96 protein-coding genes, 7 tRNA genes, 3 rRNA genes, 1 pseudogene and 1 riboswitch (1 of these 108 only partly in view) are annotated in these 115343 nt (G+C 46.1%); of the genes and pseudogenes, 27 read left to right on the plus strand and 80 right to left on the minus strand.

Annotated elements, in window-relative coordinates:
• The 10 genes from ACR6HW_RS07790 to ACR6HW_RS07835 form a co-directional block, all read left to right on the plus strand.
• Window positions 1-39: the 3' portion of a phosphotransferase gene (locus ACR6HW_RS07790; protein WP_455730587.1), read on the plus strand. It extends 825 nt beyond the left edge of the window; the window shows 39 of its 864 coding nt (coding positions 826-864); its start codon lies off the left edge, out of view; it ends in the stop codon at window positions 37-39.
• Window positions 40-247: 208 nt separating this feature from the next.
• A complete protein-coding gene (locus ACR6HW_RS07795; protein ID WP_455730588.1) occupies window positions 248-877 on the plus strand; it encodes a cobalamin B12-binding domain-containing protein in 630 nt (209 codons plus the stop codon).
• Window positions 861-2024, plus strand: a complete 1164-nt coding sequence (locus ACR6HW_RS07800; protein WP_455730589.1) for an ABC transporter permease — start codon at window positions 861-863, stop codon at window positions 2022-2024. The genes ACR6HW_RS07795 and ACR6HW_RS07800 overlap by 17 nt, the downstream gene beginning before the upstream one ends.
• Window positions 2017-2703 carry an ABC transporter ATP-binding protein gene (locus tag ACR6HW_RS07805; protein WP_455730590.1) on the plus strand — a complete coding sequence of 229 codons (687 nt, stop codon included), beginning with the start codon at window positions 2017-2019 and terminating at the stop codon, window positions 2701-2703. The genes ACR6HW_RS07800 and ACR6HW_RS07805 overlap by 8 nt, the downstream gene beginning before the upstream one ends.
• Window positions 2704-2931: 228 nt before the next feature.
• Window positions 2932-4308: an ATP-binding protein gene (locus ACR6HW_RS07810; RefSeq protein ID WP_455730591.1), complete on the plus strand. Its 1377-nt coding sequence runs from the start codon at window positions 2932-2934 to the stop codon at window positions 4306-4308.
• A complete protein-coding gene (locus tag ACR6HW_RS07815) occupies window positions 4305-6317 on the plus strand; it encodes a methyl-accepting chemotaxis protein (protein ID WP_455730592.1) in 2013 nt (670 codons plus the stop codon). Before ACR6HW_RS07810 ends, ACR6HW_RS07815 begins: the two co-directional genes overlap by 4 nt.
• On the plus strand, window positions 6307-6585 hold the full coding sequence (locus ACR6HW_RS07820) for an STAS domain-containing protein (protein ID WP_455730593.1): 279 nt from the start codon (window positions 6307-6309) through the stop codon (window positions 6583-6585). Before ACR6HW_RS07815 ends, ACR6HW_RS07820 begins: the two co-directional genes overlap by 11 nt.
• A 157-nt stretch (window positions 6586-6742) precedes the next feature.
• Window positions 6743-7177, plus strand: a complete 435-nt coding sequence (locus ACR6HW_RS07825) for a MarR family winged helix-turn-helix transcriptional regulator (RefSeq protein WP_455730594.1) — start codon at window positions 6743-6745, stop codon at window positions 7175-7177.
• Window positions 7178-7188: 11 nt separating this feature from the next.
• Window positions 7189-8895, plus strand: coding sequence for an ABC transporter ATP-binding protein (locus tag ACR6HW_RS07830; protein ID WP_455730595.1), 1707 nt, complete (start codon window positions 7189-7191; stop codon window positions 8893-8895).
• Window positions 8892-10634, plus strand: a complete 1743-nt coding sequence (locus ACR6HW_RS07835) for an ABC transporter ATP-binding protein (protein WP_455730596.1) — start codon at window positions 8892-8894, stop codon at window positions 10632-10634. Before ACR6HW_RS07830 ends, ACR6HW_RS07835 begins: the two co-directional genes overlap by 4 nt.
• Window positions 10635-10696: 62 nt before the next feature.
• Here ACR6HW_RS07835 and ACR6HW_RS07840 read toward each other — a convergent pair whose 3' ends face one another.
• The 4 genes from ACR6HW_RS07840 to ACR6HW_RS07855 form a co-directional block, all read right to left on the minus strand.
• The gene (locus tag ACR6HW_RS07840) at window positions 10697-11836 is read right to left on the minus strand and encodes an AI-2E family transporter (RefSeq protein ID WP_455730597.1); all 1140 of its coding nucleotides are present in this window, start codon (window positions 11834-11836) and stop codon (window positions 10697-10699) included.
• A gap of 211 nt (window positions 11837-12047) precedes the next feature.
• Entirely contained in the window at window positions 12048-12521 is a 474-nt protein-coding gene (gene tnpA, locus ACR6HW_RS07845) for an IS200/IS605 family transposase (protein WP_455730598.1), read from the minus strand.
• 207 nt (window positions 12522-12728) lie between these two features.
• Window positions 12729-12929 carry a cold-shock protein gene (locus ACR6HW_RS07850; RefSeq protein ID WP_455730599.1) on the minus strand — a complete coding sequence of 67 codons (201 nt, stop codon included), beginning with the start codon at window positions 12927-12929 and terminating at the stop codon, window positions 12729-12731.
• 218 nt (window positions 12930-13147) lie between these two features.
• Window positions 13148-15073: a BMP family ABC transporter substrate-binding protein gene (locus tag ACR6HW_RS07855; protein ID WP_455730600.1), complete on the minus strand. Its 1926-nt coding sequence runs from the start codon at window positions 15071-15073 to the stop codon at window positions 13148-13150.
• A 151-nt stretch (window positions 15074-15224) separates the two neighbouring features.
• On the opposite strand from ACR6HW_RS07855, the gene ACR6HW_RS07860 reads away from it, so the two are divergent.
• Entirely contained in the window at window positions 15225-16106 is an 882-nt protein-coding gene (locus ACR6HW_RS07860) for a selenium metabolism-associated LysR family transcriptional regulator (RefSeq protein WP_455730601.1), read from the plus strand.
• Here the strand turns inward: ACR6HW_RS07860 and ACR6HW_RS07865 are convergent.
• Genes ACR6HW_RS07865 through ACR6HW_RS07885 form a run of 5 tightly spaced genes read right to left on the minus strand, consistent with a single transcriptional unit; the run spans window position 16086 to window position 22689 of the window.
• Window positions 16086-17186, minus strand: a complete 1101-nt coding sequence (locus ACR6HW_RS07865; protein ID WP_455730602.1) for a J domain-containing protein — start codon at window positions 17184-17186, stop codon at window positions 16086-16088. The genes ACR6HW_RS07860 and ACR6HW_RS07865 overlap by 21 nt on opposite strands.
• Window positions 17186-19630, minus strand: a complete 2445-nt coding sequence (locus ACR6HW_RS07870) for a response regulator (protein ID WP_455730603.1) — start codon at window positions 19628-19630, stop codon at window positions 17186-17188. The genes ACR6HW_RS07865 and ACR6HW_RS07870 overlap by 1 nt, the downstream gene beginning before the upstream one ends.
• Window positions 19631-19686: 56 nt before the next feature.
• Entirely contained in the window at window positions 19687-20949 is a 1263-nt protein-coding gene (locus ACR6HW_RS07875; RefSeq protein WP_455730604.1) for an O-acetylhomoserine aminocarboxypropyltransferase/cysteine synthase family protein, read from the minus strand.
• A 13-nt stretch (window positions 20950-20962) separates the two neighbouring features.
• Window positions 20963-21925 carry a homoserine dehydrogenase gene (locus ACR6HW_RS07880; RefSeq protein ID WP_455730605.1) on the minus strand — a complete coding sequence of 321 codons (963 nt, stop codon included), beginning with the start codon at window positions 21923-21925 and terminating at the stop codon, window positions 20963-20965.
• Entirely contained in the window at window positions 21922-22689 is a 768-nt protein-coding gene (locus ACR6HW_RS07885) for a homoserine O-acetyltransferase/O-succinyltransferase family protein (protein WP_455730606.1), read from the minus strand. Before ACR6HW_RS07885 ends, ACR6HW_RS07880 begins: the two co-directional genes overlap by 4 nt.
• Before the next feature lie 158 nt (window positions 22690-22847).
• A riboswitch (SAM riboswitch) is annotated at window positions 22848-22949 on the minus strand.
• Between the two features lie 155 nt (window positions 22950-23104).
• Between ACR6HW_RS07885 and nox the strand changes: the two genes are divergently transcribed.
• Window positions 23105-24466 (plus strand): H2O-forming NADH oxidase, encoded by a 1362-nt coding sequence (gene nox, locus ACR6HW_RS07890; RefSeq protein ID WP_455730607.1) that lies wholly within the window; start codon window positions 23105-23107, stop codon window positions 24464-24466.
• Window positions 24467-24562: 96 nt separating this feature from the next.
• On the opposite strand, the gene ACR6HW_RS07895 is transcribed toward nox, so the two are convergent.
• From ACR6HW_RS07895 to ACR6HW_RS07920, 6 genes are all read right to left on the minus strand, one after another.
• Window positions 24563-25324, minus strand: a complete 762-nt coding sequence (locus tag ACR6HW_RS07895; RefSeq protein WP_455730608.1) for a DeoR/GlpR family DNA-binding transcription regulator — start codon at window positions 25322-25324, stop codon at window positions 24563-24565.
• Between the two features lie 3 nt (window positions 25325-25327).
• Complete coding sequence (locus ACR6HW_RS07900) at window positions 25328-26632, minus strand: 6-phospho-beta-glucosidase (RefSeq protein ID WP_455730609.1); 1305 nt, start codon at window positions 26630-26632, stop codon at window positions 25328-25330.
• Window positions 26633-26754: 122 nt separating this feature from the next.
• Window positions 26755-28557 (minus strand): GAF domain-containing protein, encoded by a 1803-nt coding sequence (locus tag ACR6HW_RS07905; RefSeq protein ID WP_455730610.1) that lies wholly within the window; start codon window positions 28555-28557, stop codon window positions 26755-26757.
• Window positions 28558-28566: 9 nt separating this feature from the next.
• Window positions 28567-30150 carry a DUF342 domain-containing protein gene (locus ACR6HW_RS07910; RefSeq protein ID WP_455730611.1) on the minus strand — a complete coding sequence of 528 codons (1584 nt, stop codon included), beginning with the start codon at window positions 30148-30150 and terminating at the stop codon, window positions 28567-28569.
• A 137-nt stretch (window positions 30151-30287) separates the two neighbouring features.
• Window positions 30288-31037 (minus strand): undecaprenyl phosphate translocase family protein, encoded by a 750-nt coding sequence (locus ACR6HW_RS07915; RefSeq protein ID WP_455730612.1) that lies wholly within the window; start codon window positions 31035-31037, stop codon window positions 30288-30290.
• Between the two features lie 307 nt (window positions 31038-31344).
• The gene (locus tag ACR6HW_RS07920; protein WP_455730613.1) at window positions 31345-31761 is read right to left on the minus strand and encodes an MgtC/SapB family protein; all 417 of its coding nucleotides are present in this window, start codon (window positions 31759-31761) and stop codon (window positions 31345-31347) included.
• 147 nt (window positions 31762-31908) lie between these two features.
• Here ACR6HW_RS07920 and ACR6HW_RS07925 point away from each other — a divergent pair, with 147 nt between their 5' ends.
• From ACR6HW_RS07925 to ACR6HW_RS07945, 5 genes are all read left to right on the plus strand, one after another.
• Complete coding sequence (locus ACR6HW_RS07925) at window positions 31909-34989, plus strand: ABC transporter permease (protein WP_455730614.1); 3081 nt, start codon at window positions 31909-31911, stop codon at window positions 34987-34989.
• 321 nt (window positions 34990-35310) lie between these two features.
• Window positions 35311-38409 (plus strand): ABC transporter permease, encoded by a 3099-nt coding sequence (locus ACR6HW_RS07930; RefSeq protein WP_455730615.1) that lies wholly within the window; start codon window positions 35311-35313, stop codon window positions 38407-38409.
• A 106-nt stretch (window positions 38410-38515) separates the two neighbouring features.
• Window positions 38516-38965, plus strand: coding sequence for an RNA polymerase sigma factor (locus tag ACR6HW_RS07935; RefSeq protein WP_455730616.1), 450 nt, complete (start codon window positions 38516-38518; stop codon window positions 38963-38965).
• A gap of 10 nt (window positions 38966-38975) precedes the next feature.
• Entirely contained in the window at window positions 38976-40181 is a 1206-nt protein-coding gene (locus ACR6HW_RS07940) for a hypothetical protein (protein ID WP_455730617.1), read from the plus strand.
• A 108-nt stretch (window positions 40182-40289) separates the two neighbouring features.
• Window positions 40290-41048 (plus strand): FUSC family protein, encoded by a 759-nt coding sequence (locus ACR6HW_RS07945; protein ID WP_455730618.1) that lies wholly within the window; start codon window positions 40290-40292, stop codon window positions 41046-41048.
• Window positions 41049-41103: 55 nt separating this feature from the next.
• Here ACR6HW_RS07945 and ACR6HW_RS07950 read toward each other — a convergent pair whose 3' ends face one another.
• The 20 genes from ACR6HW_RS07950 to ACR6HW_RS08045 form a co-directional block, all read right to left on the minus strand.
• A complete protein-coding gene (locus ACR6HW_RS07950; protein ID WP_455730619.1) occupies window positions 41104-42192 on the minus strand; it encodes a hypothetical protein in 1089 nt (362 codons plus the stop codon).
• A gap of 213 nt (window positions 42193-42405) precedes the next feature.
• A tRNA-Phe gene (locus ACR6HW_RS07955) sits at window positions 42406-42481 on the minus strand.
• A 10-nt stretch (window positions 42482-42491) separates the two neighbouring features.
• Window positions 42492-42568: transfer RNA gene (locus ACR6HW_RS07960), tRNA-Ile, on the minus strand.
• Window positions 42569-42580: 12 nt separating this feature from the next.
• A tRNA-Lys gene (locus tag ACR6HW_RS07965) sits at window positions 42581-42656 on the minus strand.
• Between the two features lie 15 nt (window positions 42657-42671).
• Window positions 42672-42748 (minus strand) — tRNA-Met (locus ACR6HW_RS07970).
• A 26-nt stretch (window positions 42749-42774) separates the two neighbouring features.
• Window positions 42775-42850: transfer RNA gene (locus tag ACR6HW_RS07975), tRNA-Val, on the minus strand.
• Between the two features lie 28 nt (window positions 42851-42878).
• Window positions 42879-42953, minus strand: a tRNA-Glu gene (locus tag ACR6HW_RS07980).
• Window positions 42954-42955: 2 nt separating this feature from the next.
• Window positions 42956-43039, minus strand: a tRNA-Leu gene (locus ACR6HW_RS07985).
• Window positions 43040-43043: 4 nt separating this feature from the next.
• A 5S ribosomal RNA gene (rrf, locus tag ACR6HW_RS07990) occupies window positions 43044-43160 on the minus strand.
• Between the two features lie 81 nt (window positions 43161-43241).
• Window positions 43242-46156, minus strand: a 23S ribosomal RNA gene (locus ACR6HW_RS07995).
• 287 nt (window positions 46157-46443) lie between these two features.
• A 16S ribosomal RNA gene (locus tag ACR6HW_RS08000) occupies window positions 46444-47973 on the minus strand.
• Together the 16S, 23S and 5S rRNA genes with 7 tRNA genes alongside form the textbook arrangement of a ribosomal RNA operon.
• Window positions 47974-48671: 698 nt before the next feature.
• Window positions 48672-50033 (minus strand): 23S rRNA (uracil(1939)-C(5))-methyltransferase RlmD, encoded by a 1362-nt coding sequence (rlmD, locus tag ACR6HW_RS08005; RefSeq protein ID WP_455730620.1) that lies wholly within the window; start codon window positions 50031-50033, stop codon window positions 48672-48674.
• Window positions 50030-50686 (minus strand): HAD family hydrolase, encoded by a 657-nt coding sequence (locus ACR6HW_RS08010; RefSeq protein ID WP_455730621.1) that lies wholly within the window; start codon window positions 50684-50686, stop codon window positions 50030-50032. Before ACR6HW_RS08010 ends, rlmD begins: the two co-directional genes overlap by 4 nt.
• Window positions 50687-50709: 23 nt before the next feature.
• Window positions 50710-51132 (minus strand): thioesterase family protein, encoded by a 423-nt coding sequence (locus ACR6HW_RS08015; protein WP_455730622.1) that lies wholly within the window; start codon window positions 51130-51132, stop codon window positions 50710-50712.
• Between the two features lie 35 nt (window positions 51133-51167).
• The gene (locus ACR6HW_RS08020; RefSeq protein WP_455730623.1) at window positions 51168-51698 is read right to left on the minus strand and encodes a DUF6648 family protein; all 531 of its coding nucleotides are present in this window, start codon (window positions 51696-51698) and stop codon (window positions 51168-51170) included.
• 13 nt (window positions 51699-51711) lie between these two features.
• A complete protein-coding gene (locus tag ACR6HW_RS08025; protein ID WP_455730624.1) occupies window positions 51712-52401 on the minus strand; it encodes a metallophosphoesterase in 690 nt (229 codons plus the stop codon).
• A 13-nt stretch (window positions 52402-52414) separates the two neighbouring features.
• The gene (locus ACR6HW_RS08030; RefSeq protein ID WP_455730625.1) at window positions 52415-53137 is read right to left on the minus strand and encodes a tRNA 2-thiocytidine biosynthesis TtcA family protein; all 723 of its coding nucleotides are present in this window, start codon (window positions 53135-53137) and stop codon (window positions 52415-52417) included.
• Window positions 53134-53952, minus strand: coding sequence for a GTP pyrophosphokinase (locus tag ACR6HW_RS08035; RefSeq protein ID WP_455730626.1), 819 nt, complete (start codon window positions 53950-53952; stop codon window positions 53134-53136). The genes ACR6HW_RS08030 and ACR6HW_RS08035 overlap by 4 nt, the downstream gene beginning before the upstream one ends.
• Window positions 53949-54881: a TIGR01212 family radical SAM protein gene (locus tag ACR6HW_RS08040; RefSeq protein ID WP_455730627.1), complete on the minus strand. Its 933-nt coding sequence runs from the start codon at window positions 54879-54881 to the stop codon at window positions 53949-53951. Before ACR6HW_RS08040 ends, ACR6HW_RS08035 begins: the two co-directional genes overlap by 4 nt.
• Before the next feature lie 427 nt (window positions 54882-55308).
• Window positions 55309-55752, minus strand: coding sequence for a universal stress protein (locus ACR6HW_RS08045; protein WP_455730628.1), 444 nt, complete (start codon window positions 55750-55752; stop codon window positions 55309-55311).
• A gap of 161 nt (window positions 55753-55913) precedes the next feature.
• Here ACR6HW_RS08045 and ACR6HW_RS08050 point away from each other — a divergent pair, with 161 nt between their 5' ends.
• Window positions 55914-56153 carry a hypothetical protein gene (locus ACR6HW_RS08050; protein WP_455730629.1) on the plus strand — a complete coding sequence of 80 codons (240 nt, stop codon included), beginning with the start codon at window positions 55914-55916 and terminating at the stop codon, window positions 56151-56153.
• A 196-nt stretch (window positions 56154-56349) separates the two neighbouring features.
• Here ACR6HW_RS08050 and ACR6HW_RS08055 read toward each other — a convergent pair whose 3' ends face one another.
• The 22 genes from ACR6HW_RS08055 to ACR6HW_RS08160 form a co-directional block, all read right to left on the minus strand.
• Entirely contained in the window at window positions 56350-56757 is a 408-nt protein-coding gene (locus tag ACR6HW_RS08055; protein WP_455730630.1) for a hypothetical protein, read from the minus strand.
• Between the two features lie 171 nt (window positions 56758-56928).
• Window positions 56929-57948 (minus strand): 23S rRNA (adenine(2503)-C(2))-methyltransferase RlmN, encoded by a 1020-nt coding sequence (gene rlmN / locus ACR6HW_RS08060; RefSeq protein ID WP_459251972.1) that lies wholly within the window; start codon window positions 57946-57948, stop codon window positions 56929-56931.
• Between the two features lie 102 nt (window positions 57949-58050).
• Window positions 58051-58389, minus strand: a complete 339-nt coding sequence (locus ACR6HW_RS08065) for a PilZ domain-containing protein (protein WP_455730631.1) — start codon at window positions 58387-58389, stop codon at window positions 58051-58053.
• Window positions 58390-58441: 52 nt separating this feature from the next.
• Entirely contained in the window at window positions 58442-60076 is a 1635-nt protein-coding gene (locus tag ACR6HW_RS08070; protein WP_455730632.1) for an RCC1 domain-containing protein, read from the minus strand.
• Window positions 60077-60079: 3 nt separating this feature from the next.
• Window positions 60080-60904 carry a bifunctional 5,10-methylenetetrahydrofolate dehydrogenase/5,10-methenyltetrahydrofolate cyclohydrolase gene (locus ACR6HW_RS08075; protein ID WP_455730633.1) on the minus strand — a complete coding sequence of 275 codons (825 nt, stop codon included), beginning with the start codon at window positions 60902-60904 and terminating at the stop codon, window positions 60080-60082.
• 194 nt (window positions 60905-61098) lie between these two features.
• Window positions 61099-62136, minus strand: coding sequence for an ABC transporter substrate-binding protein (locus ACR6HW_RS08080; protein ID WP_455730634.1), 1038 nt, complete (start codon window positions 62134-62136; stop codon window positions 61099-61101).
• Between the two features lie 12 nt (window positions 62137-62148).
• On the minus strand, window positions 62149-62883 hold the full coding sequence (locus ACR6HW_RS08085; RefSeq protein WP_459251973.1) for an ABC transporter permease: 735 nt from the start codon (window positions 62881-62883) through the stop codon (window positions 62149-62151).
• A 32-nt stretch (window positions 62884-62915) separates the two neighbouring features.
• On the minus strand, window positions 62916-63761 hold the full coding sequence (locus ACR6HW_RS08090) for an ABC transporter permease (RefSeq protein ID WP_455730636.1): 846 nt from the start codon (window positions 63759-63761) through the stop codon (window positions 62916-62918).
• The gene (potA, locus tag ACR6HW_RS08095) at window positions 63754-64803 is read right to left on the minus strand and encodes a spermidine/putrescine ABC transporter ATP-binding protein (protein WP_455730637.1); all 1050 of its coding nucleotides are present in this window, start codon (window positions 64801-64803) and stop codon (window positions 63754-63756) included. The genes ACR6HW_RS08090 and potA overlap by 8 nt, the downstream gene beginning before the upstream one ends.
• A gap of 15 nt (window positions 64804-64818) precedes the next feature.
• The gene (locus tag ACR6HW_RS08100; protein WP_455730638.1) at window positions 64819-65358 is read right to left on the minus strand and encodes a helix-turn-helix domain-containing protein; all 540 of its coding nucleotides are present in this window, start codon (window positions 65356-65358) and stop codon (window positions 64819-64821) included.
• A gap of 161 nt (window positions 65359-65519) precedes the next feature.
• Complete coding sequence (locus ACR6HW_RS08105; protein WP_455730639.1) at window positions 65520-65801, minus strand: hypothetical protein; 282 nt, start codon at window positions 65799-65801, stop codon at window positions 65520-65522.
• Complete coding sequence (locus ACR6HW_RS08110; protein ID WP_455730640.1) at window positions 65791-66111, minus strand: hypothetical protein; 321 nt, start codon at window positions 66109-66111, stop codon at window positions 65791-65793. Before ACR6HW_RS08110 ends, ACR6HW_RS08105 begins: the two co-directional genes overlap by 11 nt.
• A gap of 42 nt (window positions 66112-66153) precedes the next feature.
• Window positions 66154-66933 (minus strand): OPT/YSL family transporter, encoded by a 780-nt coding sequence (locus tag ACR6HW_RS08115; protein WP_455730641.1) that lies wholly within the window; start codon window positions 66931-66933, stop codon window positions 66154-66156.
• Between the two features lie 309 nt (window positions 66934-67242).
• The gene (locus ACR6HW_RS08120) at window positions 67243-68151 is read right to left on the minus strand and encodes a chemotaxis protein (protein ID WP_455730642.1); all 909 of its coding nucleotides are present in this window, start codon (window positions 68149-68151) and stop codon (window positions 67243-67245) included.
• 343 nt (window positions 68152-68494) lie between these two features.
• Complete coding sequence (locus ACR6HW_RS08125) at window positions 68495-69682, minus strand: glycine C-acetyltransferase (protein WP_455730643.1); 1188 nt, start codon at window positions 69680-69682, stop codon at window positions 68495-68497.
• An 85-nt stretch (window positions 69683-69767) separates the two neighbouring features.
• Window positions 69768-70814: an epoxyqueuosine reductase gene (locus tag ACR6HW_RS08130; protein WP_455730644.1), complete on the minus strand. Its 1047-nt coding sequence runs from the start codon at window positions 70812-70814 to the stop codon at window positions 69768-69770.
• Window positions 70811-72427: an ABC transporter substrate-binding protein gene (locus tag ACR6HW_RS08135; protein WP_455730645.1), complete on the minus strand. Its 1617-nt coding sequence runs from the start codon at window positions 72425-72427 to the stop codon at window positions 70811-70813. Before ACR6HW_RS08135 ends, ACR6HW_RS08130 begins: the two co-directional genes overlap by 4 nt.
• A gap of 7 nt (window positions 72428-72434) precedes the next feature.
• Complete coding sequence (locus tag ACR6HW_RS08140) at window positions 72435-74015, minus strand: PP2C family protein-serine/threonine phosphatase (protein ID WP_455730646.1); 1581 nt, start codon at window positions 74013-74015, stop codon at window positions 72435-72437.
• Between the two features lie 14 nt (window positions 74016-74029).
• Window positions 74030-75631 carry a uridine kinase family protein gene (locus tag ACR6HW_RS08145; RefSeq protein ID WP_455730647.1) on the minus strand — a complete coding sequence of 534 codons (1602 nt, stop codon included), beginning with the start codon at window positions 75629-75631 and terminating at the stop codon, window positions 74030-74032.
• Window positions 75618-76430 carry a hypothetical protein gene (locus tag ACR6HW_RS08150; protein ID WP_455730648.1) on the minus strand — a complete coding sequence of 271 codons (813 nt, stop codon included), beginning with the start codon at window positions 76428-76430 and terminating at the stop codon, window positions 75618-75620. The genes ACR6HW_RS08145 and ACR6HW_RS08150 overlap by 14 nt, the downstream gene beginning before the upstream one ends.
• Before the next feature lie 15 nt (window positions 76431-76445).
• Window positions 76446-77339: an RluA family pseudouridine synthase gene (locus ACR6HW_RS08155; protein ID WP_455730649.1), complete on the minus strand. Its 894-nt coding sequence runs from the start codon at window positions 77337-77339 to the stop codon at window positions 76446-76448.
• A 10-nt stretch (window positions 77340-77349) separates the two neighbouring features.
• The gene (locus ACR6HW_RS08160) at window positions 77350-78156 is read right to left on the minus strand and encodes a GNAT family N-acetyltransferase (protein ID WP_455730650.1); all 807 of its coding nucleotides are present in this window, start codon (window positions 78154-78156) and stop codon (window positions 77350-77352) included.
• 138 nt (window positions 78157-78294) lie between these two features.
• Here ACR6HW_RS08160 and ACR6HW_RS08165 point away from each other — a divergent pair, with 138 nt between their 5' ends.
• A complete protein-coding gene (locus ACR6HW_RS08165; RefSeq protein WP_455730651.1) occupies window positions 78295-78900 on the plus strand; it encodes a hypothetical protein in 606 nt (201 codons plus the stop codon).
• Between the two features lie 451 nt (window positions 78901-79351).
• Here the strand turns inward: ACR6HW_RS08165 and ACR6HW_RS08170 are convergent, their stop codons facing one another.
• Window positions 79352-80077 (minus strand): pseudouridine synthase, encoded by a 726-nt coding sequence (locus ACR6HW_RS08170; RefSeq protein ID WP_455730652.1) that lies wholly within the window; start codon window positions 80075-80077, stop codon window positions 79352-79354.
• Window positions 80078-80090: 13 nt separating this feature from the next.
• Window positions 80091-81416: an RsmB/NOP family class I SAM-dependent RNA methyltransferase gene (locus ACR6HW_RS08175; protein WP_455730653.1), complete on the minus strand. Its 1326-nt coding sequence runs from the start codon at window positions 81414-81416 to the stop codon at window positions 80091-80093.
• 150 nt (window positions 81417-81566) lie between these two features.
• On the opposite strand from ACR6HW_RS08175, the gene fba reads away from it, so the two are divergent.
• The 6 genes and pseudogenes from fba to ACR6HW_RS08205 all read left to right on the plus strand — a co-directional run bounded on the left by fba (window position 81567) and on the right by ACR6HW_RS08205 (window position 86946).
• On the plus strand, window positions 81567-82499 hold the full coding sequence (gene fba / locus ACR6HW_RS08180; RefSeq protein WP_455730654.1) for a class II fructose-1,6-bisphosphate aldolase: 933 nt from the start codon (window positions 81567-81569) through the stop codon (window positions 82497-82499).
• Window positions 82500-82569: 70 nt separating this feature from the next.
• The gene (locus ACR6HW_RS08185; RefSeq protein ID WP_455730655.1) at window positions 82570-83085 is read left to right on the plus strand and encodes a peptidylprolyl isomerase; all 516 of its coding nucleotides are present in this window, start codon (window positions 82570-82572) and stop codon (window positions 83083-83085) included.
• 497 nt (window positions 83086-83582) lie between these two features.
• Window positions 83583-83972: pseudogene (locus ACR6HW_RS08190) on the plus strand (IS1380 family transposase); the annotation flags it as partial.
• A gap of 417 nt (window positions 83973-84389) precedes the next feature.
• Complete coding sequence (locus ACR6HW_RS08195) at window positions 84390-84569, plus strand: GNAT family N-acetyltransferase (RefSeq protein WP_455730871.1); 180 nt, start codon at window positions 84390-84392, stop codon at window positions 84567-84569.
• A 228-nt stretch (window positions 84570-84797) separates the two neighbouring features.
• Window positions 84798-86024, plus strand: coding sequence for a transposase (locus ACR6HW_RS08200; RefSeq protein ID WP_455727774.1), 1227 nt, complete (start codon window positions 84798-84800; stop codon window positions 86022-86024).
• Between the two features lie 112 nt (window positions 86025-86136).
• Window positions 86137-86946 (plus strand): protein phosphatase 2C domain-containing protein, encoded by an 810-nt coding sequence (locus ACR6HW_RS08205; protein ID WP_455730656.1) that lies wholly within the window; start codon window positions 86137-86139, stop codon window positions 86944-86946.
• Between the two features lie 850 nt (window positions 86947-87796).
• Here the strand turns inward: ACR6HW_RS08205 and ACR6HW_RS08210 are convergent.
• The 11 genes from ACR6HW_RS08210 to tig all read right to left on the minus strand — a co-directional run bounded on the left by ACR6HW_RS08210 (window position 87797) and on the right by tig (window position 99812).
• A complete protein-coding gene (locus tag ACR6HW_RS08210; RefSeq protein WP_455730657.1) occupies window positions 87797-88228 on the minus strand; it encodes a hypothetical protein in 432 nt (143 codons plus the stop codon).
• Window positions 88228-89133: a hypothetical protein gene (locus ACR6HW_RS08215; protein WP_455730658.1), complete on the minus strand. Its 906-nt coding sequence runs from the start codon at window positions 89131-89133 to the stop codon at window positions 88228-88230. The genes ACR6HW_RS08210 and ACR6HW_RS08215 overlap by 1 nt, the downstream gene beginning before the upstream one ends.
• 152 nt (window positions 89134-89285) lie before the next feature.
• Entirely contained in the window at window positions 89286-89480 is a 195-nt protein-coding gene (locus tag ACR6HW_RS08220; protein WP_455730659.1) for a hypothetical protein, read from the minus strand.
• A 96-nt stretch (window positions 89481-89576) separates the two neighbouring features.
• Complete coding sequence (locus tag ACR6HW_RS08225) at window positions 89577-90047, minus strand: hypothetical protein (RefSeq protein ID WP_455730660.1); 471 nt, start codon at window positions 90045-90047, stop codon at window positions 89577-89579.
• Window positions 90048-92675 carry a hypothetical protein gene (locus ACR6HW_RS08230; RefSeq protein WP_455730661.1) on the minus strand — a complete coding sequence of 876 codons (2628 nt, stop codon included), beginning with the start codon at window positions 92673-92675 and terminating at the stop codon, window positions 90048-90050. It abuts the gene before it with no gap.
• Window positions 92676-92773: 98 nt separating this feature from the next.
• Window positions 92774-93094, minus strand: a complete 321-nt coding sequence (locus ACR6HW_RS08235) for an early set domain-containing protein (protein WP_455730662.1) — start codon at window positions 93092-93094, stop codon at window positions 92774-92776.
• Between the two features lie 391 nt (window positions 93095-93485).
• Window positions 93486-94109 carry a ribosome biogenesis GTP-binding protein YihA/YsxC gene (yihA, locus tag ACR6HW_RS08240; protein WP_455730663.1) on the minus strand — a complete coding sequence of 208 codons (624 nt, stop codon included), beginning with the start codon at window positions 94107-94109 and terminating at the stop codon, window positions 93486-93488.
• On the minus strand, window positions 94099-96438 hold the full coding sequence (gene lon / locus ACR6HW_RS08245) for an endopeptidase La (protein WP_455730664.1): 2340 nt from the start codon (window positions 96436-96438) through the stop codon (window positions 94099-94101). Before lon ends, yihA begins: the two co-directional genes overlap by 11 nt.
• A gap of 190 nt (window positions 96439-96628) precedes the next feature.
• Window positions 96629-97900: an ATP-dependent Clp protease ATP-binding subunit ClpX gene (gene clpX, locus ACR6HW_RS08250; protein ID WP_455730665.1), complete on the minus strand. Its 1272-nt coding sequence runs from the start codon at window positions 97898-97900 to the stop codon at window positions 96629-96631.
• Window positions 97901-97920: 20 nt separating this feature from the next.
• Window positions 97921-98505, minus strand: coding sequence for an ATP-dependent Clp endopeptidase proteolytic subunit ClpP (clpP, locus tag ACR6HW_RS08255; protein ID WP_455730666.1), 585 nt, complete (start codon window positions 98503-98505; stop codon window positions 97921-97923).
• A 20-nt stretch (window positions 98506-98525) separates the two neighbouring features.
• Window positions 98526-99812, minus strand: coding sequence for a trigger factor (tig, locus tag ACR6HW_RS08260; RefSeq protein WP_455730667.1), 1287 nt, complete (start codon window positions 99810-99812; stop codon window positions 98526-98528).
• Between the two features lie 264 nt (window positions 99813-100076).
• On the opposite strand from tig, the gene ACR6HW_RS08265 reads away from it, so the two are divergent.
• The gene (locus ACR6HW_RS08265; RefSeq protein ID WP_455730668.1) at window positions 100077-101948 is read left to right on the plus strand and encodes an ATP-dependent helicase; all 1872 of its coding nucleotides are present in this window, start codon (window positions 100077-100079) and stop codon (window positions 101946-101948) included.
• Here ACR6HW_RS08265 and ACR6HW_RS08270 read toward each other — a convergent pair.
• The 9 genes from ACR6HW_RS08270 to ACR6HW_RS08310 form a co-directional block, all read right to left on the minus strand.
• Entirely contained in the window at window positions 101865-102383 is a 519-nt protein-coding gene (locus tag ACR6HW_RS08270) for a regulatory protein RecX (RefSeq protein WP_455730669.1), read from the minus strand. The genes ACR6HW_RS08265 and ACR6HW_RS08270 overlap by 84 nt on opposite strands.
• A gap of 11 nt (window positions 102384-102394) precedes the next feature.
• Window positions 102395-103144: a hypothetical protein gene (locus tag ACR6HW_RS08275; RefSeq protein WP_455730670.1), complete on the minus strand. Its 750-nt coding sequence runs from the start codon at window positions 103142-103144 to the stop codon at window positions 102395-102397.
• Window positions 103145-103159: 15 nt separating this feature from the next.
• A complete protein-coding gene (locus ACR6HW_RS08280) occupies window positions 103160-103528 on the minus strand; it encodes a hypothetical protein (RefSeq protein ID WP_455730671.1) in 369 nt (122 codons plus the stop codon).
• Window positions 103529-103532: 4 nt separating this feature from the next.
• Window positions 103533-104240, minus strand: coding sequence for a pseudouridine synthase (locus ACR6HW_RS08285; RefSeq protein WP_455730672.1), 708 nt, complete (start codon window positions 104238-104240; stop codon window positions 103533-103535).
• Window positions 104237-105220, minus strand: a complete 984-nt coding sequence (locus tag ACR6HW_RS08290) for a nucleoid-associated protein (RefSeq protein ID WP_455730673.1) — start codon at window positions 105218-105220, stop codon at window positions 104237-104239. The genes ACR6HW_RS08285 and ACR6HW_RS08290 overlap by 4 nt, the downstream gene beginning before the upstream one ends.
• A 185-nt stretch (window positions 105221-105405) precedes the next feature.
• Window positions 105406-107307: an HD domain-containing phosphohydrolase gene (locus ACR6HW_RS08295; RefSeq protein ID WP_455730674.1), complete on the minus strand. Its 1902-nt coding sequence runs from the start codon at window positions 107305-107307 to the stop codon at window positions 105406-105408.
• Between the two features lie 44 nt (window positions 107308-107351).
• On the minus strand, window positions 107352-109259 hold the full coding sequence (locus ACR6HW_RS08300; protein ID WP_455730675.1) for an HD domain-containing phosphohydrolase: 1908 nt from the start codon (window positions 109257-109259) through the stop codon (window positions 107352-107354).
• Window positions 109260-109361: 102 nt separating this feature from the next.
• Window positions 109362-110876 carry an HD domain-containing phosphohydrolase gene (locus tag ACR6HW_RS08305; protein WP_455730676.1) on the minus strand — a complete coding sequence of 505 codons (1515 nt, stop codon included), beginning with the start codon at window positions 110874-110876 and terminating at the stop codon, window positions 109362-109364.
• Window positions 110877-110879: 3 nt separating this feature from the next.
• Window positions 110880-113339 carry an ATP-binding protein gene (locus ACR6HW_RS08310; RefSeq protein ID WP_455730677.1) on the minus strand — a complete coding sequence of 820 codons (2460 nt, stop codon included), beginning with the start codon at window positions 113337-113339 and terminating at the stop codon, window positions 110880-110882.
• Between the two features lie 190 nt (window positions 113340-113529).
• Here ACR6HW_RS08310 and ACR6HW_RS08315 point away from each other — a divergent pair, with 190 nt between their 5' ends.
• The gene (locus tag ACR6HW_RS08315) at window positions 113530-113775 is read left to right on the plus strand and encodes an AbrB/MazE/SpoVT family DNA-binding domain-containing protein (protein WP_455730678.1); all 246 of its coding nucleotides are present in this window, start codon (window positions 113530-113532) and stop codon (window positions 113773-113775) included.
• A gap of 128 nt (window positions 113776-113903) precedes the next feature.
• Here the strand turns inward: ACR6HW_RS08315 and ACR6HW_RS08320 are convergent, their stop codons facing one another.
• Window positions 113904-114887, minus strand: coding sequence for an NAD(P)-dependent alcohol dehydrogenase (locus ACR6HW_RS08320; RefSeq protein ID WP_455730679.1), 984 nt, complete (start codon window positions 114885-114887; stop codon window positions 113904-113906).
• Window positions 114888-115343 lie beyond the last annotated feature (456 nt).

The raw sequence follows: 115343 nt of genomic DNA on the forward strand, positions 1-115343 counted from the left end.
GCTCTCGATACACTGCTTTTAAAATTGCAGCCATTCTAGTGTCCTGTATCGTTCACAATTAAAAAAACGGCTCATCTACTCTGCATCATTGAGGCGTCAAACGCTCTCGACACGAGCCTCGTTTTCTCTAAGTCCGCCTCCAACCCCGCAACTCTATCCCTTAGAGTCAGCGGGGTTTTTTACGCATATTTTTTCTTCAATCGGGTATAAATTGAAAACAATCTTAGCACTTGAACAAGGAGGAATCATGGCAACATTTGAAGCGGCCTTTACAAAGGCCTTACAGGCAAACGACAGAAAAGCCTGCGTCGCACTGGTTCAGTCTCAACTGTCTGATGTCGCCTTCGACATCAAAAGCCTCTATGAAGAGACACTGGCCAATAGTTTAAAAGCCATCCGCACAGAGGAAACACCGATTTGGAAAGAGCACGTCCAGAGCAACATCGTTCGAACGTGTATCGAACTGTGCGCGCCCTACGTACTTGAAAAGGCGCCGGCAACAAAGCGTGCAACGGCTCTGGTCTTATGTCAAGAAGAAGAATATCACGAAATCGGCGCACGCATGACCGCCGACTACTTGACGCTGTTGGGCATCGATACCTACTATATAGGCGCCAACACCCCGCAGGCCGAGGCACTCAAAGCAGTAGCTGAATTGACACCTGCGCTGGTCTGTATCAGCATCTCCAACTACTACCATCTCACCCATCTGCAAGTACTCATCGACGCCATTAAATCGGCTGCCTGTGCACCGGCAGTTGTCGTCGGGGGCTACGCCATAACCGCCATTGCGTCGGCGCGCTCTCAGATTCAAGCCGATGGCTACGCATCTAACTACACCGAACTCGAGGAGGCGCTTTATGAGATTATCCTTTAACATCGCCAAGCGCTTTTTAACCTCCAATAAAGCTCAAACCGCACTAATCGCGCTTGGTATCGGCATCGGTATTGCGGTACAAATCTTTATCGGCTCCTTAATCGAAGGGCTTCAAATCAGTCTGGTCGACGCCACCATCGGGCGTTCTGCTCACATGGTCGTCAAACCGTCTGATGAAACCGACTATCTTGAGAACTACCCAGAACTCTTGGAAACAGTCAATCAAAACATCCCCCCTCTCACCGGCCTCACGCCGACGCTGACCCGAGGCGCCTTCTTAAAGCGTCCGGACGACACCTATTATCAAATGCTCTATCGGGGCTTTGACCTCAGTCGCGCAGAGGGCATCTATAAATTTAGCGAGGCGCTCGTCGCCGGTGAAATGCCCGGTGTGAACGCGGTTTTAGTCGGCACTCAACTCGCAGAAAAAAACGACCTCGAAGTCGGGGACGCCGTAACCCTTCAAAGCCCTTCCGGCAAAACTCATGAAGTTACTGTCAGTGGACTTTTCGATTTCAAAGTCGATGCCGTCAACACACAATGGGTTGTCGGTTCACTTGAAAACGGTCACGCGCTCTTCGAGCAACCCGACGCCACTGCCAGCGCCATTGAGCTTCAGGTGGAGGAACCCTTCGAGGTGGAGGCGCTAACGCAGAGTCTTTCTAGTGTCATAGACAGCGAGCGCCTAACAGTGGACAACTGGCAACTGCAAAACGCTCAATTGCTCAGCGGTCTCACCGGTCAAAATACGTCCAGTTTGATGATTCAGATATTTGTCATCCTATCGGTGGTCCTAGGCATCGCCAGCGTTCTCGCGGTGACTGTCCTTCAAAAATCCAAACAGCTGGGGATTCTCAAAGCCATGGGCATTTCCGATCGCAACGCAGGGTTCGTTTTCCTGTTCGAGGGGTTAATCCTCGGTGTTATCGGCGGTATTATCGGCATCGTCATTGGCATCGGTCTCCTCTACATCTTCCAAACTTTTGCTTTAAAACCCGACGGCACACCAGTTGTCCCTATTTATATCAACCCGGCATTTATCGGATTTTCAGGATTGCTCGCCGTCGTTGCCAGTACACTTGCAGCGGTTTTACCCGCTAGAAACTCAAAAAAATTAACGCCAATCGAGGTGATTCGCAATGCATGATATCGTTCAATTACACAACATCGACAAAGTCTATGGCGATGCGGTTAAAACACAAGTGCTCTTTGATGTGAACTTGTCGTTGAAAGCGCAGTCGTTTAACAGCATTATCGGGCAGTCCGGCAGTGGTAAAAGTACTCTGCTCAACCTTATTGGCACGTTAGATCGGCCGACTTCAGGCGATGTTATTATCGACGGACAACGCACGTCGACGCTGTCGTCAAATGCGCTCAGCAAACTGCGCAATGAAACCATCGGTTTCATTTTTCAGTTCCACTATTTGCTGCCGGAATTTACAGCACTTGAAAATGTCTTGATGCCCCACTACATCAAATGTGGAAAAATCGATCATTCTATTGAAGAAAGAGCGGTTGAACTTCTGGATTTGGTAGGGCTGAGTCAGGTTCGGAACAGCCTCGCCTCAAAGATGTCCGGCGGCCAGCAGCAACGCACCGCTATTGCTCGGGCACTTATCAATCGCCCAAAACTCATTCTCGCAGACGAGCCCACGGGCAATCTGGACTCCGACAGCAGTGAAACAGTGTACCAGCTGTTGCGCGATATCAACACCCGTTACGATACCACATTCTTAATCATCACACACGACAGGCGCATCGCTGAAAAAACCGACCGCATTATCGAAATAAAAGACGGACGCGTTGCCCACGATTTTGAAAAATAGGGTTGACGCATGCCAGCAGTCTTCACCACTTAAAAACACCGGCCTCTGCCGGTGTTTTATCGTTGTCAAAAGAATGGCGTCCATTGGTGTATTTAATGGGGTTTTCCCGGACATTTTATTCGCATTAATTGTATCCTCCAATAAAACACCTTGTGTTTTTTTTGAAAGATTCATAGAAATATGGGTATCTATACATCACGGGCTGTTTTACCGAAAGGAGGTGCCTCTTTGAATGAACTCGAAACCATCCTAAAAATCATCAACTTGTTCCAGACCCCTATCGTCATCTCTCGAAATCACCGGATAATTGTTGCAAATGACGCTGCCAAACGCTACGCACCCAACATACATAGCAAATCGATGAAAGAACTCTTTGGATATCAGCACGATACGGCGGCAGAGCGACTGCAAACCATATCAACGACTCGAAAAAGCCTTCCACCACATCTCTACAGCATAAAACTGAGTTCAACGCATAAAACAACCTTTGAACTCCGGTCGTATTATCTGGAGATTGAAGGGCGTGGTGCCGTTCTCACAAAGGCTTTAGACGTCTCTGAAAAGCGCCATGCATTTTCCCAAAGTCGATTGATGAAACAGTGGCTTTTAAAACGCAACTTACCTCATATAAACGGTATGATGTTGCACACCAACTACAAACCCTGTACCCAAAACAACGATGCCTTTTACTTTACCACATCGACCTCCAAAGGAGACCGGTACCTTTTCTACGGAACCCTTGATAAATCCGCTACGGTCTTCTCGCTGGCAGTGTCGGGCATCGCTATTCTCTTTGACGAAATGGTAGAGAAGTCCGGTAATATAACCGAAAAACTCACTTGGTTTAAGGAAAAATTTCACGCCCACTTCGGCACCTATAAATGTCGTGGCGGCATCGTCTACTGGGAGACGTCCGGCGATCAGTTTTATGTAGCTAATTTTTCTACAAAAGCTTTTTTATTGTTCGACGACGCCAACTGTACCGTCGATGTCCGCGTGTTAAATGGGGCCCTCGGCGATAAAAACGACAGCGCTGTTTCTATAGAACGCTTTCAAAAGTCCAAGTACCGTTACCTGTTACTCGGTTCGGAAGAAGCTCTGAAAAACACCTGTGTTACTGAAGCGTATAACGAGAATCTTTACGCACTGGCACAAGGCATTTCCTCTCGTCCCATTCCCCAATTATTTTGGATAGGGATCGACATGCACTACCAAGGTGCTGTGAACCATTACTTAATTGAGGGCCTGCACGATTTCGATTTTGAAATCAACCGCATCCTTGGGGATTTGAATCTGACGGAACACTTTGCCGTTCGACTCGCCATGACCGAACTCGTGTCCAATGCCTATAAGCACGGCAACGATGGCGATGCAACACTTCCGATTTTCATAACCGTATCCGTAGATGCGGCGGCCTATTACATTTCCGTTCAGGATATGTGTATCGTGCCCAAATCGATTAAAATCAACTACCCAGATGATGAAAGTCTCTTACTCAACGAAAGCGGTAGAGGCCTCTTTCTCGTTTCACAGTTCTCAGAAGAATTGTACCACGACTTTTGCTCTGTAACAGTTAAAATACTGCATAAGGAGGCACTGGAATGAAATCTTTAAAGTCAAAAATCATGTTGATTATGAGCGTCGTTATCGTCTTACCGCTCATTCTCCTAGGGTCGCTCTCCATGCTGCGTTTTAAAAGTGCAACCACCGATAGCGTCTCCGATAATCTCGACAGACTCCTCGCACTGACAACCCGTTTGATGGAAAATGAGATGGAAAAAGCCTCACTTGTCGCCGGCATCCTCAGTGACAACTCCGAACTCATCGACGTGGCAAACGGCAATGTGATGAAAAATCGGTCGGCTTACGAGACCCTCGTTTCGACCCAAAGCAATAACGACGTTTCGATAGAATCTATTATTCTCACCAACGTCAGCGGCAAAGCCGTCATTTCCAGCGATAGCCTTCAACCGGCTATCGACTTGAGCGACCGCGCCTATGTTCAGCGCGCCTTAAGCGGAGAAACCGCCCAAAGTGCCGTGTTGCGTTCAAAAACCACTGGCGAGTCCGTCGTCGCCATCGCCTCGCCGTTAACAAGCAACAACCGCGTCATCGGTACCATCGTCACCACAGTTAAATTTTCCAACATCGCCAACCACGTCCGGAGCATTCAAGTTTTCGACGGCGGGTATGCGTATCTATTTGATAAAGACGGCTTAATACTCAGTCACAAAGACGCTGAAAACGACTTCACACTGACTATGGGAGATCTCGGTATTCCGGCGCTGGACCAAATGGTCGCCGACATTAACGCCGGCACCTCCGGTGCTGTGGACTACGTTTACGACGGTGTGGACAAATACGTCCAATACGCCCCCGTCGCCGATATGGGGCTTGCTATAACCGCCAACTACGACGATTTTTTATCACCGGTTTACACCATAAGGTCATTTCTCATCGTGTTTATTCTAATTGCCGTTGTCGCCGCACTCGGGATCTCATACGCTTTTACAAGCAGAAGTATCACCACACCGCTAAAAAACCTGGCTGCTCTAATGGCTGAAGCGGGCAAAGGCAACTTAACGGTGAAAGCCACCTTTACAACAGGCGACGAGATCGAAACCATCGGGCACGCCTTTAACGCGATGATTGACGAACAGTTTGATATTGTCAGCAAAGTCAAAACCGCTTCTGTTGAAGTTTCTCAAGGGACCGATGACATCGCCCACTCCGCCAACGACATTTCCTCTGCCTCAGAAGAAATCGCAGGTGCCATTATGGACGTGTCCGACAACTCAAAAACCCAAAATGATCGCGTCGTAGAAACCTCTGAAACACTGCTTCACTTGAGCAGTTTGATACAACTGGCCAAAGCGCGAGCGGTTAAAACTGATGAGAATGTCAAAGAAGCTTTGGCCAAGGCACATGACGGTCGCAACAGTGTGGACATCACCATAAAGGCCATCGAGTCCATACAGGCCGTCTCCAGCGAAACCAACAAACACTTATCGGCGCTCAACGCCCTCTCTACGCAAATAACCGGCATCAGCAGCACCATCAATGCCATCGCCGATCAGACCAATATGCTGGCGCTCAACGCCTCTATTGAAGCAGCGAGAGCTGGTGAACACGGCAGGGGGTTTGCCGTCGTCGCCGAAGAAGTGCGCATCTTAGCTGAACAGACCAGCAGCGAAGCAGGCGGCATCACAAATGTGGTCAAGGAGATGACCAACCGAATTGAAGAAGCCGTCGCCTCCATGAAAGACGCCACCGACGCCGTTGCCTCAGGCGTCGAAAAAACCCAACACACCGATGCCTCTTTCATTAAAATAGTAGGCGCCGTTAACGAAATTTCAAAAGATGTTCAAAAAATCGTCGAGGTAACCGACGATGAGGTTTCCAGCTCCGAGCACATTCTCGCCCTTATAGAAATGGTGGCGACACTCTCGGATCAAAACACAGGGAGCTCAGAAAACGTCGCTTCTGCTGTGGAGGAACAAACCGCACTTATGGAAACCATAGCATCGAGCAGTACCCAGCTCAGCACACTTGCCGCTGGGTTGAATCAGATTGTCGATCGATTCATCATAGGAGGTGATGACTTTGAAAAATAAAAGAATCGATATACCTAAGCATTTTTCAGTCGTTGAAGCAGGCGATTTCAGGGAAGTGACCTTCTCTCTCGTCAAACAAGAACAGACGCTCTTCGAGCTCGATTTTACCGCCTGCCAATTTATCGACAGTACCGGCCTCGGGGTCCTCGTCGGCCTTTACAAAAAATGCAATGAAAATCACTCAAAGATGGTTCTTAAAAACGTATCCGGCGACTTGCTCAACTTGTTTAAAATGACGCGTCTGGATCAAGTTTTCACCTTCCATTAACGCCACTTTACAGCATATACAATGCCGTGATCCCTAGGCGCCCCTTTAAAAACTGGCTTCGGTCAGTTTTTTTGCGTTTCTTGACACCCCTTGTGCAAAATGCTACTATATTTAGAGAATCGAAACGTTGCGCACGCAACACAATAAGGAGTGACCTATGATCCCCATTATGAAATACATCAACCAATCGGCGCGTTGTGGCGTCCTTTACAGAAATGAAGTCTTTAAAGACATCGGAATCCTCGACCATCAACACGCTTATATCTTACACATCTGCGCCGCCCCCGGCATTCGCCAAGACATTTTGGCAAAAAAAGTTTATGTAAACAAAAGTAACGTTGCCCGTCAACTGGCTCAACTGGAAAAGCGGGGGCTGGTCTACAGAGAAGTGTCTCATGACAACCGGCGGCACATGTGCGTCTACCCGACGGAAAAATGTTTGGCCATACACCCCCTAGTCAAGTCGCGGCTTGCCGATTGGCATCGGCATTTGGTCAGTGACTTAACCGATAGCGAACAGCAAGTCCTCTCGGAACTGCTTTCTAAAGTTGCAGAAAAAGCACGTCACGCCCCTGCACGCCCCACAGAATAAAGGAGCCTCCCATGTCGCTGAAAAACTACCTAAAACCCTACTTTCCACGAATGTCACTAGGACTCACCATCAAATTTATAGGTACCATGACCGATCTTATGATCCCTTGGATTCTCGCACACCTCATCGACGTTATCATTCCCCAAAACTCCGTTGAGAAAATCTTTCTCTGGGGTGGCGCCATGGTCTTGTGCGCAGCCATCGGCGTGCTTTCAAACATCACAGCCAACCGCATGGCTTCCGCCGTATCCCGAATGACCATCGAGCGCATTCGACACGATTTGTACACGAAAATCACACACCTTTCGAGCCGACAAATCGACGATCTTTCGTTGCCTTCACTGATTTCCAGATTGACCTCGGACAGTTACCACGTCCACCACATGGTCGGTATGATGCAGCGTCTAGGTGTCCGGGCCCCTATCCTGTTAATCGGCGGGCTCATTATGACGCTGTCGATGGACTGGGTACTGGCAAGTGTCTTTATCTTGAGTCTTCCCTTCATTGGGATACTCGTTTTCAACTTGTCTCAAAAGGGGATTCCGCTGTACAAAGCCCTTCAAAACAACGTAGATGACCTCGTGCGCGTCGTCAGGGAAAACATCGTCGGCATCCGCGTCATTAAAGCACTTTCAAAACACCCGCACGAAAAAAAGCGTTTTGACGGCGTCAACACCAAAGTCGTCGACGCTGAAAAAAAAGCGGGGATGACAATGGCGCTCACCCATCCCGTGATGAACCTCCTATTGAACTCGGGCTTGACATTGGTCGTACTCGTCGGTGCGTTTCGAGTCCACTCAGGTGCGACACAAACGGGCACCATTATTGCGTTTTTAACTTATTTTACACTGATACTCAACGCCATGCTCAGCTTGAGCCGTATTTTTATCCTCTACTCTAAAGGCAGTGCTTCATTCAATCGAATTCAATCAGTTCTTGAGCTTGAAGACGACCTCGTCGTCGGGACGCCCGATTACAAACCGACGGAAAATCACATAGAGTTTTCCAATGTCACCTTCGCTTATGGGGAGGGCGCTCCAAACCTTCACAACCTTTCATTTACGCTGAAACGCGGTGAAACCCTAGGCATTATCGGGCCGACAGGCAGCGGTAAATCCAGTGTAATTAAACTGCTTATGCGCTTTTACGACCCGAGTTCCGGCGAAGTGCGCATTGGCGGTACGCGTATTGACACGCTGCCCAAAGCTGAGCTGCATACGAAATTTGGCGTCGTGCTCCAAAACGATACCCTCTTTGCCGACACCATTAAGGAGAACATCGCTTTCGGTAGAACGGTGTCTGAAAGAGCGGTTTACGCTTCGACACAAATGGCGCAAGCCGGTGAGTTCATCGATACGCTAACAGACGGTCTCTACCACGCGCTGGATGTTAAAGGCGCCAATCTCAGCGGCGGTCAAAAACAACGCCTGCTCATCTCCAGAGCGCTTGTTGACAAACCGGAAATCCTAATCCTCGACGACGCTTCAAGCGCGCTGGATTACAAAACCGATGCCAAACTCAGAACGGCATTGAACCGTCATTTTGAACAGACCACCGCTATCATTGTCGCGCAGCGCGTCAGCGCCATTATGAACGCCGATAAAATCCTCGTCTTAGACGATGGAAAAGCCGTCGGCTACGGTACGCACGACCATCTACTCGCCACTTGTGACGACTACCGACAAATCGCAGAAATCCAACTTGGAGGTGCCGTATGAAAAACAACAAAAGTCAAACGCTTCGCCGCCTCGGACGCTACCTATACACCTTTAAGTGGTCTCTTTTACTGGCCATGGTTTTGACACTCGTCGCCAACAGTTTCTTGCTCATAGGCCCCTACCTCTCCGGTGAGGCGATCAATGCCATCGCCGCCGGCAAGGGCAAGGTCGATTTTGAAACGGTATTTTTCTATTGCGGCCTCATGTTGGCGTTTTATGTAGCTGCTGCGCTCTTGACTTATGTCCTCAGAGTACTTATGATTCAAATCAGCCAAAAAGTCGTTTATAAAATGCGTGCCGACGCCTTTGAACGCATCAGCGGTCTTCCTGTGCGCTATTTTGACCGCCATCAGACGGGAGACCTCGTTTCGCGTTTTACGTACGACATCGATACCATCAACGCTTCGCTATCCAACGATGTCATACAAATTGCCACCAGTGTGGTCACTGTCGTCGGGGCACTCATCATGATGCTGAAGATTAAGCCGATACTGGTTCTCGTCTTTGCCGTCACCATCCCGGTGTCTTTTGCCTACACGCGCTTTATGGCCAAGCGCCTCAGACCGCGTTTTAAAAAACGTTCTGCTAAGCTTGGGGAACTGAACGGCTTTGTAGAGGAAACTCTCAGTGCACAGCAGTCCATTAAAGCCTACCATCAGGAACAAACCATGATTGAGCGCTTTGAACTGAGAAATAAAAATGCCGTCAACGCGTATTACGAAGCCGAATACTACAGCAGTACCGTCGGACCTTCTATGAACTTTATCAACAACTTGTCGTTGTCACTTGTGAGTCTTTTCGGCGCCATGCTTTATTTGTTCGGATCCATGCAACTCGGCCATCTCTCTTCTTTTGTCCTGTACTCTAGAAAATTTTCAGGACCCATTAACGAAATTGCCAACATTTCCAGCGAACTTCAATCGGCACTTGCAGCGGCAGACCGTTTCTTCAGACTCCTTGACGAACCGCTGGAAACAGATGATGCCCCCGGGGCCCTACCACTGGAAAACGTGGTTGGAAAGGTGGATTTTGAATCGGTGACTTTCGGCTACGCGCCGGGGCAAAAAGTGATTAAAGACCTCTCCCTCTCCATAGCCCCCGGTCAAGTGGTGGCCATCGTAGGCCATACCGGCGCCGGAAAAACCACTTTGGTCAATCTGCTAATGCGCTTTTATGAAGTAGACGCAGGCACCATCGGCCTAGACGGCGTCGACATTCGTCAAATCCAGAGAAAAGCGCTTAGAAAGGCCTACGCCATGGTGCTTCAGGACACGTGGCTGTTTAAGGGCACTGTTTATGAAAACCTCGCCTACGGCAACCCGAAAGTTACTCAATCCGATATCGTACGCGCTGCAAAAGCGGCTGGGGTTCACGCGTTTATCATTAAAATGAAAAACGGCTACGACACCGTTATAGAAGAAGACGGCGGCAACCTTTCGCACGGACAAAAACAGCTTTTAACCATAGCACGGGCCATGCTAATCGATGCCAAACTGCTCATTTTAGATGAGGCCACTTCGAGCGTCGATACGCGAACGGAACACCTCATTCAAAACGCTATGTTGGCCCTGATGGAAAACAAAACCTGCTTCGTCATCGCCCATCGACTTTCCACCATAACCAGTGCCGACTGGATACTGGTTATGGAAGACGGCAACGTCATTGAACAGGGAACACACGAAACCCTTCTCAAGGCAAAAGGCCAATACCACACCTTATTTAACGCACAATTTGCCTAATTGATAAAAAAACGGCAGTGGATGCAACTTCCCACTGCCGTTTTTATGTGTTTTTTAGAACTCTATTTCTTATTCGGTTTCTTTTTACCACCTGTGTCCGCCTCAGGTGACGGTTCTTGCACCACCGTCGCCGGAGAAGAGACTTCCAAGCGACCGATGTACTTCTCCCGATAGGCCATAAAATGTTTCGTCAACACCTTCAGCGTACCGGTAATCGGCACCCCTAAAATCATGCCGGGAATCCCGAAGATGTTCCCGAAGAGCAAAACGGAAAACATAACAGTGAGCGGATGTAAGCCGACACTTTGCGCCATAATTTGAGGCGATATAAAACTCGACTCAATCTGTTGCACGATAATAATCCAAATAATAACCCACAGCGCTGTAATCGGTGCGTTCATCAGCGCGAGGATAACTGGCAGTATGCCGCCCAGCCAAGGGCCGAAGTACGGAATGATGTTGGTGACGCCAGCCACCAGACCTATCGTCAGCGCATACGGCACGCCAATAACGGCACACCCTATACCGATCAACGTTCCGACAAAGATAGCGACGATAAACTGTCCTCTGATAAAGCCCCCCAATACGCGGTCGATATCGCTGAGAATAGCTTTTGCCGACTGTTGTTGCTTCTTGTTAAAGAGCCCTTTAATCCCCCCGATTAAACGGTCTTTGTCTTTTAGCAAATAAAAGGCGATAATCGGCGTCATAACGATGTCGAGAAGTGTTCCCGTCGATGCGATAAGAACGTTACTCAACTGGCTGAAACCGTTTTTAAAGGCTTCACCGAGCTTTGCAAGCTCCTTGTCGATATCCAAGTAGTCCGCGAGGGCATCTGGGATAATGGTAATTTTCCCCTCTTGGAACTTCGTCATCAAATCTTGAACAAAATCAAAAATATCCGGTACGTTGGCGATAAAGACAGAAACGTCTTTTGCAAGCTTCGGAATAAAGCTCATAAACGTCAACGTGATAATCAGAAAAATGGAAACAAAGACGATCAAAATCGCCCAAGGCCGCTTGATTTTTTTCTTTTCTAAAAAAGAAACTGCTGGATTCAATAAGTAAGCTACAACGGCACCGTATACAAACGGCGTAATCACCGAATTGATATTGCCCCTAATAAGAAATAAGACAACGGCCACCAATAAAACAAATCCCACGTCCAACAGCAGACGTTTGTTCTTTATAACAAATCTCATGCGTCACCTCTTATACTCTATTTTCTCCATTTTATCACGATTCCCTTTTTTACACCAGTAAATGTCTCGAACCCACCAAGGCTACAAATCATGACCGCCGGCTTAGCCGGCGGTTTGTTCTGCCCCTATAAGGGGCTGGTACCTGCTGCACTCGGAAGTGCATGAATAGTCCGCCTTGCGCACTAACTTTCTCAACTACCGCTAAAGCGGTTTATTTTTTGTTTTTAATCTCCTGCTTACCCGTAAACGGGTCAATGTACTCTTTCAGACTGATCTGATCAGCTATCTTATCTTCTTCTATCTGATTTCTAATGTATTCCTGAATCTTCTTTGCATTCTTTCCCACTGTGTCGACATAATATCCTCGGCACCAGAAATGTCTGTTTCCATACTTATACTTTAGATTTGCATGTCTATTAAATATAATTAGACTACTTTTTCCTTTTAGATAACCCATTATTTGAGATACGCTGTACTTAGGTGGAATTCTTATCAGCATATGCACATGATCTGAACATAGTTCGGCTTCAACTATTTCTATCCCTTTTCGATCACATAAATCTCTTAATGTTTTCCCAACATCAGTCTTCAATTTTCCGTAAATCACTTGTCTTCTATACTTCGGTGCAAACACTATGTGGTATTTGCAGTTCCATCTTGTGTGTGTTAAACTCTGATTGTCCATACGGGACGTTCCTCCTTTTTAGCTAGTGCGGTCGGCAAACCAACACTAGTATACTAAAACGGAGGTTCTTTTTTCTTGAAGCTAAAGCCAATTCCTCCACTCGCATAGCGAGTGGTTTATTTGTTTTGAACACTTCGTGATTCAAAACACACTAAAGTGTACAACATAAAAAACCCTCCACCGAAGTGGAGGGTCTGTCGTCTAATACTAGCCAACTACTGTGATGTTCTCAGCTTGAGGACCTTTAGGACCTTGAGCAACTTCGAAAGTTACGCTTTGGCCTTCTTCTAAAGTTCTGAAACCGTCAGAGTTGATTTGAGAGAAGTGTGCGAAAACGTCTTTTCCGTCTTCTCCAGTGATGAAACCAAAGCCTTTGTCTGCATTAAACCATTTTACTGTACCATTCATATTATAGTACCTCCTAATTTTTTCCTTAAACCACGAATTCAGATCTTTAGCACATTTTATTAGGATGATACTATGACGATGATCACCATTCAAACACTATGCAAAACCTAGTAATTCTTATTTAAGCTTTAATTTATTCTAACACACCAATTAAACTGTGTCAAATCTATTTTTTTGACTTTTCAACAATTTCGATAAGTTTTAAACTTCGTACATTATTAAGGGGTCTGACTGCTAAATCTAACACCTTTAACAAACCAATCGAACTTTAAGATGTCTTCAATGGAGAGTGCTTCTCCCTCTTGCCCTCTAAGGCGCCCTTCCGAGTCCTCGAGCACACCGTAAAACGGGTGGAACTGGTCTGTTTTAATCATGTGCTTCATAAACTCTACCAGTCTCGCTGTTTCAGCCGGCAAATGCGCTTTTGAATAATAGAGGTCTAAAACGCCGGTCTCCATGCCCCACCAAAAGTTCACCAATCGCTTGGACGATTCTTTTTGGCTCATCAATCGGCTATAGGTGCCGTTGAGTATTCCCGAGATGATTTTTTCGTAAAATGCGCCCCACCGCCAAATGGGCGACGCTAAATAGTGTTTTGGCTCCCGAGTTTCGCCGTCAATATCGCAAAGCATCGCGTATACGCCGTAGTCCCAAGTCACGTCTCGCGGTACTTTTAGCGTCTTGTTGCTGATGATATCGGCACCGAGCTCTATCAGCTCCGCGCTTAAATCCGTGGTCACTTTTGGATTGTTCCACTCGCCTGTCCATCGGACGACGACTTCGGCCTTAGGGTTGACAAACCGGGCGCCTAGCGTAAACGCATTGATACAGCTGATGACCTCCGGATTTGGATCCGTTGCGGTGTAACCGATGAGGTCAGTCGACGTCATAGCCCCTGCAATCATCCCCGTTAAAAATCTCGGTTCGTAGGTCTTTCCGAAATAGTTGTTCATATGGACATACGGTCGATTGCCCGAGCAGTTGAAAAATTTAACCCCCGGCATGTCCACAGCACAACTTGCCGTGGCACGTCTAAAAACTTCACTTGTGGTAAATACGACGTCATAGCCCCCCTCTTCGGTAAACTTCTTGATGACGCCATATGCACTCTGATCTTCAGGCACTTGATCGATATACCCTGTGGTCACATACTCTTTAAACTGCTGCTCAATGTACTTGCGGCCGAGGTCGTGTGAATACGTCCACCCGGAAGAAGCCACATCGCGTGCGTATACAAAGCCCACTTTCAACTTCTTGCCGCCGAACCCCGACGTCAACAGGCTGAAAAACGACTTGTGCGTCATCTCTTCATCGTCTTCTATCACTTCAACTTCTTCGCGCTCTCTATCGTGGGACAGCTCGTCGAGCAATCTAGGCAACACGTCTTTCAAATGCGCCTCATCCAGCCCCTGCGGTATCCCGTACAGCCGCGCGTAGAGCAAGAAAGCGTCTCCAGTGGTTATCTGCGTCAACCGGTCGCCACCGCCCTCTAAATAAATCCTTCTGAAAGGTCTGTAAACATATTTAACAAAGTGTTCGTACTTCGTATCGTAGTAACTCGCTTCGGGTTCATAAGTCCCCAGGTACTTGAGCAAACTTTTAAACCCGGCGCGCTTAGACAACCAGATATCGACGATATGCGTCTCTTCAAAAAATGTCATAAACGCGTAGTAAAGCTTGATGTCCGCGTCGTTTTCATCGTACTTCGGCACCAACCGAATCACTTCTGCGTCCACCTTCATCGCATCAAAGTACTTGAGTACACTCATAGCTTTGTTGCCGTCCATTACATAGTAATAATTCAAGTACTCATAGACTTTAATCGGCTTTTTTATGCCTTCGTTAAGGTGCTTATGGCACAGCGACAGCCACTTTTGAGCAAACACGGACTCCAGCGGTTCTAGTGGTAAAAAATCTTTTGAGAACACCGTTCGACGCGCCTGATAATACGTGCCTATAATTTTGTGCAGTGGGATTTCCAAAACGCCCATATCCACCGTCGATACGATTTCGACATCTTTTAATACGCCATCTATAGACGCTAAGTGGCCTGAAAGTCCCTTGGCCTTTCGTGCACTGTAATTGCGCCGTGCGCGTTGTCGTGCATCGTAATAATACTCTTGCATTGCCGCATTCCAGCTCATAGCAACCTCCTTTAATTAATAAATCATGTGTTTTATACCCGACAACCTGTTATTTTAACAACCAAAACGATTAATAAATTTATTTTATAATTTCATTTATGTTTTTTATGTTAGAATAGAGGTGAAATTTGTATAGCGTCGAGGTGAAAATATGTTTAATTACAAGCAATTATTAGCTTTTGCAACCATTGTGGAAGAAGGCAGTTTTTCAAAGGCCGCCAAGAAACTCTACATTACACAACCCGCTATCAGCTCTCAAATAAAAGCGATGGAAAAAGAGCTGGCGGTGGTTTTAATTGAACGCGGCGAAAGAGGGGTTATCCTCACTGCCGCAGGGGACATTCTTTACAAGAACAGCAAAATTATCTTAAATCAGTACAAAGTGCTCGCCGACACCATGGCGCAGTATAAATCTACCAGTACAGGCAAAATTAGAATTGCCGCCAGCACGATCCCGGGCGAGTACCTTTTGCCGAAATACATGTACGACTTCAAAAAGAAGAACAGCGACGTGAAGCTCTACCTCACCATCTGCGATTCCAAGTGTGTTCTTGAAAAGGTTCAAAACGGCGAGGTGTCGCTGGGGGTCATCGGCTTTATGCCGAGAGAAGTCAACATAGAAGCCGTGCCCTTTGTGGAAGAAAAGCTCAAACTCATCTGCTCTTCCAGCACAGCTTTTGACGCCTACACCCCTTTGAACCAATACCCGCATATCTTGAGAGAAGAAGGATCGGGAACGCGTGAAGTCGTGGTCAAACATATGGAAGAAAGCGGCTTTTCACTGGAAAACGACTTCGACTACACGGTTCTAGGCAGCACGCGTTCGACATTAACCGCTGTGGAACAGGGCCTCGGCATCGCTTGGGTTTCTGAACACGCCATCGGCGACGCTCTAAAACTCAACAAGGTCAAATGCGCACACGCCAAATACGACATCGAGAGAGCGTTCTATGTCATCACGCAAAAAAACCGAACACTGAGTCCACTAGACACTGCATTTAAGCACCACTTGTCACAAACGGCAAAGTTGTAGCCCCCGTTGCTTCAACGGTTGCTTTTTAACGCCGTTCAGTCGCCGAATCACTTCTTGAGAATCGCCTTGAAAGGCTTCCAGCCACAGCGCACCGCGCGATGTGTTGCCGATGCCCTCTAGGCGATTTTTAATTTTCTCCCCCACTTTCAGCGCACCGTAACGCCCGGTTTCAGGTAAGAGGATCATCAGCGTGTCGCCGCCGTCAGTGCCGATGGCATCCAAGCGTCTCAACACATCTTTCACTTCTGCCGTCACAGCGCGCATTGCCATGGCGTCACATGCTTCCAGCCTAATACAGAGAACGCTAAATGTTCGACGGTACCGCTCGCAGCGCAGCGCTTCCATTTTGAGCGTATACATAAACAGCGCTTCCGGCAGCACTTCTTTTTCATATACCACGGCCTCTGTCACTTCGCGCTTGATGGTTTTTAGTGCAGATAAAACTTCATACCGCTTCGAGAGTGCCTCTGTTGCATCGCCCCCCATGTACACGCGCCACTGTCGCTTCTCTTTCACTAAGACTTTTGCGATCCGATCGCATTCTATCGTATCCATAATGCCGTTGTAAGCCTCTGTCATCACCGTCATCCGCACGATGGACTTATAGCGGCGTGAACCGAGAAACACGTTGGATTCAACGCCTTCCGGCTTAAAATGGAACTTTTCGAGCGTATACACACCCGCCACCGCCTCCTGCCATCGATTAAAGGCTTCAAATGTCACCATTTGACGATCGGTAACACTGAGAAGGTCATAGGCGTCTTTGTATTTTCTCTTACGAATATGCGACAAATACAACCGCATCAATTGCGTCGCCTGAAAAATATCATCCCCTTGGCGAATAGGTGAAGACGTTTTTCTCTGAGGGACATGAGACTGCCGTTGTACGTCGTACTGGCCGCGTGATTCAGGGCTTTTTAAAACGGTATAGGCTTCATTAAGCGCCTTCATCTTTTCGTCAGAAGCACCGCTTTCAATCTTATCGGGATGGTACTTCTGCGCCAGTTTTTTATAGGCGCCCTCAATGACTTCGGGCTCGGCCTTAGGATGAACTTGTAGGATTTCATAGTAGTCTTTCATCAATTGACACCCCTGCCTTGTTTTTTAAAAAGGTACTGTGCGACAATCTGTTTCAGGACTTGTTGGTGAATGGGCTTGCTGATAAAATCATCCATTCCCGCCTGAAAACACTTTTGTTTTTCTTCTTCTAATGCACCGGCTGTCAACGCGACAATCGGCGTGTGTCTGTGGTTGACTTGATCGATTTTTCGGATGCGCCGCGTCGCTTCAAGACCATCCATACCGGGCATTTGAACATCCATCAATATGAGGTCAAAAGCGGTCTCATTGGCGTACTTAACGGCCTCTTCGCCCGACGGCGCTGTGACAATTTGGAGGTCCTCAGAAATCTTCTCGAGCATTTTAACCAGTAAGAGGACATTGACTTCTAAATCTTCTACTACGAGGACGCGTGCATACGTCGGGAGTTGGCCTGTTTCAAGCACATCTGTAGAGACAAACGCTTCCTCAAATCCGGCATCTATAACCATAAATGGAACTTCTATATCAAAGTAAAATGTCGTCCCTTTGTCGACGATACTTTCAAACTTTAGGCATCCCCCCATCTGTGTTACGAGTTTTGAAGAGATGGTCAGCCCCAGTCCCGTGCCGCCATACTTTCGCGTCGTCGACAAATCGCCCTGTGAAAACGCCTTAAAAATAAGCGAACGCTTTTCTTCATTAATGCCGATACCGGTATCTTCAACGTAAAAGTACAGCTTTCCTTTAAAACTATCGAGCGCCTTAAACTTTACAGTTAAAGCCACGCGTCCGGCTTCAGTGAACTTAATCCCGTTGTTGAGCAAATTCATCAACACCTGTTTCAAACGTACCGGATCCGTCCAAATGTATTGAGGGAGATTCCCGATGCGAATCAACTCGATGTCAATAGAGCGTTTTTTCGCAAAGACTTTCATGTTCTCGATAATCGTACTTAGCAAATCGTTTAAATTGACCTTGAGCGACTCCATGGACAGCTTGCCTGCTTCTATTTTAGAAAGGTCTAGGATGTCGTTGACGATGGCGAGCAACGATTCGCCGGACTCTTTTGCATGCTGTATGTAAAAGGCTTGCATCTCGTCCAAAGCCGTTTCCGAGATCAAGTTGATAAACCCCAGTATGCCGTTTAAAGGCGTTCGAATCTCATGGCTCATGTTCGCCAGAAACTGAGTTTTGGCTCTGTTGGCCACTTCTGCCGACGCTTTCGCCATCAACAGGGCCTCCTCAGAGTCGTACTTCTTTCGGGCATCGTTGAGCATATGCGCGATTACTTCCATAAAGTGGACTTCTTGACGCGACCAGTGTTTCTTCGAGTGAACCGATTCGAGCAAAATAAAGCCGATAACCGATTCGACCTCCTTAAACGGGACGCTCAGCAACGACGCCACTCCTAAGTCACCAAACATCTTTTTTTCATTTGCGGCTTCTTCAGGAAGTGCTTCAACGGACTCGAGAAAAATAGTTTCCCCGATGCGTACTTTCTCGTGCCACCATTTATACGTCTTTAAAGAAAAGCTTTCAGCAGTATCGCCAAGTGGCAAACCCCCTTCCGCTGCTCGCCCATAGACACTGTTGATACGCGTATTTTCCGCATCCAAAAAAAATATGCGCACGCGTTCAACATCAAAATACTCTAACAGCTTATCCAAAATAGACTCTATCTTCTCATCGTAGTTCCGACGATCGACCTGCACCAGTGAACTCGCTATTTCCGAAACTAGAACCTGCAACTTGTTTAGGGTAATCAGCGCCATTTCGGTCTGCTTCCGCTCGGAAATATCGCGTATCACACTCTGTATGTAAGCGGGCTCGCCAAACTGATCCCGTATCACTTCAAGGTTAATGTCTACAAAAATGATTTCGCCATCTTTGCGTATAAAGCGTCTTTCGTACGGCAGAATCTTCTCCCCTCTTTGCGCACGTCTAAAGATAGCCTCGCTGTAGGTGGTTTCTGCGCTGATATCGCGATAAGTGCGTTTTTTGAGTTCTTCTATTGAATAGCCTAGAATCTCAGCGGCCCGAACGTTGGCGTCTACATAGTTGCCCTCGAGGTCGAGGATGAACACCCCGTCGTTGTTCTGATCGAAAAGCGCCTGTATCTTTGAATCCATCCCCGTGTCTATAGCGACGGCTACCGTTATAAAGAAACCTTCTCTCGGCGAATAGTTTTTCACACTGTACCATTTGTCGACTTCAGATGCGTACACCTTGTATTCCTTAATAATCCCATAGAAAGCAACGTCTTCGAAAAAGCTCGGTGGCTTCAACGCCTTGTGCCTATCCATGGCCTCGAGTTCAGTATAAGTGCAAGACGAAGACATCAGACCAAAAATGGTCTGAAACCACTCGTTGGAAAACACGATTTCGTAATCCGACGCGTGACCTTTGCCGTCTGGAATCAAGCGCTGATAGGCAAAACCAAAGGGAATGTTGTTCATAAAATCAAATTCTGCCGTCTGTTTCATAAAAAAGCCTCCATAGCCAATTAGCTTATGGAGGACATACCCCAAAACACCTGTTTTTAAGCAAGGGCTTTTGAGAGGTCTTCTATCAAATCTTCGGCGTTTTCAATCCCCACTGACAACCGTATGAGTTCCGGTCCGGCGCCGGCGTTGACGCGCGCTTCGTGGGACAACTGTGCATGCGTGGTGCTGTAGGGGTGAATGACGAGTGACTTGGCATCGGCCACGTTGGCGAGGAGTGAAAAAAGCGTCAGCGACTCAATCAGTTGGCGACAAGCTTCCGCACCACCTTTCAGCCCAAAGGTAAAGATAGACCCCACCCCTTTTTTAAAATAGCGTTGATACAGCGTATGGTATGGGCTTTCTTCAAGCTCCGGGTAATTGACCCACGCCACTTTCGGATGCCCCTTTAAAAAAGCGACGATTTTTCGCGTGTTTTCAACATGTCTTTCCACGCGTAGCGAGAGCGTCTCAAGCCCCTGTAACAACAGGAACGCGTTAAAAGGACTGAGCGAGGCACCGGTGTCTCTCAAAAGCTGAACCCGCGCTTTCACGATGTAAGCCTGTTCTTTAAGCGCCTCTGCGTAAACGAGACCGTTGTAACTGGGGTCCGGTGTATTAAAGCCCGGAAATCTCGGATTGCCCAGCCACTCAAAATTGCCGCCGTCGACGATGAGACCGCCGATGCTGTTCCCATGTCCGCCGATAAACTTCGTCGCCGAGTGTACGATGATATCGGCACCGTGGTCAAAAGGCCTGATGAGGTAAGGGGTTCCAAAAGTGTTGTCTACAATGAGAGGGACGCCGTTTCGATGGGCGACAGCCGCCACGGCTTCTATGTCAATGAGGTTGATGCCGGGGTTCCCGATGCTCTCTATAAACACCGCCCGCGTCTTTGGCGTAATAGCTGCTTCAAAGGCTTCAGGGCTGTCTGGGTTTACAAATCGCGTGGTGATGCCAAACGTCGGCAACGTGTGTTCAAAGAGATGATGTGTGCCGCCGTAGAGCGTTTCAGCGGCGACGATTTCATCGCCACTTTGCGCCAAATTCAGGATGGCGTAAGTGACTGCCGCCGAACCCGATGCAACTGCCAGCGCACCGACACCGCCTTCCAGCGCCGCTATACGCTTTTCCAGCACGTCAGTGGTGGGGTTCATAATGCGCGTGTAAATGTTGCCCGGTTGACTTAAGGCAAACAAATCTGCCGCGTGCTGCGCATCGTCAAACACATACGATGTGGTTTGGTAAATCGGCACTGCCCGTGCACCTGTCGCCGAATCGACTTCTTGTCCTGCATGTACTTGCAACGTTTCAAATTTCATCCCGTGTCCTCCTTTATAAAAATGCGTTCTCATCCAATAGTTTTAACAAATCCAAGTAAAGTGCCGTCCCTGTCGCTTCGCCACCGGCGCCCGGGCCTGAAAAGCCCAGTTGCCCCAGCTGTAAGCTTTCGACGACCACGTAGTTGTCAGGCCCCTCAGCATCGGCCAAGGGGCCTTCCGGCGCAACCTCGACGACTTTTACGGCAGTTTCCAGTTCCCCGTCCGGACGCCTACGAGCGGTGGCTACCAACTTCGTATACGGGGTCACATCGCGAATCCCTCTAATGCCCTCGCGGTCGATGGTTTGAGGGGCAACCGACTTCCCCCAGATCAAACCGCAGAGTACTGCCAGTTTGTTGGCGCTGTCGATGCCGTCTACATCTGCCGATGGATCGGCTTCTGCATAGCCCAGCTCTTGCGCTTCTTTTAGAGCGGTTTCGTAATCGATGGCACGCTTTGCCATCTCCGACAAAATAAAATTACTCGTGCCATTGAATATCCCCGAGACGGCGACGATATCGTCTGCACGCATCAAGCGTTCCAATGTTTGTACAACAGGCACGCCACCGCAGACGGCGCCTTCAAATAAGAGCCTTTTTCCGGCGTGTGCCGCCGAGTACTGCAGGGCTTCATAATTTTCAGCCAATGCGGCTTTGTTGGCGGTAATCACATGTTTCCCATTTTCCAGACTCTTGGCAATGTAGCGGCCTGCGGGATGCGCCCCTGAAATGGCCTCGACGACAATGTCGATTTCCGCGTCTTCAAACAGCCGTTCAGGCTCTGTGGTAATCAACGGCATTTGCATTCTCCGCTCCTCAAAATAGGCTGCGGCGCGCTCGGTATCTCTAACGCAAACGGCCTTAATGACCACTTGGTAGCCTTGCGCGTACAGAGCCGAATGTCGCCTTTTCACAACATCGCAAAAGCCCCTGTTGACGACGCCCAGTCCCAACAGTCCGATTTTAACAGTTTTCATAATTTGGCCTCCCTCTCTTTAATGTTCTCCAGCCAGCGAGCGATGAGAACCTCTGCCGTTTCTGTCCACCTGTGAAGCGTCTTGAGCCCGCCCCCTGTGGTGATGCCATACCCGGCGGGCACAGAAGGGTCAAGACCTTTCATTCGATCTCTCAGGTACTCTTTTTCCAGTACGTCGACAGTGTACTCGGGATGTCCCAAGCAGTACAGATGATGTCCGCCATCTTGAAAGGCGACGATTTCATCATCGTACTTTAATACCCACACCGCCTCCGGTACCGTCAGTTGCCAAGTGGCATACCGCGAATGCGGTAGCCAATAACGCTCGCCATCGCCTATCGCTTCAAAAACACCTGAGCATTTTGCCTCAAAGACCGTTTTGTCCGCACCGTGGTAAATTTTAGCTGCCGCCAGTGCGCCCCAACAGACGCTGAACGTCGGCACGCCTTCTGTCGCCGCCGCTAAGAGCACTGCCTTGAGCTCTTCCCAGTAGTCCACAGCTTCATACGGTATTTTTTCCACCGGTGCGCCGGTGACGACGATACCGTCCACAGTTTTCAGCAACTCAGCTGTTAAAACGCGGTTTTCGTCTAAAGACCTCTGAGACTTCGACACATGAGACCCCATTTTGAAAAATTCTACATGGATTTCACAGGCACTGTGCAGAAAAAAAGTGCGCCAATGCGCCTCTGTCTCTCGCTTATTGGGCATCAAATTGATTACCGCCAGCCTAAGGCGTTTTTTCTCTGAAACTTGTTTAGTCATTGTTTTTCTTGGGTAACTATAACTGGGCATTGTTTATCTCCTCAATAAGTGTTGGCATTTGCGTATGGCTGCTCATGTCTGCAATAGAAGCCGTCTAGCTGAGTGTGCGGCATATAAAAAAACACACTGCCGAAAAACAGTGTGTCTGATTGCGCGTCACTCTATCTTTCGAAAGCTTACTTTCGCTGGAATTGGCACCTTTGTTTAAAACAGGTTGCCGGGCTTCATAGGGCCAGTCCCTCCGCCACTCTGGATAGAACTATTAAATTAAAGCGATTATACAGAACATTTTTACAGCTGTCAAGACGCGACCCCAAAAAAACATTTACTTTTTGAAAAAGTGTGATAAAATAATATCAAATGAAACGATTACAAGTTTAGATACATTACATTTATAAAATTTAGGAGGCCAATTATGAGTAAAATCGTCATTGTCGGTGCCAACCATGCGGGCACTGCAGCAACCAGAACTATTTTATCTAAATCCAATGAACACGAAGTTGTCGTTTTCGATGCCAACTCAAACATCAGTTTCTTAGGCTGTGGTATGGCGCTCTGGATAGGGGATCAAATCTCAGGACCTGAAGGCCTTTTCTATGCGAGCAAAGAGGGGTTAGAGGGGATGGGCGCTAAAATCCACATGGAAGCACCTGTTGAACACATCGATTTCAATAAGAAAATTGTCTACGCCACACTTAAAAACGGCGAGAAAAAAGAAGAACCTTACGATAAGCTCATTTTAGCCACGGGCTCATTGCCAATTATTCCAAATATTCCGGGCAAAGACCTCGAAAACGTGCAGATGGTCAAACTCTATCAACACGCTGAAGAAGTCATCGCCAAACTTAAAAACAAAGACATCCAAGACGTCGTCGTCGTCGGCGCCGGCTACATTGGCGTAGAGCTCGCAGAAGCGTTTGAACGCCATGGTAAAAACACGACGCTCATCGACATTGCCGATACATGTCTCCCCGCCTACTACGACGAACCGTTTACAGATTTGATGAAAAACAACCTTAAGGACCACGGCATCAACCTCGCTTTCGGCGAAAAAGTCGAGCGTATTGAAGGCGATGGCAAGGTAGAGCGCGTCGTAACGGATAAAGGCACTTACAAAGCGGATATGGTCGTTCTCTGTATCGGCTTTAGACCGAATACCGACTTAGGCAAAGGTGAAGAAGGCGTTCGCTACACCAACACAGGCCTTCAGTTGTTTAAAAACGGCGCTTACCTCGTCAACAAAAAACAACAGACAAGTGCTGAAGGCGTTTACGCAATCGGCGACTGTGCAACTGTTTACGACAACGCCATTCAAGATACGAACTACATTGCACTTGCAACCAACGCCGTCCGCTCGGCAATCGTCGCAGCCCACAACGCCATAGGCGTCGAGCTTGAGTCCGCCGGTGTTCAAGGCTCTAACGGCATCTCAATCTACGACCTCAAAATGGTTTCAACGGGCTTGACACTTACTAAAGCAAAGGCTCTGGGCATCGACGCCGCTTGTACCGAGTACGACGACCTCCAAAAACCGGAGTTTATCGAACACGACAACCCAACGGTTAAAATTCGCATCGTCTACGACAAAGCGGATCGACGCGTTATCGGCGCTCAAATCGCTTCAACTTATGACATTTCAATGGGCATTCACTTCTTCTCTTTGGCCATCCAAGAAAAAGTGACCATCGACAAAATTGCCCTCACAGACATCTTCTTCCTGCCGCATTTCAACAAGCCATACAACTACATCACCATGGCGGCACTTTCAGCAGAGTAATCACGACAAACCAAACGCGCATGCAACATACCGCATGCGCGTTTTTTACGTTTAAATAAAGCCCCACTGATAAAAATCCTTTCAGTGGGGCGTCCGCTATAAACTTTTGACCTTGAATGGCTTTAAAGCCTCTAATACCGTTTCTTCAAGCGGTGCTTCACAGATGATAACGTCAATAGAGGCGAGGTCGTAAAACTCGAAAACACCCTGGTTTTCAAATTTCAGGCATTGTGTGGCCACCACCTTAACGCGAGCTGTATCTAGGATAGCGCGCTTTGTCTCAGCAATATCCATGAAGCCTTCAAATACGGCGCCGCGTACCACATCGATGCTCCGGCAACTGACAAAAGCGCGATCGAGAGCAAAACGTCTGATGGTCTCCAGGCTAAAATACCCGTGAAAGCCACCGGTGTAGCGGTTGTATGTGCCGCCAATGGCGATGACAGTCACGTGTTTGAGACCGCTTAAACGCGTCATAATATAGAGCATATCGGTAATGACTGTCACTTGTTTCTCACCTTCGGCTATACAGTCTGCAATATGCGCTGAAGTACTGGACGTGTCTAAAAAAATATGTTCTCCAGACTCGATAACGTTGTACGCCTTTTCGGCAATGCTCTTTTTATGCGCCGCTCGGTGCGCCATTCGATGTTGTATGGTCGACAGTTCAAACTTTTTTTCCCTGCGCTCGGCGCCGCCGTGTACGCGATCAATCAGTCCGAGTTTCTCCAACTTTTTCAAATCTTTGCGGATCAAATCTTCTGTGACATTAAATTGCTTTGCGAGGTGCTTCACTTGAACCGTGCCCTCGTCTTCCAACAGTTTGATAATTGTGTTCAGTCGCTCTTTTGCCAGCACGTCTTATTTCCTTTCAAATTGAGGCAGATACGGGGCGTTAACCTCTAATAACTCGTCATATAGTGATTTGAGTACTTGTCCTGACCGCGTCAATGGATGAATGGTCAACGCCTGAAGCCCGCTGCCGTAGTCGCCGTGAACCCCCGCCTCAATGGTCAGGCGTTCATAAGTTTTGAGCAGTACCAACTCCGCCTGAGCCGACGCGTTAAACGGTTCGACATTGAGTGGTAGTGCCCCTGCTTTGGTTATTAAACAAGTGGTCTCTATAACGGCATCATCCGGTAAAAACGGCAGTGTACCGTTGTTTTGAACATTGACCACCATTAAGCTGCGCTTGTCGTTGTAGATGGCGTTAATCAGTTCGCACGCCGCTTCGGAATAGTAGGCACCGCCTCTGTTTTCAAGCTCTTTGGGCTTTTCAGACAACGTGGGATTCTTATAGACCTCGAACAAATCGGCTTCAACCGCTTTGACCACTTCTCCACGGGTACCGTTCTCCTCATACGCTTCCAGCGCATGGGAAAGCATCTCGTCTTGAAGGTAGTAGTAAGCGTGGTAGTAACAAGGCATCATCCCCGTTGCTAAAATCTGCTCGTCTACATACGGCGTCGCCCCGATGTTTTTCGGATTAAACGTCTCGTCTTCTAAGAGTTTCGGAAGCATTTCCGCCATGACGTCTTTGCCGTCGACGTAGATGTGCCGTCCCCATACATAGTGGTTCAAACCGCTTGCGTGAAAGATAAATCGGTCATGACCGAGCAGGGCGCCGACGGCTTTGCGCATATTCACCGGTACATTGCACAGGCCGATGGCCTTTATAGACGTGTACCGAAGAACTGTTTCTGTAATAATTCCGGCGGGATTGGTGAAGTTAATCAACCACGCATCGGGACAAAGTCGTTCCATATCGTGTGCGATGTCGAGTATCGCCGGAATGGTGCGAATGGCCTTGGCAAAGCCGCCGACACCGTTGGTTTCTTGTCCCAGCATGCCCTTTGACAGGGGCAGGCGTTCGTCTAAGATTCGCGCATCCAACTGACCGACCCGAAATTGCGTGGTTACAAATGTCGCGTCTACAAGCGCCTCTTCTCTGTCGAGCGTCAAGTGAATCGTCATTGGCACACCCGATTTTTCCACCATGCGTTTGGCCAAGTTTCCGACGATTTCTAACTTTTCTTTTCCCATTTCAATATCGACAAGCCAAATTTCATCAATTGGTAACGTCGCATGTCTTTCAATAAACCCCTCGATTATTTCAGGGGTGTAACTTGATCCACCGCCTATAACGGCAACTTTTAACAAACTCATAAAAACCCCTCCTTTTATTGTTTTTTATTATATTACTCAAAACAATAAACTTCAAAGGGGTAAATAAGAAATTTTGTGCTATTTTCATTTAAAACAAGAAAAAGTCTGCCGCGACTCAGCTGTTACGCATAACAGGCTTTTAAAAACGTCTCTAGCCGCTCCCAAGTGGGGCTGGCGTAAGGCAACGCCACATCGTAAAGGGCTTCGTCCAACAAATCGTAGGCAAATATAACCAGCGACCCATTGAGACACTGCGTTTGCAGGTGCTCGTACGCTTTAAGATCAGGTGTAGCCAGCGGTGCGTGCGACAAGCGCTTCACATAGACGTAAAACGGGATGTCAAACCGTTGACTATCCGCCGCACATCTTTGGTGCATGGCCTTTAGCGCCGCCAGTGGGCTAAGCACATACGACGCCTTCACCTGTTGAAGGGTCAGCATATGTTGAATAATCGGCGCTACAGATTGTACGAGCATCTCAATCATAAGCGTCTGTTTTTCATGAAGGCGCTTTTTCGATTTCATCACAACCAAATACCCCAAGGGTTTAGAATCGTACTGAGCAATGAGAATCGGCGCAATCAAAAGGCAGTTGCACGCGTCAAACGTCTTGTCGTAAAGTTCTCCGCAGTACGCTTGTATACTCGTTTCGGTATATTGAACCTCGAGCTCTCCCGTATTGTGCTCAACGAGGGTCTCGATGAGGGCATCTGTCTTCGGTGCCGCATCTGAAAGACGCGCTACAACCCTGAAATCCGGCATATGGAGCGCCAAATACGCTTCATCGATGCCGAAAGTCAAATTGAGTGTGTCCATAATTTGATCGGTAAGTTCTTCTAGTGATTCTGAAGCGTTAATGCCCTTCATCAAATGGTTCATTCGCTTCATCACTTTGACATTTTTATCGAGTTGATCTTTTTGACGAAAAATGGTCTCGTATTGCTGTGCGTTCTCAATCCCCACAGTCAATATGTCGGAAACATCCCGTATACGCGACAACAATTCTTTCGAATACGAAGTCTTGGCATAAGACGGCCCTAAAGTGACAAACCCTTTAATGGTCTTGTTAACCAGTAGAAAAACGTGGGTCGCTCCGAGCCTGCTGAATTTTTCAGGATGATAGAACAAGTCGCCGAGCAACGCTTGATCGCTTTCAATATCCAGTACCAAGCAGCCTTCCGGCGGCGTCGTACACTTGAGTCTAAACACTTCATAACACTTGTCTTCCGAATGCACACTGGCATACGCCTCCACTTTGACAAGACCGTCTGAAGCATCTAAGAGCCCAATGGCCGCCACTGAACTGGCGCTCATTTCCTTTATGACTCCCAGGGCCAACTCTAAAAGCGCTTCTTGAGACAACTCTGACAGCAGAAGACGCACCGTGTGCGATAGCGTATTTAAATTAAACAGCTGTTCGTCTACAGCTTGCCTGAGTGCTTTTCGCTCAATGTAGCGCGAGGCCTTTTCCAGTGCCAAATTCATGAGAAAATTAAAGCGTGAGAGAAAGCCGTCGCCCATCTTCGTCTCCTGCACCTGATGGCGCGTGAACACAAAGCCGTAAAGCAAGTCGTCAATAATGAGCGGCATAACGCTTTCGACACCGGCGCAGTCGAGCATTTCGCCGCAAAAATAGCGTTTTTGCGTCTCGGGATCTCTCAAGAAAAAACCGTTGCGCACGGCAAATGCATCGTGATGCGTCTCCTTCTCAATGGCCTGTGGGTAATCGTTGTCGCCGAATTCAAAAGCGCTTCTGTAATGCGTCTTTGCGTCGTCGAGGACGTAAATGGCCGAGTGTATCGGCTCTTCGAGGGCGTTAAAAATATTAAAACCGTACTCGACAATTTGATCGAGATGTAAGTTTTGTGAGAAAAAATCGATAATACTCTGTAGAGCGCTGTATTTTTCTGCAGTATACGTTTGCATAGCCACTCCTTATTCTCCAGTGTGAATGTTGTTTCCCTTTACATAGAAAGAGCATTTCATCAACTGGGTGATTTGTCTCTGGATTTTTTTCAGTTCCATCAAGGTCTTCGGATAGACCTTTTGGTGCACTTTGACTTCACCGTCGCCTCGCGTCCTCAAGATATCTTCATGCGTTTTGAGTTTTCGATAATACCCGCCGATTTCGTCGAGCAGCGTCTCGTATTGTAGGGTCAAAGCCTTGTACGTGTTTTGAGCGCGTTCGTCAAGCGCATCCGCGTTTTGCTCAAAAATTTCAAGCTTACGCTTTAAGCGGTTGGCCGCAGAGATAATATCGTTGAGCTTTAACTTAATCGCCTCGTGCTCTGCCATAATCTGACCGCGTTCAAAGCCCTCGACATGCACTTTTGTCTCTCTTTCTTGAACGTTGCCGATGGTTCCTGAAATAATCTTGTGTTTCGCCTGAATATGCCCGCCGACAATTTTACCTTTGGCGGGGTCTAGTAAAATTTTATCCGCTTTTACCTGACTATCGTAAGCGTACTTCCCGATATGTACCTCTCTCCCAGCTGATAAAAGCGCTTCGTTGACAAACTTGACGTAGATGTTTTCTTTGGCAATTATCTGACCGCGGGTTTTGCCGTTAATACCGCCCTTGATGACAACAGACCCTTTTTTAGACTCGATTAAATCAATGGCGCCGACACCTTGAGCCCCTTTGATCTCAATATTGCCTGTAGCGACAACTTTAAAGTTGTCCTCCACAGTGCCCTCTATGGTCACACTCCCATCAAAATCGATATTGCCCGTCTCATAGTCCACATTTCCATTTATATGCAAGTGGTTTTCAACTGTAATGCGGTCGTGCTTTATGGCCACTGCGCCATCGCTGAGGGCTCTCAAGACAATTTTATCGCCTTCTTCAAACTCCCCGACGGTCTTTCGGTCGTATTTTAATGCATAATCCCTTCCGCTACGCGCAGGGATAGGGTTCCCACAAACCGTCATGCCGCCAACACCTTTTGTCGGACACGTCTTTTCCCCTAGCCAGTCGCCCACTTTTACATTGTCGATTAAATCCAGCTCGTAATAATCGGAAGAACCGTCTTCATTCACTTTTGGGGTTTTGTTGCCTATTTTATAATAGTGGTACTTGGCGTCTTCTCCTTGCATCGGCTGAATGCCCTTTGCAATGAGCACGCGTTTGCCTACGGGAATATCATCCACAAGAGCATCCTCGATGATGCCGGTGGTCACCCCGTTGTTTTTTATATAGTCTATAACTTCTGCATACACCCTTCCGAAATCGGCGCGCAACTCTTCTTCTGAAATATTGACTTTTACATGTGCACTCATTTCGTCGGCACTGACTTCTAATGTCACTCTGTCAGAGAGCTTTCCTATAACGACCGGTTGCGTCGTCTTTTGCGTTATCGCGTCTTTAAGTGCCTTAAACTCCGTCACTTTAACTTGCGGGTATTTTTTCAGCACTTCATTGAATTGGAAAATGTCCAATGACACATCGCGTATTCTCAAATACACCTGTTCTTCATCGGTTTCTAAACTAAACACATCCGATACATACAAAGTTCTCATGAACGCTTCCCCCTTCGATTAATATCAAAATTTTATCATTATTATTAACAAGTAACAAGTTTTTAGATTGATTTTTCCCACTAATCTGAATAAGGAGTACTAGTTCACGTTTTTTTATAGGTCTTTTGGTGCGATTTTTAAGCGCTCTTTTCGGTACTTAAAAACCATGTGAGGGCAAAGGCCAACAGAAACCCACCGATCGCTTCAAAAGTTACGGCTGAGGGCATTAGAATTCTCGCCGATCCAATAATAATGCCTGAAAAGAGGTAAGAGAGTTCGCTTCGCCACTTATCGTAAAGCACGGCGAGCAATTTTACGAGAAAGAGCATGCCCACCAACGCACCGATGCCATAAGCGACGAGTTTGTCTATGCGAACGGCACTGACATAAAAGATAATCTCCTCGTAGACCCCCATTAATATCAACACCGAGCTCCCAGGCAATCCGGGAATAATCATTGCCGCACTGGAAAGAGCACCTGCCACAAAGAGCGTTACAGGGCCGATTTCTCTCAGCGTCGATGCGGATAACGGCTCTTGGACACTGAGAACGCCTACACAGAGGCCTATGGCAAAGAGAATGGCAAACTTGCGATTGAGCTTCGGCACATTGGCCAAAACCGACTTAATGGACGCGAGCAAAGCTCCCATTAATACGGCCATAGTAAACTCTCGATGACTTTGGAATAAGAAAGCGAACAGTCGGCCGCCTGCGAGAACCCCTAAAACGCCCCCAATAAACACATAACGGTATTTAAAAAAACGCAGTTTGGATAAATCCTTTAACAATTCTTCATAAAAACCGAAAATGAGCAAAACTGTTCCCCCACTCATTCCGGGTAACAAAATGACGAGTCCAAGGACAACGCCTGAAATAAAATCCTTCATAGAACCTCCAGTATTTCAATTGTTTATTTAATTTTTATTATCACCATAATCTTTATACCCTTTTTTTGAAAAAGCTATCCACTGATGCGATGCATCAAAAAAAACCTCTACATCTAAGGCTTGATATAGAGGTTGTTTGCACTTGACTATTCTAAAACGGCTTATCGTTCACAAATAAAAAAGCTGCTCGTCTACGCCGTATCATTGTGGCCTTAGAACGGCCCTCATTGTCGTCGGTATTTTGCCTTGCAGAGATACAGACGATCTGACATTTTTAATTAAATCTCAACAAGACAGTATTCTAGACTTATTTCATCCGGTGCTCTATCTTTGCAAACACTTTCAAAATAATGAACATAATAATCGCTGTAATCCCACCCATTAAGTAATACCCCGCGCCTACGACGAGGCCTAAACAGGCCACTGACCACAAACCTGCCGCCGTCGTCAATCCCTTTACATTGACGCCTTCTTTTATAATTGTACCGGCACCTAAAAAGCCCATGCCGCTGATAACCTGTGCGCCCAGTCGCATGGGGTCTGCCTGTGGGTAACCCTGTACGAGTTTAATGTTGACATCCATTATCAGTGCAGAGGCTACGCAGACGAGCATATGTGTCCGCATCCCAGCTGGGCGCTTTACCGCTTCGCGTTCAAGACCAATTAGACCGCCGATAATCACCGCCACTAGAACTTTTATTAAAGAATCTAAATAAAATGTCATATTTATGTCTCCTCCTTAATATTTCAACCTTTTCTCAGTGTTTTCTAAATATTTTAACAATTCTTAATTTTATACCCTCTTGTTGTGGTATCAAACTTATGATAGCATGATTGAAAGCATAGTATAGACGTTTAGGGGGGGATATATATGTTTAAAATTGCTTTTTCCGGCATGAGAGGTCGGAAAAAAGATACTTTTCTTATGGGGAGTGTCATCTTATTATCTATTATTTTTGTCGTAACATCAACTGTTCTCTATTCGAGTTCCGAAAAAACCAGAGTTGAAGAGAAGGTACAGACCTATGGCTTATGGCAACAGGCCATTGTCGACAACACTTCTGAAATTTCAGCGATTCGAGATTCTTTTGGTAAAGACGTAACCATTGGACAGCTTAAAAAAATTGGGGATTCTTCAACCACTGGGGAAATTGCCGCTATTGACACAGCTTACGCGGATATGGCGAATTTCAAAATCGTCGAAGGGCGTATGCCCACTGCCGACAACGAAATTATTCTCGAATACAAGCAGCTTTCAAACTTTAACCGGGAAGTTTCCGTCGGTGATGAAATTCCAGTTGTTCTCACCGTTACCGTAAGCGAAATGGACGAATACGACGCTTACATGCATCAAAAAAATACTTACATTGCCCATCATTTTCAAGAAATTCTCGACTATTCAAAAGACTACCCAGACAGCGATCTCGCACATTACATCGAAACTTTTCCAAATACTTATTACAACGACATTCTCATACCATATTACCAGCGACAAGCGGCAGAAACCGGCGAATTTCTGACAAATGAATACTCGCTTGCGCTAAAACAAGAATACGTCGACCGCGCTTTTGACAGCTTCGTCTACTTCCGCTACACCGGCCGCAACACGCGCAACACTCTCGACACACTGTACATGGACGATATGCGCGTCGAAGTGAAACAATCGGTTATGTACAGCTACTTCGACCCCACGACGAGAAATAACTTCCTCGATTTCACTGACAGCTCTAATGAGAGCACTGTGGATACGGCACTGACTCTAGAGGCTATTTTAGACCGAGGGACTGTCACCAATCAACAAGTGGTTGTCACACGCCCCATGGTCGTCACCGGCTTTATCGACAACTATACGGAGAACTGGACGACTGACGGTTACTCGATGCCCGGTGCTTACATCACCGAAAACGCCGGCAACCAGTTTCAAAAAGCCTTTTACAACAACACCTTCTTGGATGTGTCGCATATACAGCTCGATCGCCTCTTTTTCTTAAAGGGGAAAGACGTTTTTGACACCCTCTCAGAAGTCACTTATGACAGGACCTTTAGAAACATCGGCACTTACCCGGTGGTGAAGGCTGAAAGCGATAGAACCATTACTTATGGCATATTGGCACTAATTTTTGTCGCCACCATTGCATCGGTTTTCCAAATCAACCTCACACAGATGCGCCGACGAACGCGAAAACTCACTTTGCTCAAATCTATCGGTGCCGTTAAAAAACAAGTACGGGGGTTGCTCATATCCGAACTAATTCTCTACTTGATGGTAAGTGTCCCTTTGGGCTTATTGCTCGGATTTGGGCTTTCATTTGCAGCCATCGCACTCTTAAAACAGTTTACCGATGTGTCACTTTTGTTTGCCGTGAACGGGGCCATGCTCGCCTTCGGTCTGCTTCTCGCCGCTTTTTCTGTCGTCATCGGCTCGTTCTTCCCGATGGTTAAAGCACTTAGAACACCTTTGACTGGCGCCATGAACACACCGCCGAAACACAAAAAAATCAAACACGCCAAAAAGTGCGACGGTATGCCACATCGACTGACTTTTAAAAAGATCTCATTTGCCCATGCGCGAAGTGACTTCAAGAAGAACCTAATGACGCTTACCCTATACACCGTAGCAATCACAACGTTGCTGTTGACAGTGGGCATCAGCTATATTGCTTTCCAGCCCTACATCGACGATGTCATCGTTACTGACCAGCCAGAGTATGCTATTGAAATTCGGCACGGCCTCGGAAGTCGCGATATGGAAAGTGTTAAAAACGAACTGATGACCATAGGCGCTGTCGAAGACGTCCAACTGTACAAGTACGGGTTGCGGGGCTATCTGTATCACCCAGACCTAAAAAACCACGAGCCCTTTACCACTATGCGCCTAAGGGTGCCTCAAAAGTCTTTTGTCAATATTTCTGAGGACAATGCCTACTTAATAGAAAAAGCCCTTATGGTCAACAGTTACGGCGTATCTACTGACGATCGTGTCTTTGAACGCCTTATGGCAAACGGCGCCCGTGAAACCCTCGACGTCGATGCCTTTGAAGCCGGAGAAGAAGTTATTCTGTTGCTACCAAATTACGATAAAAACAAATTTACCTATGCCTCTAAGTCCCGCGATAATACCTCGAGCGCCTACGCTGTTGAAGTCGGAGATACCATCGACATGACCATCCCGACTGAGAATATAGCCGGCACTGCCCTTACCAACGACGTCGCGTTTAACACCCTTAAAGTCGGCGCCATCGTCAACGACTTCGATAAGGTCGGTGTGTGGCCGTTTAATAGAACCCTAGAAATGCCGGTGCTCATCACCTCATACCGAGGGATTGTACAACTGTATCCCGGCGCACTTTCCACCGTAACCATTCCGGCAGATCAGCTGGAGGCATTGCTCAACTCGTTTGCACCGACGCGTTACGGCAGAACTTCTATTAACATCTATATGGCAAAGGGATTTGACCCGCTGAAATCAGAAGCCGCCATCAAGAAAGTCGCCGATGCCTACGGGGTCAAAATAGACAAACATTACATCGACAGCCGCATACGCTTTAACAGCAGTTTGAAAGTCGTTATGATTGTCCTCGTACTCGGCATCGCTGTAACACTTATCGCCCTGCTCATTTTGTACAACACCGCGCTCTCCAAGGTGGAAAACGAGCGCACCCGCATCGGTACACTTCAGTCGCTCGGCGTAACCGGGGGACAATTTAAGTGGCTCTACCGCATCACCGGTGCCCTATTTGGCTGCCTCTCTATCGGCATTGCGTTCCTTTTTAACAGTCTGCTTCTATACGGCACCTACGGCGCTGTAACGGGCCTGTGGCTTTATCCCTACAAACTGGTCTCTATCATCTGCGGCGTGTTCTTCGCAGTCTCTGTACTCGCCTACTACTTGCCGATAAAGCGTATTTTGAGGAATCCGCCTATCTACAATATACAGGGCAATCAAAAATAGACTCTTGAAAACAACGCATTCTAGAAATGCGTTGTTTTTTTGCCCCTCTTTTCACCTACAGTTACACAGAACGTCAAATTTTATAAACAGCGCTTAAAGATTAACTTAAGTGTATCGCTTGTTGTCATTTAGAGCGCCTTCATTCAAGTTTTTAAATTGTAAAAAAATACAGCATTTCTCCGTGTGATTAATTCCAAATGTTTTGTCGCTATATTCTCATTTTTTTAACAATTGTTAATTTTACTTTTTGTTACTATGACATTAAACTTATTAATAGAATGATACAAATATTCGATAAAAAATATTAAAAGGGAGGGAGTTATGCTTAAAATTGCTTTTTCCGGTATGAGGGGGCGGAAAAAAGACACACTTCTAATGGGTAGTGTTATCTTGTTGGCCTTTGTGTTTGTCGTGGTTTCTATAGTCCTTTACTCGAGTTCAGAACAGACGAAAAAACAAGAAATGATGCGGACCTATGGCTCATGGCAACAGGCTATTGTCAATGTGCCTTCTGAACACTCGCACATACAAGCGTTATTTGGTAAAGATGTGTCAATCGGACAACTTAAAAAAGTGGGATTTTCGTCAACCTGCGGCGAAATTGCAGCTGTTGATGCCGCCTACGTTGAGATGGCCAATTTTAAAGTTGTCGACGGCCGTATGCCACTCGCCGACAATGAAATCGTTCTCGAATACAAACAGCTCTCAAACTTCAATAAAGAAATCGTTGTAGGTGACGAAATTCCCGTTGCCCTTACCATTACTGTCAATAAAATGAGCGATCTCGAAGCCGATGCACACCAAAAAAATAAATACCTTACACATTATTACGATGAAATATTAGAGCACTTAGAAGCCTATCCAAATAGTGGGCTCGCCTACTCTATTAAAATGTTCCCTAAGATTTATTACAACGACGTAATTATTCCTAGCTTAAAACAAGAGTTTATACGCACTGGTGAGTTCTTAACCAATACATATTCTCTCGCTATTCAGAAACAAGCTATTGATGAAGCGCTTGAAAGCTATATCTATTTCGAAAGTACCAATAGAAACACTCGAAATACCGTCGACACACACGTTATTGAAGACATGCGCATTGAAGTTAAGCAATCTATAATCTACAGCATTTTCAATCCACCATGGTACCTAGATCTAAACGCCTTAAATACTCTCGACTATGTGAGGGACTATGACTACGACTCCTCACTAAACCTAGAAGAAATCAAGGCGCGAGGTTCAGTGATCAATCAAGAAGTCGTCATTACCCGCCCCATGGTCGTCACCGGCTTTATCGATAACTACACGGAAAACTGGACGACTAACGGTTACTCGATGCCCGGTGCTTACATCACCGAAAATGCCGGCAACCAGTTTCAAAATGCCTTTTACAACAACACGTTCTCGGATGTGTCCCACATACATCTCGATCACCTCCTTTTCTTAAAGGGGAAAGGCGTTTTTGACCCCCTCTCTGAAGTCACTTACGACAGAACGTTTAGAAACATCGGCACGTATCCGGTGGTGACGGCTGAAAGCGATAGAACTATTACTTATGGTATATTGGCACTAATTTTTGTCGCAACCATTGCATCGGTTTTTCAAATCAATCTCACTCAAATGCGCCGACGAACGCGAAGACTCACTTTGTTAAAATCTATCGGTGCCATAAAAAAGCAAATTCGACAGTTGCTTATTTCGGAACTATTGATTTACCTCATGATAAGTTTACCCCTTGGTTTATTGCTGGGGTTCGGGATCTCATTTGCCGCCATCGCACTCTTAAAACAGTTTACCGATGTATCACTTCTGTTCGCCGTGGACTGGGGCATACTCGCCTTCGGCCTGCTTCTCGCCGCTTTTTCTGTCGTCATCGGTTCATTTTTCCCTATGGTCAAGGCGCTTAAAGCACCGCTGACCGGTGCAATGAACACGCCACCAAAGCACAAAAAGGTAAAACACGTCAAAAGGCGTGTCGGTACGGCATATCGACTGACTTTTAAAAAGATCTCATTTGCCCATGCGCGCAGTGACTTCAAGAAGAACCTAATGACGCTTACCCTGTACACCGTGGCAATCACAACGTTGCTGTTGACAGTAGGCATCAGCTATATTGCATTTGAACCTTATATCGATAACGTCATCGCTGCCGACTCACCAGAATACGCCATTGAAATTAAACATGCCCTCGGTTATCGCGATATGCAAACCTTTAAGAATGAATTAATGTCTATAGATGCCGTCAAAGACGTCCAACTGTACAAATACGGGTTGCGAGGCTATCTGTATCACCCAAATCTAAAAAACCACAAGCCCTTTACCAATATGCGCCTAAGGGTGCCTCAAAAGTCTTTTGTCAATATTTCTGAAGACAATGCCTACTTAATAGAAAAAGCCCTTATGGTCAACAGTTACGGCGTATCCACTGACGAACGGGTCTTTGAGCGCCTCATGGCAAACGGCGCCCGTGAAACTCTCGACGTCGATGCCTTTGAATCCGGAAAAGAAGTTATTCTGTTGCTACCAAATTACAACAAAAATGCCTTCAGCTACGCTTCAAAGTTGCGTGATACTTACACCAACGCCTACGCAATCTCTGTCGGCGATAACATCGACATGACCATTCCGACAGAAAACAAATCCGAAGACGATGTAAGAAACGCGCTCACCAACGACGTCGCTTTTAACACCCTTAGAGTCGGTGCTATTGTCAACGACTTTGACGCAGTCGGCGTGTGGCCGTTTAGCAGAACATTTGAAATGCCTGTACTAATTACATCCTATCGCGGTGTCACAAGCTTGTACCCGGGAGCGCTCTTTACTCCGAGCATTCCGAGGGAAGAATTAGAGGGACTACTCAACTCGTTTGCACCGACGCGTTACGGCAGAACTTCTATTAACATCTATATGGCAGAGGACTTTGACCCGTTGAAATCAGAAGCCGCCATCAAGAAGGTCGCCGATGCCTACGGGGTCAAAATCGACAAACATTACATCGACAGTCGTATACGCTTTAACAGCAGTTTGAAAGTCGTTATGATTGTTCTCGTACTCGGCATCGCCGTAACACTTATCGCCTTGCTCATTTTGTACAACACCGCGCTCTCCAAAGTGGAAAATGAGCGCACCCGCATCGGTACACTTCAGTCGCTCGGCGTAACCGGGAGACAATTTAAATGGCTCTACCGCATCACCGGTGCCCTATTTGGCTGCCTCTCTATCGGCATTGCGTTCCTTTTTAACAGTCTGCTTCTATACGGCACCTACGGCGCTGTAACGGGCCTGTGGCTTTATCCCTACAAACTGGTCTCTATCATCTGCGGCGTGTTCTTCGCAGTCTCTGTACTCGCCTACTACTTGCCGATAAAGCGCATTTTGAGGAATCCGCCCATCTACAATATACAGGGCAATCAAAAATAGACTCTTGAAAACAACAGGTTTTAAAAAAACTTGTTGTTTTTTTTGGACACTTCGCTACTCTCATCCGTTATATAAGTGAGAGTACCCTTGAAAAAGGAGGCCGGCAATGACCCTTTATGAAGTTTACACCTCTCACCACGAAACTTTGCTCCGCTTTGCACACAGTCTAACGCGCGATCCCTACCAAGCGGAAGATTTAACTCAAAGTGCCTATTTGAAATCACTAGACAACGACAGGCTCTTTGAACACATGCATCCAGAGCAAATAAAAGCGTGGTATTTTACAACCATTAAAAATTTGTATATCGATCAACTAAGACGTGATACCCGATATCCCAAAACACTTCTAGACGCGTATCAGCCGGACACAGTCCTCACTAAGATTCTCGTCAAAGAAGCGCTCGAAAGCCTCGCACCTCAAGACCGCGCTTTAATCGTTCTTCGGTACATGTACGGTTACACCAGTAAAGAAATTGCTACAATTACCGGAAAAAATGCTTCGACAGTGCGTTCGAGACTTTCGTATCTCGTCCAACACCTGAAACCAGAACTCTAAGGAGGTTCGTATGAAAATTTATGAAAATATCGGCGTTTTAAAACTGAATGGCGCAACAGATGACCTGTTAAAAGATATCCATGAAATCAGCAATTGCGGCATGGTCATTCTAACTGAAGCGCAACAAGCCAAAATTGCTCATGTAACCTTTAAAAATATTGGCTCTCAGTTGGTCGTGCCAGACGATGTGGACGTCATCATGCGCAACGGCAATTTCGAACTGACACAATCCTTCTTAAAAAGCCAAACGGGGCCTTTTGCACTCTTAATCAACGGCACTATCGTCGTCGATAAGGACGTCAGCATCTCTGAACTCAATGCCTTGAAAAAAGCGCTTGTCAATGGGCAGCTCTACGTACCGGAGCACCTCGACGCTACCATAAACCGCGTTACCATGATCAACGGTGACGTAATGCCCTACCCTTCAGAAGCACTCTTGTTTACTGAAAGAGTTGTGCTCAACGACAGTTTTATGTATGGGATTCCCGCCGGAACGCCTCTCTGTTTTAATACCTTAGACTTATCAGGCGACTTCTCGAGAACACTGTTTGAAAAGACGCTTTCTAAAGTGACGGTGTTAAACGAACTGATTGTCAGACAAGAAGACATCGAGTGGCTCGCCCCTTATATCGAGCGCTTCCCACAAGTTAAAAAGCATATTCTTAAGCCCGGCTATCACTACTACGAAAACTTGACCTTAGAGGACAACACCTTGTACCACCTCAAAGGCGATCAGCTCTTCATCAAGGACAAACTGGTCGTGAAGTGCGCACCTGAAAAACTCAAAGAAAAAGTAAAAAAAGTCATTTGCAGTACTTTAAAAACGTATCCGGATTCTGTAGAAGACCTCATGCCTATCATCGAAAAAGTCGACAAAGTACAGTCACTTTACCGGAATACCACGGCCAACTACAACGTCCTCGTCATCGGCGAATCCGAACTGGCGCATTTGGAGACGCTTTCTTATGAAAACTATGGCAAACTCACATTTGACGATACCGTTCAGCCGGAAACCTTCAAAGCTAGAGTGAAACTACTGGTAAATTACGGCGTCATTCACTGTCCACCATCACTCTATCCATTGGTTCTAGAAAAATGTGTCGAAAACATGGGCAAAATTAGCAAGACGACTGATGCCGATGCAGCCGACACATCCGATTCCGGTGAGCGCAACGGTCATACAATCGTGGCAAATATGGGGTTCTTAGATCTTTAAGATTTGGTAATAAACGCCTAGAGGAGAGACACCTAGGCGTTTTTCCTGTTATAATAGCTTTAATTAAACAGGGAGGCCATTATAGTTATGCGACTACATCCCATTGGGATGCGAACGATAAAGACCGGGATCGCCGTCAGCTTAACCTTGTTGCTCACAAGGGCATTAGGCGTCGATAACCCTTTCTTTGCCCTCATTGCATCTGCCATTGCCATGGAGTCTTCAGTTTCCGAATCTGTCAGCGTCGGTAAAAACCGCATGATCGGAACTGCTATCGGCGCTGTCATCGCCATTGTATTTTCGTATACGCTACCGACCCAGCCCCTATCTGTGGGGATTGGCGTCATTGTATTGATTTACATTTCCAATCAACTGAAACTCAAAAAATCCATAAAGATTTCAACCATAGTCTTTATTGCCATTCTCGTGAACAACGATGAAGTAACGCGCTTTCAATACGCGGTATTTAGAAGCTTTGATACGTTTATCGGGCTTTCTATCGGAACCCTCGTCAACTACTATATCAAACCGCCCAACGGTCGAAAGAGCTTATACGCTTACATTGAAGCCAGTGAAAAAAAACTTCAGTCACTTATTGATCAATACGACCGCGGGGAATCTATCGGCACCTACGAGGACATGCTCGCGACTTTGATGGCTGTGGAAAAAAAACGTCGAACGCTTATCAACGATCAGAAGCTTTTTCTATACGACGCGTCAGACCTTCAAGCCATCCACCAAGCATTTGAAAACATCAAGAAGGGGTATACCCATCTCAGTGTTCTCGTCTCACTAGAGGGCGCCACAGAAGCTGTTCGCGCCTATCACTTAAATGCTTTAAAACACTTCAAAAATTCTCTGTCTTAAAGAGCTAAAAAACGGTACGCCTCTCCGCGCACCGTTTTTTTATAGGCGTCACCTCTTAAGAGGCCTCTGTCTTTTCCAAACACTCTCGAGCTGTTTGTAAAACATACCATGAAACCAGTGCCTTGAGTCCGGCTGACAACCGGATAATACCGTAGCCCGATAGAACGGCACTGTAGAGGAAAGTGTAACAAAAGATAGCAAAACTAAAATACAGAATCTGATAAACCGCTTTTTTATTGCGTTCGGCAAAAGTGATTACCAGTAAAATACCAAGTGCCAACCAAGCAAAGAAGGTGGCCGCATCTATAAACTGATTGATCAGATACCCCCTAATGCTAAATGCATTGACGACAATAATTGCAAATGACACCACTTGAATGGTTATATGATTCTTAGAAAGCCCATTTAACAGCTTCGACTGCGCCTTTATGTCTTCTACAAACTTACTAAAAATCGATAGCGTCTCAGCGGTCTTTTCGCCAACAGGTGACTTAACTTTTAAGTAGCCCAGTACCGCAACGGCAACTAAGAGCCCTGCGAGTAGAGTATCTTCCCAGTCTGCCGAAAACAGAGGGAACAACAAGGCAAATACGAAGCCTATACCGATAAACAAAAAACCTTTTTTATAAGGGTCTTCTGTTTCCAAAGCGCGCTTGCCACTTTTAAAGACGTCGTTGTCTACGAGATGATCCTCAAAGTAATCCAGCTTTAAGTTGATGACAAAACCCACAACACCGACAATAGCAGCAGCCCATGCGACAAAGTAACCAAAGCTCACCTTAGAAGTGAGAAGTAAGGCCAAGTAACCGTCCATGCCCTTTTTCAGCACTATTGGTAGCGCCAGCAATAAGCCAATGGTTGCGAGATACGTCAAAGCAAGCGCTGGTTTAAACCATTTCTTTTGTTTGACGCAATAAAGCGCTCCTGTTAACACACAAAGCGCGGGAATCAAATAGTAAGCTGTTAGCGCGAAGCGCCACCCTGTGATTCCCGCCATAGAGAGATGACTCCCCTCACGTAACACCATTACGAGTTTGGGAATCGAAATCCCCCATTTGCCATACGCAGTACCGAAAGTCGTTGCGACTTGAATCCACGGCAGCCAAAAGGCAATGAGCAAAACCCCCAATGCATATAATGACATATGACGTTTTAAATTTTTCACTGTTATGTACCTCCAATTTTATTATGTCACACAATACCATTATATACCATATAAGTTATGAAATCCACCTTTATTGTATTCTTTTTTAAAATTATAAGGACATTTTTACAATCAAAAAAGATCAGAACGTCTGTCTGATCTCATATAAAAAAACATGATACACATCATGTTGTCAACTTATCGATTTGTAATTGGTGCCCAGAGGCGGAATCGAACCACCGACACGGGGATTTTCAGTCCCCTGCTCTACCGACTGAGCTATCTGGGCTTTTTAATTGTGGTGGGCATAAGTGGACTCGAACCACCGACCTCACGCTTATCAGGCGTGCGCTCTAACCAGCTGAGCTATACGCCCACAATTAAAAAATGGTGATCCATCCGCGACTCGAACGCGGGACACCCTGATTAAAAGTCAGGTGCTCTACCGACTGAGCTAATGGACCCTATTAAAAAACTATTGGTAGCGGCGAGTGGACTCGAACCACCGACCTTTCGGGTATGAACCGAACGCTCTAGCCAACTAAGCTACGCCGCCTTGTGGCTCAAAACGCAGTTTTGAAATGGTGGGAGTAATAGGGATCGAACCTATGACCTCCTGCTTGTAAGGCAGATGCTCTCCCAGCTGAGCTATACTCCCGGATGTGAGCTGATGCTCACAAAATAATTGGTGACCCCTAGGGGAATCGAACCCCTGTTACCGCCGTGAAAGGGCGGTGTCTTAACCGCTTGACCAAGGGGCCAGTGGTGCGGGTAGAGGGACTTGAACCCCCACGAACCAGTCACTAGATCCTAAGTCTAGCGCGTCTGCCAATTCCGCCATACCCGCAATAAATCAGCAACGTTCTACTCTCCCAGGCAGCTGCCCGCCAAGTACCATCGACGCTGGAGGACTTTACTTCTGTGTTCGGTATGGGAACAGGTGTTGCCCCTCCGCCTTCGTCACTGAATTGCTTAACTATGAAACTGTGAAGGTTAGTACCTTCAAAACTGTATATATAAGAACCGATAAATCCTCTTAACTCTAAAGCGTGGTCAAGTCCTCGACCTATTAGTACCTGTCAGCTGAATGCATTGCTGCACTTACACCTCAGGCCTATTACCATATTATCTTCATGGGGTCTTACTCTATTAAAAGATGGGAAATCTCATCTTGAGGGGGGCTTCGCGCTTAGATGCCTTCAGCGCTTATCCCTTCCAAACTTAGCTACTCAGCAGTGCTCTTGGCAGAACAACTGATACACCAGAGGTTTGTCCATCCCGGTCCTCTCGTACTAAGGACAGCTCCTCTCAAATTTCCTACGCCCACAGCAGATAGGGACCGAACTGTCTCACGACGTTCTGAACCCAGCTCGCGTGCCTCTTTAATGGGCGAACAGCCCAACCCTTGGGACCTACTTCAGCCCCAGGATGAGACGAGCCGACATCGAGGTGCCAAACCTCCCCGTCGATGTGGACTCTTGGGGGAGATAAGCCTGTTATCCCCGGGGTAGCTTTTATCCGTTGAGCGATGGCCCTTCCATGCGGTGCCACCGGATCACTAAGCTCGACTTTCGTCCCTGCTCGAGATGTCTCTCTCGCAGTCAAGCTCCCTTTTGCCTTTACACTCTTCGCGCGATTTCCAACCGCGCTGAGGGAACCTTTAGGCGCCTCCGTTACTCTTTAGGAGGCGACCGCCCCAGTCAAACTGCCCACCTGACATTGTCCTAGAACAGGATCACTGTCCATAGTTAGAATAACGGTATACAAAGAGTGGTATCCCAACAGCGACTCCTATAAGACTGGCGTCCTATATTCTTAGTCTCCCACCTATCCTGTACATCATATACCATTATCCAGTGCCAAGCTGCAGTAAAGCTCCACGGGGTCTTTCCGTCTAGCTGCGGGTAACCGGCATCTTTACCGGTACTACAATTTCACCGAGTCCATTGTTGAGACAGCGCCCAAATCGTTACGCCTTTCGTGCGGGTCGGAACTTACCCGACAAGGAATTTCGCTACCTTAGGACCGTTATAGTTACGGCCGCCGTTTACTGGGGCTTCAGTTCTGTGCTTCGCCTAAACTAACACTTCCCCTTAACCTTCCAGCACCGGGCAGGCGTCAGCCCCTATACATCATCTTTCGATTTAGCAGAGACCTGTGTTTTTGGTAAACAGTCGCTTGGGCCTATCCTCTGCGGCCGGATCTAGCTCTTAACCTGATCCGGCACCCCTTCTCCCGAAGTTACGGGGTCATTTTGCCGAGTTCCTTAACAATGGTTTTCTCGCGCGCCTTAGTATTCTCTACTCTCCTACCTGTGTCGGTTTACGGTACAGGCACCTGCTCCCTCGATAGAAACTTTTCTTGACAGTGTGATATCTGCTGCTTCGTTACTTAAGTTCACTCCCCATCACAGCTCATCCTCAGTAGCGCGGATTTGCCTACGCTACAGACTCGCTGCTTGGACATGCTCTTCCATTCGCATGCTCAGCATAACCTCCTGTGTCATTCCTTCTCTCAAACGGGTCTCGGTGGTACAGGAATCTTCACCTGTTGTCCATCGCCTACGACTTTCGTCCTCGGCTTAGGTCCTGACTTACCCTGAGCGGACGAACCTTCCTCAGGAAACCTTAGGTTTTCGGCGGACGGGATTCTCACCCGTCTCTCGTTACTCATGCCAACATTCTCTCTTGTGTGATATCCATAAGTCCTTGCGATCTTACTTCACCTCTCACACAATGCTCCTCTACCAATTGTCTAAACAATTCCATAGCTTCGGTAGCAAGTTTTAGCCCCGGTAATCTTCGGCGCAGGATCACTCGACTAGTGAGCTGTTACGCACTCTTTAAATGAGTGGCTGCTTCTAAGCCAACATCCTAGTTGTCTGTGCAATCCCACATCCTTTTCCACTTAACTTGCATTTTGGGACCTTAGCTGATGGTCTGGGCTCTTTCCCTTTCGACTATGAATCTTATCACACATAGTCTGACTCCTGAGTAAAAGATATCGGTATTCGGAGTTTGATAGTCTTCGGTAGCCGGTGAAAGCCCCTAGGACATTCAGTGCTCTACCCCCGTATCTCTTAACTCAAGGCTAGCCCTAAAGCTATTTCGAGGAGAACCAGCTATCTCCGGGTTCGATTGGAATTTCTCCGCTATCCACATGTCATCCCAACCTTTTTCAACAGATATGGGTTCGGGCCTCCAAGAGGTTTTACCCTCGCTTCACCCTGCACATGGATAGGTCACCCGGTTTCGGGTCTACGCCATACAACTTATTCGCCCTATTCAGACTCGCTTTCGCTGCGGCTCCGCACCTGAAGCGCTTAACCTTGCTGCATAACGTAACTCGTTGGCCCGTTCTACAAAAAGTACATGGTCGTTCTTTAACGAACTTCCACTGCTTGTAAACATAGGGTTTCAGGTTCTTTTTCACTCCCCTCCCGGGGTTCTTTTCACCTTTCCCTCACGGTACTGTGCGCTATCGGTCACCAGGTAGTATTTAGCCTTGGCAGATGGTCCTGCCTGCTTCCCACAAAGTTTCACGTGCTCCGTGGTACTCCGGATCAGTACGTTCGATCTTCCCCTTTCGCCTAAGTGGCTCTCACACGCTTCGGCGGACTTTCCCAAGTCCTTTGGCTAGGGTACCTTCTACTTGATATACTGTCCACACCCCCTCGTCCGAAGACTTGGGTTTGGGCTGTTTCCCGTTCGCTCGCCGCTACTTAGGAAATCACTTTTGTTTTCTCTTCCTTCGGGTACTTAGATGTTTCAGTTCCCCGAGTTCCCTTCCTATGACCTATGAATTCAGTCATGGATACCTAGACATTACTCTAGGTGGGTTCCCCCATTCGGACATCTACGGATCGGCGCTCGCTTGCAGCTCCCCGTAGCTTTTCGCAGCTTACCACGTCCTTCTTCGGCTCCTGGTGCCAAGGCATCCACCCTATGCTCTTAGTAACTTGACCTTACTTTTGAGTTTGAGTTTTTACTTTGGCTTACATTGTTTTCAATGCTTGCTTTTTTACTAACTTAATAGTCGGTTCTTTATATATACAGTTTTCAAGGTGCTAATTTACGAAGTTTGCGTCAGCAAAGTTCGCCGGATGCGTCAGCATCCTAAGACGTCAGTCTTGAATTTGCGTGAGGCACTTTCTGAAAGAAAGTGACGAATACTCGTCCAAGATTACATCTTGTTTTGAAAGTTCCTAGAACCCTCAAAATTAAACAGTGTAAATGTCTATTTACTCCTTAGAAAGGAGGTGATCCAGCCGCACCTTCCGATACGGCTACCTTGTTACGACTTCACCCCAGTCATTGATTTCACCTTCGACAGCTCCTTCCTTACGGTTAGGCCACTGGCTTCGGGCGCCCCCAACTTCCGTGGTGTGACGGGCGGTGTGTACAAGACCCGGGAACGCATTCACCGCGACATTCTGATCCGCGATTACTAGTAACTCCAACTTCATGTAGGCGAGTTGCAGCCTACAATCCGAACTGGGATCGGCTTTTTAGGATTCGCTCCAGGTCACCCCTTCGCTGCCCGTTGTACCGACCATTGTAGCACGTGTGTAGCCCAGATCATAAGGGGCATGATGATTTGACGTCATCCCCACCTTCCTCCGTGTTCTCCACGGCAGTCTGTCTAGAGGGTTCAGCTTAACCTGTTAACAACTAAACATAAGGGTTGCGCTCGTTGCGGGACTTAACCCAACATCTCACGACACGAGCTGACGACAACCATGCACCACCTGTCTCCTCTGTCCCGAAGGACATAGCCGGCTAAGGCTACTTCAGAGGGATGTCAAGACCTGGTAAGGTTCTTCGCGTTGCTTCGAATTAAACCACATGCTCCGCTACTTGTGCGGGTCCCCGTCAATTCCTTTGAGTTTCACACTTGCGTGCGTACTCCCCAGGCGGAATACTTATTGCGTTTGCTGCGGCACCGAGCTTTGACACCCGACACCTAGTATTCATCGTTTACGGCGTGGACTACCAGGGTATCTAATCCTGTTCGCTACCCACGCTTTCGTGCATCAGCGTCAGTTACAGTCCAGTAAGTCGCCTTCGCCACTGGTGTTCCTCCTAATATCTACGAATTTCACCTCTACACTAGGAATTCCACTTACCTCTCCTGCACTCAAGCTTAACAGTTCCAAAGGCTTACATTGGTTGAGCCAATGCCTTTCACCCCTGGCTTGCTAAGCCGCCTACGCACCCTTTACGCCCAGTGATTCCGGATAACGCTTGCCCCCTACGTATTACCGCGGCTGCTGGCACGTAGTTAGCCGGGGCTTCCTCCTAAGGTACCGTCATTTTTTTCTTCCCTTAGGACAGAGTTTTACGATCCGAAAACCTTCTTCACTCACACGGCGTTGCTGCATCAGGCTTGCGCCCATTGTGCAATATTCCCCACTGCTGCCTCCCGTAGGAGTCTGGACCGTGTCTCAGTTCCAGTGTGGCCGATCACCCTCTCAGGTCGGCTACTGATCGTCGCCTTGGTAAGCCGTTACCTTACCAACTAGCTAATCAGACGCGGGCCCATCCCATACCGATTAATCTTTGTCGCTCAGAACATGTGTCCCGTGCGAAGTATGAGGTATTAATCACCGTTTCCAGTGGCTATCCCTCTGTATGGGGCAGGTTGCCCACGCGTTACTCACCCGTCCGCCGCTTTCCAAAACTTCATTTGGCCGAAACCGCATTCCATTTCTTCTCGCTCGACTTGCATGTGTTAGGCACGCCGCCAGCGTTCATCCTGAGCCAGGATCAAACTCTTAATTATAATGTTTGACGCCTGTTACCTCAAAACGAGCTAACTGTGTGTGTTGTGTCGCTCCCAGTTTGAAAATCTGCCGACCTGTTTTACGCCATTGCTTCGTCAAGCATTCTCGACAATGTACCACATTGCCTTCAAATACTTTCCTTGCACTGCCGCAAAACATCTGACATCTTTTCTAAAGCGGATACGAAACAACACACGCGCATTTGTTTTTCCGTTTTTCATCACTCTTCTCGAATTGCTTCGAGTAGGTTTTGACGTTTGGTTTTTCTTGCATTTACACTGTTTAATTTTCAAGATTCTAGCGTGTCACCTCTCGACGACAGCTTATTTAGTTTATCAAACCCGATGAGGTTTGTCAACTGTTTTTTTAACTTTTATTTTTGTTGTCATAACTTCCGTTTGGCAACTTGTATATCATACTACAGCCCCCTCACACCGTCAACCCCAAAACAAATAGTCGGAATATTTGTTTTACACATTGCTGAAACGCTCTATTTGATTTTAAAAAAGATCGCCTCTTTTAAAGAAGCGACCTCTGTCAATCAAACGCCTTAAAACAAGTGTCTCAAGCATTTACACAATACAATAGACCAGCTACATACTTTTGTCCCCCCGTCGTTACCGCCTTTGCCTTAGCGGCCTCTCGCGCCCCTATTTCAAAAACGGCGGGCTGCAATCCCAGAAGTCCATTAAGCGTTCTATCGGTCTGTACGCACCTGTCGAAGCTTGACGACGCTTTCTACAGCACCTGTCCAAGGGAACTGATCGATGAGGATAAAGCGTTCCACTTCATACCCTTCGCCTTTGAGAACCATCAAGTCTTCAACCAGTGTCTTCGGATTACAAGAAACGTAAACGAACTCTTCGACGCCGTACTGAGCTACTTTTCGCGCAGTCTTTTCCCGCATACCAACACGCGGCGGATCCACAACGATAACATCGGGCTTCACTTCAATAGTGTTGAGCACCTCAAAAACATCGCCACAGAGAAACTCACAGTTTTTAATGCCATTGAAATCAGCGTTTTTGCGCGCGACTTTAACAGCGTCCTCTACAATTTCGATACCGATGACTTTTTCGGCACGCTGCGCCATCAACTGACCGATAGTACCGGTTCCACTGAAGAGATCGAGACATACTTTGCCCTCAATCCCCTCTATTTGACGGATTGCCGTGTCGTAAAGAATTTCAGCACCTAGTGTGTTCGGTTGAAAAAAGGCATAGAGACTGATGTGGAATGTGAGACCGAGAATTTCTTCGCGAATTTCTTCTGAGCCGTATAGGCACTCGATGTCCCCAGCTACTACGTCGCCGAGCCCATCGTTTTTAACCCACAGTATACTTTGAACCGTTCCTTCAAGAGGTAGGGCTCTAAGGACTTCTACAAACGCCGTCTTATCGAAAGGCACTTGTGTAGAAGCCGACAAAGCAATCATAATGTCGCCGGTGCGCTTACCTTTTCTAACGACGAGGTGTTTGAGCAACCCTTCGTGTCTAAACTTATTGTACTTCGGTAGCTGATGTGTGTTTGCAAATTCCAGTACCGCAGTAATGATACGTCTGTAGTCGCCGTCGCAAATGTGGCAGTGATCCACAGTCACCACATCGTGGTGGCGGCCTTTGCGATGCATGCCAAGTGTCATCGGTCCGTCTTTTACTAAGTCGCCAAATGAAAACTCCATTTTATTGCGGTACTCAAAAGGTTCCGGACTCGGAATAACGCGTTCGATTTCAATTTGAAGGCCCGCGTCATCGAGCAAGCGCTGAACCATTTCTTTTTTGTGAAGGGTTTGTGCTTCGAAAGACAGTGTCTGAAGCAAGCACCCCCCGCAGTCGTTAAAGTGCTCGCAAAAAGACGCCTGTTCGCGGGGGCTTCTCTTTAATACTTCGAGCAGACGTGCCTCTACTTTGTCACTGCGCTTTTTCTTTATACGCGCAGAAACCGTTTGACCGACCAATGCGTTTTTCACCCGTACTTTTTTGCCTTCGTACACGCCGACACCAATATTGGGAAAGCTGTTGTACGCAATTTCAACTTCTATTTGTTCACCTTTTTTCAACGATTCAATACCTCACTAAACGAATTTATAAAACCATCTGCATCGGCAATAATGGCTTCTTGATACGGTGCCGACAGCGCATCAAACACGGCGATTACTTGCATCCCCGCTCTTTTTCCCGCTAGAACGCCGGCATGTGTGTCTTCAAATACCAAGCACTTTTCCGGCGGCACCTCTAGGTCTTCTGCAACCTTTAGGAAGACGTCCGGCGCCGGTTTCCCTTTCACCACTTCACACGATGTTCTCAGCGCGTGAAAATGATTTAATATGCCATGTGCGTTGAGCACCTTTTCGAGCAAGTATCGAGAGTTGCTCGTTCCAACGCCCAACTTTACCCCGTTTTGAGCCGCCTCAACCAACAGTTGAAAAGCACCTTCCTTTAATGGAATGTGCTTCTCGTAGTAGGTTTCAGCCATTTCAAGCCACTCACTTTGTATGGCTTCAATGGGTTCGGTCATTTCAAAGCGATTGATAAAGTAATGAGCAGTTTCTGTAAAACTCATCCCCTCGATATCTTTCTGCAAATCACTTGGCAAAGTCAAGCCACGCTTTTCTAAAAAGTCTATGTCGATTTGCTTCCATATCCACATAGAGTCGACGAGGGTGCCATCTAAATCAAATATGATAGCGTCTACTGTGCTGAAATCTATCATCTGCGTTCTTCTCCATTCGTCTGCTAACCGTCCTTTTCCACCGACGCGTCTCTTTTAGAAGCACGGTTCAAAAGGCTGTTGTAATTAACAATCTTCCTTATATGTTTCCCTGTGGCCACTTTTCCGTGCTCGTCAAACACATCGAAATCAAGGCGAATTGTATCGTCTTCTACACTTACCACAGTCATCTCAAGTGTAAAGGTGGCGCCGAGACAAGTCGGTTTAAAATGATCGATTTCAACATGGCGGCCTACTGATACGAGACCCTCTAAAAGTAAGGGGTCAATCATATCCGAGCCCACCTCAATGGCGTAACCCACCAGTGGCGGTGTGGCTAAGAGTCTCTCAATCTTGCCGCTGCCAAAGTTCATAGACGTATCCTTTTCTGTCACACGTTTTTGAACACGTTGTTTCATCCCTTTTTCAACCGGTTCTTTTTTAAACATATGGCGCCTCCTTTCACCTAGAGGGCTCCGCCCCCTTACAATTTGGTGTTGACGTAGCTTTGAATCTTAGAAGGTCGCTTCTCATCTGAAAAGCATCCTGCATTCCGCAATTTGTGGAGGATTTTACGATCTTTTGAATGCAACACGACTTTTTCGTGCTCTAAGCAATCAATTTCATAAATATGCCCCTCCAGTTGCTTTGAGTTCATAAATATATAATAGGCATCGAGCCCCTTATATTCCAATATTTCAAGAAGTTTCAACGTCACTTGATCCTTTTTAACGTAGAGGTCATAAGCTTGTTCTTTTAACTTTTCAGCGCCTCTGGGATCCCTAAAGGTGATGTCGCCGGCATCCAGCATCATCTTTTTGGCGAGGGTGTTAAAGTAGTGGTACTTCATCACACCTTCTCTTATTGTACGAACGCCTGTCCCCAAGCGCTTATAAGGCGCCAGTATCTTATAGTTTTCAAGAATAAACGTTTCTTTTGTCAACTCGCCATGTTCGAGTCTTTGTATCAGCTCCAGCCTTTTGCCATAGAGCATATGCATATCGATTTCTTTCACTGTTATGACCTTTCTAAAGCCATCTGAACAAACTAAACTCTAAAAAATCGCAAGAGGTCAGATGGTAGGAAACTCCATTAAAGACTTGGTTGAGACCGTATTTGAAATTCGCCTTGGCGTGTATATGGCCGTATACGACTTCTTTAATACCGTGCTTTTCGAATATTTCAGTAAATCCCGAGGGATGCTTTTTATCATTTGTCGGCGGGTAATGCAATATGCCATATATATTATTATACCCAGCTTTTTTGGCGGCTAAAATAGAATTTTCCAGACGCAGGATTTCACGCTTGTAGATTCGGAGGTCATCTTCATCAAATTTCACTTCATTTGGACAAAGCCATCCCCTTGTGCCACACAGCGCAATTCCCTCGTATACTGCAAAAGCATTGTGGACGAACTCTATCGTCGCGTACTTCCCTGCCATCTTGGATTGCGTCGACCACCAGTAGTCGTGATTGCCCTTAAAGCACACTTTTCGCCCGGGGAGCGCTTCAATCCATGACAAATCCACATGTGCAGCTTCAAAGCTCATCGCCCACGAGATGTCTCCCGGTATGATGACCACATCTTCCGGAGTGACTTTGGAAAGCCAGTCGGCTTTTATCTTTTCGTGATGGTTCAGCCAATTGTCACCAAACACGTCCATGGGTTTGTCTGCACCAAAGCTCAGGTGCAAATCCCCAATTACATAAAGTGCCATGTTACCTCTCTCTTTATTTAATCAACAGTCGACTGTCGTCGATGTGGTGTAAAGCTTGAACGATTTTATCTGAAAAGTCGGGTTCTGTCAACTCAATTTGTTGTATAAGGGCTTCTGCCTGAGAACGCGTCCGTTTCTTCGCAAAGGTACACGTGTCTTTCATCAGCGGTATCTCCAGGATGGTGACCGCTTTAATAATCTCCGGTTCAGGAACGTACAGCAGGGGGCGAATCAATGTGAGTTCACTTACTTCATCGCGCATGGCCGGAGGCATTCCCGCCAATTTACCATGTTTCAACACATTCATCATAAATGTTTCGACGAGGTCGTCTTTCGTGTGACCGAAGGCTATTTTATTAAAGCCATGTGCTTTCGCATAGCGCTTTACAATCCCCTTGCGCAATCGGGAACACGTGTAACAAGGGTTGTACGGGTTGTCGTGTGACAACCGATCCGCATAGTGTTCGCTGTGGACGTTCAGTGTCAACCCTTCCCGTGCACAATAGGCCTTATACGCTTCAAGGCCTTCAATCATACCGTGGTCCACTGTGAGCCCCTCGACTTCAAACGGATAGATACCCGCGCGTTGAAGCTGAGTTAAGGCATAAAAGAGCAGCGAACTGTCTTTTCCCCCTGAAACGCCTACGAGGACTCTGTCGCCCGGTTGTATCAAATCAAAACGCTCAATTAAGGCGCGCATGGATTTCAAATAGAGCCGATGCATCCAGCTTTTCATACCAGTTTACCTTTTTCAAAATTGTTGTACCTCGGCAGTTCCTTCTTGATTTCACTAAGCAACCGTTCATAAGCCAGTACGTCATCGTCTTTCATTTTATCGAAGCGCTTTTGAAACAAGAATGCCTTTTCTTCTTTTCCCTGTAAAAACAAGAGCCGAATATGCGCTGTAATTTCTCTGACGATATTAGAGCGCTCTTCAAAAAGGACTTGTGCGTTACGCACCTCTTTACTGATCTCCGTCATCTCTTCGTCGAGCTGAGTGGCGGCAAGCGCCGAATTCTTCAAACGCGCTTTTATATCCTCTGGAATCTGACTTTTGTATTTGTAATTGAGAGAGTGCTCAATAATGGCCCAAAAGTTCATGGCCAAAGTCCTAATTTGAAATTCGACGAGAATTTCTTTTGTGCCCACTGCCGTCTGAACAGGGTATTTGATGATGACATGATAGCTTTTATAACCGCTCGGCTTGGGACTCTTAATATAATCTTTTGCGTAGAGTACTTCAAAGTCCTTGCCACTTCGCGCATAGATGAGGTTCACCACATCGTAGATGTCGTCGATAAACTGGCACATGATTCTCAGACCCGCTATGTCTTCCATCTCCGCTTCAATTTTATCGAGGCTCATGTTGTTGCGTTCGGCTTTTTCTATAATGCTCGATATCTTCTTAACACGCCCGGTGACAAATTCTATAGGTGAATACTCATTGAGCTCTCTGTATTGATTTCGAATTGCCTTGAATTTGACTTTGAGTTCTTCAACTGCTTGTTCATAGGGAATAAGCAGTGTCTTCCATTCTCTTACGACTTTCATAAAGGCCTCCTGTACAAGTCCCCCTGACGGTAGTGCTTGTTCTTCATAGTCTCTTCCAGTTCATTTTGAAGTTTCCGCCAACTCATCCCCCAGTTGCAGAATAAGGTCTCTTCCGACGGTGCGCGCCCAAACAGCCTTTGGACGGCAATATCAGGAGACAAAACTCTCAAAAAAGTCACTACGCGGTGAATGTAAGCTTCTGGAGAAATCATCGTCACCTCGCCCGCCTCATACCATTTGCCCAGCGGCGTATCTTTTAGTATATAAAGTGAGTGTACTTTGACGCCATCGACTTTTAAGAGCGATAGGAGCCGCGCCGCTTCGTACAAATCTTCCGGGGTATCCCATGGCAAATTGCCAATCAGATGGGTACACGTTGTGAGGCCCGCGGCTTTAATGCGCATGGTGGCATCGATGAAATCGGTAAGCGTATGGCCTCTGTTAAGGGTCTTGAGTGTGTTGGGATTGATGCTTTGAAGGCCGAGTTCTATTTCCACATCGTAGCCTCTGCTACGCAACGATTTAAAGTAATCGAGATGTTCCGGCGCAATACAGTCCGGCCTCGTGGAAATACTGACGCCGACAACTTTGTCCACCAATACCGCCTCAACGGCTTCTTTTAAGTGCTCCATCGGCATATACGTCCCCGTGAAATTTTGAAAATAGGCGATGAACTTATCGGCACTGTACTTTTCGCCGATATACGCCATATTTTGACGCAGCTGCTCAAGCGGTGCGACGCAATTCGACTGCATTTCAAAGCCCGTTCCAATTTCTCCACAAAAAATGCACCCGCCCTTGGCAACTTTGCCATCTCGGTTCGGGCAAGTTCCCTTTAGGTGGATGGGGAGCTTATAAACTTTCTCACCATACCTATTTTTCAGGTAGTGGCTGTATTTTAAATATGGATCGCATCCGTCCGTTTTCATAGTTTAAAACCTTTCTATCTCTATACCTCTATTTTAACATAGGTCGGATATTTGTTCTACGTTCGCCTTCAAATCGTTTTCGCGCGTTAGACATTCGCGAGAAAGCTTTCGGCTCAAAACTTGTCTCTAAGACATTTGATGCAAACCGTTTTTCGCTGATGCTTTCGCGCGTTAAACATTCGCGAGAAAGCTTTTGGCTCAAAACTTGTCTCTAAGACATTTGATCCAAACCGTTTTTCGCTGATGCTTTCGCGCGTTAAACATTCGCGAGAAAGCTTTTGGCTCAAAACTTGTCTCTAAGACATTTGATCCAAACCGTTTTTCGCTGATGCTTTCGCGCGTTAAACATTCGCGAGAAAGCTTTTGGCTCAAAACTTGTCTTATAAAAAATGAAAGCCAAAGCGCTTTGCGCTTTGGCCGTTATTGTTTAGGCATTCACCCTAAAAGGGGTCTCAATGACTTTGCTTTCACCGCTCTCGGTAAAATCAAGGGGCACGATTTGGAATCTCACTTTTATTCTCGTTTTGTCTTGAAGTCTATTGATCATATTTTGTTGCTCACTTTTCTCGAGCGACTCACCCATTACAATATCCGTTATTTTGTTTTCTTCTGAAAAATCTGCCAGTGTCTTTTCAATATCTTTTGCTTTAATGACTGTGAGCATCGCATTTTGCTTTTTTGATACTTCAAAGAGGTACTCAAGTGCATCCTGTTCTTCAAGCTGTCCAAAGTACTTCCAGTTTTCCTTGACTACGTGAATCACGTGAAGTTCATCGTTGTCTGTCTTTATGAGATTCACACCAAAGTCAATTAAACGTTCACAAGACTTTTGCTGCGTTACACATACCAATACTCTCTTTTTATGCTTCATAAAAAAGATCTCCTTCCAGTCTATCTGTGAGCTCCTTCACTATTATACCAAATTTTCGCTTCAAAATAATTAAATTAGATTGTCTAATTCGTAAACTTTTAGTATCCATTTCTCAATTTCATGTTATAATGAAACGGTTAATTTAGAAAGTGAGGCATTCCATGAACCAGTACACCAAAATTATTGGCTTGACCGGATCACTCTATGTAAAAGAGTACCCCAAAATCAAACATCACAAAAATAAAATTAGAGAGCTCCACGAAGATACGGTTGCAAAAGCTTTTAAAGCAGGCAATACGGAAATTATCGTCTACTTTGAAGAAACCGATACCGAGATAATTATCGACGACTTTTCCGACGAAGCCATCATTAAAAAATATTTGGGGCGCAAGTTCCTTTAATTTCAAATGCAATGAAAAAGGCAGCCGAGGCTACCTCAAAACACTGAATACCCGTTCACACATCAGAACCCACACGCATACGCTGTGGGTTCATCTGTATCTTAGTTCTGCGCTTTCCAGAAAATTTACTCGCCCTACCGACAGAGCCGGTAGTTTGAAAGGCCGCCGAGGCCACCTTTATATAGAAAAGTCTAAGCTATTGTACATATTTGTTCAAATGCTCTGGTAGTGATTCACTATAGTTTAGCGTGACTGTAAAATCAACTTCGTAAGATTTGGATACATCTTCTAAACGGGAAAACCATTCGAGGAGTTCTTGTTGAGACATTTTGACGGTGTTCATAATGCCGTCGATATAAACGTTTTGTATATCGTAATTATTGGATATTAAGCCGCAAATAAACCCTAAAAATTCACATGAGGACTTCACCGGAAACTCGGATAAGTTGACGAACCGAATATCGTGGTGTAAATCGTACATGGCGCGATTGTCGTCGTCAATAAATATCATACTGCCTTTTGAACCTTCTAACATGTTGTTCGCTCTGCTCACAATGTCTTTTGTCTTGCCGGATCCCTTCTTGCCTGCGATTAACGTAACCATCTTAATCTCCTCCTTCATCCTTTAAAAACGAAGAAAATTGCAATAAAGCAGTTTTCCATCCCTAAACTTGTTAAACATTACTACCCGCTTATTGTTTTATTCGAGATACACGATGCGTATTCCTTCAAAACGAAAAAATTATTTTCAGCATAATCGTTCGGAATATTCTGCTTATTCTTTTTCGTTTCTCAGTTGACCACATGCGGCATTAATATCAGAGCCCAACTCTCGACGCACAGTGGTCGTCAAGCGGTGCTTGCGAATCAACTGTTGCTTAAACGCCTCGATACGACGTTCGTCTGAAGGGTTGTAAGCGCGTTCTTCCACCGCATTAATCGGTATGAGGTTGACATGAACCAGTTTACCTCTGAGCAATTGACCTAACGCATCGGCATGTCTTATAGTATCATTTACCCCATTAATCAGCGCATATTCAAAACTTACGCGCCTTCCAGTTATTTTTATATAAGTCTCCACCGCCGACATCAGACGTTTCAAACCATGACGTCGATTGATGGGCATGAGTTCCGACCGCTCGTCGTCAAAGGGGTTGTGAAGCGAAATGGCCAACGTAATCTGGAACCCTTCGCGCGCCAACGCCTCTATTTCGTCCGGTAGACCGCAGGTTGAAACCGTGATGTTGCGCACCGACAGGTTGAGGCCTTTTTCATCTGTGGCCATTTTAATAAAGCGTACAGTTTCATCGTAGTTGTCCAGCGGTTCGCCGCTGCCCATGAGCACCACATTGCTAATGCGCTTACCTGTAAGTTTTTGAAGGGCGTACAACTGCCCCATGTACTCTCCGGCATTGAGATGGCGTACGACGCCGCCGAGAGTTGACGCACAAAACGAACAACCCATTTTACAGCCGACCTGTGTTGAAATACAAGCGCTGTGACCGTGTTTGTACGTCATAAACACCGATTCGACGCGCTCCCCATCTTTAAGAGCACTCAAGGTCTTCAGCGTGCCGTCTTTTGAAGTCAGCGTCTTGACAATGGTGCAGTTGTCGAGATAAAAGTCCTTTTCCAACTGGACCCTAAGATTTTTGGAGACATTAGAAAATGCGTCAAATGTATCGGCGCCCTTCGCCACCCACTCGTAAATTTGTTTTGCTCTAAAACGCTTTTCACCTATTGAAGTCACATATTGCTCAAGGTCTTCGAGCGTCTGGTTTCTTAAATCTTTCATATCTATCCTTTCAAAGTGTTTATAAGCAACGGAAGCCTTTCGGCTCAAACCCTATTGTATAAAACAGAAAACAGCGGCGCACAGCCGCTGCTCAAAACGTGACTATTCTTCTATTTCAATATCGTCGAAATACTGTCTGAGAATATCCGCCAGTCCTGTAAACTCGCAACCGTACTGAAAGCCACCTTCAACAGCAACTTTTCTAATAATGCGTAGGACTGTAAAAAACTTCTTACCCGTACCCAAATCAATCTTCGCATTGAAATAATAGTCCACCGGCAAATCACCGGCGCTGAAAAAGCCCATACCCCCTTTGGAGATGTCGTGCACATCAATGTTGATGACACGCGGCTCTTTTACGACTGTGTCCTGGTTGTAGATTTCTTCCACTGAAATTGTCGCGCTGTACGGCATGCGCTGTGTTTTTCGTCTCTCTTTCATTAAATCTCCCTAACAACAGCTGTCGCCGTTGTCTCTCCTTTCTCGATTGCTCCTACTGGTTTTCAACAAAGTCGTAGTAATTGGAATAGACTTTAACCTGCTCGTGTTTACCACTTAGATCTGACACCACGTGCATGATATCTGCGCCGTCGATGAGATAGAGTTTTTTACCATTATTAGTGAAAGCCTTAATATAGCTGATGCCAGACAATTCCTGTGCCTCGTAAATCGGCTTTTGCGCAGGGGTATTAAAGTTCCCCCAAACAGAGGCTTTACCGGTTTTACTCACGGCCAATACCAGAGAGTCTTTAACACTCAAAGCCTGTATATCTTTTAGGTTGGGAATCTCTTCCGGGAAAAAGACCTCACTTTTGGCCTTTAACCCCAGTTGGGCATAGGCGTTGTTGCCGGCACCATAAACGCGGCCGTTTTCCGTGACCACAAGCGAGAAACGGTCACCTGCGTAAACATGTGCTACATTTTGGAACAGCGTGACAACGGGCTCTTGAATCGTTCCCTTATACCCGACGCCGAGCTGACCGAAGGAGTTGTCCCCCCAGCCCACCACTGTGCCGTCATACTTCAGCGCCAAACCGGAGTTAGAACCACAGGCAATTTCCTTGACGCCGTCGACCCCTTTCAATTTAACGGGTGCCGAGGCGTCCGTTAAGTCGTGCTCCATCAGCTGATCGTCGGAATTATCCCCCCAAACGAAGACATTGCCCAATCGGTCAAGTGCCGCCGCAAAGGATTTTCCCGCATCAATTTGCTTGATGTTCTCGAGTCCCCAAACTGCCGAAAGGGCCTTTTGGGGCGTTTTGTCACCGGTTGCGAGTTCGCCGTGTCGGTTGTTGCCGGCACCATAGACTGTGCCGTCGTAAAGTCTAAACAGGTTAAACCCTTCGCCACAGGCAATCTCTAGCACACCGTCGTGAAGGGCGCTGTGTTCCCAGTCCGCAACGGCATTTAAAGAACCGATGCCCAGTTGACCAAACTCATTTTTACCAAAGGACAGCACTTTCCCACAGTTGTACAACAAGAAGTGCGACCCATCAAAAATTTCAATGCCTCGAATACCGGTCTCTTCAACGACTTTCACTTCCCGAGTGAACGCGTCGGACCAATTGCCGTTTTTGTCTTTAATTTTCAAAGACAAGGTGTACGTGCCCGCCTCTGAAAAGACCGGTTTCTTGTTTTCCCATTTTTTCTCGACGATTTCGCCATCTTCGGCAACACACCCCGACATATCGTAATCGATGGATGTCGTCGTCGTCAATTTCCCTTCCGGTCTAATAGAAAAGTGCGCTACGGGCACCACTGTACTCGGGTCGTTCTTGCGCACCAAAGTCAGATAGGCCATTTGGCCATTAATATAGGAATCGCCGCCGATCTCATTAATCAACTTCGTCGCTTCCTCTTCATCGAGATGTTTCACAATCAAAAATTTGCCGTCTAGGGATAGGCCGTACCGCTTGAGCGCCACCGCTTTTATCGAAGGCTCCAGAGCGACGAGCTCAGCCATTTCTTTGGCGTAGTGGCCGTTGGCCTCTCGGTAAGCAGTCGCCACTTCTAAAAAAGTTCTATACGTCTCGTAGACGTCTTCTTGGGGTTTTTCACGTTTTCTAAACAGTGAAAACGAAGCCAAAATGGCCAACGCTATAATACCGATTACAATCCCTGTAAGCACCGTCTACACTCCTTCAAATTGATCCATTACATAGGTTAACAAAACGGCATTTGTCACCGGTCCGACGCCGCCGGGAACCGGTGTGATACCCTTCACTTTAGATACCAACGCCTCGTAGTCGCAATCGCCCACGAGCTTGCCGTCGAGGGCATTCATGCCGACATCGATGACAATAGCGTCTTCTGAAACCATATCTGCCGTGAGAAAATGTGCGCGCCCTACGGCCACGACGACTATATCTGCACGCCTTGTGTGTTCTTCGATGTCTTTTGTTTTAGAGTGACAAAGCGTCACTGTGGCGTGCTGGTGTGTCAGCATGACGGCGAGCGGTTTGCCGACGACATTGCTCCTACCGATGACGACGACGTTCTTTCCGGCGAGACCAACGCCGATTTTCTCGAGAATCACCATAACAGCGCGCGGCGTACACGGTGCCATCGCCGGCTTTCCTTGGAACAATAAACCGGCGTTCATCGGGTGGAAACCGTCGACATCTTTCTTCGGATCGATGGCCCCTATAACCGCCTCTTTCTCTATATGTGGGGGCAACGGCATCTGAACGAGTATGCCGTTGACTTGGTTATCGGCACTTGCGGCCTCGACAGCTTCTACAAACACCTCCTGCGAAACCGTCACTTCAAAAGCCCTGAGCTCGTACTCAAAGCCGACACCTTTACAACTTTTCTCAAGCATTTTCAAATACGAAAGCGACGAAGGGTTGTCTCCTACAATAAAGGCGACCACCTTGGGACTTTCCGAAAGATGCTGACGCTTTTCTTTAATTGTATTTCTCATTTCTTTTGCAATAAGACTTCCGTCGATAATCATACTGTCACCTCGTTGTTCTTTTTAATTTACTATACCCTTTTTTAAAGAGAATTTCAACAAAAGCCCGCGAAGAAGCTGTCATAGAAAAACCCCTAATGTAGGCGCTGTCAAATCACCTTGCAGTCAGAACCTTTTAAGCGTTAACCGCAAGCTATTTGTCGCACCACCGATTAGGGGTCGCTCATCTGCTTTTTTTAGTTTGCCTTTACTTCCGTCCAAATGCGATCGTACTCTTTAATAAACTCGCCTGGATCGCTGAAGATTTCAAACCCTTCAAGCCATTCCGGCTTAGGGTAGGCATATGTCGTATCCATTAAGCTCTCGTCGAGCATTTCCTTCGCCTTGACATTGACAGTAGAATAACCGACGTAGTCTGCATTTTTAAAGGCGATGTCTTCGCGACATAAGAAGTCGATAAACTTATGCGCACCCTCGATGTTCTTAGCACCTTTTGGAATGACGATGTTGTCGTACCAGAAGTTTGACCCTTCCTTCGGCAACGCGTATTTAAACTGCGGGTTGTCTTGAATAACCGCACTGGCTTCACCTGACCACACAACTGCCATAGCCGCTTCTTCGCTAATGAGCATGTCTTTTACGTTATCGCCTACATAGGCGAGTACGTAAGGTCTCTGATCGATTAAGAGTTGCTTAGCTTCTTCGAGTTCGTCGAGATTGCGCGTATTCATCGAATAACCCAGTTTTTTAAGCGCCACCATAATGGAGTCTCTTTGGGAATCCATCATCGTAAACTGACCTTTGTATTTTTCATCCCATAAGACATCCCATGAATCAATGTCTTCTTGAATTAACGCCGTGTTGTAAATGATGCCGACAGTTCCCCAGAAATAAGGCACTGAATACTGGTTCTCAGGGTCAAACGACAGGTTCTTAAACGCGTCGTCAATCAGATTCCAATTAGTGATTTTAGTCAAATCCACCGGTTCGAGAAGCTCTTCTCGAATCATCTTTTCAATCATGTACTCAGAAGGGATGGCTATGTCGTAGCTCGCGCCACCACGTGCAATTTTTGTGTACATTTCCTCATTAGTTGCAAAGATGTCGTACACCACTTCGATGCCCGTCTCTTCTTCAAATGTGTCCAAAACCGATTCATCAATGTAATCGCCCCAATTGTACACGTACAGCTTTTCTTTTGCTTCACCTGAACACGCTGTGAGCGCAACGAGCGCCAGTGCGATGACCAGTAGTAAAACCCCAAATTTTTTCATTAAAATGCCTCCTTATAAGTCTTCTATTTTAGTCCTTTTGTTTATAACGAGAATCAATACGAGCACTGTTAAAAACATCAACGTCGACAGCGCATTGATTTCGGGTTTAATACCGCGTTTTGCCATAGAGTAAATGGCGATGGACAAGTTGTTGACCCCATTGCCCGTGGTAAAGAAACTGATGACAAAATCGTCAATAGACAGTGTAAAGGCAATGAGCGCCCCTGTGATAATCCCCGGTTTAATCTCCGGAATCACCACTTTTCTAAACGCCGCCCACGGCGTCGCCCCTAAATCCATTGCAGCTTCCAACATTTCACTGGGCATCTGCTTCAGTTTCGGCAACACCGACAGCAAAACATACGGGATATTAAAGGTGATGTGCGCAATCAGCATGGTGACAAAACCGCGTTCCATACCGAGTGTCACAAAGAGCATCATCAACGCCACACCGGTGACAATGTCCGGGTTTAGCATCGGAATTGCATTGACGTTGAGAACGACTTTTTCTTGCCACTTCTTCATATAATAGATGCCGAAGGCCGCAAATGTACCGATTATCGTCGCAATAATCGACGACAAAAGCGCTATGAGCACTGTGTAGTACAGCGACTTCATGATCATCGAGTTGTCGAAAAGACTTCTGTACCAATCGAGGGTAAACCCTTCCCATTTCGCTGTAGATTTCGAATCGTTAAACGAAAAAACGATGAGGACGACGATTGGTGCGTAGAGAAAGCCAAACATTAAGAAGGTATACAACCTTTTCAGCCACTTGTTTACCACAGTTGCCCACCTCCTTGTTCCACTTGATTGCCGAGTTTATTCAGCCGGTTCATCAACGCCATTGAAATGAGGATAATCAGCATCAGTATCAGCGCCAATGCCGAACCGAAGTTCCAGTCGTTGGTCACCTTAAACTGATTTTCAATCAAATTGCCAATAAGCATGTACTGACTGCCCGAAAGGAGCTGAGAAATGACAAATGTACTAACCGACGGCATAAACACCATGGTCACACCTGAGACGACCCCCGGCATGGACATCGGCAAAATCACTTTTCTAAACGTTGTAACGCTCCCTGCTCCCAGGTCGTGTGCCGCTTCGATCAGTCCCTTGTCCATCTTGGAAAGCACCGTGTAGATCGGCAGGACCATAAACGGCAGGAAGTTGTATACGGTTCCCAATAGGACGGCGCCTTCAGTATACAAAAGCTGTACTTGCGGCAATCCGAAGAATCCCAACACTTGATTTAAAATCCCGTTTTTGCCGAGGATGGTCATCCACGCATAAGTCCTCAGTAAGAAGTTCATCCACATCGGCACGACGAAGAGCATCACGGCGATGGTTCTGTATTTAAGTTTCATAGTGGCCAAAATCATAGCCATTGGATAGCCAAAAATCAAACACAACAGCGTGGCTTTTATAGCGATGGCGAAAGAGCGTTGCCAAACCGTTTGGTACTCGGGCTCAAAGACGCGCTTAAAATTAGAAAGCGTGTAGACATGGGCACCCGTCTCGGGGTCGACAGAAACGACACTTAAAAAAGCCACCATCATAATCGGAATTAAGATAAAGACCACTATCCATATAAGGTAAGGGCCTGCGGACAGCTTTTTAAGCATCTTGACCTCCCTTTTTCATAATGTGAATATCGTCTGGGGTGAGGACGATGCCGACTTCACTGCCTTCTTCGACGACATCGGTGCTGTGCACCATCCACTCGTGTCCGTCTTCTTGAATCATCATCTCGTAGTGCACCCCTTTAAAGACCACTGAAGTAACCGTTCCCTTGAGAATCCCTGCTTCAGGTGCCACCAAGTCCACGTCTTCCGGTCTGATGACGATGTCCACCGGCGCGTTTTCACCGAAGCCGCCGTCGAGACATTCAAAGGTTCTACCGGAAAACGATACGAGCTTGTCTCGTACCATGGTGCCTTCAAAAATGTTGCTCTCGCCGATGAAGTCCGCAACAAAGACGTTTTCCGGCTCGTTGTAGATGTCTATTGGCGAGCCGATTTGCTGTATTTTACCGTTGTTCATAATAATGATTTTATCGCTCATTGTAAGCGCTTCTTCTTGATCATGGGTCACATAGACAAAAGTTATGCCCAGTTCTTTTTGCATATTTTTGAGCTCGATCTGCATTTCCTTACGAAGCTTGAGATCGAGTGCGCCCAGTGGCTCGTCTAACAAAAGAACCTTAGGTTCATTGACCAATGCCCGTGCAATGGCAATTCTCTGTTGCTGGCCGCCGGAAAGCGAATGAATGCTCCGCTTTTCGTACCCGGACAGATTGACGAGTTCCAAAATCTTTGAGACTTTTTTCTCTATTTCAGAAGAGGAGAGTTTTTTGATTTTCAAACCAAATGCGACATTTTCAAAGATATTCATATGTGGGAACAACGCATACTTTTGAAAAACCGTATTGATGGCGCGCTTATAAGGCGGAATGTGTGTAATGTCCTTGCCCTCGAAAAATATCTGTCCTTCAGTCGGCGTTTCAAACCCCGCAATCATCCTCAGCGTCGTCGTCTTGCCGCAGCCACTGGGGCCCAATATCGTTAAAAACTCATTCTTTTTTACCCAAAAATCGATCTTGTCTACAACTTTGGTTCCGCCAAAAACCTTCGTTATATTCAAACCCTTTACTATTTTATCACTCACAGCTGCCTCCAATACTTAAAAATTAGGGGGCGTCCCCACTAGCAAAATTTTTGCTTCTCTCTTACCTTTATTGACGATGTCGTGGCTCCTATTGGCTTGGTAATAAATCGTATCGCCGGCTTTGGCGACATACTTCTTACTTCCCAATCTCACCACCACTGAACCCGAAAGCACGTAGCCAAACTCCTCGCCTTCATGCGGGTCATGCGTTTCATAAGCACCATTTGGCGCCAGCGTCAGCATAATGGGTTCCATCATATTTTTTTGAGCATTGGGAATAATCCACTCCAATTTATAACCCAATGTATCATCTTCTTTTTCAAAAAAATCTTCCGATTTAAAAACGATTTTTTCTTCAACTGTCTCGCTAAAAAAGACTTGCAAATTTGTGCCAAGACTTTCGAGAATATCGACTAAACTCGCAATGGACGGCGATGTCATATCGCGTTCCAACTGAGAAATAAAGCCTTTTGATAGTTCACAACGATCTGCTAATTCTTCTTGTGTCAGGTTGTTTTCAAGTCTTAGACGCTTTATTTTTTCACCAATTTTCACAACCGTTCTCCTTAATCTAACTTGCGTTTTCCATTCGAAATATTCAATAAGTTTATTATTACTAAACTTTTCACTCGATTTATTATACTAGAGACCTCCAGTCACGTCAATAGAGGATTGCAGACTTTTTTGCATGTTTTACGCATAAAAAAAAGCGCTTTTTATGGGTGAAAAATCGCACATTGAGGAAAATTGAAGCCGATGTTTTTCAGCGCTTTTGAAGTCGCTTGCAATGGACACCATATAAAGCTCCCGTATTCATCCAAATCGATTTTCATCGTCGTCGGCGTTTTGAACAACAGGCGAACAGCACGCTCTAAACAGCGGTCTCGGTGTATTTGAAGCTGAACACAGCCGCTGTCGAGTTGATACCATTTGATTTTCTCATTTCTTCCCCCCTTTGTAACCAACACTCCAAAACAGACTGCCGACTTAACGTTCAAACTTCCTGAACACAGAGAAATACGCTAGAGAGAAGGTTAACCCCGTAAAGAACACCAACGCGCCTATCGGCCCCAAGTCCTCTCCCAGTGCCACATCCAAGCCTGCAACCGCAAAAACGGCGAGCAAAATGCCGATTAAACCCTCTCCTGCAATCAATCCGGAGTCAATTTTGCGCTTTACAAGACTTTCAGCTTGAGCATCCGTTGCCTTCTTTGTTTTTCTGTCCAATCGCAATTCCAATGCCAACACCTGTAAACACAAGTGCCCAAGGCAAATTGCCGCCCATCCCCCCTCGACAACGAGTCGCATCAATGTCGCCTGCGGCGATGGCTGTTCGGTGGCATCAAAGCCCTAAGCGTTGTTTAAAAGTATCAACACATACCCAATGGCAAGTGCCAACACGACGCCCCCGACAAATTCGCCGATTTGTTGCTTTTTGGCGTTGCGCCGACCAAGAATCCGGTTTTCAAGTCCTGCAGCAATGGCGGCAATGACGTAGATAATAGCACCTACCGTCAGTGTTGCAATCATGCCTTCATAGTCATCCCCGAAACAGGATTGGACGAGGAACCCCGTAAGCCGACATAGCGAATATAGTTGTCCCATACACCTGAGTAACCCAACTCCTGAATAGGGACTGATGCAGGATACATAATCACATCGCCTATACGGCCGATATTTAAAATTAAAAGAATAAACGCACACCACCCTAAGAAGTGCTGGAAGCACATCAGCGCCTATTGCCGCGCCAGGATACCGTGGAATCTCGGTTTCGATTTCACTAGGGAACAGTTTCAAACCATCGGTGATCAACTTATAGACTGCTCCAACCCCTAGCCCAATAAAAGTAACGGTTGCTTTTTCGCCGCCTTCTTCACCGGCTAAGAACACTTCGGCACACGCAGTGCCTTCATGGTAAGTTAAAACGCCGTGCTCCTTGACAATTAAGACCTTTCTAAGGGGAATTAAAAACAGCACCCCTAAAAGCTCTCCTGAAAGGGCAATAAATGTAATTTCCAGAATGCTCGGTGTCCCCATTCCCCATTCTTTCATCCAAATAAACATAGCGGGGAGTGTAAAAATCGCTCCTGCCGCCAAAGATTCTCCTGCAAAGCCAATGCTTTGAACCATGTTGATTTTCCAGTATGGACTCTTTTCTCAGTATTCTGCAAATAACGCCCATAGATATAACCGCAGACGGAATAGGCGCCGAAATCACTTTGTCTGCTGAAATAAAAGGCTTGTGTTGATGGCTCATAGTATTTAAGGCGCTTAACATTTGAACAGCGCCGTTCACCAAATCCTCTTTAAGCGGCACTTCTACATGCAAAAAGAACACTGCAATTGCAGTATTCTTCGGTACTTGCGACAGTTGTAGCCGCTTCCTAAAGCATCTGTTAGATTAAAAAAACCGCCATGATTACTGGCGGTTTTGACACATTATTCAATTTCTAAGATTTCGTCGATAACGCGTACCAACTCTTCGATTTCAGGCTTACTCATCTGAGCATTGGCACCGACAGCTTCTCCTTTGTGTAGCAAATCGCTGGTAATCAATGAAGAGAAGATAATAACCGGTAAGTTTTTCAGAACTTTATGTTCTTTAATGCGACGCGTCAACGAATGACCATCTAAATTCGGCATCTCAATATCCGTAATCAAGAGGTCGAGATCGTCCATGAAATCTTCACCTTTTTTATCCAACAGGAGCTCGATGTAGTCTAGCGCTTCTTGACCGTCGTCAAAGAACTTCAAGTTGATAAAGCCGGCACGCGTCAACGTATCCAAGAGCACTTTTCGTATCATCGGCGAGTCGTCTGCCAATGCGATTTTTTTCTTTGTACGGTCTTTCATTTCAATATCTTTAACGCGGTCGGCATGAATCCCTGTACTCGGACTGATGTCCATAACCACTTTTTCAAAGTCGAGGAGCATGATAATCTGGTCGTTTAAATTGATGTTTCCGATGATGAGCGAGTTGGTCGATAAATCATCGGGCTTTAAGATGTCTTTCCAGCCGATTCTATGAATCCCCAAAACTGCGTCGATGGCAAACCCCACCTTGATTTGGTTGAACTCACAGACCAACGTCATGCCATTCTTAACTTTTTCATTATTTCGATTCTCCAAGACATACATGAGATCCACTACAGAAATCATTTCGCCTCTAATAAGAGAAATCCCTGAAACCGCCGGATGAGAACTAGGAATCTTCGATAAATTCTCTATTTGCAGCAGTTCTTTCACTTTAACGACATTTATGGCGTAGTGTACATTTGCCACTGTAAAATGAAGTATTTCGACTTCACCCGTACCTGATTCTAGTAAAATACCTGATTTGTTATCCATATGTTCTCCACCCTCCACACAACTTATTTTTACAAAATGACTTCCAGATAATCGACTGTCCAAGCGCTTCACACCTTAAACTGCGCACTGTTTTCTCAATCCAACGCTCTAACAAAACCGTCCAATGTGCCTTTTTATCTATTATACCTATTTCACAGGCTGTTATAAACATTTATTTTATACCCGCAACAAAACGATTTACACCTATAAGATTTATCGACGACATTGTCTTAAAAACTTACCTCTTTTTGTCATCGAGAACATCAGTCGTATAAAAACGTACAGCCTGTCGACATCGTCGACAGGCTGTAACCATTTAATCGTATCCATAGGGTTCTGTGGATTAAAGAAGTCCCATTTCTTTACCGACTTCTTCGAAGATACCCACAGCTCTTAACAATTGTTCTTCTGTGTGTCCTGCAGTTACCATACATCTCACACGACCGGTTCCCTTTGGTACCGTTGGGAAGACAATCGGCGATACAAAGACGCCTTTTTCAAGCATGCGCTTTGAAAACTCAACTGATTTAGCCTCATCACCAATGATAACCGGTGTAATCGGCGTCTCGCTGTGACCGATGTCAAAACCTAATTTGCCCAAAGCTTCTTTAAAGATTTTAGCGTTGTTCCAAAGTCTATCTGTGTACTCTGAAGTCGATGACAAGATGTCTACAGCTTCTTCAATGGCGCAAACAGCAGCAGGCGGTAGTGACGTACTGAAAAGAAGCGGGCGGCCTCTGTGAAGCAACCATTCTTTCATCACTTTGTTACCGGCAACGTAACCGCCGATAACGCCAATAGCTTTTGAAAGCGTGCCAATCGTAAAATCGATTCTACCGTGTAAGCCGAAATGGTCAACTGTACCGCGACCGTTTTCTCCAAGAACCCCTGAACCGTGTGCATCGTCTACATACGTCATACAGTTGTACTTTTCAGCGAGTTCAACGATTTCAGGTAATTTGGCAATGTCGCCATCCATACTGAATACACCGTCTGTAATAATTAAACAGTTGTTGTAAGACGCTCTTTTTTCTTCGAGAACGCGCTCTAAATCTGCCATATCGCTGTGCTTAAACACCGCTTTGTCCGCTCTGGAAAGGCGCACGCCGTCGATAATGCTGGCGTGGTTGAGCTCGTCTGAGATAATCAAGTCGCCTTTGTTGGTAATCGCCTGAATGGCTCCGGCATTACAGTTAAAGCCCGATTGGAAAACCATAACGGCATCTTCTCTCTTGAATTTTGCCAGTTTAACTTCAAGAGACTCGTGGATGTCCATGTTCCCGATAATGGTTCTAACAGCTCCTGAACCGACGCCGTATTTTTCTACCGCTTCAATAGCCGCCTTCTTCATTCTCGGATGATTGGCAAAGCCCAAGTAGTTGTTAGAAGATAGGTTGATGACTTTCTTGCCATTCAACATAATTTCCGCTTCATTCGCCCCTTCTAAAACAGGCAATACGCGGTAAACGCCTTGATCTTTCAAGTCTTGAACTTGATCTTGCAAATACTTTAGTTCATGTACATTTGACATAGGAAGCCTCCTAGATTATTTATTCTGCACCTTTAGTATAGCATTTATTTGCCTTGCATGGCTAAGCATTTCTATAAATATCACATTATTTTAACCGTTTGCTCAACTGAAAGCACGCGTAGGTGTAGGCCGCTTTCAGCCTGTCGTCCTCCGCAATTTCAGGGTGCGCCTCTAAAAAAGTCAGCGCCTCAGAATCGCCGGTGTTCCCCATGGTGATAAGCAGGTTGCGCTTATACACCCAAAGACCGCGCCACGAAAAGGCCATACCGCCGTAACGCCGCTTAAAAGCCTTGTTGGTCAGACTGAAAAACGTCCTGTAATCAATCGTTTCATCAGATACGCACTCAAAGAAAGGCATTGCCCTGAGACCGGCGTTTGACGGACAGACGTTCTGACACAAACTACAGCCGTAAAGGCTGTTCCCCATCTGAGACATTTCGAGTGCCGTAAGGGGCCTCTTAAGCTGCGTGAGCATGCCGACACACTTTTCGGGATCTCGACCGGTCTCCCCGCAGATGCCGGCAGGGCAAACGCGTTCACAGCGGCTGCACATTTTACACCCGTCGTATAGCTCAGGAGCGGTCACGACCGAGGTGTATGCGTCGGCCTCAAAACCGAGGTCGACATCAAACGTCAAGTAACCGATAAAAAACTGCGTACCGTAGCACGTATTAATCAACAAATGATTTTTACCATACTTTCCGAGCCCCGCATACAGTGCAATTTCACGGTCGATATAAGGCGACGTATCCACGTGTTCTCTACCATTTTCAGCGAGTGGTTCACACGCCGCCAGTTCCTCTCTGATTTCACTCAATCGGCTGCGCAACTGCGTGTGGTAATCGTAGCCGTAGGCAAACCCGTCGACGACGCCAATAGCGTTTTGCGCGTGTGCAAACGCATCGTAAGGTGCCAATACGACCAATAGGGTCTTAACCGCTTCAGAATAAGGCGTGTTGAGGCAGAGAAACCGCGTTTCAATTGGATGCGTACAAGAAAGACTGTGCATCGTTTTCATGAGATTTTCTTCTCGCGACTTTATTCGATTGTATGCCGCTTTATCGATTTTGAGAAGTGCAAACTGTTCGATTCCATGCGCCATACAAATGGCCGTCAACCTCTCGTGGTTCATTTGTCAGTCTCCAAGGACCAGTGCCTAATCTGCTGAACAACAGTTGTGTAAGTTGTCGGTTCAACGCCTTTGACTCTCTCGTTAACGCCCCAAAGACCGCCCGTATGCGCTACAAATAGAACCGGCAACTCTTCGTTGGCGTATTGAAACCACTCTACAAAATCCTTACTGTAAACCGATCGACCGCTGTCCTGTTTGAGTTTATGAAACAGGGCATTTGCCACATCACTGGCGTAGGCGCCAGCATTGTAGTACGCCCCTTTTCCGAAGAGCAATTCCGGTGGGTAGAGCATCGGTACCTGCCACCCCATAATATAAAAATCCGATGTCCGCTTTTCAAAGACATCCGCTTTAAACGTCTCAAAATCCGATTGAACCACTTCGACTTCGATGCCGATGTCTTCGAGATTCTCCTTGATTAAGTACGCCAAATGATACGCCCACGCCACGTCGTTAAACGCATTTAACGTCAAAACAATCGGTTCGTCGCCGTTGTACCGCCGTTGAGTCTCTTCATCGTAGTGAAATCCCATTTCTTCCAACAGTTCAGAAGCGCGAACGGGGTCGTATTTGTAGACATTTGAAGCTTGCGACTTTGGGTAATACGGATGTGTGCTCGGCACCGGTCCGTGAGCCACTTCTCCCCCCTCCGGCCAAAAATCTGAAACAAAGCGCTCTTTATCAATGGCGTAGGCGAGTGCCTTTCTAAAATCGAGCGATTGGAACAGTTCATGCTTGTGATTCATCCCCACAGTTACTGTAAAAGGCGTCAAGTACGCCAGCCCTTTTAAAAACGGCGTATCGCGAAGTGCCATATCGTTGGTTAACGACGGTGTCAGCGGCGCCAAATCCACGGCCCCCTGTGTCAAAAGTTGAAGCCGTTTGGCTTCGTTTTCAAAGTGTAGCGTAATGCGCTCAACAGGGTAATCTGCCAATCGGTACGACTCAAAACGCTCAACCCCCCACTGTGTCTGTTGAACTGCACTCACTTTGTAAGGGCCTGTCCCCAAAGGCATACTGTTGTGGTATGCGGCAAAATCCAGTGCGAGGTCCGGATACTTATAGATGGGAAAAGCAAACTGCGCCATATCGTAATGTGAAAAATCATCGACTTTAAACGCCACTGTAGACACATCTAATACCTCCACCTCTGCCAACCTGTCGAAAAATTGGCGGTTGATCAAACTGTCCTGCGATATTTTTGCCGCATTGTAAACGTCTGCAACATCTTCTGCAGTAAGCAGAGATCCGTCGTGAAAAGCGATGTTCTCCTTCAAATAGAAAACGAGGCGTTCTTCCTCTTCAATCAACTCATAGCGCCTAGCGAGAACATTTTCCACAAGGCCGTTGTCGTCAATGCGCAACAGCCCTTCATAAAGCAAGTCGTTCACTGTTTGCTGCGTCACATAGGTGCGGTCATAAGGTTGGATACGCTCCTCAGTTCTCGGGAGCGCTATAGCGAGTGTTGCCCCGCGATCACTAGCCGGATTTTCGAGAGCCGCAGTCGGCGCTGTCGGCGCCAGCGGCTTGGGTTCAGTTGTATCCGACGTCTTCGTGCAGCCCACTAAGACGAAAAGCCCTGCCAAGAGCAAGGCTGTTACTTTCTTCTTCATGCGTGTTCTATACCTCCATCAGTACAAACGTTATGTCGTCGTTTAACGTATCCTTAATCGGCTTAATTTTATCTTCGAGCAATCCGTAAACCGTATCGATGTCCAAATGCCTGTAACGGTTTAAGAACACAATTAGAGCTTCCGTGTTGAACATGCCGTTTTTTTCCTCATCGACTAAGCCGTCTGTGTAAAAAATTAAGCGATCACCGGATTCTAACTGCACGCGTGCACTTTTAAACTCCGGTGTGAAGAAGTCGTCGAGTTTACAGATAGCAAAACCGCTGCTGTCTTCCAAAATCTCGTAGCCGCCTTTTGCCTTGATGCGAATCGGCGCGCAATTCATTCCTCCGGAGCAATACGTCAACACCTTTCGGCTGAGGTCTAAAGTCGCGTAAAAGATGACCATGTGCATCTCATCCGGAAAATTCATTTTGTTAAATTCCTTGTAAAATTGTTGCAAATTCACATCGGGACGCATGCCCCTGTAGCGCTTGAGATTCTGCTCATTGGACTTGAGGTAGTTGTTGCTGAACATCGTCATCAAAGCCGCCGATATGCCGTGTCCGGCCACATCGAGGACGTACAGCGCCACGTTGTCTTCATCGATGCGATAGACATCGTAGAAATCACCGCTGACCTGCTCGCAGGGGAAATACCCTGATACAATTTGAACATCTCGAAACATCACGCGATTTTCAGGCAAGAGCGATTGCTGAATTTTCTTAGCATACGCCAGCTCTTCCATAAACTTATCGTTAACTTCGATTAACTGAATGGTCTTCTTATCGATGATTTTCTTCAAGTTTTTAGCATACATATTGAACTGGCGCTTCAATTGCTCGCTCTCGCGTTTCGGCACCGTGCTGTTCAACTTGTTGAGGTACGTGAAAAAATACAACACCGCCATGGACATCAACAGCATTCCTTGGATCAAGTTCGGAACTTTGTACGGCATCAAAGTAAAATATACCTGTGCCACAAGAAACATCCCACCGCCGACCATGGATTCGATGTACGTGTCGATGCGCATTTGCGCAAAGGCATTGATTACGGTGACCAGCATCAACACACTGGTGCCCACATCTAAAACAAATAAAAGGGTCAAACTCTGAGCAAACTGATACGCCCAAATCTTATAGAGAATATACTCCACGCCTACAATGAGAACCACCGCACCAATAAACCTGGAGATGCGGTTGAAAATTATCACGAACCGAGAGGTGCCCGACGCCTCAAGATACCCTAGCGCAAAGATAAAACGCCCGAGGGACATCCAAAAGAGAATGTCGTAAAAATGAACGCGCAGCCCTCTAAAAACAAATCCCAAACTCACAAACAAGTTGGTCACCATGACGAATGAGAGCAATGAGAAGATGATAAACCGCTTTTCGATTTTAGCTCTATTACTGTAATACGAGGCGTTAGCCAGCAACGTAAACAATATGGCGGTAATGAAAATCACTTTTGATAAGTAGGGCTTCCCCACCAGCATATAGTTCTCAAAAATAACCATTCTGTTAAAAACGAGTATAGCCACGAGAACCATTAACGAAGGAATGTATTTTTTAAGCCCTTTAAGGATTTCCATTTCCGCCTCCCATGCTATAAATCAAATCCACTGCCGCCGATAAACTCTTTTAAGATACTGATACTCGGTACGATGTCATCGTCATCGATGGATTCAAAATAACTTAAAAACTTTCTAAGCATCAACGCTTCCGTGTATTCAGGGTCAGCCGGTTCAATGGCCTCCAGCAACGGCAACGCGTGTTTTTTTAATACGGCGAACTCATAAGGCAGTGATGTGTTGAAGATTTCATCGGCGCGCTCTTGGAATGGGAAGATGTTGCGTTCTTCTCCTCTGCGAACAGAAGGCCACATTTCAATGGTGCGCTTCGCACTGTGTCCTCTAAACTGATTGTCTCTGACTATGCGTCTCAAAAGGCGCGTCTGCGTCGTCGGGATGCGGTTGTGCTCGTCGATGTTGAGCTGGGTCAACGCGCTGACGTAAATCTTAAACTTTTCCTTTTGGTAGATGCCCTTAGTCAAAGCGTCGTTGAGACCGTGTATGCCTTCGATGATAATCGGTTGATTTTCAGCAATTTGGAGCTTATTGCCGAGGTACTCGCGCTCGCCCTTATGGAAATTAAACGTCGGCAGTTCGACGACTTTTCCCTCTAAGAGCGCACTTAAGTCGAGGTTAAACTGTTCTGTGTCTACCGCATCTAGAGATTCAAAATCGTATTTGCCGTTTTCGTCCAGAGGCGTCTTGTCTCGATTGACAAAATAATTGTCCGTCGAAAGCGTTATCGGGTTAAGGCCATTAACTCTGAGCTGAATCCTCAGTCGGTTGGCAAAAGTCGTCTTGCCGGAGGAAGAAGGCCCTGCAATTAAGATGACCCGCTTGTTGCGTCGTGTGATTTCATCTGCGATAAATGCAATTTTCTTTTCATGTAGGGCTTCTGCCGTTTGAATCAACTCTCTATACTTACCCGAGCGAATGACGTCGTTGAGATTGCTCACGTAACTGATGTTCATAATGGAGCTCCATCGGTTCGCCTCGCTGAAAACCTCAGCGATTTTAGGCGATTCCACAAAAGCTGGCACGCCGAGTGGCGATTCCACAGTCGGGTGCATTAAAATGACGCCCTCGTCGTATCGAATTAAGTCAAAATGCCTTAAATAGCCGGCACTGGGTACCATGTAGCCGTAGAAATAATTCTTCACCCCATCGCAATCATAGAGGCGAATATAGTCTTTTTCTCTATACTTTAAAAGGTCGACCTTCGACATCATATGGTACGACTCAAAGACATCCTGTGCTTCTTCAATAGTGCTTGTGAACTTCTCAAAAGGCACATCAGCTTCGACATACGCCCACATTTGTTCTTTGATTGCGTCAAAATCTTCATGCGTTAAACGCCTTTCGTAATCGAACTCACAGTAGAGACCTTTGCTCAGCGAATGTTCAACGCGCACCTTAATACCTTTAAAAAGCGCAATGGCAGAGCGTATCAATAAAAACGTCAAACTTCTTTGGTATATGCGAACGCCGTCGGACATGGCGAGTGTGACCCAAGTTATATCGCAAGTGTCGTCATACGTTTGCGTCAGTTCTTTTAATACATTCCCACAACGTACGGCGACAATTTGTGGCGCATCAGCTTGTTGATGGGTTTTCACTAACTCTTCATAGGTTTTCACTGGTATTACCTCCTCCGTCTCTTATCTCGTCGTTGAGCCAATTGAGCACGAACTCATTGATTACCGAGTACTTGTAGCGAAACACTGAGATATGCAACGCTTTAATACACGCTTTGAAATCGTCGAGTACGTGGTAGGGGTCGCCGTAAACTCTTTGAATTTCTTCTAAACTGACCCCCTTAAAGCCATGACCGATTAGCGAGTCGTGTCGCAATTCGATCAATTGGTTCATTTCTTTCGTATTCATGGTCTCTAAAACCGTGTCGATGGCACTATCGTTTTTAACGTATTTATGAAAATAGCTGTTCAGTGCATAAACCAGGTGGTTGTTGTAAATCTTGTAGTGGTTGCGCAACACCTTTAAAATTTCTTTTTTCTGCATAAACCTCGATTGAAACGTAAACGGTCGATCTTTCATCTGGGTTTTTAAAAATAAGTATTTGTACACCGCTTCCTTGAATCGATAGACCCTGCCCAGAAAGTCGATGTACTCTTCATTGACAATTTGAAACTTTAAATTTTCCAGCAGTTCCGACAACAGCGCTTCCGGTTCGCCGCCGTTTAAAGCCTTCAAATTATCGAGTAACAGCTGATACGATGCATCGTCTTGTCTAGCAGTATTGACGTTTTGAATGCTGCTGAGCGCCTCTGTAAAATTAAAGTTCACCGCATGCCGACAGGAATCGACAACATGCGCTGCGTCGGTGTCGTGGAGCCCCTCGTCCTTTAAAAGCAACAAGGCGCCACCATAGTCGTAACGCTCTAATAATTTAACAAATACCGGATAAGACGCAAACACATCGACCACCTCTTTTTACAAGTTTTCTAAAAACGCCTCAATTTCGTTACACCCTGCTTTAAAAGTCTGACCTTCGAGCACCATTCGGTGACTGTGGAGAAGCTGATTTTTAACACCCAACTGTCGCTTAGCACCGTATTTGACATCTCCCACAATGGGGTGTCCAATAAGTTGCATACTCGCGCGAATTTGATGACTTCTACCAGTGATGAGCTGAACCTCAACCAGCGTATAGCCTTTAGCCACCTTCAGCGGGGTATAGAGCGTATGACAAAATTTTGCCTCATCGACATCTTTCTGTACGATGCGCACCTTGTTCTTTTCGCTGTCCTTAATCAGATAGCCTTTCACTTCACCGGCTTCTCGAACCCGACCCTCGACGATGCAAAGGTAATACTTCTCCACGGTTCTCGATCGCATGCAGGCATTGTAGTGCTTAAGCGCCTCATAGGTCTTGGCGAAGATAACGAGACCGCTGGTGTTTTTGTCCAGACGATGAATCGGCGCCGGCCTAAACGTATTTGTACACAGATGTTTCAAATAGTACTGAACCCGCGTCGCAAGCGTATTCTTGAACTCCGAGTGATCGGGATGTGTCAAAAGCCCCTTCGGCTTGTTGACCACGAGAAGCTGTTCGTCTTCGTAGACGATGTCGAGACCGCTGTTTTCAGGTTTGACGACCTCTACAGGTTTTACAAGACCCGCCAGCGTTTCATCTGCCAAGTAAATTGAAAGTGTGTCTCCCGCTTTCAAAAAGTAGTCCTCTTTGACTCGGACGCCGTTGACTTTAAACACCTTTTTGCGTATAAGCTTGTAGATGTTGCTGCGCGTCGTATCGTTTAAATACTTTGTCAGATACCGATCCAGCCTTTGGTTGGCAGCATCTTCTCTAATAATAATTTCTTTCATCTTGCCTCACTTAAAATTCTATTTCGACAATGGTATAAGGACCTACCACCTTATACCCAATTTTTTCATAAAGTTCACTGGCGACGCCATTTTCTGTTCGAACAAACAAGTAAGGCGTTTTTCCACGCGCCTTCACTCTCTGTGTCAACGCTATAGACAATTTGCGTCCCACCCCTTTTCGGCGCCATGTCGGTGCGACGTAGATGCCACCGATAACGGCGTAATCCAGTCCTTCTTCTTCAATAAGCCCCTGGGCGATAAAGCGTTCGTCTCGTACAACAAAGACGCGTTGTTCCTCTAGGAACTCCCCCATCACCATCTTTTGAATGTCGTTTATCGGTGCATTTACCCTTCCAAAATGTCGGTTGACCTCTAATATAAACTGAACGTCTTTATTTAACGCCTGTCGTACAGTCTCCACATCTGCGCACACAAGCGCCTCATCGCCCTCGACATCGACGCCTTGCATCAACGTCACTTGTGTAACCACATCGCTTCTAAACGTTCGATATAGGACTTTGTATAAGCCTGCGACACTTTTGTAATCGCCTTTGATATACCGCGGCTTTAGTTGCTTAATCAGTTTTAAAAGGTCGAGTCTGGCAAAGGCGCCTTTAGACTCAAAATGAACGATAAGGGCACGCGTCACCGTATAATACATCAACCCTTTCAACGCTCCCGCCTCAAAATACCCAATTAAGTATTCTTCTGATTTCAATCCGTCTTTTAGTTTATTGAAATAAAAACTCTCCGCTTTTGAGGCATCGAGATATCTCCAAACTGTTTCTAAATCTTCTTCTACTATTTTTCTAAACATGATACACCTCATAAAAAATTGTAACATGAAAGTAATCGTTTTGGAAAGAACAATACTTTGAGATTCTCTTTATTTTGTGATATTCTAGTGGTAGACTTAACATTACTACCGAGAGCAGATGCACAACTGGAGGAGACTATGCTGGACAAAATCAAGAACTTTTTTTACGATATCAGCGATATGGTACTGTCATTAATTATTATCGGTGTCATCTTTTACGCCGTTTCATGGAAAATTTCCGATACATTGAGCCCCGACACCGACTTATCTGCCCTGCCGATTGAATCTGAAGAGCCGGAAACCCCTGACACATCCACTCCTGATACCGGTGCTAACACAGGCGATACAACTGGCGACGGCACAACTGATGGCACGGGGACAGACGCCGGTGAAAACACTGCACCGGAAACCGACGGCACACCTTCTGAATCAGGTGACGGTACAGATGGTGATACTGCCGGCGGCACGGATGGCGGTACGGATGCAGACGCCACCGATAGCGAAACTGAAGAACCGGAAACGCCTTCAACAGAGCTTTTGGTCTTTACTGTCGATCCCGGCGCATCGGGTTACAGCATCGGTCAAAAACTTGAAAAAGAAGGGTTTATAAAGAACGCCAACGATTTTACACAGCGCATCATTGAACTCGGTGTCGACAACCGATTGATTGCGGGTGACTTTAAAATCAGCAAGGCCGATACTTTGGACACCATTATCAACGTTCTAATTGGAAAAGGCCGATAGGCACTGAAAACACCTCGTATACGGTCTTGCCAAACTTAATTACAAGTGCTCAGTCGTTTGTATCCGTACTCGAGTAAACGACCATTCGAGATAGCGTCTAGGGATTTTAAACTGCACTCATCAGGCGTAGATGAGCCGTTTTAAAAACGTATACGATACAAGACACCAGATACGATGAACCGACCCCCCAAGAGTCAGAGTGAACACTCCGATTTCTAGGCGGTCGGTTTTTTAGTGGCAAAAGTCCCTTCCGACTTCAAGATAAAAGTCGCCACGAAAGGCGAAGCACATACAAAAAGAGCGCAGCAGTAAATACAGCGACGCTCTAAAGTCTAGTATCCCGTCTCGTTGAGATTTAATTAAAAATGCCAGATAATCTGTATCCGTGCAAGGCAAACTATCGACGACAATGCGGAACAGTGTCGTGAGATTTTAACGGTGTCTTCCTTATTTAGTGGGCGTTTAGGTGATTGAGTTCTTCATCCGTCAGCCTGCGGTAAGCGCCTATAGGCAGCTCCTTATCCAGCACAAGCGCTCCCATCTCGAGGCGCTTGAGATAAGTGACCTTTGCGCCCACCGCCTCAAACATCCGCTTGACTTGATGAAATTTGCCTTCGACAATGACCACTTCCGTTTCAGCACATTTTCCGTCGCAAGACAGAATCTCCAGTATCGCCGGCAGACATTTGTACCCGTCTTCCAGTACGACCCCCGCTTCAAACGCGCGAATGGCCTCTGTGTCCACATTGCCCTCAACACGTGCGTAATACCGCTTGCTCACGTGTTTTTTTGGCGAAAGCAACCGATGGGCGAGCCCGCCGTCGTTGGTGAGAAGCAACAGCCCCTCTGTATCGATGTCCAGTCGCCCCACGGGGAAGAGCCCCATCTGATTGTAAGGCGCTTCCAAAAGGTCGATGACCGTCTGGTGTCGGTTGTCCTCAGTCGCAGAGATAACCCCCTCCGGCTTGTGGAGCATCAGGTACGTGTGCTTTTCATAAACGATGCGTTCACCGAGGTATGTGACGACGTCATCGGACAAATCTACTTTTGTCTTTCCCAGCTTTACAGTTTCACCATTGACCTTGACATAACCGTTTTTCAGCGCATTTTTTGCATCGGTTCTCGACCCCTTCCCCATATTGGACAAGAGCTTGTCGAGACGCATTTTTTCTCCCATTGTTTTGACTCCTTTACATCATCCGCCATGAAGCGGGATACATATTCTTTAACATACCAGACGCAACCTTTCCGAACCCCAGAGGGTAACCGTCGACACAGACGAGATGAAGCCCGTTGGGGGCCGCCTCCACTTGAAGGGTTTCGCCTTTTAAATATTTGACGACGTCCAAACTGTCAGAAGACAGATCCAGCGTCGGTTCAAATGCCCCTTTAGTCAACGCCATTGCCAGCGCTTGACTCGGCACAAAGCGATTTTTTTTGAGTTCGCCGAGCAAAAGGCCTTCGCGAACCACGCGGAGCCCTTTTAGCGGCAAGCGCCTTTCGGGTCGCAAGTACACCTTATCTTTAGAAACTTCTATACAGCCAGGTAAAGCGCCCGGTGCAATGTGCGCCTTCATAAATGCCTCAAAAACCGGTGGTACAGGAGACGCCTGAGTACTTTTTAGCACTTTTGACGCCTGTCCCGCCCCTTCGACTTTCAGGGCGCAAAAGAAATGACCTTCACCATCGTGTAGATGGGGCCATATCCGTGCCATATGACCGTCGACAGTCAAGACGTCGCTTGTAATGTTAAGGGGCTTAAACACCTCGTATTCATCTGTAAATGCCTTCATTTGATCTTCATTTTCCTCAGGTGCAAAGGTACAGGTCGCGTAAACCATACGGGCGCTTGCCACGACGAGTTCCGGAATCGAAGCCAATATTTCACGTTGCATTTCGGCGCATTTGGTGGGCCCAAACGCGTGCCACGCGCGTTCTGCCTTCGGGTCCTTTTTAAACATCCCCTCTCCAGAACACGGTGCATCGACGAGTACAGCGTCGAATTGGCGACCGATAATTTTGGCGATTTTATCAGGGGCATCGTTTAAAACGACTATGTTGCGAATGCCGAAGCGCTCTGCGTTGCGAAGTACAGCTTTTATACGCGTCTCATTGATGTCGTTGGACACCAGCAGGCCGTCGTCTTCAATAAAATTAGACAACTGCATCGATTTGCCGCCCGGTGCCGCACACAAATCCAGTACCGTGTCTCCAGGCGACGGTTTCAAAATGTTCGCAGGCGCCATTGCAGAGGGCTCCTGTATATAGTAGAGACCGGCATAAAAATACGGGTGCTTGGTCACCGGATCCTCGGGATTGTAGTAAAAGCCGTCAGTTGCCCACGGCACAGGGGTCAGCCGGTAGGGGAAACGTTCGACAAACGTCTCAACATCTATCTTTTGCGTGTTGACTTTTAGCCCTACACACGGCGGTCTGTCGTACGATTTCAAAAAGGCCTCGTACGTCGCCTTTAAAGTCGCCTGCATTCGGCGCTCAAATTCTTCTGGAAATGCCATCTCTTTCTCCAAATCTTTTTTGCTCAATCTCTAGTAAATTCATGTGATATGCTTTATAATATCATATATAGCAGGAAATTGTTATACTTGTCATTGAGAATTGCACTTAATCTAGGACGTCAAGTCCATTACCCAAAAGGAGTGATTAGAGTGCCATTAGTAACTACAAAAGAAATGTTTAAAAAAGCCTATGAAGGTGGCTACGCAGTCGGTGCTTTTAACGTCAACAACATGGAGATTATCCAAGGGATTATCAAAGCTGCCGCTGAAACCAAATCGCCGTTAATTCTTCAGGTATCTGCAGGTGCGCGCAAGTACGCAAGCCCTGTTTACCTAAAAAAACTTGTTGAAGCTGCACTTGAAGAGCATCCAGAGCTCGATATCGCACTTCACCTCGACCACGGCGAGAACTTTGAAATCTGTAAAGCCTGCATCGACGACGGCTTCACATCTGTGATGATCGACGGTTCTCACCTCTCTTATGAGGAAAACGTCGCACTCACCAAGCAAGTTGTCGACTACGCACACTCAAAAGGTGTTGTCGTAGAAGCGGAACTCGGCAGATTGGCCGGTATCGAAGATGCCGTCAACGTCTCTGCTGAAGATGCAACGTACACCGACCCTGATCAAGCTGTGGATTTCGTCAAACGCACAGGCTGTGACTCTTTGGCAATTGCCATCGGTACAAGCCACGGTGCTTACAAATTTGCTGCCGATTCAGATCCTAAACTCGACATCGAAAGACTTAAAAAGATTTCAGACCTTCTCCCAGGCTTCCCGCTCGTATTACACGGCGCGTCTTCAGTTATTCCTGAATACGTCGAGATGTGTAACCAATACGGCGGCCAATTAAAAGACGCCAAAGGATGTCCTGAGGAAATGCTTAGAGAAGCGGCTCAGTACGGTATTTGCAAGATTAACATCGATTCCGATTTAAGACTTGCCCTCACCGGTACTATTCGTCGTGAACTCGCAGAAAATCCTGAGAACTTCGACCCTAGAAAATATTTAGCTCCTGCTAGAGAAGCTATCTACGGCATGGTAAAACATAAGATTGTCAACGTGCTCGGTAGCGATCAATAAAAAAAATGCTGGAATAAAACCACCCGAGCGGTGGTTTTGTTTCGCCAAAATACCCTTATGGAGGTAAGAGATGAACCCTAAAGTAACATTCCACGTAAAAGGTTACGGCACCATGACTGCTGAACTGTACCCTGAGGTTGCGCCTACCAGCGTCAACAACTTCTTGACACTTGCACAAGACGGCTTTTACAACGGCCTGATCTTTCACCGCGTCATCAAAGGCTTTATGATCCAAGGCGGCTGTCCCGACGGCACTGGCATGGGTGGCCCAGGCTATGGCATACTCGGTGAGTTTACGTCTAACGGCGTTAAAAACGACCTCAAGCACACTGAAGGCGTGCTCTCAATGGCGCGTTCGCAAAACCCGAACAGCGCCGGTAGCCAAATCTTCATTATGCACAAGAACTCACCACATCTCGACGGCAGTTACGCCGCTTTCGGCAAAGTCATCGAAGGCCTCGACGTCGTCGACGAGATTGCTTCTGTGCAAACCAACTACGGCGACAGACCGCTTGAAGACATCGTCATCGAAAAAGTCGACGTCGCACTTGAAGGATACGTCATCGGGGAAGTTCAGAAGTTTTAAGGTGTGTTAGATTCTCAACGAGGTCTTAAGCATATTTTCTTAATATAATAATCTAGGTGCTGTTGCAAATCTGATATGAAACAAGATAGGCAACAGCATTTTTTCAAGATATTGGTATTTAAATCAAGTCTCTTCTCACACAATTATGCACTTCATGCAATACGCCTTACCAAAATTCAGAAAGACCAAAGGTTCATTTGCCCTTGAGTCTCTTGTACCGTATTTGTCGTTATTTCGTATTTCAGGTTTGCTCTGTCGGATGCTCTCCACATTCCATTTAGAGCTCATTTTTGGTGTTTCAACCTGTGCCCAATGATCGATTTATCATATATCTGAACTCTACTACTCAAATACTGGACTTTTTCCAATTCCGATGATAGAGAACACTCAATACAACGGTATTTTTGAGTTGATTGAAAATGATCTCTCTTTTGAAAGTGCTTTTGTAAACAAATTAAAATGATTCATATCAAGACCATGCTCTACGGTCATTTTACAAAGCTAAAGTCTATGCAACACTTGTCTCCCAAGTGACTGCTTCATCTATTGTATTTCTTCAAGGTATAGGCGGTAGAGAAACCGCTGAAATGCTTATAGAATTTAATCCGTGGAAGAAAAAGAGCCAGTTAAGCCTATACGAATCTAAAATCAGAAACCGAGGTTCTCTCCTATGAAAAACTTGAAAATGCTAAAAACTGTATTCAAAGAAGCAAAGTACGATATGGCAGTCGGCCACTTGTTTTTGAAATCATTCTGGGCAAATAAAAATACTTCTCTTAAAATACGTGTTTATTGCTACCAAAATCTCTAAAACAGCCTAGTCTGTAATTATGAAGCTTTCAGGAAAATATCCTTTTAAGGAAGTGTATGAAAAATTCCTGTGTTGAGCTTTGAAAAGAATGGCCAAAAAATTTCATTTTTAATGTGGCTGCAATAAAGAGGCTTATTAAACATCCTTAAAATCAAGAGATGTTTGAATATTCATAATGTTGCTGTTGAAAGGGGGTGACTTGAAATGTTAAACTGTACAAGTAATTGGATGAATTTTTAGTAGGTTTGGTGAAAATATGGATTTTAAATCATTTTCGTAATACGACGCAGAACTTAGGTCCACCAATTGATTTTCAATAAAATGAGCAGCCTCCCTACTATATGCCTTAAACCTACTCTTCATAAAGGGCTCCTATTATTAAAATGGTAATATAAGTATACATAAAACTTTGAACTGGGGACTATTATGGGCGAAAAAATTTATAGAAAGTTAAATCTTTCAGATTAAAAATCGTTTTGGCAGAAGAAAAATTATCGGTTTTGCTTATGGTTATGAGCTTAATCACTTGGATTCAAATGGGAATATGCTCTACATTCACGAAATCGGTGTTTTGCCTCAATATCATAGCCAGGGGATAGGCAGGACCCTTATTGAAAATCTACGTGAAACCACAACACACCTGAGCATATGTCGATTTTTCCTAAGCACATAAAAAAGCAATTTGCCAGCTTGTGCCTTATATGAAACATGCGGCGGACAAAAAAATCCCAATCAAATAGATGACGATGTACTTTATTATTTTAATAATTGAGAAAATTGCATAATTTATAACCGTTGATTTAACAAGTTTTTAAAGAAACAAAAAGGAAACTTCACCCCAAACGTCGAATTATATAAGTGGCAGCAAACACAATCCAAACGAAGGAGGAAGTTTCCACTTATGTATATTCGACAAACATGTCTATTTTCCTTTGAAGAAATTATGAACTTTCAGCAAGAAACGAAATTGGAATTAATTCTTGCTCAGATCAACATCTCACCTTTGGTTGCGGCATTATCTAAACAGAGTCATTTGAGAGGTCCAAAAGGTTACAGAGTCGCACCGATGATTTACGCATTAATTGCTAAGCAAATTCTGAGAATTTCGACCACCAGCGAGTTGGTGAGACAGTTGAAAGAGAACCCAGTGTTACGTTATAACTGTGGTTTTGAGGTGTTATCCAAAGTACCATCAGAAGCCACTTTCAGCAGATTCGCAGATAAGCTGTCAGAATCAGATGCGTTGCTGAAACTATTCGGTGATTTAGTTGTTCATGCTAAAGAATTAGGAATTGTTGATGGTAGTCATATTTCAATAGACTCTACTAAGGTAGATGCTTTCGAAGCCTCAAAACCAAAGAAAGATATTGTAGATGACGGCACCAACCCAAACTGGGGAATGAAGCGCGATACTCACGGTAATAACATTCGTTGGTTTGGATGGAAACTTCATATCCTGAGCGATTCATACAGTGAATTACCACTTTCAGTTATGGTAACACCAGCGAATGTTCATGATGGAACAATTGCAGTTCCACTGATTGAAGAGTTTCTAAAGCAGTATAGAGATCTGTTTAGACCATTGTTCTATGCGATGGACTCTGGATATGATTATAATTCTGTCTATGATGCAGTAATAAATCACTTTGAAGCTACTCCAATCATAGCCTACAACCCAAGAGGCAGTCACGCCGCCCCAGAAGGGTTAGATGATGAGTTTCATCCAGTCTGTTCTGGTGGTTACAAACTCGTTTATTGGGGGATTGACGGCGATTACATGAAATTTAGATGTCCACAAGTACTGGGGAAATGTAACTGTCCACATGGGAGTGCATGGTGTTCATCAAGCAATTATGGTTATACGCTCAAGATAAATCGTAAAGAAAATCCAAGACAAATCGGATATCCGTTAAGATCATCTGATCAATGGAAGACTCTATACAACAAGCGAACTTCTGTTGAACGTTGCAACGGTCGACTAAAGACGATTTTAAATTTGAATTCAATCCGGTCTAAAGGTATCAAGAAAGCAACTGTTCATGCGTTGTTAAATTGCATTGCGTTGGTTGCAGGAACCATCGCTTCAAAAGTTAAAGTAAACAGAAATGAGGAACTCTTAGTAGCATAATGAACAACAAAAGATTGAAATTTGAAAGCATGGCAGGGGCTGTTACTTAGGATTAAGCCTTTTTCTCAAATTATCGAGTTAATTATGCAAGAGTCTCAATTATTAAAATGACTTGACGAAAGGAAAGAAGAATTTGGAAAAACTACTCGTTTGGAATGGCAGTATAGACGCCTCCATAGATAAGGTCCAGTCAATGACACTGGAACATGTGGCGCTGGGGATTTTTGGAGGTGAAGGGACCGTAAAAAATGAAGACGGTTTGATTGTAATGGTGGGAGAAGATGGCAGTGTTTTTAGCGTTTTGTTTGACGCCCACGCCACAAATACAAGTGTATTGTATTTAACCCATGAAATAATAGTGAAAAAAGAGCTGATTTTTGAGTATTTAAAATGCGATATAGCGGAATGCATTGGACAAATAGAAAAATTATTGGAATGTTGGTTAAAATCAGAAGCTACTTTAAGAGAATTAAATGCCTTAAAAGGCGAAACGGCTTTCTTGGTGTGCCTTCAGAAAGGTGCCTACTTATGGTGGCTTTCTGTGGGAGACAACTCTCTCTATGCTCTTCATAAGGAATTTTCAGAACTTGGCCAATACAGGCTTAACCAGAGGGTATTTTATCAATGGCTTGGTGAAAAAAATGCCATGGATTTAACCGTATCATGCTATAGCAAAGGGACCATTCAGTTAAGAAAGGGGAAGACGACCCTTGTGATGCTCACAGATGGCGTTCTTGAAATTGATGGGAGACCTTTTGAAGACAATGAAAAGCTAAACCAATATTTTCAGGGCTCAAGTTTGGAAGATGCAATTGATAATATTTTAAATGAAGTAAAATTTTTAAAAGGCAAAGATAATGCCAGTGTAATTGCATGGGCTTACGATAATCCCATTGATGGTTTAAGGCCTACGCGATTATAAATCAGAAAAGCCTTAGGAAAGTTTGCACCAATCACTTGACAGACGCCTTTATTTGCCTAGTTTATCACAAACTTCTAAATGATCATAATGCAATGAATCTAAATAAATGCCATAACCCTTCTTCAAATAGTCTCCACTCTTATTGGTAACTTTATAAACTATTTGACCTTTTACTTTAACTGAAGTTTTTGATAAATTGTTCTCAATACTTTTACCAAAACCACTCTTGAAAAATTCACCCATGTTAGAAACCGTTTTTACCGTCCCCTCACCTCGGCCACCACCACCGGCATTCTGAATTAACGGGATAGACGCTTTTGAATTCTCATACCCATTGCCGACAGATAGCGCGCCATCGACTATGAGACCTCCGCCAGCTCACCGCTACCACCGGCGCCGCTGCACCGTAAGTAGCGCCGGCAGCCACTAAACTGCCTCCTGTTAAAGCAACGCCACCGACAGCTGTACCTGAACCCCTGTGTAGCTTTCGATGGTTTTGTCTGCCTTGCCATTATTTCTGAGATATGTTTCAAAGTCTTTAGTGTACTCCATGGTAATCCTTTCTTTCCACACCTCATGAGACCAATGGCATTAGCTGTTGGTCTCATGAGGTGTGATTGTCGTTTTTTCGAGTTATTGTTTCAGTTCCTCAGGATTGTCTCCACTTTCCGATTGGAGCCGATTTAGCTTCTTTCTGTTGGGATTTGATGATTATTATTTGCAGGTAACTGCAGAATGATAATTGTACAGAGAGATTTTTCGTGATGGGCAAAAAAACCATGGTATGACTGGGATTGTCAAAACCATGGGTTATGTGTTGAATTATGCGGATAGTTTTGTTAAATTTATGCTACCACTTTCCATTTTCAAAATCTTCATCGTAAAGTTCTTTTATGAAAACGGATATCCAGATTACTTGATTATTCTCTGGATTAGTCTCAATGAAAATACCTTTTGAGCTTTCGTAGACCTCTTCAAAATCATCATATGTGAATGAATTTTCTATTTCTAAGACCTTTTTAATATCCATCCCAATATGGATTTTATCGAAAAGTACTCCTTTATACTCTTCACAAGCAGTTATCTTAAAGAGTTTTCCGTTGATAATATTAAACCATAAGAAAAATTGGTCTTTTACCTCATATCTAACCAAATATCTTCCAAGTATAAAAGCCTTTGCACTTGATTCATCCAACAACCTCTTAAATTCACTTATATGTGAATATAATTCAATTCCACCCAATCCTTTCCACGGATTGATTTTAGCTTCTAAGTTAAACATTATTGACCTCCTATAAAGAAAATTGTTGCCTTTTCAACTGCATTTGAAAGATAATTACTTGCTACACCATCTACAATTTTAAAAATCCCTTGGTCAGAGGTACTAATTTTAATGTAAGGATTTGCGCCATGTCGTCCTCCACCTGGCGAAACTTGAACCTGTGTAATGTTCATTCCACTTCCATTATTATGAATTTCAATGATTTGTGCACCAGATGATGATCTTGCTGAGTTTCGAATCGTCACATCATATCCTTGAGAGGTCAATGCATCTGCAATCTCATCTGCACTTTTTCCACTAAACCACTCTAAGTTTTCTCCAATTGTTTCCGCAGTAACATTGCCATTCTTAAAGACAGTTTTATCTATCCCCTCGCCCCGGCCACCACCACCGGCATTCTGAATTAACCGGATGGACACTTTTGAATTCTCATACCCATTGCCGACAGATAGCGCGCCATCGACTATGAGACCTCCGCCAGCTCCAACCGCTCCCCAACTCACCGCTACCGCCGGTGCCGCTGCACCGTAAGTAGCGCCGGCAGCCACTAAACTGCCTCCTGTTAAAGCAATGCCACCGACAGCTGTACCTACACCACCAATCACTTCAACAACACCTTTAGCCATTATTGCTACATTGCCATAGAGATGTCCCAAACCGTAAACCCGCGGGTCTCTTACTGACGCCTCTGCCATAAGCTTGTGATTTTCTTTGTTACCCTCTACGATACCACTGTTCTTTTCATACGTTTCTGAGTAAGGTTTTACCGTAATCGCCGCTTGCAAAAAGGATCCTGTCTCCACAACTTGCTCCAATAGTGTTTCTGAAATCGCATCACCGACCCCCTGCGAAAAATCCATTGAATCATAAGCCATCTGCGTTATATGCGATTCGACTTTATCCACTACCGACTCCAAAAAGCCCTTCTTTTCAGGCGCCTCTTCTACTTTGAGTCCGCCCTTTTCCGACTCCGGGTATTTAGTACCCTCTTTTTACCGCCAAAGGTCTTTAACTTCATAACCTATCGTCACATAACTCCATTACAAAATCGCCCCTATCAACTTAATTTAGCTTTTAATCTTAAGTAATCATCTAGCTCATCACCATCCAATGAATATAAAGACTCATACTCACCAATTTCTTCACCCTCATATTCAATATCTGCAAAAGCTGATACAAATGTAATTGGTTCATCGAACCTGTAATTAACTGTTAAACTGACTTTACTGATGGTAATATTTAAATAATCCATCTTTGAATTACTATGGCCAACATGTTCTAGCTAATCACCTATAAAAGCATTAATTCACAAACTTTTTGTTACTAGCTTTCATCTAAACAAGTAGAATTAATATGCTTTGTACTTCTTGATAAAGTTGATTATTGAAAGACTTTCTAAGTCGCTAAGAATTTCTTTATCCTCTTCCCACCATGTATCACCAGCATAAATCCTGCTATCAACATAGTTCCAAGGCACTATTTCTTCTTCGTTAATTTTGAGTACAGGAGCTAAATGATAAATGTAAATATTATTCGTGAGAGAAACACAAAACTCATCATCCAACTGATACATCATTTCAAAATACTCATTATCTTTTCCATCGTCAAGAGTCTGAGCATATTTCTTATAAATTAACTCCTCGTACAATGACTCAGATTGAGTATCTTCTTCATACAACTCTCTCATTATACTCTTTAAACTATATTTTTTAATAAAGTCGTCGACTGAGTTAAAGTGATAATCCGCAGTTAATCTAATAAAATTCGATGAAGCTAAGCTTTTTTTTGTCACCTTTTTTCTTACAACAATTCTTTCCATTTAATCACCCCATGTAATATGAATTCTAAACTTTTGTCTCTTGCTATAAATGTTTATATGGTCAATTGCTTCTTTACTTCCACCAATAGGGTGACTATCGAAATGCCACCCCTCTGAACTTCTAGCACCTGCAACTTCTTCTGCAAAATCGGGGAACTTCTTGTTAATAAAGTCTAGAGCCTCATCTTTAGTTTTGAAATGTATGTCATTCCCACTAATAACTTGATCTCTATACTGATTTAATTGTTTTGGAGTAAGACGACTTGAATTCCCAACGCCCTCACCCCGGCCACCACCGGCATTCTGAATTAACCGGATGGACTCTTTTGAATTCTCATACCCATTGCCGACAGATAGCGCGCCATCGACTATGAGACCTCCGCCAACTCCAACCGCTCCCCAGCTCACCGCTACCGCCGGTGCCGCTGCACCACCAGTTGCTCCAGTAGCCACTAAACTGCCTCCAGTTAAAGCAACGCCACCGACAGCTGTACCTGCACCACGAATCACTTCAACAACACCTTTAGTCATTATCGCTACATTGCCATAGAGATGTCCCAAACCGTAAATCCGCGGGTCTCTTACGGACGCCTCTGCCATAAGCCTGTGATTTTCTTTGTTACCCTCTACGATACCACTGTTCTTTTCATACGTTTCTGAGTAAGGTTTTACCGTAATCGCCGCTTGCAAAAAGGATCCTGTCTCCACAACTTGCTCCAATAGTGTTTCTGAAATCGCATCACCGACCCCCTGCGAAAAATCCATTGAATCATAAGCCATCTGCGTTATATGCGATTCGACTTTATCCACTACCGACTCCAAAAAGCCCTTCTTTTCAGGCGCCTCTTCTACTTTGAGTCCGCCCTTTTCGGACTCCGTGTAGACGCCCTGCTTCAGCTGATCTTTGTCATAGAGGATAATCGCCGGATCCCCACTCTCTGCATAAGCCGCATCCATATGGAACAGCGTCTCACCTGTGCGATTGACCTTAATCATATGGTCGTATTTATCTAACCTAAACTCATTTCCAAACAGTCGAACGGTCCCTTTACCGCCAGAAAAATAAGGTTCGGAAAAAGCCACCACCTGTTCTTTCCACGCCTTTTTTTGAGCCTCAAGTTTCATAACCTGTGGCGACTTAAGAGGTGAAAGACTTTGGGTGTACACATCTAAAGCCGCTCTGCCATAACGTCCATTGTAGATGGGCCGTTGCTTTTTTGTATACGCCGAATGTATTTTTTGAGCAAATGGAACAAGCTTTGAGAGCACCGGCTCAAACACCTTGGCACGCGCTTTTTGCTGTGGGGTCGGCCGCGTCGACACCTGTCTTCTTTCCAATTGTACCACAGCCTCTGTCACCGCTCTACCGCCTCTTAAAAGTGTCCTTTGAGTTCTTGAAAAGAGACGCTCTAAAGCCATATCTGCGCTGTTGTCTTGTTTGGATTCAGCAACCGGTTCAGGTGGCTGTTTACCGCTAAGTACCTGTGTGGCAACGTAGGCAGCTTTCGCCAAACTGTTCTTAGACTGGGCCAACAAGCGCTTTTCCCCTCGCCTCTGAGCCGCCGATGCTTGTGGACGTTGTGTCGGTGTCACCACAGGCCGATCGCTCTTATGGTTAAGCTTTTCGGTAACGGCATTAAACACCTGTCCTATAGCTTTTTGAGCTTTTGCCGCATTCTGCTTTGCTAAGCGGCGCTGTGCAACGACTTGAGCCGATGTTACGCGCCCTGTACCGTGAGAACCGCCTGAAGTCGCGTGGCCTGTAGACGGTTTAGGCTTCGGCCTTGATACAGGCGAAGCAGTGGCGCTGCCCTTTTTCAGCTTTTGTGAGACAAACTTTGATACCGTGCTCACAGCGCGTTCAACTCTTGCCGCATTCTTTTTCGCTAAGCGCCGCTCTGCAGCCACTTGAGCCGATGTCACGCGCCCCGTACCATGAGAACGCCTAGAAGTCGTGTGACCTGTAGACGGTTTAGGTTTAGGTTTAGGCTTCGGCTTTGATACAGGCGAAGCCGTGGCGCTGCCCTTTTTCAGCTTTTGCGTGACAAACTTTGATACCGTGCTCACAGCGCTTCCGACGCTTGCCGCATTCTTTTTCGCTTGACGCCGCTGTGCGGCCATCTGAGCCGATGTTACGCGCGCCGTGCTGTGTGCACGAGGTGGTGATTTCCGCGTACTGCTCGCCACCCGTTTGGCTTTAGATGCCACCTGTTTGACAATGCTGAACGTCGCTTTTTTCGAGGGCGAGGGAACCGCTTGATGTTTTCTCGCCACAGCTGCACGCGCCGCCGCTGATCGACTGGACTGCGTACTGGTTTTGGCTGTTGCCACGCGCCGTGTAACCGATGAGGGCGCTCTGTTAACCTTTGATTTGACCTTGGCACTGACAGTTGCCCTAGCCTTGGACGAAGCGTGTTTTGCTTTTGTCAGATGCTTTTTCGCCGACTGAACCGCTTGCCTGACGCGGGAAGATGCCGAAGACTTTGATGTACGCGTCGTCCGCGTAGCAGGTCTCGATGGACTTCGCGATTGTGTGCGGGTTCGAGACGGCGTCGAGCGTTTGGGCTGACTGCGTCGCTGAGTACGTCCGCTGGGGATGGCGCGATACGATGGTCTTTGAATTCTCATTTAAAACCTCCTGTAAAAATCAGATTTATTTAAAAGAGGTCTGTCGCCGTCAACACAGAGCGGTACAGCCCCTCTCTTATTGACATTGAAAGGGGGGCTTAAACCCTCTGATACACGAGCCCCGAAGTCTTTTCTATTGTAAAGGTATCTTCAAGCATCCATTGGCCGTTTAGGAACAACCTCAGCGACCAAAGCTTATCAGTGCTGTCGATGTCGTGTAGCCCGTTGTACGGATCCACCATCTCCAGTTCACCGTTGATTAAAAAGCGATACGGGTACTCTCCCTGTGGTAGCGTACAGGCAAAGTGCCACCCATCAGCTTCTTGACGCATAGCCGAATTGTAGTCGTTAAATGCGCCGATTACTGCAACCGTTTCAATGGCCTGTGCCGGATCGTCGTACTTGAGTAAGACATTCATTGTATCACCTCGTTTTAAATTTTGTAAGTTTACGGTAATCCTTGTATTTGATTTCATTATTATAGCGAATTTAACCGTATTATACAGCGTTTAAAACGGATTCAAGTCTGTAGCACCAACAAAATAAGGCGGTAGACCTAGTCGAATTGCCGTCGACAGCTTTGTCTTGCACGATGACCAATCACTTGCAACACCGTCACGCATTAACGCTCACTCTTAACAAAGTGACTAAAAATCAGACAGAATTATCGCTCATCTGAACCGGTTCTCAATTTTTTGCACAAAAAAATGACCAGAACACGCCTAAAAGACTTGTTCTAGTCATTATACAGTTGGGCTATTTTGTAAAAGCACCTTTTTCATGCCCTCAAAAGGCACTTAATCGTTCTATCTAACCATTTTGTCTTTCCATGTGGATGTCAAGACCATTGACCTCAAAAATCTCGTTGAACAGGTCCCAGACAGTGTACTTGCCATCTCTAGAAGAAGAAGAGATTGGAATAATAATCGCATCCGCCGGCATATCCAACTCTTTGCGTATCATTTTAACCTGCTTGGCAACTTGATTTTTACTGAGTTTGTCGGACTTTGTCGCAACGACAATTCCCGAAAAACCGTAATCTAAAATCCAGTTGTACATATTCTTGTCTTCACCAGTGGGCTTGTGGCGAATATCGACGAGTTGTATGACTTCGAGTAAGTTCTCCCGCTGTGTCAAATACGTTTCGATAATCTTGCCCCAAGACGCTTTTTGCACCTTGGAAACCTTTGCAAAACCGTATCCCGGGAGATCGACGAATCGAAAGAGACCGTCGATGTCGTAAAAGTTTACCAGCTGCGTCTTTCCCGGTGTAGAACTCGTTTTAGCAAGCCCCCTCCGGTTGAGCAACATGTTGATTAACGACGACTTCCCCACATTGGAACGCCCGGCAAAGGCGATTTCTCTCAGATCGTCTTCAGGGTACTGCTTCGGTGAAACAGCGCTGATGACAAACTGACTGTTTTTAATCTTCATTAACGGACTCCTCTTTTATCAATGCATGCTCTAAAACCTCGTCCATCGTCTTCACCGGAATGAACTCGATGTCCTTTTTTACTGAGTCCGGAATATCGTCGAGGTCCTTGGCGTTGTCAAACGGGAATAAGATTTTGGTTATTCCCGCGCGTTTGGCCGCCAGCGCTTTTTCCTTAAATCCGCCGATGGCGAGTACACGCCCTCTTAACGTAATTTCTCCCGTCATGGCCACATAGCGGCTCGCAGGAATACCAGAAAGCGCCGAGAGCATTGCCGTTGCCATAGTAATGCCGGCAGAAGGGCCGTCCTTAGGTATCGCCCCCTCCGGAATGTGAACGTGCATATCCAGCTTTTCATAGAAATCCGGTGCGATGCCGTAGCGATCGGAGATGGTTCTGATATACGAAAGACCGGTCTGTGCCGATTCTTTCATCACATTGCCCAGTTGTCCCGTCAGCTGCAACTTGCCTTTGCCCTTCATGGTGTTGACTTCAATTGAAAGGGTTTCACCGCCTACAGCCGTCCACGCCAGTCCGGTTACAATGCCGATTTGATCTTCCTCGGCAATTAAATCGTAACGGTATCTGGATTTACCGAGGTATTTTTCGAGATTTTTATCGGTGATGCGCACGCACTTGACATCGCCTTTGACAATGCGCACCGCTGCTTTTCTGCACAAATCCGCTATTTTCCGCTCGAGTTCGCGCACACCTGATTCACGTGTGTAGCGTCTGATAATTTCCAAAATCGCTTCGTCTTTTACCGTAAGTTGCGACTTTACCATCCCGTGCTCTTCCATTTTCTTCGGCACGAGGTAACGCTTTGCAATGTTGAGTTTTTCCACTTCTGTATACCCGGATACCTGAATCACTTCCATACGGTCGAGCAACGGTCTAGGAATGGTATTGAGTGAGTTTGCCGTCGTCAAGAACATAACTTTAGACAAATCAAACGGTACTTCGAGGTAATGATCAGTGAACTCTTTGTTTTGCTCGGGGTCGAGCACTTCTAAAAGCGCCGACGCCGGATCGCCTCTAAAATCACTGGAAAGTTTATCTATTTCATCAAATAAGAACACCGGGTTTTTCGTGCCGGCTTCCTTGATGCCGTTGACAATTCGGCCCGGTATTGCTCCGATATAGGTCCGTCTGTGGCCGCGAATTTCCGCTTCATCGCGTACACCACCTAGAGACATTCTCACAAACTCTCTGTTTAGCGAACGGGCAATCGATTTAGCAATAGACGTTTTACCGACACCTGGAGGGCCCACCAGACAAATAATCGGCCCCTTCATGCTCTTAGTCAAATCGCGCACGGCCAAGTACTCGACGACGCGCTCTTTGACGGATTCGAGTCCGTAGTGATCGGCATCCAAGACGTCTTGCGCCTTCTTGAGGTCGATTTCGTCTTTGGTTTCTTTTTTCCAAGGCAACTCTAAAATCCAGTTGACATACGTTCGGATAACACCGCTTTCAGCAGAAGACGGTGACAATCGCGAGTACCTTTCGATTTCAGACAGCACTTTCTTTTCAATTTTTTTGCCGAGTCGCAGTTTTTTAAGCTTGTTCTTCATCTCCTCGACTTCGTCTTCTTGCACCTCATCTTCGCCGAGCTCATCTCGAATCGCCTTGATTTGCTCGCGGAGGTAGTATTCTTTTTGAGACTTGTTAATTTGATTTTTCACCTTGTCGTTGATGCTCTTTTCCACTTCGAGAATTTCAATTTCTGTCAGAAGGATTTGAAGCAATCTTTCAAGGCGCGTTTTGACATCTATTGCATCGAGCAGTTCTTGCTTCTGCTCAGTTTTAAGAGTCAACTGTGCCGCGATAATGTCGGCAAGCCTTCCCGGCTCATCAATAGCTGTTACAGACAGCACCACATCTGGGTTGACGCGATTGCTGATGCTGATATAGCGTTCAAAGGCGCCAATGGCGCTGCGCATAAGCGCTCTGATTTCTTTGCTGATTTCGTGGCTGTCTGTAAAAGCGTTGACCTCAACTCTAAAGTAAGGCAGTTCTTCTACAAGATGCGCCACTTCTGCTCTCTGTATCCCCTCTACAAGCACCCGGATTGCATCCCCCGGCAGCTTGAGCATTTGCTTTATTTTACAGATAGTCCCGATTTGATAAAAGTCATCGAGACTCGGGGCGTCGTTTTCAATGTCGAATTGAGTGGTTAAAAAGATGCGCTGGTCTTTTGCCATTGCCGCTTCTAATGCTTTAATTGATTTTTTTCTCCCCACATCGAAATGTAAGACCATGTAAGGAAAGATTGATAAACCACGCAGTGGAATCAGTGGTAAATTGATTAATTTTTCATTGGTTTCCATGCAATCACCTCTTTCTTGCTTTATACTATACCCTTTCTATCCCCTTAAAACCAAAAGCATACCGAACAGTATTTTCTCTTGTTTAAAAAAAGCGAGCGCGCAGACGTATTTGCCTACGCCGCGTCTGCCCGCTTTGATCACTTCTCAACTCGAGGCTGTTTAGCAGCCTCAGACGAGCACTGCTCGTTGATTATGATACGCTCTCCTCAGCGTCTTCAGATGTCTTTTTGCCATCTGACAACACCAAAGTCGGCATTTGATTGTTTGTAATCGTCTCTTTAGTCACAACGCATTTTACCACATCTGACCGAGAAGGGACTTCGTACATGATGTCCATCATCACACTTTCGAGAATCGATCTTAAACCACGCGCCCCCGTCTTGCGCTCAATGGCCATCTTCGCCACTTCCGTCAAGGCATCTTCTTCGAACTCAAGCTCCACATCGTCGATTTTCAGCATTTTCTGATACTGTTTGACAATAGCGTTTTTCGGCTCTTTTAAAATTCTCACAAGGGCTTCTTGATCGAGTTCATGAAGCGATACGACTACAGGTAAACGTCCGACAAACTCGGGAATCAGACCGTACTTCAACAGGTCTTTTGGCTCTATTTTTTCAAAGAGCTTGCCGAGAGAAATGTCTTTTTTGCTCTGTACTTCGGCGCCGAATCCTAGGGATTTGTCGCCGATTCTAGAACTGACAATGGCGTCCATGCCGTCAAATGCACCGCCGCAAATAAAGAGGATGTTCGATGTATCCACTTGAATAAACTCCTGATGTGGATGCTTCCGACCACCTTGAGGCGGTACATTGGCCACAGTGCCCTCAATAATTTTGAGAAGCGCCTGCTGAACCCCTTCGCCTGAAACGTCGCGCGTTATTGACGGGTTTTCCGATTTTCTGGTAATTTTATCGATTTCGTCAATGTAGATAATGCCTTGTTGCGCCCTCTCTACATCGTAATCTGCAGCCTGAACGAGCTTTAGGATAATGTTTTCAACGTCTTCACCGACATACCCTGCTTCAGTCAACGCCGTTGCGTCGGCAATGGCAAACGGTACGTCGAGGATGCGCGCAAGCGACTGCGCCAAAAGCGTTTTACCGGAACCCGTCGGACCGATGAGCAAAATATTGCTCTTTTGCAACTCGACTTCGTCCTCGCTCTCTCCTGATTGAACGCGTTTATAATGGTTGTACATCGCCACTGAAAGTGCCTTTTTCGCCTTTTCCTGCCCAATGACATAAGCATCTAAAATGGCTTTGATTTCAGCGGGTTTAGGCAGGTGTTCAATTGTCCACTCGCCTCCGTCTTCCTTTTTATAAATCGCAAGCTCTTCTTCCAGAATTTCGTTGCAAAGCTCTATGCATTCGTCACAAATATACACATTTGGACCTGCAATCAAGCGTTTAACTTGCTCTTGACTCTTGCCGCAGAAAGAACACTTCAAAGTCGATTTATCCATTCTTTACCCCTTTTCAGAAGCTACTTCTTGTGAAAAACCTTGTCGATAAGCCCGTATTGAACCGCCTCTTCAGCCGACATAAAGTTGTCTCTGTCAGTGTCTTTTTCAATGCGCTCAATCGGTTGTCCGGTTTTTTCACTTAAAATAGCGTTTAAATCTTTGCGTAACTTCAAAATTCGGTCTGCTTGAATCTTAATATCCGAAGCCTGACCTCTTGCACCGCCCAGCGGTTGATGAATCATCACCTCTGCATTTGGAAGCGCATAGCGCTTGCCTTTTGCACCTGCTGCCAGCAGGAAGGCACCCATACTCGCCGCCATGCCGATACATGTCGTTGATACTTCGGGCTTGATGTACTCCATCGTGTCAAATATCGCCATCCCGGCCGTTATAGAACCGCCTGGGCTGTTGATGTAGATGTTGATATCTTTATCTGGATCTTCAGCCTCTAAAAACAAGAGCTGAGCCACGACCAGATTGGCCATGTGGTCTTCAATTTCACCGCTGATAAAAATAATTCTGTCTTTTAAAAGGCGTGAGTAAATATCGTATGAACGCTCGCCTTTACTGGTTTGTTCAATAACGTAAGGAACATAACTTGGCATGCTTGCACCTCCTTAAGGTACTATACTAACTTTGCATTATCCACTAAGAAGTCCACCGCTTTTCTGTTTTTAAGGTTGTTTTTAAGGTACTCAAAGTTGTCTTTTCCAAAGAGGTTGCGTACTTCTTCTTCGCTTCTCTTTTGCATTTCAGCCACTTTTTTCACTTCTTCGTCGATGTCTGCATCGGTTACTTCAATCGTCTCTTGCTCTTTGATTTTTTCGATAACAAGACCTGTTTTCACGCGCATTACTGCGTCTTCACGCATTTGCGATTTAAGGTCTTCAAGGCTTCCACCTGTAAATTGTACGTATTGCTCTAAACTAAGCCCTTGGTATTTTAACTGTTGGTCAAAATCTTGAAGCATGCCGTCCACTTCAGCGTCTACCATTTTCTCAGGGATTTCAGCTGTAATCAACGTCGTTACCTTCTCGATAACTTTATCTCTTTGAGCCGCTTTTGCACTTTCTTCAGTAGAGCGCTCAAGGTCTTCCTTGATATTCGCTCTATAAGCTTCTAGCGTATCGAATTCAGAGACGTCTTTAGCAAATTCGTCGTCGAGTTCAGGGAGCTCTTTAGACTTGATTTCATTGATTTTCACTTGGAACACAGCGTCTTTGCCAGCGAGTTCTTCCGCATGGTATTCTTCTGGGAAAGTGACTTTTACTTCGATGTCTTCTCCGATGCTCTTGCCGATTAACTGCTCTTCAAAGCCCGGAATGAAGCGGTTTGAGCCGATGACGAGTTCTTGATTTTCAGCAGTGCCGCCCTCGAATTGCTCGTCTCCGACGAACCCTTTATAGTCGATCATCGTAATGTCGCCATCTGCAACAGGACGGTCTTCAACAGAAATTAAACGCGCATTCATATTGCGTGTCTTATCGATTTCAGCGTCGATCATTTCATCTGTTACCGATGCGTCTACTTTTTCCACTTCGATGCCTTTATAACCTTCTAAAGTGAACTCAGGTGCCACTGTTACAACAGCTGTGAACACAAAGTCTTCATCAGCGCCGACGTTTTCCACGTTGACTTCAGGTCTTGCAACAGGTTCTACTTCAAGTGCGTCTAAAGCTTTGCTATAATGTTCTTGAAGCAAATCGTTTACTGCGTCTTCAAAGAATACGCCTTCGCCGTAGTGTTTTTCGATAATGTTTTTAGGCGCTTTCCCTTTTCTGAAACCCGGGATGTTAAAACGGCCTTTGTTCTTGTTGTAAACAACTTGAACAGCCTTTTGAAACGCTTCGTTTGCAACGGTTACTTTAATTGTAACTTCGCTATTTTCCTTTTTTAAAATCTCATAATTCATTGTCTAAATGCCTCCCAACTATTTCTACTGGTCAAGCCAGTAATTTTTTACGCTTATGGAATGAATCGAGCCAATACGCTTATTTATTAGCTCATTAACCTAATAATCGTATCGTATTTATCCAAAAAAGTAAAGATGAATAGTAAAAATCACTCTAATTATACCGTAATTACGCAGATAAACAACCGTTTATTGCAAAATTTACTGATTTGCCGTATATTATTAATACTATGTTTACATTTTTTAGAAAGCAGGTTTTTATCTATGGCTTTAACTGATCGGCAACAGGCCGCAATGGCGCATTACAAGGGACCGGCGCTGACACTCGCCATCCCCGGAAGCGGCAAGACGACCCTGTTGCTCCACCGACTCATCCATTTAACTGAAGAAAAAGGCGTTCCGCCTCATCAGATACTGACACTCACTTTTTCCAAGGCTGCGGCCAACGACATGTCGGCGCGCTATACTGAAAAGTTTGGCGACGTCTACCCGCACCGGTACGCATTTATGACCATTCACAAATTCGCCTACGCCATTTACCGCGAATACCTCAGTAAAACCGGCAAAACGGCGACGCTTATCGACGAAGGGCAACAAAAATACAAACTCCTCGCACAAGTCTTTAAGAAACATCAGCATGCGCCGCTGTCAGACGACGACTTCGAAACGCTCTCCAGTCAGATTGGCCTGATTTATAACTTGATGTTGAAAGAAGGCGACCCCACTCCTGTGGAATTCGCATGGACCAACATTTTCGATATGGCGAGAGATTACCACCTGTATAAAAAACAGCACGGATTATTCGATTTTGACGACATGCTTGCAGACGCCATTAAAATACTCAACAAAAATCCCAACTGGCTGAAAAGCCTGCGCCACAAGTACCCGTTTATCCAAGTAGATGAAGCACAGGACACGTCGAAACTCCAATACGCTTTAATTGAAATGTTGCTGACAGAAGAGCAAAACCTCTTTATCGTCGCCGACGATGACCAGTCCATCTACGGCTTTAGGGGGGCTTTCCCGGACTATCTGTTGTCTTTCCCCAAGCGATACCCTTCGGCAAAGCAGTATCAACTCGCCGAAAACTTCAGGTCCGATGCCAACATCGTTAAAACCGCAGAGGCGATTATCGGACAAAACGCCAAGCGCTACGAAAAGGCGATGAACCCGACAAAGGCTCCTGAAAATCGGCTCCCGGTCAAAGTATTCAGCGATGTGCACGCCCGTAACGCCTACTTGGTCGATACTTTCCGAGACGGGGATAAAACCGGTGCCATCCTGTACCGAAATAAAGTGTGTGCTCTAAGTGTCGTCGACGCACTGCTTCAAGAAGAGGTGCCTTTTGCCATTAAGGATTCGCCTGCGCACGAACTCAAACACTGGCTGCTCGTCGACATCCTCGCCTTTTTAAACTTAGCCCTCATTCCGCAGGATCTCGAGAGCTTTTTAAAAATCGCCTATAAGACCAACGGGTTTATTTCAAGGGAAATGCGCCAATACGTCATCGACAACCACCGCGGGCGCAACGTATTCGACGTCCTCGTAGAAATTCCTTTTCTCAAGGACTACCAGACCCGCACACAGGAACGCCTTAAAGAGGATTTTGAAACACTTGGACGCATGCGCCCGTTCGACGCCATTCACTTTATCGAAACAGAACTGGGGTATCTCGACTACCTCAAACAAAACACCAAGCGCCTCGGTGTCACCATGAACTTTTCGAGAACTCGGCTCGACGCCTACAAGGCGATTGCCAAACCTTTAAAATCGGGCTTCGATTTTATCCAGCGCATTGAAACACTGAAAGAAGCTGTAGAGCGTCTCTCATATGAGACCTCTGCTCCGCTGGTGCTCACCACCATCCACGGCTCCAAAGGGCTTGAATTTGAATCGGTGCATATGATCGACGTCAACCCGCAGATATTTCCGGGTTTCGTCGAAAACGCGCTGGAAGAAGAACGTCGACTCTTTTACGTCGGCATCACCCGTGCCCAAAAGCACTTCGAAATCGACCACTGTGAGTTTATCAACGGCGCCTACAACCCGGGGTCAAAATTCGTCGAAGAACTCCTGAGCCAGCCGCTCGCCGACCACTTGTTTAACAATGTCACTGGAAAAGCCGCGACTGAATAAAAAGCGGCACAATTTTCCGTACAGTTTGTTTTTATAGGCGTAATCGCTTTCAATCAGTGCCCAGTCGACAGACAGGGTGCTGATTTTTTTATTCAGAAGCTGTCCGGCGCGATCGCGTTCGTCAACCAGTTCCTCTTCTTCTGTTAAATCGGCAATGGCCGCTTCTATTACCGCGTCGTCAATGCCCTTTTGTCTGAGCTTCATTTGAAGTTTGTACTTGCCGTAACGACTTTGCGTCGACTCGATGTAACGCATAGCATACGCCGCGTCGTCGACCCACTGTTTATCTTTCAAAAACGCCATCACCGCTTCTGCGGTATCAGGCGCCACTTCTTTGTCTTGTAACTTGGTGCGCAGTTCTCGCTCAGTACGCGCTTTTAGTGACAAATAATAAAGCGCTAGATTCAGCGCTTTTTCATAAGCTTTATCGCTCATGTGACCTCCTGTTATTTTTCGCGTTTGTGCTCTATGCGGATTTCGACCCAATCCACCTCCACGAGATGCCCACTGCCGAGGCCAAACGGGTGCATCATAAATCGCACCGAGTCTTTGTCGAGTTCGTAGCTGTTCAGCTTGTAGGCCTTGCCGTCGATGCTGTAAAACATCTGACTCGACCGCGTATCAAAAGTGACTTCTTCATCAAACCACGTGTCGTAAACCGGACTGATTAGCACAAAGTTGTCGTTGTAAGACCAGTCGGCTGCGAGAAATCTGAAGATGTCCCGACCGGGCCGTTCCTGCTTGTTCGTCAAGTCGTAAGAATACTCTACGAGGTATACGCCGTCGCCGAAGCCCGTGGTCCAAGAACCGTCTGTTTTTTCAGGAATCAGTTCCGTTGCATCGGTTTGATACATCGAGATGCCCCCTGCAAAAGACTCCACACCGTGCTTTAAACGCACCCGTCTTTTAAAGACGATGACATCGCCCTCATCCACTTCTATGGGCATACTGAGCATATAGGGCATTTGCCCGGTTATGTCGCCTGAGAGGCGCAATATACCGTCTCTTATATTGACCAGTCCGTAGTCCCGTTTGTATTGCTCCCAAGGGCTGACAAGCCAAAAAGAACGGTCGATTTCCTCGTCGAAATCAAAGCGGTAGACATCCACCGGCTCCTCGGGTTTTTCCATTGTAAAAATGCTGTATACGATTACCAGTATAACGGCTACCAAAGCCCCTACAACGATTTTCTTCATATAGCCTCCCCGCCTTTAATGTTGTCGGCCCGTTCGATTGTGTTCGAACTCCTCGAGGCCGATGACAAACTTGTATTTGGGATGTACCTTTTTAAAGTTGAGCTCAAAGACGAACTCTATAGCGTCGGCAGAATGCCACGAAATCGTGATATCGCGCACCCATGCGGACATTTTGGTCTCTTTGAGTCGATTGAGCAAAACCCCTTTCAAATGGTGCAAATCGACGAAATTCTGAGGAGTCTTTTTCAAGTAGTGAAAAATGCTCATCAGTATTGTCGTCCGAACGCGCTTAAAAATTAAAAACTGTCGAATGCTCTTGACGAATTCCACTACGATATAAATGCCAAGTGTTACAAAAGATGCAATGAGTACATTCATCAACATAATTCTATCCTTTCTCGCCGGGGCCTAAAACATGTCCTTTAAGTACCTTGAGCTCCGAGTCTGTCAAATGGCGCCATTTGCCCTTCGGCAACTCTCCCAGCACGATATTTAATACCCGAAAACGCTTTAGGCGAACCACTTCATAGCCCAACGCTTCGCACATTCTGCGAATTTGCCGGTTGAGCCCCTGCGTCAATATGATTTCAAAGCTGTATTTATCAATGGGTTTGACTTTGCAGGGCCGCGTAACGGTGTCGAGTATCGACACGCCGCGACGCATGTGTTCAATAAAAGTATCGTCATAAACGCGGTTGACCTTTACACAATACGCTTTTTCATGAAAGTTTCGCGCCTTGAGGATGCCGTTGGCGAGTTCGCCGTCATTTGTGAGCAAAATCAAGCCTTCAGAATTCTTATCAAGACGTCCCACAGGAAAAATCCGAACGGGATAGCCGATGTAGTCGACGATGTTGTTTGGCACCTCTTTAGACGCCGTGCACTCCACCCCCACCGGTTTGTGAAAAGCAATAACAACTTTTTCTTCAATAGGGGTCAAGCGCTTGCCTTTAAAAAACACGTCGTCACCCGGTGTCACCTGAGTCCCCAAAGTGGCAACGCACCCGTTGATAAGCACCTCACCCGCTTCTATGTGACGGTCTGCGGCACGCCTAGAACAGACGCCAGCTTCACTTAAGTATTTGTTAATCCTCATAGAAGCTCTCCTAAATTTAATAATTTAATGGACACCGTGCCGTCCTCGTTGTTAAATATCTCTAAGTTTTCCTTGCGCGCCATGTACGCATAGGGCACGACGATTTCCACGCCACTGGACGTCTTGATTTTATGCGTCCGCTTAATTTTACTGCGCTGCGACTCCGGCACTTCCCAAGGGGCCTCATCGATGCCCTGCTGCTCGATGACTTTCGTGTAGGCCTCTTTCTCCGCTTCAGTTTCAAAGCACTTTTCGGCGATGACCTTTGTGTCTACATGGCCGTAATAGTCGATCATATCTTCCACTGCGGCTCTTACTTTTGCCGTTTCCACAAGCGGGTCGTCTTTGAACTGCTGCACGATTTTCTCCGCCGCTTTCGTCGCTGTGTTAATGGCGCGTTTCGCCGTCATCACTTTCGGCGTCCCGATGATACATTCTGAGATATAGGCGCATCGCTTTTCGTCTAAGGTCACTTGCTTGTCTTTAATGTACGCGGCGCGTTCTTCAAGCCCCACGACCAGCCCTTCTTCGATTTTCTGCGTCATCGGCGGCAATATTGTCTGATGCAGAACCAGTTTGTTGGTGATGGCGTTGGCCTCCATCTCAACAGTATGTGAAAACGACGGCTTGTAATTGAGCTTCAATGCGGCGACGTACTCGGTCTCTCCGCGGGAAAACAGTACACAGACCAAATCGCACGGCTTGATATCCGGCGATTTTTCCATGGCGTCGATAAACGCATCTGCCAATTTGAGAGAAACGGTTTTAAAGTCCTCTGCCGCCATTATCTCCGACAGGTTAGAACCTTCGGGAATCGGCGTTTTACCGATTTCGAGGCCCTCGAAAAAAAGTTCTATATGTCGCGTTAAATAATCTTCCACATCGCCTTCAACCGCCATGGGATTCTCTGAAAAAATTTTTGTACCGGTGGTTAAGTCCAGTATATGTGTGTACGCTTCTATAATTTGTACGGGTTCCATTCCCTGTCCTTCCTCATGTTATTAGTCAAGTGTACTGTCTCGTGTTGCGAACGCTACAGGACATCCTTTTATAAGTTTCTTAATACTCTTAAGCATAGCGAATTTATAGCGAGATTGCAAGCGCCGTCTTTCGATATTAAAAGAGCTGAGGCAATGTCCTCAGCTCTTTTGGTCTATTGCGTCGCCTACGCGTTGTACACCGCTTCAAACGCCGGCAGATTTTCCAAGAAGACCTCCACCAAAAACGGATCAAAATGCGCACCGGCACCTTCTTTAATAATGTTTACAGCCTTTTCAAAGGAAAAGGCGTCTTTGTAGACGCGCTTCGACGTCAAGGCGTCAAAGACATCTGCTATGGCCACAATTCTCCCCACCAGCGGTATGGATTCGCCTCGAAGGCCCATGGGGTAACCGGAGCCATCCCATTTTTCATGGTGAGACCGAGCGATATTCTCCGCCGTTTTAAAGAACTCCGGATCGAACATCATGAGCCCTTCGCGCAAATCCTGAAAAATATTGGCGCCGACGGTGGTGTGGGTTTTCATAATCACCCATTCTTCCGGTGTGAGTTTCCCCGGTTTTTTTAAGATGGCATCTGGGATGGCCACTTTTCCGATGTCGTGTGAAGACGCGTGGCGTTCGAGATCCAGTATATCGCGTTCGGTGAGCTCATAACCCACTTTGCGCTTGCGCTTAATGCCTTTTGCCAGCAGCACGCAATACCGCACCATGCGCTCGATATGCTCTCCTGTAGACGTGTCTTTTCCCTCTACAAGCGTCGAAAAACTGGTGGTGATCTTCGTCAAAATAATCTTAGTAAAGTAAGCTCTGTTGAGAAGCGGGGCAATTTCGTCCACAATGGCTTCACCTGCTCTCAGTTCGGCTTCGCCAAAGAACCCCGTCTCCGTTGAACTGAAAAACAGCATCCCAAAAACGGCCTGCCCCATTTTCAGCGGAATTACCATATTGGAGTTCATCCCCTCTTTTCGGAGCAACCCCAGTGTCGGACTCTTGGGCTTACGGTCATAAGCCAGTGAAAGATCTTCTTCCATGGCGGGACGCCCCGTCCGAATAATCTCCTTGAGCGACGTGGTGGCAATCGACTGTTCAAAGCCGGCACTTAGATAGAGTCGACCGGATTTGACAGTACTGTGCTCGGCGATAATCTTACCCTTGTTGTAGTCCACAAAAGCGATACCCAGCCGGTCGATGGGCATCTTCTCCTGTAATTTTGAAAACAGAACTTCAATAACATCGTCTACAATGTAACATTTGGATACAATATCCCGAATCTCCTTAGAAAAGCGCCTTTCCTCAATGACATTGGAAAACACTGCCACCATTTTAACCTCTTCGTCAAAATACGGCTTGATTTTAGGCAAAGTGCTTCTATCGTAAGTGCGGTTCGAAATTACCGACAACCCCTGCATCATAAAGCGAAAGTCTCTGTCCACGTAGCGCATGAGAATAAACCCGAGGAGTATCAGCAGCAAAATCAACAACGTGACCACGATATTGACAATTAAAGCCACGTCTCTCACCATTTGGTTTTCCAGTGCTTTTTCGTAAAAGGCCAGTTCTTTAAGTTGTGTCTCCTGTGTTTCATAAAGACTGTGCAGCAGCTCCGGGGACAGCGTCTCTATAGAATCGGCCCCAATGGTCTCCTCAATGGCGCGTACGGTGATGTCCAGTTCTTCTAAAATCCCCTCGATCTCCAATACATTTGTGTCGTGCCGCCTCAAGCTCAATTTTTGGATAGTATCAAGGTTTTCTTTCAATGCCAGATAGGCGTCTTCGAGATTGTCAGTTGCGCCTTCTATAATCCCTGTATTGCGCAAATAGGCTTCCTCTAATGCGGTGTTCAGCGGCGTCGACTTATCCACCACCTGTCCGTGGATGTTCTTCATGACAGCGACGGGCAGACTCAATTTTGCATGCGCCACCATGCTCTCGTCAACAATATTCCGATTGATTTCGGAATACGCTTGAATCTTTGGCACAAGGAAAAAATTGAGACCAATTGCGGCAAACGATGCCATAATGATTATCATTAAACTCAATCGAATCAAATTTTTAAACTGCTTCATATCGTTTCCCTCATAATTGCTCCCAGCGGGGTCCGTCGCGCCCGCTACTGGGAAAAGTGTTTCTCGTAGACGCGCATGACGTCGTCGAGATTTTCAAAAAACACGTCGACCAAATAGGGGTCGAGATGACTCCCCGCGGCCTCACGTATAATGGTTAAAGATGTTTCAATATCAAATGCCTTCTTATAAACGCGCTTACTCGTAATCGCGTCGAACACATCGGCGATGGCGACAATGCGCGCACTGAGTGGAATGGCTTTTCCAGCCAACCCCTCAGGATACCCGCTGCCATCCCAACGCTCGTGGTGATAACGCGCGATGTCTTCTGTCATCTTGTAAAACTGAGGGTCAAAAATCTGTAGCCCCTCTCGCAAATCGCTGAAAATATCCGAGCCGATTTCTGCGTGGGTCTTCATAACCGTCCATTCGCTCTCGGTGAGTTTCCCCGGTTTTTTAAGGATTTCATCCGGTATCCCCACTTTGCCAATATCGTGCGCCGACGCGTTGCGCTCGATGTCCAGTATAAACTTATCATCGACTTCGTACCCCGCTTTCGGACGCTTTTTTAGCCCCGAGGCAATAATCACCGAGTACTGAACCATGCGCGCAATATGGTCGCCGGTTTCATTGTCTCGTTGATCGACGAGGGATGAAAAACTGTGGGTCATCTTGGTCAAAATCACTTTTGTGAAATACGATCGATTGAGAAGTCCCTTGACGTCGTATATAATTTTCTCGCTGAGGTGCATATGATGTGCGTTAAAGTAATGCGGCTTTTTCGAGCTCAAAAAGAACATGCCGAAAACGGCGCCGCCCATTGTCATAGGCAAGATGAGATTTGAGCGTATGCCCTCCTCCACAAGGGCATTTAAAGGGGCACTGTGTGGTTTTTTCTCCAGCGCCACAGAAAGATCGTCTGTAATAGCAGGACGCTTGCTCTCGATGATTTCATAGAGTGAAGTGCCCTTGAATCCGATTTCAAATCCGGGGCCCAATAAGATTTTACCGTAATTGCACGCCCCGTACTCCGCCATAATCTTTTGACGCTTGTAATCTACAAAGGCAATGCCCACTCGGTCGACACCGAGGTGTTCGTTGAAAATCTCAAAGAGCTTTTCAACGGCATCGTCGACAATGTAGTGCCCAAGTAAGACATCTCGAACTTCAGAAGTAAGTTTGTTTTCCTCAAATACCTCTGCAACCAATGTCTGTACTTTTTCTTCTTCAGCAAACATGGGCTTGATGGTCGGGAGGGCGTCGTAATCGTACGCATGATTGCGCAACGCTTCATAACTCTTGGTCACAAACTCAAAATAAGCGGTCGTTATCCTGAGGACGACGGCGCCAAAGAGGAGAACCGCCAACAGCAGACAGGCTGTTAAAACGTTTTGGCAACCTTCGAGAAAACCGTATACTTTTTCTTTGAGCTGATTGTAATCTGTCGCCGTGGCCTCAAATGCCACCTCCACATCTGCATGCGCCGTATCTAGCGACGGGCTTTTAAATGCCGCGAGCTCTGAAGATTCCACCTCTTGACGAAGATGATTCAAGGCGACTTCAATATCGTTTGCGTAGGCGTTTTGTCGATCAAATTCCACCCCATAGAGTACCGCAAGCCATTTTCTGCTGCGGTTCATCCGGTTGTGGTAAGTGTCGAGCGCTTCTTGGGCGCTATCTATTGAAACAACGGCCTCCCCTTTTAAACGTCCAACTTCGCCGGATAAGGCTAGAGAAGGTTCGAGGCGATTCATATGAATCGCCATCGCCTCGAGACCGTCTAGTGCACTTTCTGCTTGTGCTAAGTATGCTGCAATGGCTTCTTTCGTCGCCATATTTTCACCGTCAATCTCCCTGACTTTAGGCAATACCCTGAAATTGACGACACCTGCCAAAAAACCTAAGATAAATATGCCTATCAACGTGTTTTGCGTTGTTTTCCTTAAATGAACCATGCGTGTGCTCTTCCTAAGACAGCTGTTTTAAAACATCCTTTTAAAAAGACATCTTCCTGTCATCTGACATTATAGCACAGCATGAAACTGTATACCAGCCGATTACAATTCTATAATATCCTCAAGGGATTCTGTGAAAATCGTCACGAGTTCAGGGTCAAAATGCCGCCCCTTTTCCCGATTGAGATAATCCAATGCTTCTTCTACTGTACTCGCTTCTTTGTAGACGCGCCTATGTGTCATGGCGTCGAAAACATCGACGATAGCAAGCATCCGTGCATTGAGCGGTATAGCCTTCTCAGAGAGGTGGTCCGGGTAGCCGGTGCCATCGTATTTCTCGTGGTGCCAATGGGCAATTTCAGAGGCCACCTTTAAAATTTCCAAATTAGATTTTGACAAAATCTTGTACCCGATAAACGCGTGCGACTGAATGACTTCGTACTCGCTGTCGCTCAAGCGCCCAGGCTTTTTCAGTATGGCGTCGGGAATGGCAATCTTGCCGATATCGTGCATGGTACTCGCAATTTTCAAAATTTCAGCTTCTTGAAAACCGAGGTCTAAACGCCTGGCAAATCGGTACATCATCTCAGAGATGCGCTTAACATGGCCGCCGGTTTCTTCAAAGTGGCTCTCGACCACTTCCCCTAGTGTAAAGATAATTTCCTTTTGTGTCGAAGAAATCAAATTGTTGAGGATAAAGTTGTCCAGTGCCACAGAGTAATTTGCCAAAAACAGCTTGATTAACTCAAAATCGTAAATTTCATGGTTGCCCTCGATAAAAATATAGTTTTTCATGTGCTTATTGCTGTGGCTACGTATTAGAAAACCTTGTTCTACCGGTATGATTTCTATGCCTTCATCAGACGCGTTTCTTATGAGCTCACCGACTTCTCTCAAGTCGTCCACCTCAAAGATCGGCTTCCCTATGTAGGAGGTGTATTTCCCAGTTGCCGCCACAATCATCGGGGTGTCCTGATCACTCAACGTCACGAAGCCCGAATGACTGCGCACATACACCATTTCGGTATAGTCGTAATAAAAGCCAGAAAGCTGAGATAAAATACTCGTCAAAAACGCATTTAACGAATTGTGTTTAAACAAGTTGGCACTGGTTTCTATAATCTTTTCTAGACCCATTTTATGCCGATCGATGCGCTTTAAGTCCCTGTAGCCCCTAAGTGCCGTATAAAGCGTCGTAAAAAGGCGTTTTACGGTCATTTCCGTCTTGAGCCGATAGTCGTTAATATCGTATTTTTCGATAACCGTTTCCTCCGGCGCCTCACCGGGCTGACCGGTTCTCAACACAATGCGCGTTAGACGATTTTGAAGTGTCGACCTCAAGACGTCGACGACTTTAAGCCCGGCGTCGACATCTTCCATAACCACATCTAAGAAAAGTACCGCCGTGTCCGGATGCCGCTTGAGAAGCTCTATAGTTTCAGCCCCTGTGTACGCATCGATAAAGGTCAACCCGTGGTCTTCAAAAACAAAGTCTTTCAAAATCATCTTCGTAATCGTGTGCACTTCTTCATCGTCATCGGCAATCATAATTTTATAGAATCCCCTGTATGTCTGCTCTACTGTCGGTTCATCTTTTAAAAAATCCAGCTGTCCCATACTTTATGCCTCCTCTGATTCGAACACGATCTCAAAACGTGTTCCTTCACCTTCTGTGCTCTGAACCTCGATGCTTCCGTCGAGCTGTCGCTTCACGATATTGTAGACGACATTTAACCCTAGACCACTGCCGCCGTTGCCGCGATTTGTTGTAAAGAAAGGGTCGTAAATCTTATGCAAAATATCTTTTGGAATGCCTTTGCCGTCGTCGACATAAGTCATCGTCACACGGGTACCGTTCTTCGTCACGCCTATAATCACTTCGCCACCACGCGCCTCTCCAAACCCGTGGATAATGGAATTCATAATGAGGTTCGTCAAGATTTGTGAGATGGCGCCCGGACGGGTAACAACAGTCAGCGCGTCATCGCAATCGATAACAAACCGATGCCCGCCGCCTTTATACGCATGTTTAAGGCTCAACAAAATCGTTTCAATATACGTTTTTACGTGGACTTCTGTGAGATCGTCCATGTGTTGGTCAATGGCGATGGCTTTAAAGCTCTTAATCAAATCCGATGCGCGTTTGAGGTTGGTGTTGAGAATAACCGCTGTTTCCTCCATTTTTTCCACATACGCCAGAAAATCACTTTTGGTAAGCGCGCCTTCTTCATACCGCTTCACAATCCGCTTGTTTGTCGATTCCATAAAAGACGCCGCAGAAACCGAAACGCCCAAAGGGGTGTTGATCTCGTGGGACACGCCGGAAACAAGGCTCCCCAAAGACGCCATCTTTTCTTTTTCAATCAATTCCACAAGCGCCTTTGAGAGCGCTTCGTTTTTCTCATTAATCAGGTGTTCAAGGCGCATTTTTTCGGAACTGTAGAGGCTGTTGAGCATTTCCTGCGTCTCTACCAACTTCGTCACATCGACATTGGTACCCAGAACAAACTCCACAACGCCTTTTCGGTCGAACTTCGGCACCCACGTGACGTTGTAGACCCCCCGTTTGCCATCGGCATGTTGGTATTCAAACATGAAAGTTTGCTTTTCAGGGATCGCCTGAAGCGCTTTGAGGTTTTGTTTTAACGGCAGGAGTTGTCCATTGTCCGACACCAACTCAAAAAAATTCTGACCGACGACCGTCTCTCGCCGAACGTGAAAACGCTCTTCAAAACTCTTGTTCACCGACAGCAGCGTCCCGTCCAATTTAAAAGCGTAAATCATATCGTCTACGTTTTCTACGAGTAAGCGGTACTGAACCTCTTTGTTGGAAATTTCTTTAAAAGACTGATTGAGGTGCACCGACATGCGGTTAAAGGCCTCAATCAAATCCGACGTTTCCTTGTAACGGACTTTATCGACATGTATTTCAGAGCCCCAGCGGCCTTTGCTTATCGCTGCGGCCATTTGCGTACTGTCTAAAATCGGCTTCAGAATTCGAGAGAGCATGTAGGACCCTATTGAAGCCCCCACCAAAAGCAACCCTAAGATAAAGAGACCTACCACCCACTGACGGGCTCGAATATCGCCGAGAATCACCTCTTCCGGTATGACGACAGCAACCTTCCAATTTAAATTTTCAAGTGCTTCAATGTTTTTGATGCGGACAAAGTACGTCTGTCCCTCGATGTCGATCTGTGCGGCCTCATGATAGGCGACATCGGTGCTGTTAAAATAGCTCATAGACGCTCTAATCAAAGTGTTCCCGCTGTCGAGTGCGTAAACGAGATCCCCCTCGCCACTTGCCTCGTCTATTGTAGCGGTTTCTCCCTCTGACGATTGGGCGATAATCTGATGTTTCTCGTTGAGTATGTAGACGACCCCTTCGCCGATTGAGGTATCGTTTTTCAAATAGTCGTGAATACCCGAAAGCTTGATATCGACACAAACGACCCCATTGACTTCACGTGCTTCGAAAATAGGCATCACCGCAGAAATGGTCGGTGCCATCTGTTCGTCCATATTGACGTACACTTGACTCCATTGCCACTTATCGGTATAAGTTGCCGCCGTGTACCACGGCCGAATGGTGGGGTCATACCCCTCAAGCTCTGCGACAACTGTATCTGAGATCGCAAGACCGTCGTAAATTCTCAAGTAAGGCGCTGTGCGCGCGTCCTTAAGCATGACGCTAAAAGAGGCGTCGTCATTCTTGCGAACGCCTACAAAGCGTTTATCTGCATCGCCGTAACTTACTACGCTCAACTGAGGCAACGAACTGTGCACTGTTGTAAACACATTCGTCATCATCTGCTGCATGCTGCTTAAATCATCGGCGCGGTCATAGCCCTCGTAGACAATTACTTCCCTTAGCGTTTCTCCCAGTGTCATCGGTGCTCGAAAAAACTCTACGAGACGCCCTTGAGAATGGCTGGCTATTCCATCTACAACTTTTGACCCGCCGTTTTCAGATATCCAGTCGTAATCTTTTTGCCATACCACCATCAAAGCGGCGAGCATAAGCAATGCAACGGCTATAAATGCCCTGATAACGGCTGTCTTTATCGACCTTCTCTTCATGGTTCCCCCCATAATTGTTATAGATAAACTCGCACTAATAGATATACCCTAGTAAATACACGTCAAACCATCTAACCCTTTGTACAAACCCCTTTTTAATTTCCAAATAATATGATATAGTTTTATAGTATTCATGTTATAATTAGAGAGTTACTAAAGGTACAGCTATACCGTATGGGAGGTTTGCGTTATGAAAGCAACAGGCATCGTAAGAAAAGTCGACGAACTCGGAAGAGTTGTCATTCCAATTGAGTTGAGAAGAACACTTGATATGGAAATCAAAGATGCACTTGAAATCTTTGTGGATCAAGATCAAATCATCCTAAAAAAATACCAGCCGTGTTGCGTCCTTTGTGGCGAATACCGCGACACAGTTTACCTTAAAAACAAACTGTTGTGCAAAGATTGTGTGGACGAGATAAAAGAACAGGATTAATCCTGTTCTTTTTATGTGCCCAAATCACCAACACTTAAGTATGTTACAACTTTGCACCCTCTTTAAGCCGTTCACATTCCACAGCTGTCAACCACAATGCGAACCGTTTATTAATTTCAAACAGTACACTAGGCCCCTTCACCAATTGATGCCACAACTTTGCCACCTACATGGCCTTCTGACAAGGTCTCAAGCCACTTGGGAATCTCCTCAAACCTCACCTGCTGCTTAATCACCGGCACAATCTGCCCGCTGTCTGCCAGCATTTGAATGTGCTCCAAATCCTCGGTGTTGGGATGAGCCATCAGCACTTGAAAAGACTGTCCCCCCTTATGCGATATAAACCGACCGAACACAGCAAGCCACAACAGTTGCCCCACCGATTGACCGCCTATGAGAACAAAGCGACCCTTTGGCGACAGCAACTTCTTATAAACGCCTATTTTATAGTAGCCGTTAATTGCCAATACCACATCATAAGTTGCCGCTATATTTTCCAGAGACGCTTCAGTATAATCGATAACCGCATCCGCCCCAAGCGCTTTGGCCTGATCGGCATTTTTGCCACTGGTCACAGCCGTTACACATGCACCCATGGCTTTCGCCAACTGTATGGCGTAGCTGCCGACGCCACCTGAAGCGCCGACGATTAAAACGCTTTCACCTGCCACAGTACACGCTTTGTCCCTTAGCGCCTGTAATGCTGTCACTGCCGTCAGCGGCAATGCCGCCGCCTCGAGCCAACTGAGCGTTGCCGGCTTCAGTGCCAAATGCGCGGCTTTTACACAAACGTACTCGGCAAAGGTGCCAAACCCACTACCGGAGGCGTCACAGTACACGGCATCGCCGACTTTAAAGTGTGTAACCCCCTCCCCCAGCGCTTCAACAACGCCGGCGGCATCGGTACCTTTAACCTTATCTTTTGGGGCCATCACCCCCGTACCCAACCTCATAATAAACGGCGAGCCCGTTAGCAAACGCCAATCCGGTGCATTTAGAGATACCGCCTTTACCCGCACCAGCACTTCCCCGGCTCTCGGTTTTGGAAGCGGTACTTCTTCAATTCGCAAGTTGCTGGCCGTACCGTATTTTTCTTGAACGATGGCTTTCATCCTATCACCTGCTTTCTCAATCCATAGGGACTTATGGTATTTATACACCGCGTTCTACTCGACCATTCATCGTAATTGTCGAAACAGCTGTAGACGGTGACGCTTTTAAATTCATTTACAAACACACTTATTGAGCGGCGCTATATAAAGTCGTGTATCTTATCAGTTAGGCACTCGATGCCTTTTTTTAAAATATAGATTTAGGAATGTTATGCCTATAGCCAATGCGGCATATGGGAGAGATGCACCCTAAAAAGTGTTACACTCTAGTTTGGGCTGTCTGTACCTTACAATAACAACTGGGTATTTCGTACTGCCTAAGATAGCGGCAACCAAAGGAAGGGCACTTCCTACAACCGATAGTCGCCTCATTTTGAAAACATGGGGGTAGAGCATCCTTGAAACCAACACCTCCAATTAAAACAACTTTTAGAGAACATCATACTTTTTAACATC

It is taken from the genome of Fusibacter sp. JL298sf-3 (genome assembly GCF_053842995.1).

What these genes read in the sequence shown, in the direction of transcription:
- nox (WP_455730607.1), top strand. Translation starts at nt 23,105, where the DNA reads ATGAGTAAAATCGTCATTGTCGGTGCCAACCATGCGGGCACTGCAGCA.
- ACR6HW_RS07880 (WP_455730605.1), bottom strand. Translation starts at nt 21,925, where the DNA reads ATGAAAACTGTTAAAATCGGACTGTTGGGACTGGGCGTCGTCAACAGG.
- ACR6HW_RS08165 (WP_455730651.1), top strand. Translation starts at nt 78,295, where the DNA reads ATGCTGGACAAAATCAAGAACTTTTTTTACGATATCAGCGATATGGTA.
- ACR6HW_RS08315 (WP_455730678.1), top strand. Translation starts at nt 113,530, where the DNA reads ATGAAAGCAACAGGCATCGTAAGAAAAGTCGACGAACTCGGAAGAGTT.
- ACR6HW_RS07920 (WP_455730613.1), bottom strand. Translation starts at nt 31,761, where the DNA reads ATGACATTTTATTTAGATTCTTTAATAAAAGTTCTAGTGGCGGTGATT.
- ACR6HW_RS07850 (WP_455730599.1), bottom strand. Translation starts at nt 12,929, where the DNA reads ATGAATGGTACAGTAAAATGGTTTAATGCAGACAAAGGCTTTGGTTTC.
- ACR6HW_RS07935 (WP_455730616.1), top strand. Translation starts at nt 38,516, where the DNA reads ATGACCCTTTATGAAGTTTACACCTCTCACCACGAAACTTTGCTCCGC.
- ACR6HW_RS07840 (WP_455730597.1), bottom strand. Translation starts at nt 11,836, where the DNA reads ATGAGATTTGTTATAAAGAACAAACGTCTGCTGTTGGACGTGGGATTT.
- ACR6HW_RS08110 (WP_455730640.1), bottom strand. Translation starts at nt 66,111, where the DNA reads ATGCGACTCGTTGTCGAGGGGGGATGGGCGGCAATTTGCCTTGGGCAC.
- ACR6HW_RS07855 (WP_455730600.1), bottom strand. Translation starts at nt 15,073, where the DNA reads ATGAGCTGGAATGCGGCAATGCAAGAGTATTATTACGATGCACGACAA.
- ACR6HW_RS07885 (WP_455730606.1), bottom strand. Translation starts at nt 22,689, where the DNA reads ATGACTAAACAAGTTTCAGAGAAAAAACGCCTTAGGCTGGCGGTAATC.
- ACR6HW_RS08265 (WP_455730668.1), top strand. Translation starts at nt 100,077, where the DNA reads ATGGCTTTAACTGATCGGCAACAGGCCGCAATGGCGCATTACAAGGGA.
- ACR6HW_RS07915 (WP_455730612.1), bottom strand. Translation starts at nt 31,037, where the DNA reads ATGAAGGATTTTATTTCAGGCGTTGTCCTTGGACTCGTCATTTTGTTA.
- ACR6HW_RS07870 (WP_455730603.1), bottom strand. Translation starts at nt 19,630, where the DNA reads ATGAAACAGACGGCAGAATTTGATTTTATGAACAACATTCCCTTTGGT.
- ACR6HW_RS08230 (WP_455730661.1), bottom strand. Translation starts at nt 92,675, where the DNA reads ATGAGAATTCAAAGACCATCGTATCGCGCCATCCCCAGCGGACGTACT.
- lon (WP_455730664.1), bottom strand. Translation starts at nt 96,438, where the DNA reads ATGGAAACCAATGAAAAATTAATCAATTTACCACTGATTCCACTGCGT.
- ACR6HW_RS08080 (WP_455730634.1), bottom strand. Translation starts at nt 62,136, where the DNA reads ATGAAAAAATTTGGGGTTTTACTACTGGTCATCGCACTGGCGCTCGTT.
- ACR6HW_RS08160 (WP_455730650.1), bottom strand. Translation starts at nt 78,156, where the DNA reads ATGTTTAGAAAAATAGTAGAAGAAGATTTAGAAACAGTTTGGAGATAT.
- ACR6HW_RS08140 (WP_455730646.1), bottom strand. Translation starts at nt 74,015, where the DNA reads ATGGAAATCCTTAAAGGGCTTAAAAAATACATTCCTTCGTTAATGGTT.
- ACR6HW_RS08220 (WP_455730659.1), bottom strand. Translation starts at nt 89,480, where the DNA reads ATGGATTATTTAAATATTACCATCAGTAAAGTCAGTTTAACAGTTAAT.
- ACR6HW_RS08135 (WP_455730645.1), bottom strand. Translation starts at nt 72,427, where the DNA reads ATGAAGAAGAAAGTAACAGCCTTGCTCTTGGCAGGGCTTTTCGTCTTA.
- ACR6HW_RS08120 (WP_455730642.1), bottom strand. Translation starts at nt 68,151, where the DNA reads ATGGATAACAAATCAGGTATTTTACTAGAATCAGGTACGGGTGAAGTC.
- ACR6HW_RS07825 (WP_455730594.1), top strand. Translation starts at nt 6,743, where the DNA reads ATGATCCCCATTATGAAATACATCAACCAATCGGCGCGTTGTGGCGTC.
- ACR6HW_RS07815 (WP_455730592.1), top strand. Translation starts at nt 4,305, where the DNA reads ATGAAATCTTTAAAGTCAAAAATCATGTTGATTATGAGCGTCGTTATC.
- ACR6HW_RS08320 (WP_455730679.1), bottom strand. Translation starts at nt 114,887, where the DNA reads ATGAAAGCCATCGTTCAAGAAAAATACGGTACGGCCAGCAACTTGCGA.
- ACR6HW_RS08035 (WP_455730626.1), bottom strand. Translation starts at nt 53,952, where the DNA reads ATGAAAGTCGTAAGAGAATGGAAGACACTGCTTATTCCCTATGAACAA.
- ACR6HW_RS08310 (WP_455730677.1), bottom strand. Translation starts at nt 113,339, where the DNA reads ATGAAGAGAAGGTCGATAAAGACAGCCGTTATCAGGGCATTTATAGCC.
- ACR6HW_RS07860 (WP_455730601.1), top strand. Translation starts at nt 15,225, where the DNA reads ATGTTTAATTACAAGCAATTATTAGCTTTTGCAACCATTGTGGAAGAA.
- ACR6HW_RS08075 (WP_455730633.1), bottom strand. Translation starts at nt 60,904, where the DNA reads ATGATTATCGACGGAAGTCTTATTGCAAAAGAAATGAGAAATACAATT.
- ACR6HW_RS07795 (WP_455730588.1), top strand. Translation starts at nt 248, where the DNA reads ATGGCAACATTTGAAGCGGCCTTTACAAAGGCCTTACAGGCAAACGAC.
- ACR6HW_RS08130 (WP_455730644.1), bottom strand. Translation starts at nt 70,814, where the DNA reads ATGAACCACGAGAGGTTGACGGCCATTTGTATGGCGCATGGAATCGAA.
- clpP (WP_455730666.1), bottom strand. Translation starts at nt 98,505, where the DNA reads ATGCCAAGTTATGTTCCTTACGTTATTGAACAAACCAGTAAAGGCGAG.
- ACR6HW_RS08305 (WP_455730676.1), bottom strand. Translation starts at nt 110,876, where the DNA reads ATGGGACAGCTGGATTTTTTAAAAGATGAACCGACAGTAGAGCAGACA.
- tig (WP_455730667.1), bottom strand. Translation starts at nt 99,812, where the DNA reads ATGAATTATGAGATTTTAAAAAAGGAAAATAGCGAAGTTACAATTAAA.
- tnpA (WP_455730598.1), bottom strand. Translation starts at nt 12,521, where the DNA reads ATGGACAATCAGAGTTTAACACACACAAGATGGAACTGCAAATACCAC.
- ACR6HW_RS08090 (WP_455730636.1), bottom strand. Translation starts at nt 63,761, where the DNA reads ATGCTTAAAAAGCTGTCCGCAGGCCCTTACCTTATATGGATAGTGGTC.
- ACR6HW_RS08010 (WP_455730621.1), bottom strand. Translation starts at nt 50,686, where the DNA reads ATGATAGATTTCAGCACAGTAGACGCTATCATATTTGATTTAGATGGC.
- ACR6HW_RS08085 (WP_459251973.1), bottom strand. Translation starts at nt 62,883, where the DNA reads ATGTTTGGCTTTCTCTACGCACCAATCGTCGTCCTCATCGTTTTTTCG.
- ACR6HW_RS08210 (WP_455730657.1), bottom strand. Translation starts at nt 88,228, where the DNA reads ATGTTTAACTTAGAAGCTAAAATCAATCCGTGGAAAGGATTGGGTGGA.
- ACR6HW_RS08065 (WP_455730631.1), bottom strand. Translation starts at nt 58,389, where the DNA reads ATGAAAGAGAGACGAAAAACACAGCGCATGCCGTACAGCGCGACAATT.
- ACR6HW_RS08155 (WP_455730649.1), bottom strand. Translation starts at nt 77,339, where the DNA reads ATGAAAGAAATTATTATTAGAGAAGATGCTGCCAACCAAAGGCTGGAT.
- ACR6HW_RS08225 (WP_455730660.1), bottom strand. Translation starts at nt 90,047, where the DNA reads ATGGAAAGAATTGTTGTAAGAAAAAAGGTGACAAAAAAAAGCTTAGCT.
- ACR6HW_RS08175 (WP_455730653.1), bottom strand. Translation starts at nt 81,416, where the DNA reads ATGGCATTTCCAGAAGAATTTGAGCGCCGAATGCAGGCGACTTTAAAG.
- ACR6HW_RS07805 (WP_455730590.1), top strand. Translation starts at nt 2,017, where the DNA reads ATGCATGATATCGTTCAATTACACAACATCGACAAAGTCTATGGCGAT.
- ACR6HW_RS08185 (WP_455730655.1), top strand. Translation starts at nt 82,570, where the DNA reads ATGAACCCTAAAGTAACATTCCACGTAAAAGGTTACGGCACCATGACT.
- ACR6HW_RS07925 (WP_455730614.1), top strand. Translation starts at nt 31,909, where the DNA reads ATGTTTAAAATTGCTTTTTCCGGCATGAGAGGTCGGAAAAAAGATACT.
- ACR6HW_RS07910 (WP_455730611.1), bottom strand. Translation starts at nt 30,150, where the DNA reads ATGAGAACTTTGTATGTATCGGATGTGTTTAGTTTAGAAACCGATGAA.
- ACR6HW_RS08055 (WP_455730630.1), bottom strand. Translation starts at nt 56,757, where the DNA reads ATGGTTACGTTAATCGCAGGCAAGAAGGGATCCGGCAAGACAAAAGAC.
- ACR6HW_RS08295 (WP_455730674.1), bottom strand. Translation starts at nt 107,307, where the DNA reads ATGAAGCAGTTTAAAAATTTGATTCGATTGAGTTTAATGATAATCATT.
- clpX (WP_455730665.1), bottom strand. Translation starts at nt 97,900, where the DNA reads ATGGATAAATCGACTTTGAAGTGTTCTTTCTGCGGCAAGAGTCAAGAG.
- ACR6HW_RS08290 (WP_455730673.1), bottom strand. Translation starts at nt 105,220, where the DNA reads ATGGAACCCGTACAAATTATAGAAGCGTACACACATATACTGGACTTA.
- ACR6HW_RS08275 (WP_455730670.1), bottom strand. Translation starts at nt 103,144, where the DNA reads ATGAAGAAAATCGTTGTAGGGGCTTTGGTAGCCGTTATACTGGTAATC.
- ACR6HW_RS07905 (WP_455730610.1), bottom strand. Translation starts at nt 28,557, where the DNA reads ATGCAAACGTATACTGCAGAAAAATACAGCGCTCTACAGAGTATTATC.
- ACR6HW_RS07830 (WP_455730595.1), top strand. Translation starts at nt 7,189, where the DNA reads ATGTCGCTGAAAAACTACCTAAAACCCTACTTTCCACGAATGTCACTA.
- ACR6HW_RS08015 (WP_455730622.1), bottom strand. Translation starts at nt 51,132, where the DNA reads ATGTTTAAAAAAGAACCGGTTGAAAAAGGGATGAAACAACGTGTTCAA.
- ACR6HW_RS07835 (WP_455730596.1), top strand. Translation starts at nt 8,892, where the DNA reads ATGAAAAACAACAAAAGTCAAACGCTTCGCCGCCTCGGACGCTACCTA.
- ACR6HW_RS07900 (WP_455730609.1), bottom strand. Translation starts at nt 26,632, where the DNA reads ATGAGTTTGTTAAAAGTTGCCGTTATAGGCGGTGGATCAAGTTACACC.
- ACR6HW_RS08025 (WP_455730624.1), bottom strand. Translation starts at nt 52,401, where the DNA reads ATGGCACTTTATGTAATTGGGGATTTGCACCTGAGCTTTGGTGCAGAC.
- ACR6HW_RS08045 (WP_455730628.1), bottom strand. Translation starts at nt 55,752, where the DNA reads ATGAAGCATAAAAAGAGAGTATTGGTATGTGTAACGCAGCAAAAGTCT.
- ACR6HW_RS08030 (WP_455730625.1), bottom strand. Translation starts at nt 53,137, where the DNA reads ATGAAAAGCTGGATGCATCGGCTCTATTTGAAATCCATGCGCGCCTTA.
- ACR6HW_RS08300 (WP_455730675.1), bottom strand. Translation starts at nt 109,259, where the DNA reads ATGGTTCATTTAAGGAAAACAACGCAAAACACGTTGATAGGCATATTT.
- ACR6HW_RS08280 (WP_455730671.1), bottom strand. Translation starts at nt 103,528, where the DNA reads ATGTTGATGAATGTACTCATTGCATCTTTTGTAACACTTGGCATTTAT.
- ACR6HW_RS07875 (WP_455730604.1), bottom strand. Translation starts at nt 20,949, where the DNA reads ATGAAATTTGAAACGTTGCAAGTACATGCAGGACAAGAAGTCGATTCG.
- ACR6HW_RS07800 (WP_455730589.1), top strand. Translation starts at nt 861, where the DNA reads ATGAGATTATCCTTTAACATCGCCAAGCGCTTTTTAACCTCCAATAAA.
- ACR6HW_RS07940 (WP_455730617.1), top strand. Translation starts at nt 38,976, where the DNA reads ATGAAAATTTATGAAAATATCGGCGTTTTAAAACTGAATGGCGCAACA.
- ACR6HW_RS08285 (WP_455730672.1), bottom strand. Translation starts at nt 104,240, where the DNA reads ATGAGGATTAACAAATACTTAAGTGAAGCTGGCGTCTGTTCTAGGCGT.
- ACR6HW_RS08050 (WP_455730629.1), top strand. Translation starts at nt 55,914, where the DNA reads ATGAACCAGTACACCAAAATTATTGGCTTGACCGGATCACTCTATGTA.
- yihA (WP_455730663.1), bottom strand. Translation starts at nt 94,109, where the DNA reads ATGAAGATTAAAAACAGTCAGTTTGTCATCAGCGCTGTTTCACCGAAG.
- ACR6HW_RS08200 (WP_455727774.1), top strand. Translation starts at nt 84,798, where the DNA reads ATGTATATTCGACAAACATGTCTATTTTCCTTTGAAGAAATTATGAAC.
- rlmN (WP_459251972.1), bottom strand. Translation starts at nt 57,948, where the DNA reads ATGAAAGATTTAAGAAACCAGACGCTCGAAGACCTTGAGCAATATGTG.
- ACR6HW_RS08040 (WP_455730627.1), bottom strand. Translation starts at nt 54,881, where the DNA reads ATGAAAACGGACGGATGCGATCCATATTTAAAATACAGCCACTACCTG.
- ACR6HW_RS08170 (WP_455730652.1), bottom strand. Translation starts at nt 80,077, where the DNA reads ATGGGAGAAAAAATGCGTCTCGACAAGCTCTTGTCCAATATGGGGAAG.
- ACR6HW_RS08115 (WP_455730641.1), bottom strand. Translation starts at nt 66,933, where the DNA reads ATGGTTCAAAGCATTGGCTTTGCAGGAGAATCTTTGGCGGCAGGAGCG.
- ACR6HW_RS07930 (WP_455730615.1), top strand. Translation starts at nt 35,311, where the DNA reads ATGCTTAAAATTGCTTTTTCCGGTATGAGGGGGCGGAAAAAAGACACA.
- ACR6HW_RS07865 (WP_455730602.1), bottom strand. Translation starts at nt 17,186, where the DNA reads ATGAAAGACTACTATGAAATCCTACAAGTTCATCCTAAGGCCGAGCCC.
- ACR6HW_RS07945 (WP_455730618.1), top strand. Translation starts at nt 40,290, where the DNA reads ATGCGAACGATAAAGACCGGGATCGCCGTCAGCTTAACCTTGTTGCTC.
- ACR6HW_RS08270 (WP_455730669.1), bottom strand. Translation starts at nt 102,383, where the DNA reads ATGAGCGATAAAGCTTATGAAAAAGCGCTGAATCTAGCGCTTTATTAT.
- ACR6HW_RS08125 (WP_455730643.1), bottom strand. Translation starts at nt 69,682, where the DNA reads ATGTCAAATGTACATGAACTAAAGTATTTGCAAGATCAAGTTCAAGAC.
- ACR6HW_RS08235 (WP_455730662.1), bottom strand. Translation starts at nt 93,094, where the DNA reads ATGAATGTCTTACTCAAGTACGACGATCCGGCACAGGCCATTGAAACG.
- ACR6HW_RS07950 (WP_455730619.1), bottom strand. Translation starts at nt 42,192, where the DNA reads ATGTCATTATATGCATTGGGGGTTTTGCTCATTGCCTTTTGGCTGCCG.